The organism is Streptomyces hokutonensis (assembly GCF_042751305.1).
Lineage (GTDB): Bacteria > Actinomycetota > Actinomycetes > Streptomycetales > Streptomycetaceae > Streptomyces > Streptomyces hokutonensis_A.
The window spans coordinates 1-89,564 of record NZ_JBHYWD010000035.1 but is presented as its reverse complement, the minus strand read 5'-3'; the positions used below and the strand labels follow the sequence as shown (position 1 = coordinate 89,564).

Annotated in this window: 77 protein-coding genes and 1 pseudogene; 33 read left to right on the top strand and 45 right to left on the bottom strand. The window is 70.3% G+C overall.

Annotated features, from left to right (window positions below; all coding sequences use genetic code 11):
- Nucleotides 1–771 precede the first annotated feature (771 nt).
- Entirely contained in the window at nucleotides 772–2,598 is a 1,827-nt protein-coding gene (locus tag ACFXC1_RS47885) for an AMP-dependent synthetase/ligase (RefSeq protein ID WP_381255806.1), read from the top strand.
- Nucleotides 2,599–2,610: 12 nt separating this feature from the next.
- On the opposite strand, the gene ACFXC1_RS47880 is transcribed toward ACFXC1_RS47885, so the two are convergent.
- From ACFXC1_RS47880 to ACFXC1_RS47860, 5 genes are read right to left on the bottom strand one after another with little or no spacing between them, the layout of a single operon-like run.
- A complete protein-coding gene (locus ACFXC1_RS47880) occupies nucleotides 2,611–4,644 on the bottom strand; it encodes a PQQ-dependent sugar dehydrogenase (protein WP_381255804.1) in 2,034 nt (677 codons plus the stop codon).
- Nucleotides 4,641–6,011, bottom strand: a complete 1,371-nt coding sequence (locus ACFXC1_RS47875) for a glycoside hydrolase family 27 protein (protein WP_381255801.1) — start codon at nucleotides 6,009–6,011, stop codon at nucleotides 4,641–4,643. The genes ACFXC1_RS47880 and ACFXC1_RS47875 overlap by 4 nt, the downstream gene beginning before the upstream one ends.
- The gene (locus tag ACFXC1_RS47870; protein WP_381255798.1) at nucleotides 6,008–9,223 is read right to left on the bottom strand and encodes a glycosyl hydrolase family 28 protein; all 3,216 of its coding nucleotides are present in this window, start codon (nucleotides 9,221–9,223) and stop codon (nucleotides 6,008–6,010) included. Before ACFXC1_RS47870 ends, ACFXC1_RS47875 begins: the two co-directional genes overlap by 4 nt.
- Before the next feature lie 48 nt (nucleotides 9,224–9,271).
- Nucleotides 9,272–10,060, bottom strand: a complete 789-nt coding sequence (locus ACFXC1_RS47865) for a Tat pathway signal sequence domain protein (protein WP_381255795.1) — start codon at nucleotides 10,058–10,060, stop codon at nucleotides 9,272–9,274.
- 4 nt (nucleotides 10,061–10,064) lie between these two features.
- Entirely contained in the window at nucleotides 10,065–11,240 is a 1,176-nt protein-coding gene (locus ACFXC1_RS47860; protein ID WP_381255792.1) for a glycoside hydrolase family 88/105 protein, read from the bottom strand.
- A gap of 596 nt (nucleotides 11,241–11,836) precedes the next feature.
- On the opposite strand from ACFXC1_RS47860, the gene ACFXC1_RS47855 reads away from it, so the two are divergent.
- Nucleotides 11,837–12,673, top strand: coding sequence for an aldo/keto reductase (locus ACFXC1_RS47855; protein ID WP_381255789.1), 837 nt, complete (start codon nucleotides 11,837–11,839; stop codon nucleotides 12,671–12,673).
- A gap of 190 nt (nucleotides 12,674–12,863) precedes the next feature.
- Nucleotides 12,864–13,559 (top strand): glycoside hydrolase family 75 protein, encoded by a 696-nt coding sequence (locus tag ACFXC1_RS47850; RefSeq protein ID WP_381255786.1) that lies wholly within the window; start codon nucleotides 12,864–12,866, stop codon nucleotides 13,557–13,559.
- 108 nt (nucleotides 13,560–13,667) lie between these two features.
- Here ACFXC1_RS47850 and ACFXC1_RS47845 read toward each other — a convergent pair whose 3' ends face one another.
- Both ACFXC1_RS47845 and ACFXC1_RS47840 read right to left on the bottom strand, forming a co-directional pair.
- Nucleotides 13,668–14,372: an SDR family oxidoreductase gene (locus tag ACFXC1_RS47845; RefSeq protein WP_019073098.1), complete on the bottom strand. Its 705-nt coding sequence runs from the start codon at nucleotides 14,370–14,372 to the stop codon at nucleotides 13,668–13,670.
- Nucleotides 14,373–14,474: 102 nt separating this feature from the next.
- Nucleotides 14,475–15,419: a class I SAM-dependent methyltransferase gene (locus ACFXC1_RS47840; protein ID WP_381255783.1), complete on the bottom strand. Its 945-nt coding sequence runs from the start codon at nucleotides 15,417–15,419 to the stop codon at nucleotides 14,475–14,477.
- A 124-nt stretch (nucleotides 15,420–15,543) separates the two neighbouring features.
- On the opposite strand from ACFXC1_RS47840, the gene ACFXC1_RS47835 reads away from it, so the two are divergent.
- Entirely contained in the window at nucleotides 15,544–16,314 is a 771-nt protein-coding gene (locus ACFXC1_RS47835) for a phytanoyl-CoA dioxygenase family protein (protein WP_381255780.1), read from the top strand.
- A 70-nt stretch (nucleotides 16,315–16,384) separates the two neighbouring features.
- On the opposite strand, the gene ACFXC1_RS47830 is transcribed toward ACFXC1_RS47835, so the two are convergent.
- Both ACFXC1_RS47830 and ACFXC1_RS47825 read right to left on the bottom strand, forming a co-directional pair.
- On the bottom strand, nucleotides 16,385–18,100 hold the full coding sequence (locus ACFXC1_RS47830; RefSeq protein WP_381255777.1) for a glycoside hydrolase family 6 protein: 1,716 nt from the start codon (nucleotides 18,098–18,100) through the stop codon (nucleotides 16,385–16,387).
- Between the two features lie 89 nt (nucleotides 18,101–18,189).
- The gene (locus ACFXC1_RS47825) at nucleotides 18,190–19,671 is read right to left on the bottom strand and encodes a cellulase family glycosylhydrolase (RefSeq protein WP_381255774.1); all 1,482 of its coding nucleotides are present in this window, start codon (nucleotides 19,669–19,671) and stop codon (nucleotides 18,190–18,192) included.
- A 276-nt stretch (nucleotides 19,672–19,947) separates the two neighbouring features.
- On the opposite strand from ACFXC1_RS47825, the gene ACFXC1_RS47820 reads away from it, so the two are divergent.
- Nucleotides 19,948–22,866 (top strand): glycoside hydrolase family 48 protein, encoded by a 2,919-nt coding sequence (locus ACFXC1_RS47820; RefSeq protein ID WP_381255771.1) that lies wholly within the window; start codon nucleotides 19,948–19,950, stop codon nucleotides 22,864–22,866.
- Nucleotides 22,867–22,983: 117 nt separating this feature from the next.
- Here ACFXC1_RS47820 and ACFXC1_RS47815 read toward each other — a convergent pair whose 3' ends face one another.
- A complete protein-coding gene (locus ACFXC1_RS47815) occupies nucleotides 22,984–23,967 on the bottom strand; it encodes a helix-turn-helix transcriptional regulator (protein WP_381255768.1) in 984 nt (327 codons plus the stop codon).
- A gap of 39 nt (nucleotides 23,968–24,006) precedes the next feature.
- Between ACFXC1_RS47815 and ACFXC1_RS47810 the strand changes: the two genes are divergently transcribed.
- Both ACFXC1_RS47810 and ACFXC1_RS47805 read left to right on the top strand, forming a co-directional pair.
- Nucleotides 24,007–24,486, top strand: a complete 480-nt coding sequence (locus ACFXC1_RS47810) for a hypothetical protein (RefSeq protein ID WP_019071363.1) — start codon at nucleotides 24,007–24,009, stop codon at nucleotides 24,484–24,486.
- The gene (locus ACFXC1_RS47805; RefSeq protein WP_381255765.1) at nucleotides 24,483–24,950 is read left to right on the top strand and encodes a hypothetical protein; all 468 of its coding nucleotides are present in this window, start codon (nucleotides 24,483–24,485) and stop codon (nucleotides 24,948–24,950) included. The genes ACFXC1_RS47810 and ACFXC1_RS47805 overlap by 4 nt, the downstream gene beginning before the upstream one ends.
- Here ACFXC1_RS47805 and ACFXC1_RS47800 read toward each other — a convergent pair.
- Together ACFXC1_RS47800 and ACFXC1_RS47795 are read right to left on the bottom strand one after the other, a co-directional pair.
- On the bottom strand, nucleotides 24,928–25,677 hold the full coding sequence (locus tag ACFXC1_RS47800) for a class I SAM-dependent methyltransferase (RefSeq protein WP_381255763.1): 750 nt from the start codon (nucleotides 25,675–25,677) through the stop codon (nucleotides 24,928–24,930). The two genes, ACFXC1_RS47805 and ACFXC1_RS47800, sit on opposite strands and share 23 nt — an antisense overlap.
- Before the next feature lie 29 nt (nucleotides 25,678–25,706).
- On the bottom strand, nucleotides 25,707–26,012 hold the full coding sequence (locus tag ACFXC1_RS47795) for a 4a-hydroxytetrahydrobiopterin dehydratase (RefSeq protein ID WP_381255761.1): 306 nt from the start codon (nucleotides 26,010–26,012) through the stop codon (nucleotides 25,707–25,709).
- Between the two features lie 171 nt (nucleotides 26,013–26,183).
- Between ACFXC1_RS47795 and ACFXC1_RS47790 the strand changes: the two genes are divergently transcribed.
- The 4 genes from ACFXC1_RS47790 to narJ all read left to right on the top strand — a co-directional run bounded on the left by ACFXC1_RS47790 (nucleotide 26,184) and on the right by narJ (nucleotide 29,625).
- A complete protein-coding gene (locus tag ACFXC1_RS47790) occupies nucleotides 26,184–27,023 on the top strand; it encodes a helix-turn-helix domain-containing protein (protein ID WP_381255758.1) in 840 nt (279 codons plus the stop codon).
- A gap of 85 nt (nucleotides 27,024–27,108) precedes the next feature.
- On the top strand, nucleotides 27,109–27,972 hold the full coding sequence (locus ACFXC1_RS47785) for a helix-turn-helix domain-containing protein (RefSeq protein ID WP_381255756.1): 864 nt from the start codon (nucleotides 27,109–27,111) through the stop codon (nucleotides 27,970–27,972).
- Between the two features lie 76 nt (nucleotides 27,973–28,048).
- Nucleotides 28,049–28,864: an SAM-dependent methyltransferase gene (locus tag ACFXC1_RS47780; protein WP_381255753.1), complete on the top strand. Its 816-nt coding sequence runs from the start codon at nucleotides 28,049–28,051 to the stop codon at nucleotides 28,862–28,864.
- Nucleotides 28,865–29,127: 263 nt separating this feature from the next.
- Nucleotides 29,128–29,625 (top strand): nitrate reductase molybdenum cofactor assembly chaperone, encoded by a 498-nt coding sequence (gene narJ, locus ACFXC1_RS47775; RefSeq protein WP_381255751.1) that lies wholly within the window; start codon nucleotides 29,128–29,130, stop codon nucleotides 29,623–29,625.
- Here the strand turns inward: narJ and dnaK are convergent.
- The 6 genes from dnaK to ACFXC1_RS47745 form a co-directional block, all read right to left on the bottom strand.
- Nucleotides 29,622–31,496: a molecular chaperone DnaK gene (gene dnaK / locus ACFXC1_RS47770; RefSeq protein ID WP_381255748.1), complete on the bottom strand. Its 1,875-nt coding sequence runs from the start codon at nucleotides 31,494–31,496 to the stop codon at nucleotides 29,622–29,624. The genes narJ and dnaK overlap by 4 nt on opposite strands.
- Nucleotides 31,497–31,611: 115 nt before the next feature.
- Nucleotides 31,612–32,037: an OsmC family peroxiredoxin gene (locus ACFXC1_RS47765; protein ID WP_318019803.1), complete on the bottom strand. Its 426-nt coding sequence runs from the start codon at nucleotides 32,035–32,037 to the stop codon at nucleotides 31,612–31,614.
- Nucleotides 32,038–32,090: 53 nt separating this feature from the next.
- The gene (locus ACFXC1_RS47760) at nucleotides 32,091–33,896 is read right to left on the bottom strand and encodes a vWA domain-containing protein (RefSeq protein WP_381255745.1); all 1,806 of its coding nucleotides are present in this window, start codon (nucleotides 33,894–33,896) and stop codon (nucleotides 32,091–32,093) included.
- Between the two features lie 67 nt (nucleotides 33,897–33,963).
- The gene (locus ACFXC1_RS47755) at nucleotides 33,964–35,025 is read right to left on the bottom strand and encodes an ATP-binding protein (protein ID WP_381255742.1); all 1,062 of its coding nucleotides are present in this window, start codon (nucleotides 35,023–35,025) and stop codon (nucleotides 33,964–33,966) included.
- Nucleotides 35,026–35,104: 79 nt separating this feature from the next.
- On the bottom strand, nucleotides 35,105–37,180 hold the full coding sequence (locus ACFXC1_RS47750) for a phage holin family protein (protein ID WP_381255740.1): 2,076 nt from the start codon (nucleotides 37,178–37,180) through the stop codon (nucleotides 35,105–35,107).
- A gap of 82 nt (nucleotides 37,181–37,262) precedes the next feature.
- Entirely contained in the window at nucleotides 37,263–37,694 is a 432-nt protein-coding gene (locus ACFXC1_RS47745) for a hypothetical protein (RefSeq protein WP_381255737.1), read from the bottom strand.
- A gap of 85 nt (nucleotides 37,695–37,779) precedes the next feature.
- Between ACFXC1_RS47745 and ACFXC1_RS47740 the strand changes: the two genes are divergently transcribed.
- Both ACFXC1_RS47740 and ACFXC1_RS47735 read left to right on the top strand, forming a co-directional pair.
- Nucleotides 37,780–38,553: an MBL fold metallo-hydrolase gene (locus ACFXC1_RS47740; RefSeq protein WP_381255734.1), complete on the top strand. Its 774-nt coding sequence runs from the start codon at nucleotides 37,780–37,782 to the stop codon at nucleotides 38,551–38,553.
- Nucleotides 38,550–39,185 (top strand): DedA family protein, encoded by a 636-nt coding sequence (locus tag ACFXC1_RS47735; protein WP_381255731.1) that lies wholly within the window; start codon nucleotides 38,550–38,552, stop codon nucleotides 39,183–39,185. The genes ACFXC1_RS47740 and ACFXC1_RS47735 overlap by 4 nt, the downstream gene beginning before the upstream one ends.
- On the opposite strand, the pseudogene ACFXC1_RS47730 reads toward ACFXC1_RS47735, so the two are convergent.
- The 7 genes and pseudogenes from ACFXC1_RS47730 to ACFXC1_RS47700 all read right to left on the bottom strand — a co-directional run.
- Nucleotides 39,182–40,174 (bottom strand): annotated as a pseudogene (locus ACFXC1_RS47730) (MBL fold metallo-hydrolase); the annotation flags it as partial. The gene ACFXC1_RS47735 and the pseudogene ACFXC1_RS47730 sit on opposite strands and share 4 nt — an antisense overlap.
- 156 nt (nucleotides 40,175–40,330) lie before the next feature.
- Complete coding sequence (locus ACFXC1_RS47725; RefSeq protein ID WP_381255728.1) at nucleotides 40,331–41,575, bottom strand: aminotransferase class I/II-fold pyridoxal phosphate-dependent enzyme; 1,245 nt, start codon at nucleotides 41,573–41,575, stop codon at nucleotides 40,331–40,333.
- A 52-nt stretch (nucleotides 41,576–41,627) separates the two neighbouring features.
- Nucleotides 41,628–42,218 carry a hypothetical protein gene (locus tag ACFXC1_RS47720; RefSeq protein ID WP_381255725.1) on the bottom strand — a complete coding sequence of 197 codons (591 nt, stop codon included), beginning with the start codon at nucleotides 42,216–42,218 and terminating at the stop codon, nucleotides 41,628–41,630.
- A gap of 171 nt (nucleotides 42,219–42,389) precedes the next feature.
- Nucleotides 42,390–43,187, bottom strand: a complete 798-nt coding sequence (locus ACFXC1_RS47715) for an RNA polymerase sigma factor SigF (protein WP_381255722.1) — start codon at nucleotides 43,185–43,187, stop codon at nucleotides 42,390–42,392.
- 114 nt (nucleotides 43,188–43,301) lie between these two features.
- Nucleotides 43,302–43,574, bottom strand: coding sequence for a DUF6158 family protein (locus tag ACFXC1_RS47710; protein WP_234469184.1), 273 nt, complete (start codon nucleotides 43,572–43,574; stop codon nucleotides 43,302–43,304).
- Nucleotides 43,575–43,605: 31 nt separating this feature from the next.
- Nucleotides 43,606–45,225 (bottom strand): ABC-F family ATP-binding cassette domain-containing protein, encoded by a 1,620-nt coding sequence (locus ACFXC1_RS47705; protein WP_381255719.1) that lies wholly within the window; start codon nucleotides 45,223–45,225, stop codon nucleotides 43,606–43,608.
- 65 nt (nucleotides 45,226–45,290) lie between these two features.
- Nucleotides 45,291–45,962, bottom strand: coding sequence for a histidine phosphatase family protein (locus ACFXC1_RS47700; RefSeq protein WP_381255717.1), 672 nt, complete (start codon nucleotides 45,960–45,962; stop codon nucleotides 45,291–45,293).
- Between the two features lie 118 nt (nucleotides 45,963–46,080).
- Here ACFXC1_RS47700 and ACFXC1_RS47695 point away from each other — a divergent pair, with 118 nt between their 5' ends.
- The 3 genes from ACFXC1_RS47695 to ACFXC1_RS47685 all read left to right on the top strand — a co-directional run bounded on the left by ACFXC1_RS47695 (nucleotide 46,081) and on the right by ACFXC1_RS47685 (nucleotide 48,915).
- On the top strand, nucleotides 46,081–47,598 hold the full coding sequence (locus tag ACFXC1_RS47695; protein WP_381255715.1) for a bifunctional phosphatase PAP2/diacylglycerol kinase family protein: 1,518 nt from the start codon (nucleotides 46,081–46,083) through the stop codon (nucleotides 47,596–47,598).
- Between the two features lie 78 nt (nucleotides 47,599–47,676).
- Complete coding sequence (locus ACFXC1_RS47690) at nucleotides 47,677–48,498, top strand: methyltransferase domain-containing protein (RefSeq protein ID WP_381255712.1); 822 nt, start codon at nucleotides 47,677–47,679, stop codon at nucleotides 48,496–48,498.
- 69 nt (nucleotides 48,499–48,567) lie between these two features.
- Complete coding sequence (locus ACFXC1_RS47685) at nucleotides 48,568–48,915, top strand: VOC family protein (RefSeq protein ID WP_381255710.1); 348 nt, start codon at nucleotides 48,568–48,570, stop codon at nucleotides 48,913–48,915.
- Between the two features lie 37 nt (nucleotides 48,916–48,952).
- Here ACFXC1_RS47685 and ACFXC1_RS47680 read toward each other — a convergent pair whose 3' ends face one another.
- The gene (locus tag ACFXC1_RS47680) at nucleotides 48,953–50,914 is read right to left on the bottom strand and encodes a DUF5107 domain-containing protein (RefSeq protein ID WP_381255708.1); all 1,962 of its coding nucleotides are present in this window, start codon (nucleotides 50,912–50,914) and stop codon (nucleotides 48,953–48,955) included.
- Between the two features lie 145 nt (nucleotides 50,915–51,059).
- On the opposite strand from ACFXC1_RS47680, the gene ACFXC1_RS47675 reads away from it, so the two are divergent.
- Complete coding sequence (locus ACFXC1_RS47675) at nucleotides 51,060–51,407, top strand: DUF6204 family protein (RefSeq protein WP_381255705.1); 348 nt, start codon at nucleotides 51,060–51,062, stop codon at nucleotides 51,405–51,407.
- On the opposite strand, the gene ACFXC1_RS47670 is transcribed toward ACFXC1_RS47675, so the two are convergent.
- The 11 genes from ACFXC1_RS47670 to ACFXC1_RS47620 all read right to left on the bottom strand — a co-directional run bounded on the left by ACFXC1_RS47670 (nucleotide 51,379) and on the right by ACFXC1_RS47620 (nucleotide 62,842).
- On the bottom strand, nucleotides 51,379–51,930 hold the full coding sequence (locus ACFXC1_RS47670) for a GNAT family N-acetyltransferase (RefSeq protein ID WP_381255702.1): 552 nt from the start codon (nucleotides 51,928–51,930) through the stop codon (nucleotides 51,379–51,381). The two genes, ACFXC1_RS47675 and ACFXC1_RS47670, sit on opposite strands and share 29 nt — an antisense overlap.
- Before the next feature lie 13 nt (nucleotides 51,931–51,943).
- Nucleotides 51,944–52,192 carry a LapA family protein gene (locus tag ACFXC1_RS47665; RefSeq protein WP_381255699.1) on the bottom strand — a complete coding sequence of 83 codons (249 nt, stop codon included), beginning with the start codon at nucleotides 52,190–52,192 and terminating at the stop codon, nucleotides 51,944–51,946.
- Between the two features lie 43 nt (nucleotides 52,193–52,235).
- Nucleotides 52,236–53,993, bottom strand: coding sequence for a CocE/NonD family hydrolase (locus ACFXC1_RS47660; RefSeq protein WP_381255697.1), 1,758 nt, complete (start codon nucleotides 53,991–53,993; stop codon nucleotides 52,236–52,238).
- Between the two features lie 79 nt (nucleotides 53,994–54,072).
- Nucleotides 54,073–55,005, bottom strand: coding sequence for a S66 peptidase family protein (locus ACFXC1_RS47655; RefSeq protein ID WP_381255694.1), 933 nt, complete (start codon nucleotides 55,003–55,005; stop codon nucleotides 54,073–54,075).
- The gene (locus ACFXC1_RS47650; RefSeq protein WP_381255691.1) at nucleotides 55,002–56,954 is read right to left on the bottom strand and encodes a prolyl oligopeptidase family serine peptidase; all 1,953 of its coding nucleotides are present in this window, start codon (nucleotides 56,952–56,954) and stop codon (nucleotides 55,002–55,004) included. Before ACFXC1_RS47650 ends, ACFXC1_RS47655 begins: the two co-directional genes overlap by 4 nt.
- A 15-nt stretch (nucleotides 56,955–56,969) precedes the next feature.
- A complete protein-coding gene (locus tag ACFXC1_RS47645; RefSeq protein WP_381255689.1) occupies nucleotides 56,970–58,280 on the bottom strand; it encodes a M20/M25/M40 family metallo-hydrolase in 1,311 nt (436 codons plus the stop codon).
- On the bottom strand, nucleotides 58,273–59,106 hold the full coding sequence (locus tag ACFXC1_RS47640) for a M55 family metallopeptidase (RefSeq protein ID WP_381255686.1): 834 nt from the start codon (nucleotides 59,104–59,106) through the stop codon (nucleotides 58,273–58,275). The genes ACFXC1_RS47645 and ACFXC1_RS47640 overlap by 8 nt, the downstream gene beginning before the upstream one ends.
- 529 nt (nucleotides 59,107–59,635) lie before the next feature.
- Nucleotides 59,636–60,073, bottom strand: a complete 438-nt coding sequence (locus ACFXC1_RS47635; RefSeq protein WP_381255683.1) for a tetratricopeptide repeat protein — start codon at nucleotides 60,071–60,073, stop codon at nucleotides 59,636–59,638.
- Entirely contained in the window at nucleotides 60,034–60,525 is a 492-nt protein-coding gene (locus tag ACFXC1_RS47630; RefSeq protein WP_381255681.1) for a tetratricopeptide repeat protein, read from the bottom strand. Before ACFXC1_RS47630 ends, ACFXC1_RS47635 begins: the two co-directional genes overlap by 40 nt.
- A 7-nt stretch (nucleotides 60,526–60,532) precedes the next feature.
- Nucleotides 60,533–61,303: an SDR family NAD(P)-dependent oxidoreductase gene (locus tag ACFXC1_RS47625; protein WP_381255678.1), complete on the bottom strand. Its 771-nt coding sequence runs from the start codon at nucleotides 61,301–61,303 to the stop codon at nucleotides 60,533–60,535.
- A 3-nt stretch (nucleotides 61,304–61,306) separates the two neighbouring features.
- Nucleotides 61,307–62,842 carry an acyl-CoA synthetase gene (locus tag ACFXC1_RS47620; RefSeq protein WP_381255676.1) on the bottom strand — a complete coding sequence of 512 codons (1,536 nt, stop codon included), beginning with the start codon at nucleotides 62,840–62,842 and terminating at the stop codon, nucleotides 61,307–61,309.
- 241 nt (nucleotides 62,843–63,083) lie between these two features.
- Between ACFXC1_RS47620 and ACFXC1_RS47615 the strand changes: the two genes are divergently transcribed.
- The 3 genes from ACFXC1_RS47615 to ACFXC1_RS47605 are packed head-to-tail and all read left to right on the top strand — an operon-like array spanning nucleotide 63,084 to nucleotide 66,113.
- Complete coding sequence (locus ACFXC1_RS47615) at nucleotides 63,084–63,839, top strand: enoyl-CoA hydratase/isomerase family protein (RefSeq protein ID WP_381255809.1); 756 nt, start codon at nucleotides 63,084–63,086, stop codon at nucleotides 63,837–63,839.
- A gap of 59 nt (nucleotides 63,840–63,898) precedes the next feature.
- Nucleotides 63,899–64,957 (top strand): alcohol dehydrogenase catalytic domain-containing protein, encoded by a 1,059-nt coding sequence (locus ACFXC1_RS47610; RefSeq protein ID WP_381255674.1) that lies wholly within the window; start codon nucleotides 63,899–63,901, stop codon nucleotides 64,955–64,957.
- A 1-nt stretch (nucleotide 64,958) separates the two neighbouring features.
- Nucleotides 64,959–66,113, top strand: coding sequence for an acyl-CoA dehydrogenase family protein (locus ACFXC1_RS47605; RefSeq protein ID WP_381255672.1), 1,155 nt, complete (start codon nucleotides 64,959–64,961; stop codon nucleotides 66,111–66,113).
- 43 nt (nucleotides 66,114–66,156) lie between these two features.
- Here ACFXC1_RS47605 and ACFXC1_RS47600 read toward each other — a convergent pair whose 3' ends face one another.
- Nucleotides 66,157–66,870: a TetR/AcrR family transcriptional regulator gene (locus tag ACFXC1_RS47600; RefSeq protein WP_381255669.1), complete on the bottom strand. Its 714-nt coding sequence runs from the start codon at nucleotides 66,868–66,870 to the stop codon at nucleotides 66,157–66,159.
- Nucleotides 66,871–67,011: 141 nt separating this feature from the next.
- On the opposite strand from ACFXC1_RS47600, the gene ACFXC1_RS47595 reads away from it, so the two are divergent.
- Entirely contained in the window at nucleotides 67,012–69,000 is a 1,989-nt protein-coding gene (locus ACFXC1_RS47595) for an alpha-ketoacid dehydrogenase subunit alpha/beta (protein WP_381255667.1), read from the top strand.
- Between the two features lie 64 nt (nucleotides 69,001–69,064).
- On the opposite strand, the gene ACFXC1_RS47590 is transcribed toward ACFXC1_RS47595, so the two are convergent.
- The gene (locus tag ACFXC1_RS47590) at nucleotides 69,065–70,114 is read right to left on the bottom strand and encodes a cyclase family protein (RefSeq protein ID WP_381255664.1); all 1,050 of its coding nucleotides are present in this window, start codon (nucleotides 70,112–70,114) and stop codon (nucleotides 69,065–69,067) included.
- 156 nt (nucleotides 70,115–70,270) lie between these two features.
- On the opposite strand from ACFXC1_RS47590, the gene ACFXC1_RS47585 reads away from it, so the two are divergent.
- Both ACFXC1_RS47585 and ACFXC1_RS47580 read left to right on the top strand, forming a co-directional pair.
- Nucleotides 70,271–70,669, top strand: a complete 399-nt coding sequence (locus tag ACFXC1_RS47585) for a nuclear transport factor 2 family protein (protein ID WP_381255661.1) — start codon at nucleotides 70,271–70,273, stop codon at nucleotides 70,667–70,669.
- Nucleotides 70,670–70,715: 46 nt separating this feature from the next.
- Nucleotides 70,716–71,114, top strand: coding sequence for a nuclear transport factor 2 family protein (locus ACFXC1_RS47580; RefSeq protein ID WP_019071317.1), 399 nt, complete (start codon nucleotides 70,716–70,718; stop codon nucleotides 71,112–71,114).
- A 63-nt stretch (nucleotides 71,115–71,177) separates the two neighbouring features.
- Here ACFXC1_RS47580 and ACFXC1_RS47575 read toward each other — a convergent pair whose 3' ends face one another.
- On the bottom strand, nucleotides 71,178–72,806 hold the full coding sequence (locus ACFXC1_RS47575; protein ID WP_381255658.1) for a flavin-containing monooxygenase: 1,629 nt from the start codon (nucleotides 72,804–72,806) through the stop codon (nucleotides 71,178–71,180).
- A gap of 228 nt (nucleotides 72,807–73,034) precedes the next feature.
- Between ACFXC1_RS47575 and ACFXC1_RS47570 the strand changes: the two genes are divergently transcribed.
- The 6 genes from ACFXC1_RS47570 to ACFXC1_RS47545 are packed head-to-tail and all read left to right on the top strand — an operon-like array spanning nucleotide 73,035 to nucleotide 77,932.
- The gene (locus tag ACFXC1_RS47570) at nucleotides 73,035–73,430 is read left to right on the top strand and encodes a carboxymuconolactone decarboxylase family protein (protein ID WP_019071315.1); all 396 of its coding nucleotides are present in this window, start codon (nucleotides 73,035–73,037) and stop codon (nucleotides 73,428–73,430) included.
- Between the two features lie 58 nt (nucleotides 73,431–73,488).
- Nucleotides 73,489–74,229, top strand: a complete 741-nt coding sequence (locus tag ACFXC1_RS47565; RefSeq protein WP_381255655.1) for an SDR family NAD(P)-dependent oxidoreductase — start codon at nucleotides 73,489–73,491, stop codon at nucleotides 74,227–74,229.
- 44 nt (nucleotides 74,230–74,273) lie between these two features.
- Complete coding sequence (locus ACFXC1_RS47560; RefSeq protein WP_381255652.1) at nucleotides 74,274–75,479, top strand: NAD(P)/FAD-dependent oxidoreductase; 1,206 nt, start codon at nucleotides 74,274–74,276, stop codon at nucleotides 75,477–75,479.
- An 18-nt stretch (nucleotides 75,480–75,497) separates the two neighbouring features.
- Nucleotides 75,498–75,692, top strand: coding sequence for a ferredoxin (locus tag ACFXC1_RS47555; protein ID WP_019071312.1), 195 nt, complete (start codon nucleotides 75,498–75,500; stop codon nucleotides 75,690–75,692).
- Nucleotides 75,693–75,736: 44 nt separating this feature from the next.
- Complete coding sequence (locus ACFXC1_RS47550; protein ID WP_381255650.1) at nucleotides 75,737–76,978, top strand: cytochrome P450; 1,242 nt, start codon at nucleotides 75,737–75,739, stop codon at nucleotides 76,976–76,978.
- A gap of 36 nt (nucleotides 76,979–77,014) precedes the next feature.
- The gene (locus ACFXC1_RS47545) at nucleotides 77,015–77,932 is read left to right on the top strand and encodes an SDR family NAD(P)-dependent oxidoreductase (RefSeq protein WP_381255647.1); all 918 of its coding nucleotides are present in this window, start codon (nucleotides 77,015–77,017) and stop codon (nucleotides 77,930–77,932) included.
- Between the two features lie 52 nt (nucleotides 77,933–77,984).
- On the opposite strand, the gene ACFXC1_RS47540 is transcribed toward ACFXC1_RS47545, so the two are convergent.
- The 4 genes from ACFXC1_RS47540 to ACFXC1_RS47525 form a co-directional block, all read right to left on the bottom strand.
- The gene (locus ACFXC1_RS47540) at nucleotides 77,985–78,713 is read right to left on the bottom strand and encodes a class I SAM-dependent methyltransferase (protein WP_381255644.1); all 729 of its coding nucleotides are present in this window, start codon (nucleotides 78,711–78,713) and stop codon (nucleotides 77,985–77,987) included.
- 180 nt (nucleotides 78,714–78,893) lie between these two features.
- A complete protein-coding gene (locus ACFXC1_RS47535) occupies nucleotides 78,894–81,356 on the bottom strand; it encodes an ATP-binding SpoIIE family protein phosphatase (protein ID WP_381255641.1) in 2,463 nt (820 codons plus the stop codon).
- A 150-nt stretch (nucleotides 81,357–81,506) separates the two neighbouring features.
- Nucleotides 81,507–83,897 carry an MFS transporter gene (locus ACFXC1_RS47530; RefSeq protein ID WP_381255638.1) on the bottom strand — a complete coding sequence of 797 codons (2,391 nt, stop codon included), beginning with the start codon at nucleotides 83,895–83,897 and terminating at the stop codon, nucleotides 81,507–81,509.
- Nucleotides 83,898–84,063: 166 nt separating this feature from the next.
- Nucleotides 84,064–84,507, bottom strand: coding sequence for an SRPBCC family protein (locus ACFXC1_RS47525; RefSeq protein ID WP_200711535.1), 444 nt, complete (start codon nucleotides 84,505–84,507; stop codon nucleotides 84,064–84,066).
- Nucleotides 84,508–84,685: 178 nt separating this feature from the next.
- Between ACFXC1_RS47525 and ACFXC1_RS47520 the strand changes: the two genes are divergently transcribed.
- The 4 genes from ACFXC1_RS47520 to ACFXC1_RS47505 all read left to right on the top strand — a co-directional run bounded on the left by ACFXC1_RS47520 (nucleotide 84,686) and on the right by ACFXC1_RS47505 (nucleotide 88,540).
- On the top strand, nucleotides 84,686–85,732 hold the full coding sequence (locus tag ACFXC1_RS47520; protein WP_381255635.1) for an Rv2578c family radical SAM protein: 1,047 nt from the start codon (nucleotides 84,686–84,688) through the stop codon (nucleotides 85,730–85,732).
- 165 nt (nucleotides 85,733–85,897) lie between these two features.
- Nucleotides 85,898–87,478 carry an alpha/beta hydrolase gene (locus tag ACFXC1_RS47515; protein WP_381255633.1) on the top strand — a complete coding sequence of 527 codons (1,581 nt, stop codon included), beginning with the start codon at nucleotides 85,898–85,900 and terminating at the stop codon, nucleotides 87,476–87,478.
- Between the two features lie 78 nt (nucleotides 87,479–87,556).
- On the top strand, nucleotides 87,557–87,955 hold the full coding sequence (locus ACFXC1_RS47510; RefSeq protein WP_381255630.1) for a RidA family protein: 399 nt from the start codon (nucleotides 87,557–87,559) through the stop codon (nucleotides 87,953–87,955).
- A 48-nt stretch (nucleotides 87,956–88,003) separates the two neighbouring features.
- Nucleotides 88,004–88,540: a GNAT family N-acetyltransferase gene (locus ACFXC1_RS47505; protein ID WP_381255627.1), complete on the top strand. Its 537-nt coding sequence runs from the start codon at nucleotides 88,004–88,006 to the stop codon at nucleotides 88,538–88,540.
- 18 nt (nucleotides 88,541–88,558) lie between these two features.
- Here ACFXC1_RS47505 and ACFXC1_RS47500 read toward each other — a convergent pair whose 3' ends face one another.
- Nucleotides 88,559–89,134: an adenylosuccinate lyase gene (locus ACFXC1_RS47500; RefSeq protein WP_381255624.1), complete on the bottom strand. Its 576-nt coding sequence runs from the start codon at nucleotides 89,132–89,134 to the stop codon at nucleotides 88,559–88,561.
- Nucleotides 89,135–89,564 lie beyond the last annotated feature (430 nt).

Below are 89,564 nucleotides of genomic sequence, written 5' to 3'. Positions count from 1 at the left end.
GGACCCTCGGCCTGCCCCAGCCCGAAAAGACCGCACCACACAAACACAGAGTCCCCGTCAGTAAACCGACGAGGACTCATGAACGATCGAGGCTAAGGCGCCCACCACCTTCCTGTGCCGTCCCAGAGACCTGCGGTGAGCGTTTTTGGTCTTCAATTCGATATTCCCTTCAGGGGTCTCGCCCTGAGGACTTCCAGTGATTTTTTCCGGCACCGGAAAAGATCTTTTCGGAAATCCCTGCGGCATCGCTTTGGACGAGCCACATTCGATCGCCGAATACTGTGATTAGCGCCTCCGAGCGCTTGGTGTTGAGCATGATTTATCTTGAACTTACTTTGAGGGAGCGCGAGTCGCGCGCGAGTTGAGCGGAAGGGTCCGGTACGTCAGCTGTTTGACCCGATGTTGGACGGCCCGGCGGTGGCGGACGCGTGGGCGATCTCGTCGTGCGTGGCCGGTCGCGCGGAGCGGGGCGGAGTGACGGAATCGGCCGCGCGGGCGCTGAGCGAGGAGGAGACTGCGTCGTCCGGGTGACGTCGCGCGGGCGGGACGGCGGGGGTGACCGGGTCGTACAGATTCAGTGGAGATTACGGGGCCGAAACCTACGGAACCGTAAGGATTTCTGTCCGACCCTTCCCCTTGTGAGCGCATTTTCCGGCGCTGACCTGTGCGGACGTGAGGACTGCTCTGATTCCGCCCCCCTCCCGCCCTTCCGCCCGGTGGGGTAGCTTTCACCGCGCTGTGGGGAGCGTCGACGAGAGCGGGGAGCGGGGTTTGCGCGAGTTCACCAACCCTCCGTTGGCGTTGGCGCCGCCGGTGGGCGGTCTGGCCGACGTCGTGTTCGAGCGTGCCCAGGAAGACCCCCTCCACGTGTCCCTCGGCCGCAAGGACGAACAGGACCGGTGGCGGGACGTGACCGCCGCCGAGTTCCGCGACGAGGTCCTCGCCCTCGCCAAGGGCCTGCTCGCCCGGGGAGTGCGCTTCGGCGACCGGGTCGCGATCATGTCCCGCACCCGCTACGAGTGGACCCTGTTCGACTACGCGCTGTGGACGATCGGCGCCCAGGTCGTCCCCGTCTACCCCACCTCGTCGGCCGAGCAGTGCTTCTGGATGCTGCACGACGCGCAGGTCTCCGCGGCCATGGTCGAGCACGAGGACCACGCGATGACCATCGCCACCGTCATCGACCGCCTCCCCGCGCTGCACCAGCTCTGGCAGCTCGACACGGGCGCCGTGCAGGAGCTCTACGACGCCGGCGCGCACATCGAGGACGAGGTGGTGCACCGGCACCGCCAGGCCGTCACCCCGGACTCGGCCGCGACGATCATCTACACCTCGGGCACCACGGGCCGCCCCAAGGGCTGTGTCATCTCGCACGGCAACTTCATGTACGAGGCGGACACGGTCATCGACACCTGGGAGTCGGTCTTCCACTCGAAGAAGGGCGACGAGGCGGCGACCCTGCTGTTCCTGCCGCTTGCGCACGTCTTCGGTCGGATGGTGGAGGTCGCGGCGATCCGCGGCGGGGTGCGCTTCGGGCACCAGCCGCAGCTCAACGCGGCCGTTCTGCTGCCCGACCTGGTCGCGTTCAAGCCGACGTTCATCCTCGCCGTGCCGTACATCTTCGAGAAGGTCTTCAACGCGGCCCGCCGCAAGGCCGAGAAGGACGGCAAGTCCGGGCCGTTCGAGAAGGCCGTCGAGGTCGCGGTGAAGTACGCGGACGCGGTCGAGGAGAAGGCCTGGGGCATCGGCCCCGGTCCGTCCGCCGGGCTGCGGATGCAGCACCAGCTGTTCGACAAACTCGTCTACTCCAAGGTGCGGGCCGCCATGGGCGGCCGGATCCGCAACGCCATGTCCGGCGGGTCGGCCATGGACCGGCGGCTCGGGCTCTTCTTCGCCGGGGCGGGCGTGCAGATCTACGAGGGCTACGGCCTCACCGAGTCGACGGCTGCCGCGACCGCAAACCCGCCCGAGCGCACCCGCTACGGCACGGTCGGCCGGGCGATCCCGGGTGTGACCGTGCACATCGCGGACGACGGCGAGATCTGGCTGAACGGCCCCAACGTGTTCCAGGGCTACCTCAACAACCAGAAGGCCACCGACGAGACCCTGCACGACGGCTGGCTCGCCACCGGCGACCTCGGTTCCCTCGACGAGGACGGCTATCTCACCATCACCGGGCGCAAGAAGGAGATCCTGGTGACCTCCGGCGGCAAGAGTGTCGCGCCGGGTCTCCTGGAGGAGCGGGTGCGGGACCATCCGCTGGTCTCGCAGTGCATCGTCGTCGGCAACGACCGCCCCTACATCGCCGCGCTCGTCACCCTCGACCACGAGGCCGTCGAGCACTGGCTCACCATGCGCGGCAAACCGCCGATGACTCCGGCCCAGCTGGTGCGGGACGCCGACCTGGAAACCGAGGTGCGGCGCGCCGTGGTGGCCGCCAACACCCTGGTCTCGCAGGCCGAGTCGATCCGCACCTTCCGGATACTGGCCCAGCCCTTCACCGAGGAACACGGTCTGCTGACCCCGTCCCTGAAGCTGAAGCGCAAGGCCATCGAGAGCACCTACGCCAACGAGGTCGAGGCGCTGTACCGGGCCTGAACTCCCTTTCCCCTAGCCGATGTTGACGCGGAAGAGCTTGTCGGAGCCGGCCGGCTGGTTGCCGTTGTTGTCGCAGTTGGTGGTCGACAGCCACAGCTGGTCGGCGCCGGGGACCTTGGTGACCGTGCGCAGGCGGCCGTAGGTTCCGACGTAGTACGCGGTCGGGGTGCCGACGTTCTCGGTGTCGCCGTTGATCGGGATGCGCCACAGGCGTTCGCCGCGCAGGGACGCCATGTAGACGACGTTGCGGACGATCGCAATCCCGCTGGGGGAGGCCTCGTTGACGTTCCACGTGGCCTTGGGATTGGTCATGCCGGCGACGCTGCACGTCCCTTCGCAGGTGGGCCAGCCGTAGTTCGCGCCCGGCTTGATGAGGTTGAGTTCGTCCTTGGAGCTGTTGCCGAACTCGGCTTCCCACAGGCGGCCGTTGCGGTCGAAGGCGAGGCCCTGCGGGTTGCGGTGGCCGTAGGAGTAGACGTAGTTGCCGAACGGGTTGCCGGGGGCCGCTTTTCCGTCCGTCGTCATGCGCAGGATCTTGCCGTTGAGGGAGGTCTTGTCCTGGGCGAGGTCGGGGGTCTGGGCCTCGCCGGTGGAGACGTAGAGGTAGCCGTCGGGGCCGAAGGCGAGGCGGCCGCCGTTGTGGTAGCGGTTCTTCTTGATGCCCTGGAGGAGGACGGTGTAGTCGGTGAGGGTGGTGCCGTTGTACGTCATGCGGACGACGCGGTTGCCCTCGGACGCGGTGTGCATGAAGTAGACGTAGTGGTTGGTGGCCCACTTCGGGTCGACGGCGACGCCGAGGAGGCCGCCCTCGCCGTTGGTGGTGACCACGTTCGGCACCGTGCCGACCTGGGTCCGGGTGCCGTCCTTGGTCGTCTTCCAGACCCGGAAGTCGTCCCGCTCGGTGACGAGGGCGCTCTGGCCGTCGGGCATCCAGTACGTGCCCCACGGGATGGTCCAGCCGGTGGAGAGCGTCGCGATGGACGAGGGTACACCGCCGTCGCCCGCGCAGGCCTTGGTGGTGAAGGTGACGGTGTTGCTCGGCGCGGAGAGGTTGCCGGCCGCGTCCCGCGCGACGACGTTCAGCGTGTACGGGCTGTCGCAGGCGAGGCCGGTGAGGGTGGTCGAGGTGCCGGTGGTGACCGTCTTGTAGACGGTGTCCCCGCTGCGGATGTCGTATGCAACAACCGATCGGTCGTCGGTGGACGCGCCCCAGGCGAGGCCGACCGTATTCGATGTGATGTCGGCGGTCGACAAAGTACCGGGCGCGGTGGGCGGGGTGGTGTCGGAGCTGGGTTTCGTCGTGCAGTCGACGACCGGGCTGGCGGGCGAGGTGTTGCCGGCCGCGTCCCGGGCGATGACGGTGAGGTCGTAGGTGGTGTTCGGGGCGAGCCCGGTGAGGGCCTTGCTGGTCGAACTCCCGGGCGCCTCACCGATCTTGTTGCCGTGCTCGTAGAGGTCGTACGCCGTGACGCCCACGTTGTCGGTCGAGGCGCCCCAGGCCAGGGTGAGGCCGTCCTCGCCGATGTCCGGGCAACTCGGCTGGCCGGGGCGGGTCGGGGCCTGTGCGTCGGTCGCGGTGCCGACGCTGATCCGGTCGAGGTTGGGGCCGCCGTTCGCGGTGGTCGCGGTCGCCCTGATTTTGTCGGTGCCGGCCGTCAGCGGGACGTTCACCGTCTTCGTCGCCCAGGTGTTCCAGTCGGCGGTGGCCGGGAAGGAGACGGCGGACGCGACGACCGTACCGTTGACGGAGATGTCCAACGGGCGGTCGACCGTGGTGCCGTTGGCGTAGCGCAGGACGACCGGCGCGGTGCCGGTCGCGGTGGCGCTCACCGTGAACTCCACATAGGAACCGGTCACGTTGGTGTAGTCGACGAAGCCGGTGCCCGTGTAGCCGGTGTGGTTGGTGGCCACGGTGCCCTGGACGACGGTGGCGTCCTCGGCCTGGTAGTCGGTGCCCGCCGCGTGCGCGGTCGCTCCGGTGAGACCCGCGAGCGGCACGGCGAGGGCCAGGGAGAGGCCCCACGCCAGGATTCTGTCGCGTTTCATGACTGTCCCCTCAGTCCGCCGTCGACCGGGTTCACCCGGATCAGGCGGGTCTCGCCCGGTCGTAGCGTCGCGCTGTACGAGTCAGCGATCGTGCCCTTGTGGGAGCCGGACCAGAGGTCGGTGACGTCACCGGAGCCGGTGAAGCCGACCTGCGACCAGTTCACGGAGACCGTCGCGCTGCCGGACGTTCCGGTGTTGAACAGCGCGACCACGTAGGCGCCGTCGCTCTCGCGCTTGCTCCAGACCTGTTTGACGCCGCTGTTCACCACGCGTTTCGCGGCGACGCCGTCCTGGTCGACGCCGATGAGGCGGTCGTTGGTCAGCATCGCCTTGTCGACGGTGTCGAGGTGGGTGAGGTCGGTGCCGAGCAGCAGGGGCGAGCCCGCCATCGCCCACAGGGTGAAGTGCGAGCGCCGCTGGTCGGCCGTCAGACCAACCTGGTCGCCGTTGCCGACCTCCAGGGAGTCCAGGTCGTTCCAGCCGCCCGGTCCGGCGTACGGCTGCCAGGACGCGGCGGTGTTGAAGCGCGCGGAGACGTGCGACCAGTCGGTGAGCGGATAGCCGCTGCCGTTGGCGCCGGGTCCGCAGTAGCACTCGACGTCGCCCTGGGTGCGCCAACTGTTCGCCAGCGAACGCCAGGTGGCGGCGTCGGCGATCGGAAGGTTGTTGGAGAGCGCGAAGTTGATGGGACGGCCAGTCGCGCGCAGGGCCTTGTCCCAGGCCTGGACGTCGGGGATGTCGGCGCTGCCCACGCCGTCGATCTTCAGGTAGTCGACTCCCCAGGAGGCGAACTGCTTGGCCCACGAGTTCACGAACTCCTGCGCGCCGGGCTTCCCGTAGTCGATGTAGTACATGTTCTTGCAGTTGTAGTTCTTCTCGGTCCTGGTCGTGTCCGCGATGTCCTTCGCGTGGTAGGTCGTGCCCTCGATCGGGGTGTTCGCGGTGACCGCGTTCTTGGCGATGCCCGGGGTGACGTAGAAGCCGAACTTCAGTCCCTTGGAGTGGATGTAGTCCGCCAACGCCTTGATCCCGGAAGGGAACTTGGCCGGGTCGACGGCCCAGCGGCCGTAGGAGTCGACGGTGAAGCCGTTCGTGTCGCACTTCTGCCAGAAGTCGTCGAGGTTGACGTAGACGAAGCCGTGGTTGTCGAGGCCGCTCGCCACCAGGGCGTCGGCCTGGGCCTTGATCTTCGCCTCGGTGGGGGTGCGGCGGACGTAGCTCCAGCTGCTCCAGCCCATGGCCGGCCGGGTGGACTGGCCGTTGTCGGAGGCCGCGGCCGAGGTCGGGCCGCTCAGGAGGGGAAGCGCGGAGGCGGCCAGCAGTCCGGCGAGCGCCGCCACGAACGGTCTGGGTCCGATGTGTGTCATGACGATCCCCCGGGGGTCGCGTAGGACGTGCCGATCCAGGCCTCGTCGATCCGCAGCCGCTTGTAGCGGGTGGTGTCGGTCGACGCGGCCCAGGTGGAGTCGACTTCGAGGCGGACGTAGCGGGCGTTGGCCGCGGTGAGGTCGATGCCCTGGATTCCGCGCCGACTTGGCAGCTCTCCGGTCTTGACCGCGCTCCCCCAGTTGGTGCCGTCGTTGCTGAGGAACACCTTGTACGCCTTGATCCGTGCCGACTGCTCGGTGTCGGACCGGGCGTAGGCCACGGAGTCCTCGCGCTGGTTGAGCCCGATGTACTGCACCTTCTTCGAACTGCCCAGGTCGAAGGTGAGGTTGACCGGCAGGGTCTTGCCGTTGTCCCAGTAGGTGAGGTAACTCCCGTCCCCCGCGGCCGATCCCGTGTGCCCGCTCGCCGATGCGCTCGCGCTCACGGTGACGCCGGACAGGATGCCCTGGCGGCCGGCGGTCGTGACCTTGAAGACGGTGTCGTAGGGGTCCCAGCCGCCGAGCCCGCTGAGGGTGAGCACTCCGCCGGACTGGGACCACGAAATCGCCGCCCCGGTACGGAGGTTGGTGACGGAGGCGATGCGGTAGCCGTTGTCGCGGACGCGCAGGGTGCTGGTGCTGGGCGGGGTCAGGACGTGGATGTACTGGAGGTCGGGGTCGGTCCGGCTGATCGTGGTGACGCCGTGGGCGCCGTCGTTCCAGAAGCCGGGTTTGAGGCCGCCGTACATGTAGCCGCCGCCCTCGGTGCCGTGCAGGGATTCCCAGATCGGGTCGAGGTAGGAGTTCGCGAAGTTGTTGAAGGCGGCCTGATTGGCCGGGAACTTGCCGTTGACCTGGGCGGTTTCCGCCATCAGCGCCTTCACCGAGGAGCCCGTGTTGGTGACGAGGCGGCCGAGGGTGAGCATCCGGTCGACGGACGGGTCGGAGCCGTCGTACCACCAGGCGCCGGTCGACGGGAGCTTGAAGTCGGCTTCCGTCAGGCGGGGTTGTGCGGTGTATACAGCCTGCGGGTAGTCGTATGCGGGCGACATTCCGGTCTTCTGCTCATTACTGATCATGTCCATGATTGGCGTGTCTTCGTTGTTGTTGCTGAGCGTGTAGTTGGGGCGCTTCTGGTAGATCTGCTGGTAGAGGTCGTGGCTCTCCCAGTACGCGTTGTCGTTGTCGATCCAGAAACCGCCGAGGTCGGGATAGCGGTCCATGACCTCGAAGAAGTTGTCGTAGCTGAACTGCCCGAAGCCGTCGCGGGTGGTCAGGTCGACGCTCTGGCCCTTGTAGGCGGAGTAGGCGGCCGAGTCGAGCCACTCGTGGCCTCCGTCGGCGTGCCACTGGGGGTCGTCGGTCATGTAGAGGACGACCTTCATGCCCTTGGCCTTCGCGGCGGTGATCAGCTCGCCGAGGAAGTCCCGCTTGGTGGAGCAGGATCCGGGGATCTTCGACGGCCAGGGGCGGGCGTATCCGAGGCGGCTGTGGAAGGTCGCCAGTACGAGGTATTGCGTATGCAGTTTCCGGGCCTCGTTCACCCAGTAGTCGGGGGTCCAGCCGCCGCTCGTGACGTCGTTCTCCCAGGCGGTGCAACTGGTGTGGGCGGGCGCGGTGCGCAGGCCCCAGTGCAGGAAGAGGCCGCCGACGGAGCCGCGGAGGAAGTCCTGGCGGGGGTTCTCCAGGTCGAGGGGCCGGGCGGCCGTGGTGCCGCAGTTCTCCGTCGACCCCGTGCTCGACACCCGTGGCGCGCCGCCACCGCTCACGCAGTAGCCGTCGACGTCCTGGAAGCCCATGTCGTACGGCGAGTTGGAGCCGCGCTGCGCGGAGAAGCCCGTGAACCGGATGCCGCTCGCCGCGTTGGCGACGACCGCGGGCCGGCCGTCGTTCGCCGCGAACTTGACCGAGCTGTCGGTGAATTGGACGTTGTCGGCGTTGTGCAGATACCAGCCGTAGGCCGGCCGGGTGCCGATGGCCTTGGGGTTGTAGTCCTTGGGGTCGTTGCTCGGTACGCCGGTGGACATGGTGCCGTTGCCGCCGGGGACGGTGATGTCGACGTTCGTGAAGGTGATCCCGCTGATGCGGTGGCCGGTCTCGCCCCACAGCGTCGGGCTGAAGGAGGGGTTGTTGCCGGTGGCGGTGATGTTGTCGTAGGTGACATTGCTGATCGAACCGACGCCCGGACTGTTGCCGCAGCGCTTTCGGGTGCCGATCTTCTCCATGATCGGTGAGTGGACTCCGGTCATGGTGATGTCGCGGTAGTGGACGTCCGAGATCTTCGCGCCGTCCATGGAGACCATGCCGAGGCCGGACTTGTCGGCGCCCTCGATCCGGATCTTCTGGAACTGGTAGTCCGTGAAGTCGCCGCAGGTCTCGGAGCCGAACATGAGCGCGTTGCAGCACTTGGCCGACAGATACGAATCGCTCACCCGCACATGGCCGTTGGGGAGTTTGGCGCCGAGCGCGTAGTCGCTCTTGAAGACGAGGGCGTCGTCGTTCGCCTTGATGCTGGCGTTGGTGACGGTGACGTTCGTCGTGGAGATGATGTTCCAGCCGTCGCGGTCGCTCGCGGTGTCGATGGTCAGCCGGTCCGAGGTGACGTTCGTGCAGCCGTTGATGAGCGCGGCGAAGTGGCCGCCCCGGCGCAGGGTGAGGCCGTCGCCGATCCGGAGTCCGTCGCAGCGTGTCAGCGACAGGATCTTGTCGGCCTCGCCGGACTTGGGGTTGCCGGTGATCAGGTTGCCGAGCCCGTCGATGACCCCGCCACCGACGAAGCCGATGTTCGTGAGCCGGTCGCCGTAGATCATCGCGTTGTGGAAGTGGCTGTGCCCGTAGTCCTGGTACTGGTCGTTCGGGTTGGCCTCGGGGGCGTCGTAGGTGTCGGCGGACGAGCCCTGGATCGTGGCGCCGGTGTCGACCTGGAGCGTCACGTTGCTCTTCATGTGGATGGTGTTCTTGGACTTGTAGGTGCCGGCGGGGAACCGGACCGTGCCGCCGCCGGCCGAATTGGCCGCCGTGATGGCCTTGTTGACGGCGGGGGTGTCGTTGGCGGAGCCGTCGCCCTTGGCGCCGTAGTCGCGGACGTCGTAGACGGCGGCGGAACGACTCGGTGTCGCGGAAGGTGCCGCTGCGAGGGCCGAGGGGTGGGCGAGGCCGAGGACGACGGCGAACGCGAAGAACACGCTCGCCGCCCAACTCCGTTTGTACATCGGTGGTTTCATACGGGATCTGGTGGGGGGTTCCATGGAGCGTGCTCCTCACACGAGTTGGTAGCCGCGGAGACCGGTGAGCAGGAGGTAGGTGTCCTGCAGGGACCCGGAGGTGTCGCCGAGGGAGCGGTAGATGCCCCACTTGGGGCGGACCCGGTCGGCGAGGAAGGTGTCGACGCCGGTCCTCGACTCGTCGATCACGGTCGTGGAGCCGGACTTGAGGATCCAGCGCACCGAACCGGCCGTGCCGTTGCCGACCTTGATCTGGAAGTCGACGTCGGTCCAGCGGTCGTGCAGCGGATCGAGGTCGGTACGGCCGACCAGGACACCGGCGACGGGAAGGTTCAGCTCGATGGTCTGCACGCCGTTCACGCGCCGCAGGGACTGGACGACGATCGGCGAGGTGCCGTTGCCGGGCTGCTTCATCTGCATGATGTGCGTGAAGGTCGTGGTCGCCTTCAGGGAGCTGGGGATGTACATCGCATACGTGATCCGCCAGGTCTGCCCCTGGGTCCACCTGAGGTAGCTGCTGGTGCCGGTGCGCAGACCGGTGACCTCCTGGCGCTGCCGGTCGGTCGACGTGTCGCGGTCGACCGTATGCATGTTGAAACGCCAGTTGTTCCCGGTGGCGTAGATGTGCGGGTGCCCGGCCGGGTGCGAGTCGGCGCGGTCGTCCTCGACGGTCTCGAAGGCGCCGAGGCCGTCGCCGCTCGCGGTCGGCGCCCACTTCTGCTGCCAGGAGGCGGCGTGTGCGGGGGTGGCGGCGGACAGGCCGACCGCCGCGCCGGCGACTCCGCCGAGGGCGCTTCCGAGAACCGCCCTTCTGGACGCGCTCATGACACTAATCACCTCGCAGTTGTTCGTTCATGATCAGAAAGGCGCCCAGCCCGTGGAAGTCGTTCACGGCCCGGGTACGGGCGACGTAGTACGCGTAGTCGCCGACGTTGGTGCCGACGGAGATGTCCGAGAGTTCGGTGCGGCCGTCGGTGCCGACCGAGAGGCGCGCGAGGACGCCCTCGTAGCCGCGCCGGGCGACGTCGGCGAAGTGCCGGTCGAGATAGCCCTGTTGGGCACCGCGCGAGAGGGCGTAGGTGAACATGCTGGAGCAGGACGTCTCGGTCCAGTCGTCGCTGCGGGCACCCTTGTCCATGACCTGGAACCAGCGGCCGGTCGCCGGGTCCTGGTACTTCTCCAGCCCGGCCGCCAACCGGCGGAAGATGGCGAGGAGTTGGGGCCGCCGCGGATGGTCGGCGGGGAGTGCGTCGAGGACGTTCGTGACGGCCATCGCGTACCAGCCGACCGCACGGCACCAGTGTTCCGGAGCGAGTCCGGTGCCGGGGTCGGCCCAGCTCGCGGTGCGCGACTCGTCGTAGGCGTGCTTCAACAGGCCGTTCGCGACCTGGAGATGACTGCCGTAGACGTAGAGCTGCTTGGACGCCTCGTCGTTCGTGTAGGCGCTGTCGCCGAACTCCTTGCCGTACTCGACGAGGAACGGGTTCACCATGTAGACGCCGTCCGCCCAGAGTTGATGGGCGCGGCTGCTGCTGTCGGCGTGCCAGAAGCCGCCGTCGCTCGTGCGCGGATAGGTGTCGAGGCGGTCGCGGATCTTCTGGGCGGCCTTGCGGTAGCGGTCCTGGCCGGTCTCGTGGTGCAGGATCACCAGGAGGCGGCCGGCCTGCATGCTGTCGAGGCTGTTGAAGGACTGACCGATCGAGCCGTCGCTCTTCACGAAACGGTCGACGTAGCTCTTGATGTAGGCCAGGTAGCGGGCGTCGTGCGTGCGTCTGTACGTGAGGTACTGGCCGTAGAGGTAGAGGCCGACCGGGTAGGACCAGCCGCCGATCGTGCTCGGCGTGTAACGGGCCGTCGTGGAGTCGACCACGGCCACGGACCAGTCGGGCGCGGCGGCCGGACGGCTCGCCGCCACCGTCGTTTCGAGCGGCGGGACCGCTCCGGTCAGGGTGACGGTGGCGAGGGCTGCCGCGGTCAGGGCCGCTCGCAGTCGTCGGCGTCTCATGTTCCTCCCTTTCGAGTGGGGTCGGTTCGGGTGGCGTCGGGGCGGGCGGGCCCGACGGCTTCGGCGCGCTCGGGCGGAGTGCATGAGCGGAGTGCGTGGGGCCGTCGCCTCGGCCGCCATCGCTCTTGACCGACTGATCAGTTTGGTCGGGCGCGGAAACGCCCGGCCGCCCTCACCGGACGATGCGCCGTGCGGCCGTGGCGGACGAGGCCTTCACCACACCTTTTCATCCGATGTTTCCTGCATACGATGTTCCGTGTGGAGGATCCCGGGCAGTGTCCTGCTCATGCGCGCATACCTGCTCTCCTGGAGAGGGAGGGTCCTGAAGCACAGACAGGTGCTGGTGTTCACAGGGTTGTTCACATGGACGCACCACGTTCACGGACACGTCCGGTGGCGTGCTTCAGCGTCGCGGCACGACGGTCTGCGGTCAATGGTCCGGACCGAATAAGGTCGGATGCATTTCTCGCCAATCTTGAGCCGCCGGCACTGGACGACCGCTCGGTCCGGACGGATTTCGCCGTCAGGAATGCACCACGGCCCGTGATCGTTGACGATGGAGAGTACCCACCCGACGACTGAAGGATCGAGAGCTCGTGAGCAGCAAGGTCCCCCCGATCATCCTCAACAACGGTGTCGAGATGCCCCAGCTGGGCTTCGGCGTCTGGCAGGTGCCGGACGACGAGGCGGAGCGGGCGGTGGTCACGGCACTGGAGGCCGGGTACCGCAGCATCGACACGGCTGCGATCTACGGCAACGAAGAGGGCACCGGCAAGGCCATCGCCTCCGCCGGCATCCCCCGCGAGGAACTCTTCGTCACCACCAAGCTCTGGAACACCGACCAGGGGTACGACGCCACCCTGCGCGCCTTCGACGTGTCGCTGGCCAAGCTCGGCCTGGAGTACCTGGATCTGTATCTGATCCACTGGCCGACGCCGGCCCGGGACAAGTACGTCGACAGCTACAAGGCGTTCGAGAAGCTGCACGCCGACGGCCGGGTGCGCGCCATCGGCGTCTCCAACTTCGAACCCGACCACCTGGAGCGGCTGATCGAGCAGACCTCGGTCATCCCGGCGGTCGACCAGATCGAGCTGCACCCGCAGCTCCAGCAGCGGGCCGGGCGCGAGTACCACGCGGAGCAGGGCATCGCGACCGAGGCCTGGTCGCCGCTCGGCTCGGGCCGCGGTCTGCTGGAGGTCCCGGCGATCGTCGCCATCGCGCAGAAGCACGGCCGCACCCCGGCCCAGATCGTGCTGCGCTGGCACATCCAGCTCGGCAACGTGGTGATCCCCAAGTCCGTGACGCCGTCGCGGATCAAGGAGAACATCGAGGTCTTCGACTTCAGCCTGGACACCGAGGACCTCGCGGCGATCAGCGCGCTCAACGAGGACCGGCGCCTGGGTCCCGACCCGTCGACGTTCAACGCGGCCTGACACCAAGGCACTTGGCCTGACCCGCAAGCAGTACGAAGCGCCCCGGAGTCCGGCTCCGGGGCGCTTCTCGTCGCCTGGTCCGGAGCTTCGCGCCACTCGGTTCGTACCAGGGTCTTGACGCGGGCATGCCTATGGGCCACCTTGTTGCGCACCCGGTAAGGAAACTTTCCTAACAGAAGGGTCCCCCACAGTGCGCATCCGAACACTGACCCTCGCCGCGGCCTCAGGCGCCGCCCTGCTCGCCGCCGGAGTGCTCCCCGCGAGCGCCTCCTCCGGCGCCACCCCGAAGTCCGCCCAGGAGGGCACGGTCAGCGCGGCCGACCTGCTCTCCAAGGTGACGTCCTGCTCGCAGATATCGAACGGCAAGTACCGCACCGACGACGAGACCTCGGCCACCATCCCGGTCTGCGGCAAGAACGGCGCCGTGTTCTGGAAGGCCGACATGGACATCGACTGCGACGGTCAGCGCACCACGAACTGCAACGAGAACGCCGACCCCTGGTACCAGAACGACACCGCGTTCCACCAGTCCAACGGCAAGCCCCTGAAGGCGGATTCACTCCCGTACATCGTGGTGCCCAGCTCCAGCAGCATTTGGAAGTACTCCAGCTACGGCATCAAGGGCGGCGGCGTGGTCGCCGTGATCTACAACAACAAGGTCGAGTACGCCGTCGTCGGCGACACCGGCCCCACCAACATCATCGGCGAGGCCTCCTACGCCACCGCCAAGGCCCTCGGCATCGACCCCGACCCGGCGACCGGCGGCGCCGACTCCGGCGTGACGTACATCCTGTTCAAGAACTCGACGGTCTCCCCCATCGAGAGCCACAGCGCGGCGGTCACCTTGGGCAACCAGCTGGCGAAGACGTTCCTGCAGAACAACTAGCCTGCGGGTGAGGCCCGTTGCCACGAGGCCTGTTGTCGCAAGGCCCGTTGTCGCGATCGGCCGGTCGCGGCAACGGGCCTTTCCCTCGGGCGAGTTGGGGCGGCTACGTCAGTTGGGCTGTCCGATCGGCCGTACGACGACGGTGTTGATGTCGACGCCGGCGGGCTGGCGGATCGCCCACAGGATCGTGTCGGCGATGTGGTCGGCGGTGAGCAGCCGGCCGGGGGGCGGGCTGCCGTTGCCGTCCCAGAACGGGGTCTCCACCCGGCCCGGGGCGATCAGCGTCACGCCGATGCCGAACTCCGTGACCTCGCGCCGGGTGTTCTCGGCGAGACCGGTCATCGCCCACTTGGTGGCGCCGTAGATGTTGCCGGGCGTGTGCACGAACCCGGCGACGCTGCCGATCAGCACGATCCGTCCGTGTGTCTGCTTCAGCGCGTCGACGGACGCCCGGATCAGGAGGGCGGGACCGAGGACGTTGGTCAGCACCATCTCGGTCCAGCCGGCCGGGTCGCCCTCCGCGACCGAATCGTGCGTGGCGACACCGGCGTTGGCGACGACCGCGTCGAGCCGCCCGAACTGTTTGAGCGTCGTCTCGACGGCGGCCTGCACCTGGTCGTACTCGGAGGCGCTGCCGGGGATCGTCAACAGGCCCGCGGGATGTCCCAGTTGACCGGCGAAGGCGTGCAGCCGCTGCTCGCTGCGGCCGGTGACGGCCACCCGGCCGCCGGCACTGAGGAGTTGTCTCGCGACGGCCGCGCCGATCCCGCTGCCGCCGCCGGTTATGAGTGCGACGTGAGAGTTGTCGTTCATGGTGCTGTGGTCCCCCCGTGGGTCGGTGAACTCCGCATTTTCGGAAGGGCAGTTCATCACCTCGAGCACTCTTGAAGTCAAGCCGCCGAGTTCACGGGCCGTTCACACCGGCCGCACCGCCGTGTGCACGGTGTGCGCGGCGAGCACGAACACATCGGCGCGCCGGTGCACACCGGCCGGGTCCTGCGGGTCGACCAGCCGGTCGAGGGTGGACCGGTCCTCGGCGCCCAGGGCGTCGCCGTAGACGTCACGGACCCGGGTCAGCCAGGTCGCGACATAGGCGCGGACGCGGTCCGGGGCCGGGGCGGGCAGGTCGAGGAGGAAGCTGCGGCTGCCGGTGTACTTCAGGCCCGCCGAGGTCAGCAGGGCGGACCAGTCCTCGGTCTCGGTGACGGCGCCGGGGAGGTCGGCGCGCATCTGCGCGAACCACTCGGCCTCGATCGCGTCGATCCGCGCCTCCAGGCCCGGGCGGCCGATGCCGAAGTCGCGCGGCAGGAAACGGGAGGGCAGACCGCCCTCCATGATGGCGAGGGTGCCGCCGGGAGCGAGCCGCTGCGCGAACGCGGCGAGACCGGCGCGCTGGTCGCCGAGGTGATGCAGGCTGCGGCTGGCCCACAGCAGGTCGGCCGGGTACTCCAACTCGCCCAGCACATCCGGCAGTTCACCGGTCAGCGTGCCGAAGCGGTCACCGTAGCCCAGCCGCTCGGCGCGGGCCCTGGCCCGTTCCAGGAGCGGTCCGGAACCGTCCACCGCCACGACCCGGGCGCCCGGGAACGTCTCCGCGAACAGACCCGAGACCACACCCGGCCCGCTGCCCGCGTCGACGATCAGCCCCGGGTCGGTCCGCTCCTTCGCCAGCCACGCCATGGCCCGCTCGTACAGCGGCGCGAACAGCTCCGCCTGCGACTCCAGCAACGGGCCCATGACGGCCCAGTCGATGTCGGTGTGGTCGTGGCGGTGGTAACCCTGGGCGGGCTCGTGGCCCTGCTCCTGACCGGCGGGGTCGTTGTGGTGGGGGGCGTGCTTCTCGTCGTGCTCGTGCGCCATGGTGGTCAGCCTCTCGTCCGGGTGCCGCCAGCCTGCGCCGACGCACCGTCCGGGGGCCACTTCCGTTGCCGAAGCGGCAAAAACGGGGTGCGGAGAGGGGCGTCGTTCGCCGACCATGCCCCGTATGGACGACCTGCTGCTGGAACACTTCCTCGAAGACGGGTTCGTGAAGATCGCCGGCGCCTTCCCGCCGCGCGTCGCCGCGGACTGCGCGCGCCTGCTGTGGCGGGAGACGGGCTACGACCCCGACGACCCCGGCACCTGGAAGGACCCCGTGGTCTGGGTACCGGGCATGGGGCAGGGCCCGTTCGCCGCCGCCGCCAACTCCCCCGCCCTGCACGAGGCGTTCGACCTCCTGGTCGGCGAGGGACGCTGGGCGACGCGCTACGGCCTCGGCGCCTTCCCGTTGCGCTTCCCGCACCAGGACGAACCTGACGACGCCGGCTGGCACATCGACGGGAGCTACACCCCCGAGGGCGAGACCTGGTCGTACGTCAATCTGCGGTCGCGGGACCGGGCGCTGCTGATGCTGTTCCTGTTCAGCGAGGTCACCGAGGACAACGCCCCGACCCGCATCCGTGTCGGCTCGCACCTCGACGTACCGCCGCTCCTGGAACCGTACGGCGAGGCGGGGGTGTCCGGTCTGGAGATCGCCCCGCGCCTGGTCGAGGCCACCGCCCACCGCCCGCTCGCGTACGCCACCGGCAGCCCCGGTGACGTCTACCTGTGCCATCCCTTCCTGGTGCACGCGGCCCAGCCGAACCACGGCACCCGGCCGCGTTTCCTGGCGCAGCCACCGCTGGATCCGGTGGTCCCCTACGACCTGGACCGGTCCAACGGCGACTATTCGGCGGTGGAGTTCGCGATCCGCCGGGGGCTGTCCAAGGAGGGCTGACCCCCACGCCCCCGAAGGGGCGCGGGGAACCGCGCGACCAGCCCCCACCGACCGGCGGCTGAGAACCGGCCTACAGAGGCGGATACGCGTTCGCCATCAGCTGCTGGAACTGCGCCGAGAACCAGTGCCCGGACAGCGGGGCGTTCGGCAGCGCGCCCGACATGTTGTTGCCGTTGCGCGCGTTGCCCGTGTACGTCGGGTCGCACATGCGGTCGAAACCCTTGCCCTCGTCGTTGGCGATGGCCGTGCTGGAGCCGTCCGACTCACCCGGCGGCTTCATCCACACATAGGCGTCGATCCCGGTCGCGGGGGCGGCCTGCGGACGCTCGCCGAGACCGGCTCCGGACTGGTTGCACCAGTTCCCGACCTGGATCCGGCGGTCGTAGCGACCACCGTCGACGTACGTGTCCACACTGGTCGTCGCTCCGGGACCGGTGGGCCGGGCGGAACCGCCCCAGCCGTTCCTGGACGTGTCGATCAGCATGCCGATACCGGAGTTGAAGCCCACCGACACCAACTGGCTGCGGAACGCCTGGGCGTACGACAGCTCGTCCACGTAGCGGTTCCAGTCGACCCACTTGGACTGGCGCACGGAGACGCCGTTCACGCTGTCGTTGATGGTGAAGTTGTTCTCCTTCAGGGCGCTGTAGTTGGCCGTGTTGGTGATGAAGCCGGCCACGTCGTTCACGGTCGCGCCCTCGGCGTTGGCGGCCTGGTAGAAGAGGTTCGCGGCGGGGGCGAAGTTGTCGTCCCAGCCGAGCCAGCCGTGGTGGCCGGCGTCGATGTAGTTGTAGACGTTGGGGATCGCGCCGAGCTTGTTCAGCGCGTAGCCGACGCCCTTCACGTAGTTGCCGTTGGCCAGCATCGTGTCGCACTGCGGGGTGGCGGTGGCCTTGCTGCCCGTGTTGGTCACGAGGTTCGGCAGCGAGTCGATCTCGATCGTGGTGACGATCCGCAGCGAGGCGTACTTGCTGTCGGCGAGGATCGCGGCGATCGGGTCGATGAACTCGCTTTCGTAGCGCCCGATTTCGGTCGGGCCGAGTTCACCGTTGGAGGCGAGGGCCGCGCAGTCGCGCCCGGGCAGGTCGTAGACGACGAGCTGGACGACCTCCTGGCCGCTGCCCTTCTGGGCGAGCGCCGCGTCGAGGTGGGCGCGCAGACCCATGCCGCCGTTGACCCCGTTGATGGCGGCGATGCGGTCGAGCCAGACGCCGGTGGGCTGGTTGGAGATCCGGCTGCCGCCGGTCTCGGCGGCGGCCTTCGCCGACCACTCCGGGTTGACGTACACCTTGGCGCCCGCATACGGGTTGTCGACCCGGCCGCTGGGATCGCTGCCGCCACCGCCGCCTCCCCCGCCGCTGCCGTCGTCGACGTTGCAGGTCACGCCGTCGAGGGTGAAGGCGGTCGGGAGGGCGTTGGTGCCGCTGTAGGAGGCGTTGAAGCCGAAGCTGACCGAACTCCCGGTCGGCAGGCTCCCGTTGTAGGTCTCGTTGGCCGCCGTGACGGCGGTCCCGCTCTGGCTGATCTTCGCGTTCCAGCCGCTGGTGACCTTCTGGTTGCCGGCGTACGACCACCTCACGGCCCAACTCGACTTGGCTGCCGAGTTGTTGGTGATCGTGACGGCGGCGGTGAAGCCGGTGTCCCACTGGTTCTGCACCTTGTAGTCGACGCTGCACGGGATCGCGGCGATGCCGACGTCCGCGGAGGGGCCGGCGGCGACCGCCGTCCCCGAGGCCCCGGCGACGAGCACCAAGGCAGCGAGCAACGCTGTTCTGGTACGGCTCATGAGTGCGGGTTTCCTTGTCTGGTAAGGAAGTTGGTTGCGGGTGCTGTTGTGTGCGCTGTTCGATGTGCGCTGTCGGTGTGCGGGAGCGCCTATCCGTTGAGGGCGCGAAGGTGGTCGCGCAGCCCGATGCCGTACGCCGTGGGCGTACCGGCGTAGTCGGAGATCAGCGACGGACCGGCGGAACAGTCCCAGGTGTTCCAGGTCCAGCCGAGATACGAGAGCCCGCGGTCGTCGAACCACTTCATGACCTGGTCGACGAAGGCGTGCGAGCAGGTGTTCTCGCCGATCTCCCCTGCCACCAGCGGCACTTGGGCCGCGACGGGGGCAAGCGTGGAGTTCCAGCAGCTCTCGCTCGCGCAGGTGTTGAAGTTGTACACGTGGTACGCGGCGACGAGATTGCCGGCCGGATCGGTGGGCCTGTAGGCCAGCCACTGGCTGAGGTCGTTCGAGTACGCGAGGCCGCCCGCCATGATGACGTTCTTGGCGCCGGTCGACCGTACGGCGTCGACGAGATCCTGCATACCGGCGACTTCGTACCCGATGCCGGGGCAGGTGCCGCCGTCCCGCCAGCACTGCCACGCCTGGGTGGTCGTGGAGGTCGCGCGGTCCGGATACGGCTCGTTGAACAGGTCGAACGCGACGGCCTGGTCACCCTTGAAGGTGCCGGCGACCGAGGACCAGAACGACGGGGTGTACTGCGCGTCCGGCATCGGCTTCTGGCAGGTGGCGTGCACGTCGGAACAGCCCGCCGAGTTGCCGGTGTACTGGCCGTAGGTCCAGTGCAGTTCGACGATCGGCGTCATGCCGTGCGCCTCGACCTTCGCCACCAAGTCCTTTACCGCGGCGATGTAGTTGGCGCCCGCGTACTCGGGCTTGATGTTCGAAAGGCCCAGCCAGCACTCCTCGTTGAGCGGAATGCGGACCACGTTCGCCTTCCAGTCGGCGATCGCCGCGACGGCCGCGTCGTCCACCGGACCGTCCCAGATGCCGTAGCCCTGCACACACATGAACTCGCCGCCGGACCGGTTGACGCCCAGCAGACGGCGGTTGGTGCCGTTGGCGTCCACGAGCTTGTTCCCGGAGACGTGCAGTGCGGGTGCGGTGCCGCTGGGCGGCGGTGAGGTCGGAGGCGGCGAGGTCGGTGGTGTCGGCTCCGAATCGACGTTGCAGGTCGTGCCGTTGAGCTTGAACGCGGACGGTACGGCGTTGCTCCCCGACCAGTTGGCGAGGAACCCGGCGCTCACGCTCGCGCCGGTGCCGAGCGAGCCGTTCCAGCTCTCGTTGGTCGCGGTGACCGTCGTGCCGGACTGGGACCACTTGGCGTTCCAGCCCTGGGTGACCTTCTGGCCGCCGGAGAAGTCGAAGCTCAGGCTCCAACTGGTCACCGGTGCCATGTTGTTGGTGATCTGCACTGCGCCCTGGAATCCGGTGGCCCACTGGCTGGTGACCGAGTACGTCACCGTGCACGCGGGGGTGGCGCCGGACGCCGTGACCACCGGAACGACCATGGCCCCGACAAGGGCGGTCGCGCCGGCGACGGCTAAAAGGATTGAACGCGGGGGGTGTCGCATGAGCGACTCCTTGCAGGTCGGGCGCCTCCACGGACGCGTCGACTGACGGAATCGCTCCCACTGGTGTCCAGGAAGGTAGCGCCAAGTGACGGCAAAGGACAGGGGAGTCACAGACTTTCGCTGACTTTCCCTCAATCCACGCCTGTCGAATCATTTCGACTCCGTAAGCACCTTGACGCCTCTCACCCCCGTCCCCACGATGGGAGCGCTCCCACTGGTTCAAGGCTTGTTGCTGCTCCACCCCCACCCCTCCGAGCCGCAAGGAGGAACCAGCACATGCACCCCAGAAGGAGACGCCGTGTGACACGGCGACTGTGGACCGCCGTCGCGGCGGCCCTCGCACTTCCCGTCTCGATGCTCGCGACGGGCACAACTCCCGCCCAGGCGGCGACAGTTCAGTGCAGCGTGGACTACAAGACCAATGACTGGGGCTCCGGCTTCACCGCGGATCTGGCCCTCACCAACCGGGGTACGGACGCGATCAACGGCTGGACCCTGACGTACGCCTACTCGGGCAACCAGAAGCTCAGCAACGGCTGGAACGGCACCTGGTCCCAGTCCGGCAGCGCGGTCACGGTGACGAACGCGTCCTACAACGGGACGATCGCCGCGGGCGCGGCCGTCTCGACCGGCGCGCAGTTCAGCTACAGCGGGACGAACACCGCGCCCACCTCGTTCGCGATCAACGGCACCACCTGCGCCGGCGCCCATCAGCCGCCGATCACGGTGCTGACCAGCCCGAGCGCGGGCGCGATCTACACCCAGGGGGCCGCGATCCCGCTCGCGGCGACCGCGGCGGCGGCCGACAACGCGACGATCAGCAAGGTCGAGTTCTACGACGACACCACGCTGCTCGGCACGGACACGACCTCGCCGTACTCGTTCTCGACCTCTGGTTTGACCGTGGGCAGTCATTCACTGGTGGCGAAGGCGTACGACAGCCTGGGCGCGTCCGGAGCGTCCACGCCGGTCGGCATCACCGTCGCCTCGGGACCCGCGATCGTGGCCTCGCCGACCCAACTGGGCGTCCAGCAAGGCAAGTCGGGCACATACGCGGTGTCGCTGTCCTCGCAGCCGTCGGCGAACGTGACGGTCACAACGGCCCGCGCGGGCGGCAACACGGGGCTGTCCGTCACCGGCGGCGGGACGCTCACGTTCACGCCGTCGAACTGGAACACCGCACAGACGGTGACCGTCACGGCCGACGCGTCCGGCACCGGTTCGGCGTCCTTCGACTCGACGGCGACGGGGTTCACCAAAGCGACGGTCACGGTGACGGAGCTGGCGGCGGCAAACGCGTACGACGCCCGCTTCCTCGACCTCTACGGGAAGATCTCCAACCCGGCGAACGGCTACTTCTCCCCTCAGGGCATTCCCTACCACTCGGTGGAGACCCTGATCGTCGAGGCGCCGGACCAGGGGCACGAGACCACGTCGGAGGCGTACAGCTATCTGCTGTGGCTCCAGGCCATGTACGGCAAGGTGACGGGCGACTGGTCGAAGTTCAACGGCGCCTGGGCCCTCATGGAGAAGTACATGATCCCCACCCACGCCGACCAGCCGACCAACTCCTTCTACAACGCGTCCAAACCGGCCACCTACGCACCCGAGCTGGACACCCCGAACGAGTACCCGGCGAAGCTCGACACCTCGGTGTCGGTGGGATCGGATCCGATCGCCGGTGAACTGAAGACTGCATACGGTACGGACGATGTCTACGGTATGCACTGGCTGGAGGACGTCGACAACACCTACGGCTACGGCGACACACCGGGCGGCGGGTGCGAGGCGGGACCGGCGGCGAGCGGGCCGTCGTACATCAACACCTTCCAGCGCGGACCCCAGGAGTCGGTCTGGGAGACGGTGCCGCAGCCCACCTGCGACGCCTTCAAGTACGGCGGCAAGAACGGCTACCTGGACCTCTTCACCGGTGACTCCTCCTACGCCAGGCAGTGGAAGTACACCGACGCTCCCGACGCCGACGCGCGGGCCGTGCAGGCCGCGTACTGGGCCGACACCTGGGCCAAGGAACAGGGCAAGGGCGCCGACGTCTCCGCGACCGTCGGCAAGGCGGCCAAGATGGGCGACTACCTGCGCTACGCCATGTACGACAAGTACTTCAAGAAAATCGGCAACTGCGTCGGACCGTCCACCTGCCCGGCCGGCACCGGCAAGGACGCCTCCGACTATCTGCTGTCCTGGTACTACGCCTGGGGCGGCGCGAACGACACCAGCGCGGGCTGGGCATGGCGCATCGGGTCCAGCCATGTGCACGGGGGCTATCAAAACCCCCTGGCCGCCTATGCGTTGAGCTCGAACGCGGACCTGAAGCCCAAGTCCGCTACAGGCGCTGCGGATTGGGGTACCTCGCTGACCCGGCAGCTGGAGTTCTACCGCTGGCTGCAGTCGAGCGAGGGTGCCATCGCCGGTGGGGCGACAAACAGTTGGCAGGGGCGGTACGCGAGTCCGCCGGCCGGGACGTCGACGTTCTACGGCATGTACTACGACCAGCAGCCCGTCTACCACGACCCGCCGTCCAACCAGTGGTTCGGCTTCCAGGCGTGGTCGATGGAACGGGTCGCCGAGTACTACCAGCAGACGGGAAACGCGAGCGCGAAAGCCGTCCTCGACAAGTGGGTGGCGTGGGCGCTGTCCAAGACCACCATCAACCCGGACGGCACGTATCTGATCCCCTCCACCCTCCAGTGGTCAGGCCAGCCCGACACCTGGAACGCGTCAAGTCCCGGGACCAATACGGGACTTCATGTCACCGTCGCCGACTACACGAACGACGTCGGCGTGGCCGCCGCGTACGCCAAGACGCTGACGTACTACGCCGCGAAGTCCGGTTCCGCCGCGGCGAAGACGACGGCGAAGGCTCTTCTCGACGGTATGTGGAACAACTACCAGGACAGTCTGGGCATCGCCGTTCCGGAGACCCGCACCGACTACAACCGGTTCAACGACAGTGTGTATGTGCCGAGCGGGTGGAGCGGGACGATGCCGAACGGGGACGCGATCAACTCCGCTTCCACGTTCGCCTCGTTGCGGTCCTTCTACAAGAACGATCCGGCGTGGTCGAAGATCCAGAGCTATCTGGCGGGCGGGGCCGCGCCTGTCTTCACGTATCACCGGTTCTGGGCACAGGCGGAAGTCGCGTTGGCCATGGGGTCGTATGCGGAGCTTCTTGAATAGCTGCGCTTGTCGGGTGGTTCTTTGGCTGCGGGTCCGTTGTGGCTGGTCGCGCCCCGCGGCGGAACCGCAAATCGATACTGCCCCGCGCCCCTGAGGGGCGCTGCCGCCGGGCGGCCCCTACCCGCACTGGGGGTCGCCCGGTCCGCCGGTGAGCAGGTTGCCGTATCTTCCGGCCAGTTCGGCGACCGTGCGGGTGATGCGGTCGCGGAGTTCGGGTGGTGAGAGGACCTCGATGTCCGTGCCGAGGCTCAGGAACTCGCCGTGTGCGTGGTCGATGGACTCGATGGGGACCGACATCAGGGTCCAACCGTCGGGCTCCGGCCGTCCGGTGAGGGGGACCGCCCGGGCGAGGGTCGCGCCGGGGGCGAGCCGGACCACCGCCTCGCTCCGGTAGAGGCGGTCGTGGAAGTCGCGTTGGTGGGCGGTCCAGTACGCGGCGAGGTCGAAGTCGTCCGGGCGGGTGAACTCCTCGGCCGAGTCGGGGTCGGAGGTGGTGAGTGCGAGGATCTGGTCGACGCGGAAGGTGCGCGGGCCGGGACCGGCCACGACATACCAGCGGCCCGCTTTCAGGACCAGGCCGTACGGCTCCAGTCGGCGTTCCACGTCGGTCGGCTCGCGCCAGCGGCGGTAGACGGCATACAGAACACGGTTGTTCCATACGGCGTCGGCGACTGTATGCAGGAACGGTGTCTCGTCGGCGTCCGCGTACCAGCCCGGCGCGTCCAGATGGAACCGGCCGCTGATCCGGTCGGCGTGTTCGCGCAGTTCGGCCGGCAGGGCCGCGCGGATCTTCAGCTGGGCGGCGGCCAGGACCGGGCCGAGGCCCAGTTCGGCGGCCGGTCCCGGCACCCCGGCGAGGAACAGGGCCTCGGCCTCGTCCGTGGTGAGGCCGGTCAGGCGGGTGCGGTAGCCGTCGAGAAGGCGGTAGCCGCCGGCGTGGCCCGCGTCGCCGTACAGCGGGACACCTGCCGCGCTCAGTGCCTCCACGTCCCGGTAGATCGTGCGGACCGAGACCTCCAGTGCCTCGGCGAGCTGGGCGGCGGTCATCCTCCCCCGGGTCTGGAGCAGGAGCAGGATCGAGAGGAGTCTGCTGGACTTCACTGCCACAGGATGTCAGTGAAGTGGTCCTAGCGTCCTGTCATGCCTTTCACGGAGAAACTGCTGACCGTGCCACCGCCGATCGAGGTGGCCGGGCGGCGCGTCAAGCGCTACCACGTCACCGCCGACCCGGCCGGGATCGCGCCCGAGGTGGAGGCGGCGGCATACGCGATCCTGCCGAAGCTGCTGCCCGAGCCGGACGGCACTCCGCCGGCCACGTTCGTCGTCCTGCACCGGGGCGGTGACGACGGTGCCTATCTGAACGCGTACAGCTGGGTGTGGGACAACGTCCTGCACTTCCGGGGCGCGTCGGCGGGCCAGCCGGTGCTCGGCTGCCCCGACCTCGACCCCACCCACTTCGTCACACCCGACCTGCCGTGGATCGGCTGCGTCTGGGAGTTGCCGCCGATCCTGCACGAACGGGACGCCTGGGTACGGCACCTCCTCGCGCCCGAAGTACCGGACCTCGACGCCTACTTGGCGGACTCCCTGCCCGCCGGAACCACGGGAGACCGCTCATGAGCAGCCCGCGCGACTTCGACTTCCTGCACGGCGACTGGGAGGTCGTGAACCGTCGTCTCACCGAATTCCTCCAACCCGGCAGCGGCTGGGAGGAGTTCACGGGGTTCAGTCGTTGCCGGTCGCTCTTCGACGGCGCCGCGAACGTCGACGAGATCGACATGCCGTATCTGGGATCGAAGGGGCTGACCCTGCGGCTCTTCGACCGGGAGACCGAACTGTGGTCCCTGAACTGGTCGTCGAGCCGCAGCGGCAAGCTGTTCCCGCCGGTGACGGGCGGGTTCGAGGGCGGCCGGGGCGAGTTCTACGGCGACGACACACACGGCGGAAAAGACGTGCGGGTGCGGTTCGTGTGGTCGGGGGTCTCCGCGAGCGGCGCGCGCTGGGAGCAGGCGTTCTCGGTGGACGACGGGGCGAGTTGGGTGACGAACTGGACGATGGACTTCACCCGGCCGAAGGCTTCCTGAAGGCCAGGATCGTGAACTCGGGGTCAGCGCGCGGCCGTTCCTGGTCGGGCAGCGACTCCAGTCGCTCGACGAACCGTTCGGTGAGCGGTTCGCCGGGCGGCAGCATGGTGAACCAGCCGCGTCGCAGGTCCGCGGTGGTGCTGCGGGGGCTGCGGCCCTGGCCGTGGCCACGGAAGCGGGCCGTGCCTGCCGGGTGCAGGCCCTGCTCGGCGGCGTAGGCGCGAACGTGGTCGGAGTGGTCCTGGGCGGGGCGGCGGGGGCGCGGGGCGAGGACGGCGTCGATGTCGCTGCCGACGTCGTGGGCGGCGGCCTTGTCGACCGTGGTGATGTACACCCCGCCCGGTCGCAGCACCCGCGCGCACTCCGCGATGATCGCCCGGGCGTCTTCGGGACCCGCCACGAGATGCAGCAGCCAGATGGTGGTGACGGCGTCGAACACCCCGTCGGGGAAGGGAAGTTGGCGGCTGTCCGCGAGGAGTACGGCGCCGGGGAGCCGGGTCGCCGCCGTACGGACCATGGCGGGTGCGGCGTCCAGGCCGCTGACCCGCAGGCCGGGGCGGGCTGCGGCGAGCCGGCGGGTGACGATGCCGGTGCCGCAGGCCACGTCGAGCAGGGCGCGGGCAGCCTTCGGGACGAGGCCGAGTACGGCTTCGGCAGCGGCGGCGGCCCGGGGCTCGCCGCCGCGTGTCGCGTCGTAGGCGTCGGCTTCCTTGTCGTAGTCGAGCACGCGCTGTCGCTCCTAACCGTCCCGTGCGGTCAGGCCGCGCCGTGTCCGGGTGCCAAGTCCTCGACTCTGCGGGCGAGTTGGAAGTCGAGGTCGGTGATCGCGCCGCCGACGCTGTGGGTGTTCACGGCCAGGGCGACGGTGTTGTAGCCGAGGGTGAGGTCGGAGTGGTGGTCGAGTTCCTCCTGGACCTGGGCGATGTGGACGACCATGGCGGTGGCCGCGAAGTGGGTGCCGAGCCGGTAGGTGCGGGTGAGGCGGTCGGCGTCGGCGGACCAGCCCGGGAGTTCCGCGAGGCGGTCCTCGATCTCCTTCTGCGACAGCGGTGCGACGGCCATGGCCTGGGTCCTTCCTCGGGGTCGGGTTCCTCTTCGGCCACTTCAGCGTGCCACAGGCGGCGGGCTGCGTGCCTGGTCAGACGAGTTCCCCCGGGTGAGTCCGGTACGCGGCTCCCCCGGACGGGTTCCCGGTCCGTTCACGGGCGGGCCGCTTCGACTACGGTCGTGCGTATGACCATCGTCGCAACCGGCACCGGCACCGGCACCGGCACCGGCACCTCCGCGGGCAAGGGTGTCGGGCCGTTGCTGCGTGCCTGGCGGGAGCGGCGGCGGGTCAGTCAGCTGGAGCTGGCGTTGCGGGCCGATTCCTCGGCGCGGCACATCAGCTTCGTGGAGACGGGGCGGTCGCGGCCGAGCGAGGAGATGGTGCTGCGGCTGGCCGAGCACCTGGAGGTGCCGGTGCGGGAGCGCAACTCCCTGCTGCTGGCGGCCGGTTACGCCCCGCGCTATCCGGAAACCCCTTTGGACGACCCGGCGTTGGGCGCGTTGCGCGAGGGTCTGGAGCGGCTGATCCAGGGCTACGAGCCGTATCCGGCGCTGGTGGTGGACGCGACCTACACGGTGGTCGCGGCGAACCGGGGCATCACCATGCTGCTCGACGGCGTACCGGAGTCCCTGCTCCAACCGCCCCTCAACGCCATGCGGTTGACGCTGCACCCCGAGGGACTGGCGCCCCGCATCCGCAATCTGGGTGAGTGGCGCGGGCATCTCCTCGCGCAGATGGAGCGGCAGATCGCGCTGCACCGGTCCGAGCCGCTGCGGGCACTGTACGAGGAGGTCGCCGCGTATCCGGTGCCGGAGGCGGCCGGCGACGAGGCCGAACCGGCCGGTTCCGTACCGTACTTCGCGCTGCCGATGCGGATCGAGCACGAGGGCCGGGTGCTGTCGTTCGTCTCCTCGATCTCCACGTTCAACACTCCGATGGACGTGACGGTCTCGGAGCTGGCGATCGAGACGTTCCTCCCGGCCGATCCGGCGACGGCCAAGTACCTGCGTGAGCGCGGAGACTGACGGATGATCATCCCTGAACCGCTGAGACAATGGCCGGAACATGGCACACTGCCCCCAGACTTCGGCGCGTATGGGGAGGCGTGGCGTGAGTGAGCGGCGGCCCGCGCCCACCGTGGGCCAAGTAGTGCTGGGCAGAAGGCTCCAGGAGTTGCGCGAGGCGGCCGGCATCAAACGCGAGGAGGCCGCGCAGGTCCTGCGGGTGGCTCCGGCGACCGTACGGCGGATGGAGATGGCCGAGGTCGCGCTGAAAGTGCCGTATGTGCAGGTGCTGTTGAGCACGTACGGGGTCTCCGACGAGGAGGCGGACTCGTTCGTCGCGCTCACCGAGGAGGCGAACCAGCCGGGTTGGTGGCAGCGGTTCCACGACGTGCTGCCGGAGTGGTTCAGCCTCTATGTGAGCCTGGAGGGCGCGGCCGGGCTGATCCGGTCGTACGAACCGCACTTCGTGCCCGGCCTGTTGCAGACCGAGGACTACGCGCGTGCCGTGATGGAGGCCGGGACGATCGGGCAGAACGGTCCGGAGACCATCGAGCGGCATGTGTCCCTGCGGATGGCGCGCCAGGGGCTGTTGGAGCGGGACAATCCGCCGCACCTTTGGGTGATCATGGACGAGACGGTGTTGCGGCGTCCGGTGAGCATGCGCGGCGAGGTGATGCGCGAACAGCTGGACAAACTCCTGGAGTTCGGCGAGCGCGACCGGGTCACGCTCCAGGTCGCGGAGTTCGAGAACGGCCCGCACCCGGGGACGTACGCCCCGTTCTCGCTGTTCCGTTTCGCCGAACCGGAGCTGCCCGACATGGTGTTCACCGAGTATCTGACCGGTGCCCTGTATCTGGACTCCCGTACCGAGGTCTCCGCGCATCTGGAGGTCCTCGACCACATGACGGCGCACGCCGCGTCCGCACAGCGCACCAAGAAGATCCTGCGGGACTACCGCGAGACCTTCTGAGCACGGCCCGCACACAGCACGCTTCCCGGCACAGCACCCGGCACACCGACCCGAACTCCCGAGGAGACGACACCGCATGACCGGATCCGAAGCCGCGCCCACCCGTATCGACACCAGCCGGCCGCATCCGGCGCGGGTGTACGACTGGTGGCTCGGCGGCAAGGACAACTACCCGGTGGACGAGGAGCTCGCGCGCCGGATCCTCGCCTCGGACGGCACGGCGGTGCGCGGGGCGCGGGCCAACCGCCGGTTCATGCACCGGGCGACGCGGACCGCCGCCGAGGCCGGGATACGCCAGTTCCTGGACATCGGCACCGGTATCCCCACCGAGCCGAACCTTCACCAGGTGGCGCAGAGTGTCGCCCCGGACGCGAAGGTCGTGTACGCGGACAACGACCCGATCGTGCTGCGGCACGCGGAGGCGCTGTTGCACGGCGCGCCCGAGGGCAGCACCGAGTACGTGCACGCCGACGTCCGCGACCCGGACACCATCCTGCGGCTGGCCGGCGAGACCCTCGACTTCACGCAGCCGGTCGCGCTGTCGCTGGTCGCGCTCACCCACTACCTGGGTGACGACCCCGACGGCGACGACGTGTACGGCCTCCTCAAGCGGTACGTCGACGTCCTCGCCCCGGGCAGCTACCTGGTGCTGTCGCAGGTCACCCCGGACCTCATCCCCGAGGCCATCGCGAAGGCCGCCGAGCACTTCCGGCGCAGCGGGACCCCGTTCTACCCGCGCTCGCTGGCCGAGTTCTCGCGCTTCTTCGACGGCCTGGAGCTGCTCGGCCCGGGGGTCATCTCGGTCTACGGCTGGCGGCCGGAGCCGGAGGACGTGGCCGCCCAGGCGGAGGGCGTCGTCCCGGTCTACGGCGGGGTGGCCGTCAAGCACTGACCCTTACGCCCGCGGGCTCCTGCCCTGCACGTCCGCGGGTTCTGACCCGTACGGCTGCCGTGAACGGGTGCGCTCCCCTGCCCCGCCCTAGGTTCGACACCACGGGCGAGCAAGGGAGCGCAGGTGACGGACACGCGGATACCGCACACCGGGCCGGCCAGGGGCCGTGAGACAGACGCGGAATATCGCATACAGGATCCTGTAGCCACTTGGGGCGAGGTAGTCGAACCCGCCGCGGCACGTGTCCGGGCGATGGAGGCCTGATGCCCTCGGACGCCGTGCTGTACCAGGCCGCCGCACTCTGCCTGACCTACCCGGACGATGACTTCCGCGCCCGGCTCCCGCTGCTGCGCGAGGCCGCCCCGCAGCTGCGGGAGTTCGTCGACCACGCCGCCCTCACCCCGCCCCGGGAACTCGCCGCGCACTACGTGCAGGTCTTCGACTTCGAGAACCGGTACAGCCTGTACCTGAGTCGGTGGCACGACGGCGACACCCGGCGGCGCGGTATGTCCCTGGTCCGCTTCGAAGAGCTGTACCGCGCGCACGAGTTGGAGTTCACCGGCGAGGAGCCGCCCGACTACCTGCCCGCGGTCCTGGAGTTCACCGCCCGCACCGGCGACCTCCACCTCCTCTCCGAGTACCGAGGCACGCTGGACCGACTCCGCGCCCGGCTGGCCGACTTCGGCACGCCGTACGCCTCCGTCCTGGACGCCGTGTGCGCCACCCTGCCGGCCGGGACCGGCGGGCGGACCGTGAGCTAGGCCGCGCCGCCCTTCGCCTCGCGTTCGTCGTCGACGATCTCCGCGTCGACCACGCCTTCCTCCTCCTGGGGTGACGTGTGTTCCGTGGGGGTCTCCGGCTGCTCCGTCGGGGACTCCTGGGCGGCCTGGGCGTACATGGCCTGGCCCATGCGCTGGCTGACGGTCGCGAGGTTCTCGACGGCGGCACGCAGCTCGGCGGTGTCGGACTCGCCTTCCAGGAGGGTCTTGACCTGGGTGGCCGCCGCCGCGACCTCGGACTGCGTGTCGGCCGGGATGCGTTCCTCGTTCTCGCGGACGAACTTCTCGGTCTGGTAGACGAGTTGTTCGGCCTGGTTGCGGGTCTCGGCGGCCTCGCGGCGCCTGCGGTCCTCGTCGGCGTACTGTTCGGCCTCGCGCATCATGCGGTCGATGTCGTCCTTGGGGAGCGCGGAGCCGCCGGTGACGGTCATCTTCTGCTCGCGGCCGGTCGCCAGGTCCTTGGCCGAGACGTGCATGATTCCGTTGGCGTCGATGTCGAAGGCGACCTCGATCTGCGGGACGCCGCGCGGGGCCGGCGGCAGGCCGGTGAGGTCGAAGACGCCCAACTTCTTGTTGTACGCGGCGATTTCACGTTCGCCCTGGTAGACCTGGATGCCGACCGAGGGCTGGTTGTCGGTGGCGGTGGTGAAGATCTCCGAACGCCGGGTCGGGATGGTCGTGTTGCGTTCGATGAGCTTCGTCATGATGCCGCCCTTGGTCTCGATGCCCAGGGACAGCGGGGTGACGTCGAGGAGCAGGACGTCCTTCACGTCGCCGCGGATGACACCCGCCTGGAGGGCTGCGCCGACGGCAACGACCTCGTCGGGGTTGACGCCCTTGTGCGGATCCTTGCCGGTGAGTTCCTTGACGAGGTCGGTGACGGCGGGCATCCGGGTCGAGCCGCCGACGAGGATGACGTGGTCGACGGCGGAGAGCTTGACGCCGGCGTCCTTGACCGCCTGGTGGAAGGGGGTCTTGCAGCGGTCGAGGAGATCGGCGGTGAGTTCCTGGAACTGGGCGCGGGTCAGCTTCTCGTCGAGGTGCAGCGGTCCGTCGGCGGAGGCGGTGATGTAGGGGAGGTTGATCGTGGTCTCGGCGGCCGAGGAGAGTTCGATCTTCGCCTTCTCGGCGCCCTCGCGCAGCCGCTGGAGCGCCATCTTGTCCTTGCCGAGGTCGATGCCGTACTGACCCTGGAACTTCTTGACCAGGTACTCCATGACCCGCTGGTCCCAGTCGTCGCCGCCGAGATGGGTGTCGCCGTTGGTGGCCTTGACCTCGATGACGCCGTCGCCGATCTCCAGGAGGGAGACGTCGAAGGTGCCGCCGCCGAGGTCGAAGACGAGGACGGTCTGTTCCTCGCCGCGGTCGAGGCCGTAGGCGAGGGCGGCGGCGGTCGGTTCGTTGATGATCCGCAGGACCTTGAGGCCCGCGATCTCGCCGGCCTCCTTGGTGGCCTGGCGCTGGGAGTCGTCGAAGTAGGCGGGGACGGTGATCACCGCGTCGGTGACGTCCTCGCCGAGGTAGGCCTCCGTGTCCCGCTTCAGTTTCTGCAGTACCCGCGCGGACAGCTCCTGGGCGCGGTACCGCGTTCCGTCGATGGTTCCCGTGTCCGGGAACCGCCAGTCGGTGTTGCCCATGTGGCGTTTCACCGAGCGCGCGGTGCGCTCGATGTTGGTCACCGCCTGCCGTTTGGCGACCTCACCGACCAGTACCTCGCCGTTCTTGGCGAAGGCCACCACCGAGGGTGTGGTCCTCGCTCCCTCGGCGTTGGCGACGACCGTCGCCTCTCCGCCCTCCAGTACCGCGACCACCGAGTTCGTGGTCCCCAGATCGATCCCGACCGCTCGTCCCATAGCCGTCCCCTTCCGCCAGGCGCTGCCCGATCTCCAGCACAAAACTTGAGTGGCGGAAAGTCAATGCCGCACCCCTTTTCCGGGTGCGGCATCGAGGTGGGAGAGGGGGCCGGAGTCAGGCGGATTCGACCGTCAGCGTGATCGTCGTACCCGCAAGCGCCTGGCTGACCGGGCAGTTCTTCTTGGCGTCCTCGGCGGCGGCCGCGAAACCGGCCTCGTCCAGGCCGGGGACCTCGCCGCGGACGGTGAGGTGGATGCCGGTGATGCCCTCGCCGGGCTGGAAGGTGACGTCGGCCTTGGTCTCCAGGCGGGTGGGCGGGGTGCCCGCGCCGGTGAGGCCGTGCGACAGCGCCATGGAGAAGCAGCTGGAGTGGGCGGCCGCGATCAGTTCCTCGGGGCTGGTCTTTCCGTTGGCCTGCTCGGCGCGCGACGCCCACGTCACCGGCTGCACACCGATGCCTGACGAGTCGAACGTGACCTCGCCGCTGCCCTTGATGAGTTCGCCTTCCCAGACGGTGTGTGCGGTGCGCGTGGTTGCCACGGTGATTCCTTTCGACGCGGATGTCGTTCGGGGCCATCCGATCACATTCCGGTTCAGCGCACCCGGAAGACCGGCCCACGCGGGGTGAACGGCAGGCGAGCGCCTTGTGGAATCAGATAGGCGTGCTCGCGCCGCACCCGCAGTACGTCGCACCAGCCGTCGGTGATGACGAGGACGGGCGCCCCCGGCGGGAAGTCGTCGGCGCGCTGCAACAGGTCGATTCCGGGCTGCAGTACGGTCCCGCCGCGCCCGTGCACCCGCACCCGGCCCGCGATGTCGGTGACCGGCACATAGCCCGCGTCGTGCGGGGCCGCGTCGCAGAACACGACCCGGGCCGCCGGTACGTCACGGGCCTCGGCGTACGAGGCGATCGCGCCCAGTGCCTTGCCGAGGAGGGTGCGGTCCATGGAGCCGGAGGTGTCGAGGACGACACCGAAGGTGCAGCGGGCGACCTCCTCCGGCGGGAAGTACCGCCCGGCGCGCGGGATGTCGGGGGTGGAGGACTGGCGGCGCGAGGGACGGGCGTACGACCGTACGGGCTCCGGTCTGGGTACGAACTCGTCGAACCAGCGGACGAGTTGGGCGTCCCAGGGCAGCGGCGGGTGGCTGAGCGCGCGGATCTCCTCGATCAACCCGCCAGGCAGGAAGCCGCGTTCGTGCTGCTGGTGCAGGTCCAGGCCGCGGGCGAGGCCGCGCCGGTAGAACTCGTCGAGGTCGACGTAGTCGCGGGGGCTGCCGAGCGGGCCGCCGAGGATGTCGCCGGTGCCCTTGCCGCGCAGGGTGGCCAGGCGGCGGGTGCGGCGCAGGTCGGCGGTGATCCGGTCGTAGACCTCCTCGGCGGAGAGGTCCTTCAACTCCGGGTCGTACAGCAGGCCTTCGGGCATGGTGCCGATGTCCATCTCGCGCAGCCAGCCGTTGATGACGTAGTCGGCGGCGACGTTGAAGAGGAACGGGTCGCGGGTGCCGCAGCGGTCGCCGTGGCGCAGCGCGGCGTGCAGCATCTCGTGGGCGAGGACGAACCGCCATTCCTCGTCGTCGAACTGGCGCAGCGGGTTGATGTAGATCTCGGCGGCCTCGGTGTCGACGGCGGCGACGGAGATGCCGTGGGCGCGGGCGAGTTCGGCGTCGGCGACGAGGGTGATGCCGGCGGCGATGCCGCCGAGCAGCGGGTAGTTGGAGACGAACCAGCTCAGTGCGCGTTCCCAGGGCCGCAGCCGGGTGGGGCCGCCGTACATCGACTCGCGGCGGCCGCCGGCGAGGTCCATGGCGACGGACATGGTCCGGGTGAGGGCGCTCGCGAAGGCGATCTGCCAGTCCACGGGCTTCCCGGGCCAGCCGTGCCACGGTACGAGCACCTGGTCGGGGTCGCTGCCCGCCGTACCGCAGTGTTCATAGGCGGCCGGGATGCCGCCCTGGCGCCAGCGGGCCGCGAGCTGCTCCTCGTCGCCCGCGGGGTAGGCGGCGGGCAAGTCCTCGGGGGTGCGGCCGACGGGAAAGGTGAGCAGGAAGCGGTTGACGACGACGCAGCGGGCGGCGAGGTCGAAGCGGTCGGGCTGTTCGCGCTCGCCGTTGGCGCCGGGGACGTGGCCGAAGCCGAGGTGGATGAGCGCGTGCGCGATCGACCAGGCCCATTCGGCGGGTTCGGCGAGCCGGGTGGGGTGCGCGTGGAGATACCCGTTGGAGTTGACCAGCACGAGCCCGTCGCGGGGCGCGGCCCGGCACTCCTCCTCCCGGCACAGCTCGAAGTCGATCGCGGCGAGCGCGGGGTTGGCCCACACGAGTTTCAGCCCGGCCGTGAACGCCTCGGTCGCCGGGTCGGGCTTCTTCTTCTCGGGGTCCTTCTTGCGGGTACGGCTCACGGCGCCGCCTCCGGCACGGGGGACATGCGCAACTCCCGTGCCCACAGCGCCGGTTCGCGCGTGCCCCTCATCGCCGCGCCTCCACCAGCCGGGGCATGTCCCGGGCCGCCTCCACCAGGAACCAGGCCGGGAGGACCGGGTTGCCGTCGTCGTCCGAGGCGATGACGCTCTGCGCCACCTCGACGGAGATCTCGGCGAGTTGGACGAGGAGGGACTTGGCGCGGTACGCGGTCTGGCGGCCGTTCGCCGACAAGTGCTCCTTGCTGGCGGGGAGTTCCTTGATGAGGCGGCCCCGGAAGGACTCGGCGAGGTAGTACAGGAGGTCGCGGTCCTCGGTACGGTTCGGCCAGCGGGCGTCGCCCTTGAGGACGGCCTCGATGCCGAAGCGGCTGCGCACGATCTTGACGTAGCCGCAGAACGCGACCGCGTGGGCGGGCGTCAGCGTGCCGTGCGCGATGACCTTGAGGGTGTACTCGTCGAGGTCGGGCCCGAAGGAGCCCAGCGCGTCGGAGAGCATGTGCCAGGAGCGGGGCGTGGAGAAGGGCTCCTCGGTCTTCGGCGGCTTGGACCACAGGTGGTCGGGGCGGTCGGTGAGGTGGTCGAGGATCCACGGGTGGATGCCGTTGGACGCGGCCCACACGAGCCAGTCCTTCGGGGAGGCCTCCAGGTGGACGTGGGTGAGCCGGTTGACCAGCGCGGAGGCGATCGGGCGGGCCAGCGCGTTGTCGGTCGCGCGGTTGCCGGCGCCGATCACGATGGAGCCCTTGGGGAGTTCGTAGTTTCCGATACGGCGGTCCAGGATCAGCGAGTAGAACGCCTTCTGCACATCCGGTGTGGCCGCGTTGAGTTCGTCCAGGAACAGGCAGTACGGCTCGTCCCGCGCGATGGCCTCCGGAGGGCAGAACACGGAGCGTCCGTCGCGGATCTGCGGTACGCCGATCAGGTCCTCGGGCGCGAGCTGCGTACCGAGCAGACTGACGCACTCCAGGCCCAGCGACTGGGCGAACTCCCTTACCAGGGACGACTTTCCGATGCCGGGCGCGCCCCAGAGGAAGACGGGGCGGACGGTCGCGAGGCCCAGCAGCAGTTCGGGGATCCGGGCGGGAGTGACGGTGACGGCAGCCTGCAAAGCAGCGGCTCCTGAAGGAGGTTCGGGGTGGGGAGACTCGACCAGTGTGTGCGCACGCCCCGACCACCGCAGCCCATTTTCAGGCGGCCCGTTCCTCCGGCTCCGTCGGCACGGGCACCTGGGGGCCGTTCAACTCCCGCAGCCAGCGCCGCAGTACGCGGTGGATGTGCTCGGCGCCGACCAGGTCCTCGTCGTCGTCGATCGGCGCGGAGAGGGCGTGCGGCGACAGCAGGAACGGCTTGCTCTGGGAGCCGCCGAGACCGCCGTGGGAGCCGATCTGCTCCTCGAAGGCGAGGACTTCGCCCTCGGCGGGGTCGTACCAGGAGTTGACCATGATGTCGGCGGTGTGCGGGAAGGAGTGGGTGCGCCGGACGGCGTCCGCGGCCCCGGGGCCGAAGTCCGCCAACGGGCCCTGCTTGTCGTCGAGTTCGGCCACCGGCAGCTCCGCGCCGTGCGCGCCGAGGACGACTCCGCCGTACTCCTCGCTGCGCACCAGGACGAAGCCGACGCCGGGGTGGTTGGCGAGTGTGGTGAGGAGGGCGGGGTGGCGGGCGTCGATCTCCTCCTTGGTCATGCGGTGCGGCACATCGGGGAAGGAGACCAGGCCGAGGTTGCCGGAGGCCAGCACGATCGGCTCCGAGTGCCGGCCGGAGTGGGCCTGCCGCTCGTCGCCGTCCTTGGCGGGCCTGCGCAGCGCCGCGCGGACGGCGGCACGGGCTTCGGCGCCGCTGTGGGTGCGGCGGGCCCGGCGCGGTACGGGCAGCCCGCAGCCTGCCCGGACCAGGTCGCCGAGGGTGAGGCCGTAGCGGCCCTGGAAGGTCTCGCCGGGGCTCTGGCCGTGGTCGGAGAGGACGACGATGCGGTACGGGCGCGGGGCGTGCTCGGCGACGTTCTCGATCAACGCGAGGGAACGGTCCAAACGTTGGAGGACCTTGGCGGCGTCGCGACTGCGCGGTCCTGAGTGGTGGGCGACCTCGTCGTAGGCCACGAGGTCGGCGTAGACGGCGGTGCGGCCGGCCAGCATGTCGCCCATGACCGCGGCGACGACGACGTCCCGTTCCACGACGGTCGCGAAGGCGCGGACGAGGGGGTAGAGGCCGCCGCGTTTGACGCGGGGGCGCTGCCTGGTGAGGCGGGAGCGGGTGGACTGGCCGATCTCGCGGCCGACCTCGGCGACGAAGGACATCGCGGTGCGGACGGCGTTGGCGGGGTCGGAGAAGTAGGCGAAGTAGCCCGCGCGGGAACGGTTGTCCCGGCCCCGGCGGCGGATCGCGATCGACAGCACGAGGGCCTGTTCGTCGGCGCCGCCGCTGAACAGGTTGCCGCGGCTGGCGCCGTCCACCGTGAGGAGGCCGCCGTCGCCGGTGTGCTCGATGGCGCGGCGCTGGAGCTCGGCGGCGCTGGTCGGGCGGTTGCAGACCATCACCTCGCCGGTGTCCTTCTCGTACCAGCGGAACGCGGGGATGTCGTGGTTGGAGCCGTGCAGGATGCCGAGCTGGCTGGCGCCGGTCTGGCTGGACCAGTCGGTGCGCCACGGGGTGAGGCGGTGGGTGGGGCGGTCGCCGCCGAGGAGTCGCGCGACGGTGGGCATCAGCCCCTTCTCCATCGCGTCGAGCAGGACGTCGTGGCCGACGCCGTCGAGCTGGAGGAAGACGGTGCCGGGCGAGGACGGGCCGGGCGGGAGGGCTCTGCGGCGGCGGTCGGCGAGGCGGTAGAGGCGGCGGCGGTAGGCGTCGTCGTCGCGTACGGCCAGGGCACCGCCGGTCGCGGAGGCGACGGCGGACATCACGGCGGCGACGACCACGGCCGTCTCGGGGGCGACCTGGCCGCGCAGCCCGCCGTCCGGATTGATGCGCAGGGCGATCAGCAGCAGCGAGCCGTTGAGGACGAAGACGAGGAGGCCGAGGACGAGTGCGGGCACCAGCAGCAACAGCCGTACCAGCAGCGGCCAGACCAGGGCCGACAGCACACCGAAGGCACCGGCGCCGAGCGCGGCCGTGACCCCGATCCGGGTGGCGCTGTCACCGTCCGCCGACTGGAGCTGGAAGTCCGGCAGGATCCCGGCGAGCACCAGCATGGTGACCGTGGAGACGGCCCACACCGCGATGCTCCGCCCGACCTGACTGGCGAGCCGCCGCCAACGCCCTCCGCCCACGCCCCGTACACCTCACGTCCCGGGCCCGTCGACCTGGCGGGCCTGTCCCCAGCCTGTCATACGGGACGCGGGGACCCCGCTGCTAGCGGCCGTCGTAGCCGGCCGTGGGCATCGACAGCCGCCGGTGCACCCGGGCCTTGGCCTGGGCGTCGTACGACGGTTCCGCGCGGCCCACCGTCTCGATCCGCACCCCGCGGCGCGCGCACTCGTCGGTGAACTCCTCGACGGAGGACAGCGCGCTCTCCAGGACCCGGCGGCTGGGGGCGACGAACAGGTCGAGGCCTGGGCGGACGCCGTCCCACAGGGCGCTGTGGTCGGGGCGCAGTCCGCGTACAAGGAGTTCGCGGGCGATCACATAGCCGTGGTCGGCGGCCCAGCGGGCGCACATGGCGTGCTGGCTGCGCGAGTCGACCAGGAAGGGGTCCTCGTCCAGCTCCTCCAGCGGTGTCAGGCTGGCGATCGCCGTGACCCGGACCCTCATCGGCATACCGAAGGCACCGCGTACCTGTCCCATGGCGTCCCCCTCACCTCCGGGTTTCGCCGCCGACCCTACTCCTGCCCGTAGGCTTCGGGGGAGTCGCGCGAAGGAGGCAAAGAAGGTGCCGGTGGAGATCACCTGGTGGGGTCACGCCACCTGCACGATCGAGGACTCGGACATACGCGTCCTCACCGACCCCCTGTTCGCCCGCCGGCTCGCGCATCTACGACGCCGCCGGGGCGCGGTGCCGCCGCCCGAGGCCCATCGCGCGGACCTGGCGCTCGTCTCCCATCTGCACGCCGACCACCTCCACCTTCCCTCGCTCGGCGCCCTCGCCCCGGGCACGCGCCTGCTCGTACCCCGGGGCGCACTCCGCGCGGTACCCGGGTTGCGCCGGCTCCGGCAGCTGCGCATCGACGAGGTGTCCCCCGGCGACCGGACGATGGTCGGTGACCTGGTCGTACGGGCCGTGCCCGCGCGGCACGACGGGCGGCGGCTGCCGGTCGGACCGCACCGCTCCCCCGCGCTGGGCTACGTCGTCGAGGGCGAGGCGCGCACCTACTTCGCCGGGGACACCGGGCTCTTCGACGACATGGCCAAGGAGGTCGGGCCGGTCGACGTGGCGCTGCTGCCGGTCGGCGGCTGGGGGCCCTATCTCGGCGAGGAGCACCTGGACGCGGGACGCGCGGCCCAGGCGCTGGCCCGGCTCGCGCCGCGCAGCGCGGTGCCGGTGCACTACGGCACGTACTGGCCGATCGGGATGGACGCGGTGCGCCCGCACGAATTCCACACGCCGGGCGACGAGTTCGTGCGCGTCGCGGCCCAACTCGCGCCCTCGGTGGCCGTGCACCGGCTCGGGCACGGCGAGAGCGTGCGTCCGGAGGTCGCCCGGTGAGCTGGATCGCGGACGCGCTGTCCGCGACGGCGACCACCTCGCCCGAATCGACCCAACAGGCCATCGGCTACCCGTCGTTGTTCCTGCTGGTGCTGTTCGGGGCGCTGGTGCCGGTGATTCCGACGGGGGCGCTGGTGAGTTCGGCGGCCGTGGTCGCGTTCCATCAGACGGCGCCGTTCGCGCTGGCGCTGGTGTTCGTGACGGCGTCGCTCGCCGCGTTCCTCGGGGACATCGCGCTGTACTGGCTGGGGCGGCGCGGGATGGGGTCGAAGAACGGCTCGCGCTGGCTGGAGGCGATCCGCTCGCGGGCTCCGGAGGACCGTCTCGAGCAGGCCCAGGAGAAGCTGGCCGACCACGGGGTGACGGTGCTGGTGCTGTCCCGGATGGTGCCGGCGGGCCGTATCCCGGTGATGCTGGCCTGTCTGCTGGCCGAGTGGCCGATCCGCCGGTTCGCCCGCGGCAACGCGCCCGCGTGTCTGGCGTGGGCGGTGACGTACCAGCTGATCGGCATCCTCGGAGGGTCGCTGTTCCCTGAACCTTGGGAGGGCGTGGTGGCGGCGGTCGCGCTGACCGTGGCGATCAGCGCGGCGCCGACCGTGTGGCGAAGGGTGCGGAAGACAACTCCCGCCTAGGCAAGCACTCTTGAGCCTCCTACCGGTAGGTCCCACAGGTCCTCGCGTGCCAACTCCGCCTTCTCCCAAGCTGCCCTGACCCGCGTCAGCGGCTCCAGGACCGGTTCTGCCGACAGGACGAACGTGCCCCAGTGCATCGGGGCCATCCGCCGCGCGCCCAGGTCCTGAGTGGCCCGGACCGCCTCCTCCGGATCGCAGTGGACGTCGCTCAGCCACCAGCGCGGGTCGTAGGCGCCGATGGGCAGCAGGGCCAGGTCGATTCCCGGATAGCGGCGGCCGATGCGGGAGAACCAGTGGCCGTAGCCCGTGTCGCCCGCGAAGTAGACGCGCCGGCCGTCCGGTGCGGTCATCACCCAGCCGCCCCACAGGGAGCGGCAGGTGTCGGTGAGGCTGCGCTTGGACCAGTGGTGGGCGGGTACGAAGTCGAGCCGTACGCCGTCGAGTTGGGCCGCCTCCCACCAGTCCAGTTCGGTGACGCGGGTGAATCTGCGGCGGCGGAACCAGCTGCCGAGGCCGGCGGGCGCGAACACCGGGGTGTGGCGCGGGAGTCGGCGCAGGGTGGGGGCGTCGAGGTGGTCGTAGTGGTTGTGGCTGATGACGACGGCGTCGATCGGCGGGAGTGATTCCCAGGCGACGCCCACGGGGGTGATGCGGGCCGGGGTGCCGAGGATGCGGCGGGACCAGACCGGGTCGGTGAGGATCGTCAGGCCGCCGATGCGCACCACCCAACTGGCGTGTCCCGCCCAGGAGACGGCGACGGTCAGGGAGTCGACCCGGGGCAACGGCTCGGGGGCGAACGGGAGTCGGGGGATGTCGGCGAGTCCCTCGGGGCGGGGTCGTACGGAGCCCTCGCGGGCGAAGCGGGCGATCGCCTTGAGGCCGGGCAGCGGGGCGGTGAGCCGGTCGTGGAAGGTCCGGGGCCAGACGCGGCGGGCGGCCCGGGGGGGGGCCGGGCGGCCCGCCGGGGGCGCCGGCGGGGGGGGGGGGGGGGGGCGGGGGGGGGGGGGGGCGGGGGCCCCGGGCGGGGGGGGGGGGGGGGGGGGGCGGGGGGGGGGGGGGGGGGGGGGGGGGGCGGGGGGGCGGGGGCGCCGTGCGGCCGGCGTCCGGGGTCGTCGTACTCGTCGTGGTCGACTCGGACTGCTGCGTCATCGAGGAGGCTCCCATCGCTGAGCGTCGTCGCGGAGATCGTCGAAGATCGACCTCAAGGACATCAACGCGCGTTGCACGTGTGGCAGTTCCAACGGCACGGGTGACTTGAGGCATTCCGCGCGTTCCTCGTCGGTTCGGCCCAGCAGTGGTCCGGTGGACAGCCGGACCCGCAGCGCGCCCAGGTCGTCGCCGAAGCGGTGGCCGCCCGGCGCGGGCATGCCGAGCCGGGCGGTGAGGAACTCCTCCAGGTCCTGCGCGTCGCCCACCCCCTGCGGGGTGAGCGCGTGGCGCAACGGCCCGAGATCGACGTACAGATGACGTCCCGCCTGCGGCGGCCGGGAGAACGCGCCCGCCCCGGTGACGGCGGCGTGCGCGGCGGCGGCCACGCGCGCGTGCAGGCCTACGGCGGTGTCGCGGCGGGCGACGACGGGCGCGGGTTCGCCGAGGGCGTGGCCGGCCGCGGCGGCGACGGGTGCGGCGACGCGGGCGCCGAGCGCGGTGAGGACGTCGAGCACGCGCGCGTGGAGCGCGTTTCCGGCGCGGCCGGCGGGGAAGCGGGCGACGGCGGCGGGCCAGCCGGACGGGAGGAGCGCGCCGGCGAGGTCGGTGACGACGGTGACCCGTTCGGGCAGCATCTCGGCGGGGCTGAGCAGCATGGTGCGCCGGGGCGCGTGCAGGGTGTCGCGCCAGGTCTCGTCGCTGACCAGGTGCAGGCCCTCGCCCGCGGCGGCCTCGACGGTCTCGTGCATGACCTCGGGCGGCGGCACGGTGGCGGTGGGGTCGTCAGCGACCGACAGCACCAGCAGCCGCGGGTCACCGCCCTCGTCCCGAACCCTGCGCACGGTCTCCAGCAGGGCGTACGGGTCGGGCACCCCGCCGCACTCGGCCGGAGTGCCCACATGGAACACGGGCCTGCCCAGCAGCCGCGCGTACGGCGCCCACCAGGCGGCACACGGTCTGGGCACCAGGACGTCGCCGCCGAGCGCGGCGGTCAGCGCGACCAGCAGTGCGGGGGCGCCCGGGGCGGCGGCCACACGGGCGGACCCGGCGGGCAGACCCCGGCGTTCGAAGTAGCCGCCCGCTGCCTCCAGCAGGGCGGGGGCGCCGCCGACCGGCTGTTCCTCGGTGCGGCTCGCGGCGGCGAGGACGGCGGCCAGTTCCGGCAGGACGGGCAGGCCGTCGTCGGGAAACACCGGCCCGTAACGGACCGGTCCCTGGCCTACCGCGTCCGCCTGCCGCATGGTGCCTCCGCGCAGTCCCTGAGCCGTGCCGTGCCGTGTCCTCGTCGCGCCCTCAGTGTCCCGGAGTCCGCCTGCGCAGCCGGTACACGGCACCGCCGAACGCGCCCGCGATCAGCACACCACCGGCGACCAGCGCCGGCACGGAGTCGGTGAAGGTACCGCCCTCCCCGGCCCGCACCCCGCGCTCGATCACGGCGGCACCGGCGCAGGAATCGCCTCGGGGTTCCTGACACGGCCGCTGCCCGCCCCCACCCCCGTGTTCGACGCTGAAGGTCGCACTCCACGGCCTGCCCTGACCGCCGGGCGGCGCCGGGCAGGTCCCGTCGACGGTCCACGCGGCGTCCCGCCCGACCTGCTCGTCCTCGGAGATGCGCGCGGTACCGCGATACGCGGCTCCGGACACCCGGTCGTCGTTGCCGGGCACACGTTGCAGCTGGGCGGTCCCGCCGTCGAAGGCCTGGGAGGTGGCGTCCAAGGTCTCGGGTGCGGTCCCCCCGACCACCTCGCAGGAGACGGACACGGTCACGCTCCCGCCCGCCTGGGCGGTACTCGGGCTGACCTCGGCGGCGGAATCGACGGCCAGAGCTGGACCGGCGACGCCGACCAGGGCGACGACGGACAGCGCAAGGGCGGTGCGACGCATGGGCGGGTCTCCTTAGACCGAGGACGACGGCAACACCATCGAAGCCCGGTCAGGAGAGAGCCGCGCGCGGCGAGACCCGAGCGAGTGAAACTCAGGCCGGCTGAGGCGCCCCTTCAGGGGCGCGGGGAACTGCGCGACCAGCCACAGCGGACCGCACCCGAAACTCAACCCCTACGCGGCGTCCTCGAGAACCTGCTCCCGAATCCGCCGGCAACACCGACTGATCAACCGGGACACATGCATCTGCGAAATCCCGAATTCCTCCGCGATCCGACTCTGCGTCATGTCCCCGAAGAACCGCAGATACAGAATCTCCCGCTCCCGCTCAGGCAGCGCAGCCAACCGTGGCTTCACGGCCTCCCGGTCCACCACGACGTCCAACGCCGGATCAGCAGACCCGAGTACGTCTCCCAACGCCCACCCGTCCCCGCCGCCGCCCGGCAACTCCGCGTCCAACGACAACGCGCTGAAACTCTCCAGCGCCTCGAGCCCGGCCCGCACATCCTCCTCGGAGAGGCACGCGTGCGCGGCGAGCTCCGCCACGGTCGGCCGCCGCCCCGGCAGGGTCTGGGCCAGCTCCTGTCCGGCGACCCGCACCCGGTTGCGCAGCTCCTGCACCCGGCGCGGCACGTGCAGCGTCCACATGTGGTCGCGGAAGTGCCGTTTGATCTCGCCGGTGATGGTCGGCACGGCATAACTCTCGAACGCGTTGCCGCGCCCGGGGTCGTAGCGGTCGACGGCCTTGACCAGGCCGAGGGCCGCGACCTGCCGTAGGTCCTCGGTGCTCTCGCCCCGGTTGCGAAACCGTCCGGCGAGGCGGTCTGCCATGGGCAGCCAGGCCTCCACGATGCGTTCGCGGACGGTGTCGTGCTGTATGCCGGGCGGCAGCGTGACCAGGGTGCGGAACGCCGCCGCGGTGTCGGGGGTGTCAGGGTGGGAACGTCGCCTGGTGTTGATGCGAGTGGGCATGGTGCGTCACAACTCCCTTGAGCATGCTCCGGGTTGGACGGTCACCGGTGGGAACGCGTTTGCGCTCCAGCGCTGAAGGTTCGCCTGCCCCCGACCTCGGGGGACAAACCCGCGTCAGTCCCGCTCGCGTGCCCCCTGCCGGGTGCGGCCGGGGGCCACGAGGCGGCGCGGATGGCGGCGCAGGTACTCGCCCTCCAGCCGGGCCATGCGGTCGTTGTGGGCGCGCAGCGCGTCGTTCGAGCCGTACAGCAGGGTGTCGTGGCGCGTGCGGTGGATGGTCTCCAGCTCCTTCATGAGCTGGGAGTCGTCCAGGCGCGCAGGGTCGACTCCGGTCATGGTGTGCCCCGCTCGTCGAGTCTCACGGTCCTGGGACCACTCTACGAACATTCGGGCTCCGCGGCCTCCGCACTGCACGGACCTACCGGGCGCGCTCCACCCGCCGCTCGTCCCACACGGGCTCGGTGCTCTCGCGCACCTTGCCGTCGCTGCCGAAGACCAGGTACCGGTCGAAGGAGCGGGCGAACCAGCGGTCGTGGGTGACGGAGAGCACCGTCCCGTCGAACGCCTCCAGGCCCTCCTGGAGGGCTTCCGCGGACTCCAGGTCGAGGTTGTCGGTGGGCTCGTCGAGGAGCAGGGCGGTGACGCCCTGGAGTTCCAGGAGGAGGATCTGGAAGCGGGCCTGCTGGCCGCCGGAGAGCCGGTCGAAGCTCTGCTCGGCCTGGCCGGTGAGCTCGTAGCGGCGCAGCCGGGACATGGCGGGGCCCTGGGCCTGCGCGTGTTCCTTCCACAGGATGTCGAGGAGGGTGCGGCCCTGGAGTTCGGGGTGCGCGTGGGTCTGCGCGAAGTGCCCGGCCACGACGCGCGCGCCGAGCTTCCACTCCCCCGTGTGCTTCACGTCGTCGCCGGCGAGGAGGCGCAGGAAGTGCGACTTGCCCGAGCCGTTCGAGCCGAGGACGGCGACGCGTTCGCCGTAGAAGACCTCCAGGTCGAAGGGTTTCATCAGGCCCGTCAGTTCAAGTCCCTTGCAGGTGACGGCTCTTACGCCGGTGCGGCCGCCCTTGATGCGCATGGTGATGTCCTGCTCGCGGGGCGGCTCGGGCGGCGGGCCCGCCTCCTCGAACTTGCGCAGGCGGGTCTGGGCGGCGGCGTAGCGGGACGCCAACTCGTGGGAGATGGAGGCGGCCTGACGGAGGTTCAGGACGAGCTTCTTCAGCTGGGCGTGCTTCTCGTCCCAGCGGCGGCGCAACTCCTCGAAGCGGGCGAAGCGTTCGCGCCGGGCCTCGTGGTAGGTGGCGAAGCCGCCGCCGTGCACCCAGGCGTCGGCGCCGGTCGGCGAGGGTTCCACGGAGACGATCTTCTCGGCGGCGCGGGCGAGGAGTTCACGGTCGTGGGAGACGAACAGGACCGTCTTGCGGGTCTCCTTGAGCCGCTCCTCCAGCCAGCGCTTGCCGGGTACGTCGAGGTAGTTGTCGGGTTCGTCGAGCAGCAGCACCTCGTCGGAGCCGCGCAGCAGCGCCTCCAGCACCAGCCGCTTCTGCTCACCGCCGGACAGCGTGCTCACCTGCCGGAACTGCGCCTTGTCGTAGGGCACTCCGAGCGCGGCCATGGTGCACATGTCCCACAGGGTCTCGAACTCGTAGCCGTGCACCTCGGCCCAGTCCGACAGGGCCTGGGCGTAGGCGAGTTGGGCCGCCTCGTCGTCGACGGTCATAATGCCGTGCTCGGCCTTGTCGACCTCCGCCGCGACCGCGCGGATGCGGGGCGGGGCGACCGACACGAGCAGGTCCCGTACGGTGCTCTCGTCGCGTACGGAGCCCACGAACTGGCGCATCACACCGAGGCCGCCACTCACGGTGACCGTGCCGCCGTGCGGCTTCAGCTCGCCGGAGATCAGGCGCAGCAGGGTCGTCTTGCCGGCGCCGTTGGGCCCGACCAGGGCGACCACGGCGCCTTCGCCGACCCGGAAGGACACATCGCCCAGGAGCGGCCTCCCGTCGGGGAGGTAGTACTCGAGGTGTGCGGCTTCCAGATGTCCCATGACCACGCATTCTGTGGGGCGGCCTCGCGGCCGGGCAAACCCTTATTGTGCCCGCCGGGGCTTCGCTACGGCTTCTGGTCCTCGTCGAGCGGCTGTCCGGCCGGGCCGCCTTCCGTGTCGGGTCCGGCGGCCTCGACCACCGCGCCCGCCCAGGACAGCGCCTTCCAGCCGTCGGCCGGTGAGCCGTCCAGGACGACGATGCCGGTGTTGTCGAGGGGGCGGGCGGCGGCGAAGTTCACGTCGACGTTGTCGGCGCGGGCGGCCGTCCACATCCGGATCGCGGCGCCGTGGCTGACCATGGCGACGGTGCGGGCGCCGCTGTCGGCCGCCTCGGCGACGACGCCGTCGTAGCGGGCGAGCGCCTCCACGCCGTTCTCGCCGCCCGGCATCCGCAGCTCCGTGTCACCGGCCGCCCACGCGAACACGATCCGCATGTACTCGTGGCCGGGTTCCCGGTCGCCGGGCAGCATCTCCAGGTCGCCGGCGGTCAGCTCGCGGATGCCGTCCCGGACGCGGACGTCGAGGCCGCGGGCGGCGGCCAGCGGGGCCGCGGTGTGCTGGGTGCGGATCAGGGTGGAGGCGTAGAGGGCCTCGATGTCCTCGTCGGCCACGGCCTCGGGGAGGGCCGCGGCCTGGCGGCGGCCCAGGTCGGTCAGCTCCGCGCCGGGGACGGCCGTGTCGAGGAGGAATTCCACGTTGGCCGTGGTCTGGCCGTGGCGGATGAGGAGCAGGCGCATGCGGGGGTTCCTCCGATGAAACGGTCCGCCGACTGTTGGAACGGTCCACCGACGGCGGCATCGGCTCGCCGACGGTCCGCCGGACAACAGACGGCCGTTTCAGGGTACCCGGCACCGCATGAGCCCCGACGTCGACCTCACGGTCCCCCTTCCCGGCCGCCACGCCCTGCGCGAGTGGCTGCTCTCCCTGGACTCCCGTCTCTTCGAGGCGGCGGCCGAACGGAACTGGCCCGCCGGAGAGCCCGTGCTGCCACGCCTGAGCCGGAGTGCCAACCACGGCGTGCTGTGGTTCGCGACGGCCGCCGCGGTGGCCGCGAGCCGTACTCCGCGCGCCCGCCGGGCCGCCGCCCGGGGCATCGCCTCGCTGAGCGTCGCCTCCTTCGCCATCAACACCATCGGCAAGCGGGGCGTGCGCCGCACCCGGCCCGTCCTCGACCCGGTCCCGCTGGGGCGGCAGCTGAAGCGGCAGCCGATCACCACGTCGTTCCCGTCGGGTCACGCGGCGTCGGCGGCGGCCTTCGCGACCGGGGTGGCCCTGGAGTCACCGGCCTGGGGCGCGGTGGTGGCTCCGATCGCGGTGTCGGTCGCTCTGTCCCGTGTCTACACCGGTGTCCACTTCCCGAGCGATGTGCTGGCCGGGGCCGCGCTGGGGGCGTGCGCGGCGTTCGCGGTGCGCGGGATGGTGCCGACCCGCGGGCAGATCGTGCCGCCGGCCCGGGCCCGTGCCGAGGTGCCGGCACTGGAGGACGGTGCGGGTCTGGTCATGGTGGTCAACTCGGCGTCGGGCACCTCGGACAGGGCCGACGCACTGACCGACGTACTGCCCGGCGCGGAGGTCGTGGCCTGCCAACCAGCCGACATCCATGCCGAGTTGGAGAAGGCGGCGGCCCGCGCCGAGGTCCTCGGGGTGTGCGGCGGTGACGGCACGGTGAACGCGGCGGCCGAGGTCGCCCTGCGCCACGGCCTGCCCCTCGCGGTCCTCCCCGGCGGCACCCTCAACCACTTCGCCTACGACCTCGGAGTGGAGGGCCCCCGGGATCTGGGCCGGGCGGTCAGGCAGGGCGACGCCGTCCGCGTGGACGTCGGCCGTTTCACCTCCGGTGCCACCCGGGGCATCTTCCTCAACACCCTGAGTCTGGGCGTCTATCCGGAGCTGGTGCGCGAACGGGAGCGCTGGGCGCCCCGCATCGGCGGCTGGCCGGCGGGCGTGCTGGCGGCGCTGCGGGTACTGCGCGCGGACCGGCATCCGCTGGAGGCCGAACTCGGCGGCCGTACCCGCCCGTTGTGGCTGCTGTTCGCCGGCAACGGCACCTACCACCGGATGGGCATCGCCTCGGGCCGCCGGGTGGACCTGGCGGACGGACGGCTCGACATCCGGATCGTGCACGGCGGCCGCAGGCCGGCACTGCGCCTCCTCGCGGCAGCCCTCGCGGGCCCGTTCACCCGTTCCCCGGCCCACGCGGCGGCCCAGGTCCACCGCCTCCGCCTGACCGGTCTCGCGCCCGGCACGCTTCTCGCCTACGACGGTGAAGTCACGGAGGTGGACGGCGAGTTGACCTTGGAGGAGCTGCCGGAGGGGCTGACGGTGTACCGGCCGCTGACAGAGTCACTGATCACCCGTCAGTCCACATCGTAAAACGCAGGTCTCATCATTCGACATGCGCGCGTACCGTTCTGCCTACGCCGAAGAAGACGCGAAGGGGTAGGTAGAGCCATGCCGAAGCCACAGGAGACCGCCGTCTACACGCACGGGCACCACGAGTCCGTCCTGCGCTCGCACACCCAGCGAACCGCCGCCAACTCCGCCGCCTACCTGCTCTGTTCGCTGAAGCCCCACATGAAGATCCTGGACATCGGCTGCGGTCCCGGCACCATCACCGCCGACCTGGCGGCCCTGGTCCCGGACGGCTCCGTCACGGGTGTCGACCGCGAGCCGGGCATCCTGGACCAGGCCCGGGCCACCGCCGAAGGACGCGGCCTGACGAACGTCGACTTCGCGGTCGCCGACGTCCACGCACTGGACTACCCGGACGACACGTTCTGCGTGGTCCACGCCCATCAGGTGCTCCAGCACGTGGGCGATCCGGTGCAGGCGCTGCGGGAGATGGTGCGGGTGACCAAGCCGGGCGGGTTCATCGCCGCCCGTGACGGGGACTACGCGGTGATGACCTGGTATCCGGAGGTGCCGGGGCTGGACGACTGGCTGGAGCTGTACCGGCGGGTGGCCCGCGCCAACGGCGGCGAGCCGGACGCCGGACGCCGTCTCAAATCGTGGGCGCAGCGGGCGGGGCTGACGGACATCACGGCCACCTCCAGCACCTGGACGTTCCACACTCCGGACGAGCGGGCCTGGTGGAGCGGTCTGTGGGCGGACCGCACGGTCGCGTCCTCGTACGCGGCGGTCGCGACCGAGGGCGGCCACGCGACCACCGGACAGCTGCGCGCCATCGCCGACGCCTGGCGGGAGTGGGGGAAGCAGGACGACGGCTGGTTCGCCGTGCTGCACGGCGAGATCCTCTGCCGCAAGCCCGTCTGACAGGGCGGCCGGGCCGGGATCGTCCGAAAGGATCACCACGGCCCGGCCGTCCCAACTAGGCTCGTCCGTATGGACATTCTGGGAGCCACGCTGCGTATCTGCGTCGACGACCTGGAGACCGCCGTCCCCTTCTACGAACGCCTCACGGGCGCGCCGGCGCTCCGTTTCGAGCGCGGCGGGGTGTCGGTGGCCGCGGTCGGCTTCTTCCTGCTGATGAGCGGGCCCGAGGCGGAGTTGGAGGTGTTGCGCAAGGTCTCGGCGACCATCGCCGTCAAGGACGTCGACGAGGCGCACACCCTCCTCACCGAACTAGGTGCCCGGGTCGTCGCGGGCCCGCTGGCGACACCGGTGGGCCGCAATCTGATCGCGGTGCATCCGGACGGGACGGTCTACGAGTACGTGGACCGCCGGGGCTGACGTCCGACCGCCGGTCCACGTCTCGTCGCACCTCGCCTCAGGGCGTTTCCGGCCGCATCCGGAAGTCGTGGCGCGGGGGCAGTGGTTCGTCGGTGAGGCGGGCCCAGAGCCGGCCGATCGACTCGGCGCCCTCGCGCAGGTCGGCGACCTCGAAGCCGTCGGCGAAGACCGCCCAGGCGTCGTCGCGGCGGCCTTCCGCCAGCAGCAACTCGGCCTGGAGCAGCAGGAATCGGCCGCGCTCGCGGGTGGCGGGGTGCAGCATCTCCCATACCGCGCGGGCGTCGGCCACGCGCCGCACCCGCAGCAGCGCCTCGACGGCCTCGCGGCCGAGCGCGGCCGTGGCGGCGGTCCAGCCCTGGCCGGCGTCGCGCCGCTCGTGGCACAGGTCGGCGAATGCCTCGTTGTACCGGTCCGCGGCCCGCTCGTGGTTGCCCGCCTCCTGGTCCGCCACGGCCAGACAGCGCAGCAACGGCCAGAGGGACGGCGCGAGTTCGAGGGCCCGCTCCCAACTCCGCACCGCCTGCGCCCGATCGTCCGCGTGCCACTGCGCGACACCGAGGTGGTACTCGGTCAGCGGGGTGGCGGGCGCCGTCTCCAGCATGTCCCGCCAGTGCGGGGCGACGAGGGTCTCGCCGGGCGGCCGGACCCGGCGCGGCTCGGGCAGTACACCGCTGCGCAGCAGCGCCGCCCAGGGCGCCTGGGCCTCGCCGAGCGTGGACTCGTCGAAGGGGGTGCCGGGCAACTTCCAGTCGGTGCGCAGGACTTCGAGGGCACCCCAGCCCGATCCGGTGGCGAGGATCTCGCCGGGTTCGGTGTCGGCGTACGGCTTCCAGGCGGCGTAGGCGGCGTCCAGGTCAGCGCGGGGCAGGGCGGTTTCGAGGCGGGCCTCCGCACCGTCCACCACGGCGGTCCACTCTCCCTCCGCCTCGGCGTCGAGCGGACCGTAGGCCTCCAGCCAGGACACCTCGCTCTCCGGGTCGAGCCGTATGTGCTCCAACTGGGTGCGGGCCAGGCCTGCTTGGATCTCGCAGTAGCCGCCCGTACCCGGTTCGGTGAGCCACTCCTGCCAGCGGCGGCCACCGCTGCCGGTGCCCCACACGAAGAGTTTTCGGCCCCGGAGCACGTCGGTGGACGTCTGCACCAGCCCGTGCCCGTCCGCGTCGAGCGCGGCGATCCAACGCCGCCGCTCGTCCGGGATCTCGTAGAAGTAGTCGGCGGCGTAAGGGCTGTTGAGGGGATAGGACCGGTCCACTCCGTCGTACGACGGCACGGGCACCCGGCGCAGTCGCCGCTCGTAGCCGAAGTGCCAGGCCTCCGACGCGGGTGCGAGGACCCGGCGTTCCTCCGGCACGGCGATGTTGGACCACCAGTAGGTGGGCGCGGGCCTCTCGTGCGGGTTGCGGATGCGGACACCGACGTGGAGGAAGTCGGAGCCGTCCGGGAGCCACAGGTCGACCTGGAACGGGAGGTCGCGCAGCCGTTCCCACTCCCACAGGCGGAGCATCTCGCCGCCGTCGGGGGCGGGGACGCGGGCGGCGTGCAGGGGTGCGCAGGAGAGGGTGGTGTGGCCGGTGGCGCCGATGTTCCACTCGATGCCGCCGGAGAACCAGGCGCCGTTGAGGGCGAAGTTGGCGGGCTGCAACACCGGGTTGCGGTACAGGAGTTCACGGTCTGCGGGCTTGTGGACGAGGGAGGCGATTCGGCCGCCGAGGGCGGGTAGCACGGTGGCGCACAGCCGGTCGTTCTCGATCACCAGGGCGTCGATGCGGCGGGGTGCGCGGTCTCTGTCGTAGCCGTCGCGGACGCGGGTGGGGAGGAGGCTGCGGAGGGGTTCGTAGCCGATCTGGCGGGCCATGTCCCGGGGCAGGTCCTCGCGGTCGCGGTCGTCTATGCGGTGTGCCTCGTCGAGCGGACGCAGTGGGGGCAGCGGGTTGTCCGGACCCAACTCCGCGGTGGGCAGGGTCAGTACCTCACGTCGGATCGTCGTCACGATCACCATGGAACCCGGCAACCCGTGCGGTGGCCAGGGGCGCCGCCGGTCAGGATTCCGCAAAGGCGGGGCGCCGGAAAATTCCACGTGCGGTTCGTCCGGGTCGACGTAGAGTCGGGCGATCGACGGCACGGACCGAGGAGTGGAACGGCGGATGGGCGAGCAGCACACGTACCGGGTGATCGTCCGGGGCACCTGGGACGGGCTGACGGACGAGGCGCGGCAGCGGCTGCTGGGCGAGGCGTCGGAGCACGGGATGCTGAGCATGCGGTTCAGCGAGGAGGGCTCGCTCAGTTACGAACCGTCGCCGCTCAAGCACTTCTCGTGGCGGTATGTGGTGGTGTCGGACGCGGCGGACGGCGAGGAGATGGCGGCGGCACTCGCGGAGGACCGCGCCGAGACCGCGCTGAAGGACCTCGGCTACGGCTTCCGCGATCTGAAGTCGACGGTGACCGACCTGGACACGATGAAGGTCAACCGGAAGTCCGCATCTCGGCGGTGATCGCCCAGCGCTCGTGGTCGCGCCAGGCACCGTCGATGTAGATCATCTTCGGCGAGAAGCCTTCGAGCCGGAATCCGCAGCTGCGGGCGAGACCGATCGACCCGGCGTTGCCGGGCTGCACATTGATTTCGAGCCGGTGCAGCCGCATCGGCCCGAAGGCGTGCCCCACCACGAGGTTCATCCCCTCACGCATCAGCCCGCGTCCGGCCGCGTGCGCGAAGGCGCCGTATCCCAGCGCACCGCACTGGAAACCGCCCCGCACGATGTTGTTGATGTTGATGAACCCGGCGATGCCCCCGCCGTCCAGCTCGCACACGAGAAACCCGGCCTTGGCCGGATCCTGGATCAGCCGTCCCGCGTAGGCGGTGTACGCGTCCCCGCTCGCCGGCGGGAACAGCCACGGCTGGTGCAGATCCTTGCTCTCCCGGGCCCGCGCGGTGAACTCGGCACCGTCCTCGTAGGTGAAGTGACGTATCCCCACGCGGGGGCCCTGGGCGAGATAACGGGAAGCAGAATGCGGCATCCCGTCACCCTAGTCAGGGGCGGCGGCGCCGTCGCATGAAATAGGCACCACAGAGGGCGCCGATGATCGCCGTGGCCAGCAGTGCCATCCACAGCGGCATGGTGACCTCGGGGATCAGCAGGCGGATCCTGGTGGCGCGGGTGTTCTCGAAGATGAAGACGAGGGCCAGGACGGCGAGCAGCAGAACGGTGATCCGGGCGGGCGTCAGCAGGCGTTCGCGCTGGCCGGTCCGCCCACCGCTCTCGGTGGTCTTCGGGCTCATGTCTCCAGGGTGAGCCCGAATCGGCCATCACGCACGGTGAGACTCAGTCCGCTGCGACCGGCAGCTCCAGCACCCCCGTGTCCCGCGGCGAGCTGACCACCGTGACCGGTTTGATCCCCCGGTTCCCGGTGTACGCGTCGTCGCTGGCCGCGATCACGAAGCGCAGGCGGTGCCCCTTGGCGAACCGGTGCACGATCCCCGGCAGGGTGACCGTGAAGCTCTTCGTGACGTCCGGGATCCGGACCGGGGCGACCAGCCGGTGGACCAGGGTCGCGGTGCCGTCGGGGGCGAGATCGTAGAGCTTGGCGAAGAGGACGAGCTTGTCGGCGGCGTCGCCGGAGTCCTGCACCCGTCGCGCGGCCGGCGAGACGGCCTTGAGGGTCACCTTCGGGGCACCCACGACGTCCGTCGGACGGTTCAGGGATGGACCGGTCCAACCGAGGTAGGTACCACGGGTGTCGTACGGCGCCGGGTCCGGCAGGCCGGTCATGCCGCTCAGCGAGTTCTCCGAATGGCTCGTGGGGACAGGCCTGTTGGTGTACTCGCGGCTGCCGCGCGCCACCTTCGCACGGTCGTCCACCAGCTTTCCGTCGCCGGAGAGATACAACCTCTCGTCCAACGCCGGGAGTTGGTCGGCCGTGGCATAGGTGCGGGCCGGGTCCGTGATCCAGTCGCGGTAGTAGGCGAAGGCCGGTCCGGTGTCCGCGTTCGTCCGCCCGCGCAGATAGCGGTCGAACCAGGCCGCGATCCGCCGCCCGACATAGCTCGACTCCAAGTCGCCCCGGCCGAGGTCGAGTTCACCGGCGACTGCCCCTCCACTGTGCCCCCACGACTGCCAGATCATCTTCGCCGTGGTCCCCTGCGTCTTCAGCGTCCTGTACGTCGCCGTCGCCTCGTTGAGGTTGAACAGGCTGTCGGCCTGCCCCTGGACGAGGAGCGTGGGCGCCTCGACCCGGTTGAGATACGACACCGGCGAGACGCTGTGGGCGTACTCGAGCACGTCCGCCGTCGTCGTCTCCGGACAGCTCCCGGAGTTCAGCGTGCGGATCAGATCGCAGGCCTTGCTGACGAAGTGCACGCAGGTGAGGGAGTTGATCCGGGTCGGGTCGAGGCCCGGCACGGTCAGGGGCTGGGACTCGCCCATGAGGTAGAAGCCGTTGGTCCACTGCCACTTGAAGACTCCGGGCACGCTCCCGCCGTTGTTGGGGTCGAGGGAGTACGCGAGGTCGTGCCAGGTGACCATGGGGACGAGCGCGTCCACCCGGTGGTCCACGGCGGCCGTCGCCAACTGCACGGCGCCGCCGTACGATCCGCCGATCATCCCGACCCTGGGATCCCCCTTCGCGTCGAGGGTCACGAAGTCCGCCCTGGTCCCGTCGTCCGCGGCGCGGGTGCCCGCGAGGAAGTCGACCAGTCCTGACGCGGCCGCCGCGTCGATGCCCGGGTCGTCGAGCGAGATGAGGCACCCGGACTTCCCGAAGCCCAGCCCCGAGTAGACGAGTCCGACGTAGCCGCGCCCGGCGAAGGTCCTGCCGATGGCGTCCGTGGACCCGTCGGACTTGCTGCCGCCGAAGCCGTTGGTCGCCAGTACGGCGGGGGCGGGGTGGGCGCGGTCCACGCCCGTGGGCCGGTACAGATCGGCGTCGACCGCGCAGTCCCGGCCGCCCGCACGGACGGTGAACTTCAGTGCGGTGACGGTGTATTGGTCCGTCGCGGAGGCACGGCCGGCTAGGGCGAACGGGGCGGTGAGGGTGAGCGCGAGAGCCAGTGCGGCGCTGATTCCGGGCACACGACGGGACAAAGGGGACCTCCACGCTGAGGACAACCCGACGGAGAACAAGGGGAGTTGGCTGGCAGTGGTACGGCAGTCGGGCGGGCGGCTACCGCAGCGCGGGCTCGTCCAGCGTCAACGTGCCCGCGTCGGCGTCCAGTTCGGCCGCCACCCCGAGCGGTATCGTGAGCGCCCCTTCGCAGTGCCCGAACCCGAACTCCTCGACCACGGGCACACCTAGCCCGCCCAGCCGGTCGACGAACACCGGGCGCAGTTTCTCGTAGGGGCCGCAGCCGGACCAGGAGCCGAGCGCGATGCCCGCGACACCGTCCAGCCAGCCGTTGCGCAGGAGTTGGGTGAGCATCCGGTCGATGCGGTAGGCCTGTTCACCGACGTCCTCGATGACCAGCAGCCCGCCACGGGCGCCGGCCGGTGTGCGCGGGGTGCCGAGGTCGGTGGCGAGCAGGGCCAGGCAGCCGCCGAGGGTGACGCCCCGGGCCCGCCCGGGTACCAGCGCGGCACCGCCTCCCGGGACGGCCCGGATGGTCCGCACGGACTCCGGGTCGAACAGGGTCGCCCTCAAGTGCTCCTGGGTGCGGGTGTTCTTGACGAAGTCGGCGCCGGCCGCGGCGGGCCCGTACAGGGTGGCCAGGCCGAGCCGGGTGGCGAACGCCTGGTGCAGCGCGGTGGGGTCGCTGAAGCCGACGAACACCTTCGGTCCGGCGGCGCGCATCGCCTCCCAGTCGAGGAGGTCGACGATGCGCTGTACGCCGTAGCCGCCGCGGGCGCACAGGACGGCGGCCACGGACGGATCGCACCAGGCGTTCTGCAGATCGGCCGCGCGGTTCGCGTCCGTACCGGCCAGATAGCCCAACTCGCCGTGCCGGTCCCGGACATGGGGGGCCACCACGGGGTCGAGGTCCCAGCCACGCAGGATGTCCAGGCCCGCCTCGAGCCGTTCCTCGGACACCGGCCCGCTGGGCGCGACCACGGCCACGCGGGCCCCGGGGGCGAGTCGGAACGGCCTGACGAGTGCGGTCACTTGCGGAGCTCCAGGGTGGGGATGCCGGGCGGGTCGATGCCGAAGACCTGGGCGTACAGGGAGAGTTCGGACTCCAGGGCGCGGATCATGGTGTCGGCGCGGCGGAATCCGTGGCCCTCGCCCTCGAACGCGAGGTAGGCGTGCGGCACTTGGCGTCCGACCATCCGCTCCAGGAGGCGCTCGCACTGGACGGGCGGGCAGATCACGTCGGCCAGGCCCTGCATCAGGAGGAAGGGCGCGGTGATGCGGTCGGCGTGCTCGACGGGTGAGCGTTCGGTGTACCGGGCGGGCACCTCGGCGAGGGGTCCGACGAGGGTCTCCAGGTACCGGGACTCGAAGTCGTGGGTCTCCCCCGAGGCCCAGTTGGCCAGGTCGAGGACCGGATAGATGATGGTGCCGCAGGCGTAGACGTCGGTCGTCACCAGGGACACCGCGCTGGTCCAGCCGCCCGCGCTGCCGCCCCGGACGGCGAGCCGGGCGCGGTCGGCGGTGCCCTCGTCGGCGAGGGCGAGGGCTACGGCGGCGCAGTCCTCGACGTCGACGACGCCCCACTGTTCGCGCAGCCGGTTGCGGTACTCCCGGCCGTGCCCGGTGGAGCCGCCGTAGTTGACCTCGGCGACGCCGATGCCCCGGGAGGTGAAGTAGGCGATCTCCAGGTCGAGGACGAGCGGCGCCCGGCTGGTGGGTCCGCCGTGCGCCCAGATGACGTACGGCGGCAGTTCGTCGCCCGGCGCGGCCCAACTCGGGCTGTGCGGTGGGTAGATGTGGGCGTGGATCTCGCGTCCGGCCGGGCCGGTGAAGGTGCGGATCTGGGGTTCGGGGTAGTGGGCGGGGTCCACCGGGTCGTCGTGGGCGGCGCCGATCACCCGCGCTCTGCCGGTGCTGGTGTCGAGTTCGACGACCTCGTGGGCGCTGCGCGGGCTGGCGCCGACGCCGACGATCCGGTCGCCGTGCACCGCGAGGGTGGACGTGAACTCGGTCCAGGGTCCGGCCGCGTCGACGACCTCGCCGGTCTCCGGGTCGAGGACGCCGAGGAGGGCGGCGCCCCGGCCGTGCACGACGGCGATCAGGCCGCTCTCCAGCGGTGCGAACCAGCGCTGGCCGAGCTTCCACAGCGGCCCGCCGAACTCCTCCTCGCGCGGGCACACCGGCTCGTGGTCGCGGTAGAGGTTCCACCAGCCCGTACGGTCGCTGGCGTACAGCAGCGAGCCGTCGAAGCCCCAGTCGACCTGCGCGATCGACTCCTCGGGCCCGCCGGCGACAGGGTGCGCCGCGTGCAGGATGCCCGCCTCGCTCACCTCCGCCACGATCAGTTCCGTGCCGTCCCACGGCATGCGCGGGTGGTCCCAGGCGAGCCAGGCCACCTGCCGTCCGTCCGGCGAGACCCGGGGTCCGGTCACGAACCGGTGCCGGTCGGACGTGAGGTCACGTACGGCGTCCTCGTCCCCCGCGGCCGAGCCGTCCAGCGGCACGGCCGCGAGCACGCGGCGCACGTCTGCGGGCCCGGGGCCGGTGAACTCCTCGCACACGCACCAGACTTCACCGAGGTCGGGCATCAACTGGGGCTCCGCCCAGCGGAGTCCACCACCCACGGGAGAGACCGGGGTGAGCGGCACCGGCTCGCTCCCCGGCTCGTACCGGTAGAGCCGCTGATCGGCGAAGTTCACGAACACGACGAGGGGTTGGCCGTTTTGGACCGTTCCAGCCCAGGGTCGTCCGCCGTACTCGATGACCCTGCTGCGGACGTTCCACGGCGCGGGCAGCACCGACTCCTGGGAGCCGTCCGCGCGCCGGCGCACCAGGGTGCGGCGGCCGGACTCGGTGGGCCGTGGTTCGGTCCACCAGACCTCGTCGCCGACGAACCCTACCCACTCGGGATGTCCGTCGTGGGCGGCGGCGAGCGCCGCGTCGATGGGCGAGGGCCACGAGCCGTACGCCAACGTCCGCATGTTCTTCCCCACTTGCTAGGCCGACCTCAGGAAACGGTCCAGGACACGGACGCCGAAGTGGAGTGCCTCGACGGGGACCCGTTCGTCGACTCCGTGGAACAGCGCCTGGTAGTCGAAGCCCTCGGGGAGCTTCAGTGGTGCGAAGCCGTAGCCGGTGATGCCGAGGCGGGAGAACTGCTTGGCGTCGGTGCCGCCGGACATGCAGTACGGCACCACATGTCCCTCGGGCGCGAACTCCTCGACGGCGGCCCGCATTCGGGCGTACGTCAGCGAGTCGACGGGGGCCTGGAGGGCGACCTCACGGTGGTGGAACTCCCAGTCGACGTCGGGTCCGGTGAGGCGGTCCAGGGTGGTGCGGAACTCGTCCTCGCCGCCCGGCAGACAACGCCCGTCGACGTAGGCCACGGCCTCGCCCGGGATCACGTTGACCTTGTAACCGGCGTTCAGCATGGTCGGGTTGGCGCTGTTGCGGACGACGGGCTCGACGAGTTTCGACGCCGGGCCGAGCTTGGCGAGGAGCAGGTCGATGTCGTCGAGGTCGGGTTCGAGGCCGTACAGGGCGGCGAGTTCGGTGAGGGCCGCGCGGACGGTCGGGGTGAGCCGTAGCGGCCATTCGTGTTCGCCGATGCGGGTGATCGCGGCGGCGAGACGGGTCACCGCGTTCTCGTGGTTGACCTTGGAGCCGTGGCCGGCCCGGCCGTGCGCGGTCAACTTGAGCCAGGCGGTGCCGCGTTCGCCCGCGGCGATGGGGTAGATCTCCTTGCCGCCGCCGTCGTGGAAGGTGAACGCCCCTGATTCGCTGATGCCTTCGGTGCAGCCCTCGAAGAGCCCCGGGTGGTGGTCGGCGAGGAATCCGGAGCCGTCCTCGGCGCTGGCCTCCTCGTCGGCGGTGAAGGCGATGACGAGATCGCGGCGCGGCCGTACGCCCGCTCTGGCCCAGGCGCGGACGACGGCGAGGACCATCGCGTCCATGTTCTTCATGTCGACCGCGCCGCGCCCCCAGACGACGCCGTCGCGGATCTCGCCGGAGAACGGGTGCACGGTCCAGTCCTCGGCCTGTGCCGGTACGACGTCCAGGTGGCCGTGGACGAGCAGGGCGTCCGCCGACGGGTCGGTGCCCTCGATGCGGGCGACGACGTTGGTGCGGCCTTTGGAGCGTTCCAAGAGGGTGGGTTCGAGCCCCGCGCCCGCCAGTCGTTCGGCGGCGTACTCGGCGGCGGGGCGCTCCCGGCAGTCGCCGCCGCCCCGGTTGGTCGTGTCGATGCGGATGAGGTCCGAGGTGAAGGTGACGACCTCGTCCAGGGCCCGTGCGTCGATGTCAGCCATACTGCTCCTCCACCGCGGCCGAGACGATCGTGGTGACCGCCTTGAAGGTTCGGATCCCCTCGTACATGGTGTCGCCGGTGTAGGCCACCTTCCGCTCCCCGACCCTCTCGACACCGGGCACGACGGTGGCGGCCATCGCGAGATGCTCGGCGTCGAACTCGAGGGCGACGGTGAACGGCCCTCCCCGCACCGGTTCCTGACGGACCGCCAGCTTCGCCGCCTCCTTCGCCGCCGCGCGGATGTCGGCGGCCGTCCTCGCCGGCGTACGGCACACGGCCGCGTACCGCGACACGTGGTCCTTGACGGCGACCTTCAGCGCCCCGGGCGCGTACCCGAGGGCGTCCTCGCAGGCCACGTCGTCACCCGTGACCAGGATCACCGGTACCCCGTACTCGGCGACGACATGCGCGTTGAGCAGTCCCTCGCTCGCGCGGACGTCGTTCAGCCACACCCCGGTGATCGAGTTCGCGAGGTAGGTGTGGGCGAGGACGCCCTCCATCCCGGCGCCCGCGTGGTAGCCGACGAACGCGATGCCGTCGACGTCGCCGTGCTGCACGCCCTCCACCATGGACAGCGACTTGTGCCGTCCGGTGAGCAGCTGGGTCCGCTCGTCCAGCCGCTCCAGCAGCAGATTGCGCATGGTCCAGTGCGCCTCGTTGACGAGCACCTCGTCGGCGCCGCCGTCGTAGAAGCCGAGGACGGCGGCGTTCACGTCCGAGGTGAACAGCGAACGGCACCGCTCCCACTGGGGTGTCCCCGGCAACACGTCGGCGGGCCAGGTGACGCCGGTGGCACCCTCCATGTCGGCGCTGATCAGGATCTTCATGCTGCGTCACGTTACGCGCCGCCGATGCGGCCCACCAGGAAGCGCCGCACCCCCTGGTGTCCCCACGCAAGGGTTATCCCCGACCTCGCCTCTGGGGCGCGGCGCCCTGGACCGTTCCCAGAGTCCGCGTGCAGGTGACGGTCGAAGCCGCTCCATCCGCGAGCGGCTCGCCGTCTTCGGGGAACGCGAGGGAGACGACCATGGGAGCGAACATTGCCGAACCGGCGCGGGTGTTCACCCGACGTCCCAAGAGCAACATCGCCGACGTGACGTTCGAAACCTCCGGCGAGATCGAGATCGTTCTGGAGGGGGAGTGCGGATCGACACTCCTGGGGCTCGGCAGCAAGTACCGGGTGGAGATCCTCGTCCGTGACATCACCGCGAACGACAACATCCCCTTCAAGGTGGCGGGACCCACGAGCGGCTCCTTCATGGACGCCACCTGGCCGCAGGAGGACCAGTCATTCGTGTACCACGTGGAGTCGGCCGCGCTGCAGGGGCGCGGTGGGCACCTGTGCCAGGTGTACGCCTACCTCCTCGTCGGTGTGCGCAACTTCGACGCCGACTTCAAGACCAGCGAACTGTTCCTGATCGAGCCGCAGGCACGAGGGCATCGCTGTGAGGCGCTCATCGCGTACGCCAGGTCGTTGGCGTCGGCGAGTTGCCTCGCGTACTCGACGGCACACCGCACGTGCCGGCGTGCGGCGGCGAACTCGCGACGGCCCGCGAGCGGATATGCGGCGACCGCGTGGGTCAGGGCCAGCATCGACGTGTGGTCGGTGTCCTCGGCCAGGGACAACGCCTGGGTGCTGTGGGCGATGGCCTCGTCCCAGCGTCCGGCGCGGTACTCGGCGTCGGCGAGATAGCCCAGGGTGGGCGCGACCACCGACGGCAGACCGCTCCTTCGGTGTGCGGCGGCGGACTCGCTCAGGTTGCGGCAGGCGGCGTCGTACTCCCCGTTCCACATGTGCAGCGCGCCGCGGGCGAACAGCCCGTCCAGTTCCTTGGCACCCCGGTAGGGGCCGTGTTCGGGCAGGTCCGCACGGCTTGGAGCCCTTCGTCGAACTGCCCGGTCAGGGCCAGCCCTGGAGTGAGTTCGTCACGCAGGAGCCAGGCCCGGTCGCCGGGTCCGGTGTCGAGTCCCCGGCGGCCCCAGCTGACCGCGCCGTGTCCGTCGCTCTGGATGAGACACAGCCAGGCCATCTGTTCGGCGATGCACTGCACGGTCTCCGGCTCGGTGTCGGCGCTCCGGCTGCGCCAGGCGGCGGTGAACTCGCGGCGGGCCTCGTCCTGGCGGCCGGACTCCAGGGCGAGACGCCCGAGTACGTGCTGCTGCTGCGCGGTCTGCTGCAACCCGCGTACGGTGTCGGTGAGTTCGACGGCCTGCCCGACGTCTCCCGCGAGCAGCAAGTACTCCACCGCTCAACTACCGCGCGGTCCAGCCGCCGTCCACCGTGAGCGTCGTCCCGGTGACGAACCGCGACGCGTCCGAGGCGAGGAAGACGGCGGCACCGCCGAGCTCCTCCACCTCACCCACGCGCCCCAACGGCGTGCTGTCGACGATGCGTTCGCCCCAGCGGCTGGCCAGCAGACCGGAGCTGAGGTCGGTGTGGAAGTAGCCCGGCGCGAGGGCGTTGACCCGCACCCCGCGGTCGGCCCACTCGACGGCGAGGGCCTTGGTCAGTGCCTCGACCCCGCCCTTGCTGGCCGCGTAGGCGGCGATCCGCTCGAACCCGGTACGGGCGTGCACCGACGATACGTTGACGATCGAACCCGAGCGCTGCTCCAGCATCACCTTGCCCGCCTCGCGGCAGCAGTAGAAGGTGCCCTGGAGATTGACGTCGAGAACCTGCTGCCAGTCCTCGTCGGTGACGCGCTCGCTGCGGGTGAAGTGGGGGCTCGTTCCCGCGCAGTTGACGACCGCGTCGAGGCGTCCGGTGCCGTCGGTGATGCGCCCGACGATGGTCCGTACGACGGTCGAGTCGGCGACCGAGCCGGGCAGGACCAGCACCTTGCCGCCGTGGGCGGCGAGTTCGGCCTCCAGGCTCTCAAGGTCCGCTGCGGTGCGGGCAGTTGCGGCCACGGTGGCACCCGCCTGGGACAGCGCGACGGCGATCGCCCGCCCCAGCCCCTTCCCCGCACCCGTCACCCACACCGTCCGCCCGTCGAGCCGGAGTTGGGCATTCACGTCGGTCATGGCTCAGCCCTCCGCGGGGATGTCGCGCAGGGTCCGCTTGAGGACCTTGCCGGACGGGGTACGAGGCAGCTCGGCGACGATGTCGAAGCGCGCCGGCACCTTGAACTTCGCGAGCCGGGCCCTGCAGAACTCCCGCAGCTCCTCCGCGCCGGCGCCCTCGCCCGGCCTGAACACCACGAAGGCGCGCGGCACTTCACCCCACCGGGGATGGTTGAGCCCGACCACTGCGGCCTCCAGCACCGCCGGGTGCTCGTACAGCACACGCTCCACCTCGGGCGTGGCGATGTTCTCGCCGCCCGAGACGATCATGTCCTTCTTCCGGTCGTCGATGTAGAGGAAGCCGTCCTCGTCGACGTGCCCGATGTCACCGGTGTGGAACCAGCCGTCCCGGAGCGCCGCCGCCGTGGCCTTCTCGTCCCGCCAGTAGCCGGCGAAGACCTTCGGCCCGCGCAGCGTGATCTCGCCCAGCTCACCGGCCGGAACCTCGGCGCCCGTGTCGTCGACGATCCGCACGCGCGTCTGCGGCACCGGCCGCCCGACCGAGCCCAGCTTGGACAGCGAGTGCTCGCGGTCGAGGAAGGTGTCGCCGGAGACGGTCTCGGTCAGGCCGTAGGCATCGGCGAACCAGGCGTTCGGGAAAGCGGTCATGATCCGCCGCAGCACGGGCTCGGGGGTCTTCTCGCCGCCGCCGAGGACGAAGCGCACCGAACTGGTGTCGTACTCCTCGCGGTCGGGCACTTCGAGCACCGCGTTGACCATGGCGGGCGCCAGCCACACATTGGTGACCCGGTGCTTCTCGATCGCGTCCAGGACGCCCTGCGGATCGAACTTCCGCTGAAGTACGACACTTCCGCCCGCGTGCAGCACCCCGAGGGCCGGCATGTCCAGACCGCCCACGTGGTAGAGCGGCCCGCACACCAGCGTGGTGTCCGCCGCCGTAAGACCGAAGTGGACGATGTGGGCGAGGTTCTTGGCCTCGAGGTTGCCGTAAGTGATCCGAACACCCTTGGGCCTTGACGTCGTCCCCGAGGTGTACATGAGCCGCTGGAGATCGTCGAGTTCGACGTCCACGGGCTCCACCCGCTCCCCCTTGTGCCGGGCCAGCAACTCCTCGTAACCGGTCCACGGCTCCTCGGGCAGCTCGCCCCCGCCGATCAGCACCCGGTGCTCCAGATCGGTCAGACACCCGGCGCTGCGCTCCACCGCCCGGACGAACTCCGGCTCGGTGACGATCACCTTGGCCTGGGCGTGCCCGAGGATGTACTGCCACTCCTCTTCGGAGAGGCGGTAGTTGAGCGGCAGGAAGACCGCGCCGAGCCGGTTGACGGCGTACACCAGCTCCAGGAACTCCGGCTGGTTGTAGAGCAGCAGACCTACGACATCGCCGCGCCCGACGCCGAGCTCGGCCAGGCCCGCCGCCAACTGGTTCACGCGCTCGTGCAGTTGACGGACGGTCAGAGAACGCTCGTCCTGGACGACGGCGACGGCCCCGGGCCGCTGCACCAGGTGGTAATCGAGGATGCTCGCGAAATTGTGCACGGCTCACTCTCGCTCTGTGGTGTTCGGCGCTGAACACGGCTCGACCACGGCTCATGGGGCAAACCGGATCCCGACCGGTCGGTTGCCCACTCACATAATTTAGTGTACCCCTTGGTCTATAAAACCTATGAGCCGCACTTTACGACGGCGCGTGCGCATCGACAACCATCCGAGCGCACGTGCCGCCGCTTCCGCCGGCTCCGCCGCTTCCGCCGACGAGGAGGGTTCCCACGTGCCACGCATCCGGCTGGACACCGAAGGACCGGTGGTCACGCTCCGCCTCGACAACCCGCCGATGAACGCCTTCGACTCCCTCCAGCGGGAGGAGCTGTCCGCCCGCGTACGCGAGCTGGCCGACTCCCCCGCGGTACGGGCCGTGGTCCTCTACGGCGGCGAACGGCTCTTCGCCGCGGGCGCCGACATCAAGGCCCTGGCCGCGATGGGCCCGGAGGAGATACGAGGCTGGAACCGAGCCCTCCAACGCACCTTCGACGAGGTCGCCCGCCTCCCGATGCCGGTGATCGCTGCGGTCACCGGCTACGCCCTGGGCGGCGGCATGGAACTGGCCCTGGCCGCCGACTACCGGGTGGCCGCCGAGGACGCGGTCTTCGCCCAGCCGGAGGTCCAGCTCGGCATCATGCCGGGTTCGGGTGGCACGCAACGCCTGTCCCGTCTGATCGGCCCGTCCCGCGCGAAGAACCTCCTGATGACCGGCCGCAGGGTGAAGGCGGAGGAGGCGCTACGGCTGGGGTTGGTGGACGAGGTCGTCCCGGCGGGCTCCACTTTGGTCGCCGCCCAGACCTACGCCCGCCAACTGTCCGAGGGCCCACCGGCAGCCCTGGAGGCGATCAAGGAGGCGGTGGACCACGGCACGGACGCAGGTATGCCGACAGGCCTGGCCCTCGAACGCGCCCTGTTCACAGGGGTGTTCGGCACGGAGGACGCGACAACGGGACTCCGAGCCTTTTTGAGTCGCGACAGGAGAAGCGCCCCGTAGGGGGCGCGGGGAACTGCGCGACCAGCCACAACGAACCCGCAGACGAAAGGGGCGGAAACATGGAGGCACTCGTCTGGCACGGTGCACAAGACCTACGTCTCGAAGAGGTACCCGAACCACCGGCCCCAGCTCCCCACGAGGCAGTCGTAGAAGTGTCGTGGTGCGGAGTCTGCGGCACAGACCTCCACGAATACCTGGAAGGCCCCCACATGATCCGCGAGGGCCCCCACCCCCTCACCGGCAGCAAGCCACCCCTCGCCCTGGGACACGAACTCAGCGGCACGGTGGTCGCGTTGGGAGCGGACGCCCCCGGCATCAACATCGGCGACCGAGTAACCGCGGACCCCGTCTGGCGCTGCGGCACCTGCTTCTGGTGCACGCGCGGCGAGTACCACATCTGCCCCAAGAGCGGCTCGGTGGGCCTCGCCTCCCCCGGCGGCTTCGCGGACCGCGTCACCGTCCCCCTGGCCGGCCTGACCCGCCTCCCGGACAACGTCAGCGACGAACTCGCCGCCGTAGCAGAGCCGTTGGCGGTGGGCCTGCACGCGGTGACCCGCGCCGGGGTCAAACCGGGCGACAACGTCCTCGTGGTCGGCGGCGGGCCGATCGGCGTGGCAGTCGTCCTGGCCGCCCAAATCGCGGGCGCCGCAGGCCTGTTCGTGAGCGAACCCCTGGCAGGGCGGCGCGAGATGCTGCTCGGCATCGGCGTCACCGAGGCCTTCGACCCGCGCGAGACGGACGTACGGCGCGAGGTGTTCGTGCGGACGAACCGCATCGGCCCGGACGTCGTGATCGACGCGACCGGAGTCCCAGCCCTCGCGGGCCGGGCCGTGTCGATCGTCAGGCGCGGCGGACGGGTCGTGCTGGCTGGGGTCGGGCACGGCAGCGTGGAGTTCGACATGGGCCAACTCGTGTTCTACGAGCGGTCGGTGGTCGGCACGCTCGGCTACAACTTCGACATCCCGCGCGTGATCGATCTGATGAGCACCGGACGGCTGGACGCCTCCGCCCTGATCACCGGCCGTTTTCCGCTCTCGGGAGGAGCCGGTGTCTTCGAGGACCTGGCCGCCGACCGGGCCAAGCACCTGAAGGTGCTGCTGACCCCGAAGGGACTGTGACATGGACTTCGACCTGCCCGAGGAGACCCTCGCTCTCCAGGACATGGTCCGCGAGTTCGCGGCCAACGAGATCACGCCCCACGCGGCCGAGTGGTCCGAGAACGAGGCCTTCCCCACCAAGATCTTCACCAAGCTCGGCGAACTCGGCCTGATGGGCATGCTCGTGCCGGAGGAGTACGGCGGGGCGGGCTCGGACACGGTCACCTATGTCGCGGTGATGGAGGAACTCGGCGCGGCCGACCAGTCGGTGGCCTCCTCGTGGAACGCCCACTCGACGATCGGCACGCTGCCGTTGCTCGCGTACGGCACCGAGGAGCAGAAGCACCGCTGGCTGACCCCGCTGGCGAAGGGCGAGGCGATCGGCGCGTTCGGGCTGACCGAGCCGGACGCAGGCTCGGACGCGGCCGGTATCGCGACCACCGCCCGCCGGGCGGACGGGGGTTGGGTGATCAACGGCACGAAGATGTTCATCACCAACGCGGGCACCGACATCAGCCAGGGCGTGACCCTGCTGGCCACGACCGGCAAGGGCGCGGACGGCCGGAAGGGCTACGCGACCTTCTACGTGCCGACGGGCACGCCCGGCTACACGGTCGGCGCGAAGCTGAAGAAGCTGGGCTGGCACGCCATGGACACGAGGGAGTTGGTGTTCACCGACTGCTGGGTCTCCGACGACCATCTGATCGGCGAGGAGGGCAACGGCCTGCGGCAGTTCCTGTCCGTGCTCGACGGCGGCCGGATCAGCGTGGCCGCGCTCGGGCTGTCGTTGGCCAAGGCGGCACTGGCCCTCGCGGTCAAACACGCCAAGGAACGGCACCAGTTCGGGCGTCCGCTCTCCGACTTCCAGGCCGTGGCGCACAAGATCGCCGACATGGGTACGGAGTACCAGGCGGCCCGCTGGATGGTGTACCGCGCCGCGTGGCTCGCCGACCAGGGCCGGCCGCACAGCACGGAGGCAGCGATGGCCAAGCTGTACGCCTCCGAGGTCGCCAACCGGGCCGCCTCGCAGGCAGTTCAGATCCACGGCGGCTACGGGTACGTACGCGAGTCGGAGATCTCCCGTTTCTACGCCGACGCCAAGATCCTGGAGATCGGCGAGGGCACCAACGAGATCCAGCGCAATGTCATCGCCAGGGCCCTGGTCAAGGGCGCGTGACGGGGCGGGTCCCGCGGCGCGTGGTGGCGCACCGCGGGTCCGGTCAGCTCGCGACGGAGACCGACTCCGACTCCCACAACGCCTCGGGATCGAGGGGCAGTTCGGGCCGGGCCCGCTTGAACTCGGCGGCCAGGGCCTCCACGTCCGGGAGTTCGCCGACGTTCGCGGCGAAACCCCGGAACAGGGTCGAGCAGTACTCGCCGGACAGGAACGCGGCGTCCCAGCTGCCGTCCGGCCGCACCCACTGGTAGGTGTGGTTGTGCAGGTTGAGGAACTGGAGGGTGGCCAGGTGCGGTTCGACCGCGCGGAAGGTCCCCTCCTCGACGGCCTCGGTGAGCAGGCCGGTGATCAGGTGCTCGAAGTCGGCGCGCTGCCGCAGCACGATCTCCAGTTCGTCGCCGCTGAGGCTGCGGTAGTCGTGCTCGTAGACCCAGATGTGGTCGAGCCGGCGGAAGATGATCGTCAGCAGCGACTCGGACAGCAGGCGCAGCCGCAGCAGCGGTACCTCGTCGAGGGCCGCGATCTCCTTGGCGCGGGCCAGCAGCGGGCCGAGCACCCGCGACTGGATCTCGATCAGCAGGTTCTCCTTGGAGCCGATGTAGTAGTACAGCGCGCCCTTGGCGAGCCCGACCGCGCGGCCCAGGTCGTTGATGGAGGTCGCCGCGTAGCCCTGTTGCGCGAACAGGGACGCCGCGGTGTCGATGATCTTCTGGCGTCTGACTTCGAAGCCCGGCCCATGACCCGGCGGTCGTGGCATGTGTTCTCTCCCCTGGCTGTGACGACGCGCGTGCTGTCCCGGCTCCGCACGGGCGCCGCGCTGCGGCACGCCCGGGGGAAGCGGATCCGGGGACGTCGCTCTAGTTTGCTAGACCAAACGGTACATTAAAGCGAGGACCGTATGACTCAGGCATCGCACCACATCGGAACCGGCACCGGCACCGCGGGGACCGACCAGCTTCTGGAGATGTACCGGCGGATGCGCCGCATCCGGCGCTTCGAGGAGCGGGCGTCCGACCTGTACAAGGCGACGGAGATCCCGGGCTTCCTGCATCTGTCGATCGGCCAGGAGGCGAGCGCCGTCGGCGCCTGCTGGCCGCTCGGCGCGCGCGACGGCATCACCTCCACCCACCGCGGCCACGGCCACGTCCTGGCCAAGGGCCTGGACTCGGCGTCGATGATGGCCGAGCTGATGGGCAAGGACGCGGGCACCTGCCACGGCCGCGGCGGCTCGATGCACATCGCGGACCCCGGCCTCGGGATCTACGGCGCGAACGGCATCGTCGGCGCGGGCCTCCCGATCGCCGCCGGGGTCGCCACCGCCGCGAAACTCCGGGCGGCCGGTGATGTGGTGGTGGCGTTCTTCGGCGACGGGGCGGTGGCCCAGGGCATGTTCCACGAGGCCGTGAACCTGGCCGCCGTATGGGATCTGCCGGTCGTCTTCCTCTGCGAGAACAACCACTACTCCGAGTTCTCCCCCGCCTCCGAGCAGCACCGTGCCCCGCTCTCCGCCCGCGCGGCCGGATACGGCATCGAGTACCAACACGTCGACGGCAACGACGTGTTGGCGGTGGCACAGACCATGACCGGGGTGGTCGCACGGCTGCGCGCGGGCGGCGGCCCGGTCCTCGTCGAGGCCGAGACCTACCGCTGGCACGGCCACTACGAAGGCGACCCCGAGCGCTACCGCCCCGCCGAGGAGGTCGCCGCCGCCAAGGAGCGCGACCCCCTGCTGATCGCCCGCCGACAGCTCGACACGGCGGCGGCCGACGCCGTGGACGAGGAGATCGACAAGGAGATAGAGGCGGCCATCGAGTGGGCGAGGAGCCTGCCGGAACCCGCCCCGGAGACCCTGCACGACTACGTCTCCGCGCCCCGGCTCGCCGTCGCCGAGCCCGCGCCCCTCCCGGCCGACGCCGAGATCTTCCGGTCCATGGACGCCGTACGGCTGGCTCTGGAGCACGAACTGACCGCCGATCCGAGCGTGTTCGTCGCCGGCATCGACGTCGGCGCGGGCGGCAACGTCTTCGGGCTGACCCGCGGACTCGCGCAGGCCTTCCCCGGCCGGGTGCGGGACACGCCGATCAGCGAGAGCGCCATCGTCGGTACGGCGGTGGGGGCGGCGATGGCCGGGATGAAGCCGGTGGTCGAGATCATGTACATGGACTTCATCGGCGTCTGCCTCGACATGCTTCTCAACCAGGCCGCCAAACTCCGCTTCATGACCGGCGGCCGGGCCTCCATGCCCCTGGTCGTCCGCACCCAGTTCGGCGCCGGCCGTTCCTCGGGCAGCCAGCACTCGCAGAGCCTGGAGGCGCTGCTCGCCCACATCCCCGGCCTGACGGTCGTGATGCCGTCCAACCCGGCTGACACATATGGCCTGTTGCGCGCCGCGATCCAGGACCCCAACCCGGTGGTCTTCGTCGAGAACCGCCTCCAGTACGGCCTCAAGGGCCCCAAGCCCCCGGCCGACCACCTGATCCCGCTCGGCAAGGCGAAGGTGATCCGCGAGGGCACCGACATCACGCTGGTGTCCTGGTCACGGATGGTCCAAGACGCCCTGGCGGCGGCGGAGTTGCTCGGGGGCGAGGGCATCAGCGTCGAGGTGATCGACCTGCGTACGATCGCCCCGCTGGACCGCGAGACCGTCCTCGCCTCCCTCGCCAAGACCAACCGTCTGGTCATCGCACACGAGGCGGTACGGGACTTCGGCGTCGGCGCGGAACTCTCCGCCATGGCCGTCGACGAGGGCTTCTGGCACCTGGACGCCCCGGTCACGCGCGTGGCCCCGCCGTCCGTCCCGGCACCGTACGCACCGTCGTTGGAGCGGGTCTGGCTGCCCTCGCGGGACACGATCGCGGACACGGTGCGGCGGATCGCGGCGGTCTGAACAGGACGTACGACGGGAAGGGCCCCCGGAACTCCGGGGGCCCTTCCCGTCGTGGCGACAGCCGTCACACAGTGGCGACCGGTGTCAGCGGACTGCCCTGTGTCCCCGGCAGGTTGAGCGGGGGCGCGGTGAGCAGGAAGCGGCTGCGGTCGTGCTCGCGGAGCCAGGCCGCCAGCTTCTCCAGGTACCACAACTCGCCCAGCGGAACGCCCAGTTTGAAGAGGCAGAGGTTGTGGATCGGGAGCAGCGAGTGCGGGGTGTTGTCCTCGGGGCCGACGCCCACGCCCTCGACGGCGTAGTTGTCCGAGACCAGCGCCGAGATCTGCGACTCGGCGATCCACTCCAGCAGCGCCGGGTCGAACGCGTCCAGGTAGGAGGCCGTGGTGTGGATCCCCACGGGGTCCGGGTTCTTGCCCCAGCCGAGGACCGCGGTGTCGAAGCCGGTGTGCAGGAGGAGCATGTCGCCGGGTTCGACGACGATGCTGTCCGCCGCCATGATCTCCTGAAGGGTCTTCAGGTTGACCGGCTGCCAGGTGTTGCCCAGGTGGTGGGCGAGGTCGACCAGGACGCCCCGGCCCTGGACCCCGTGCTCCGCCATGTGTTCCAGGCCCAGGTGGCGGGCGAAGCCGAGGGTGCCGCTGCCGTCGCCCTTGGCGTCCTCCTGCGGTCCGACGATGTCGGTGTCGGCGCGATAGCCGTTGTAGTAGACCGCCTCCTCGACGCCGTCACCGTCGGCGTCGAACTCCTGGCCCTGGTGGGCGAGCGCGTCCCACTGCGTCGAGTACTGGAGCCAGAGGGTCACCACGTCGTCGGACCAGACGTCCCTGAGGTGCGGCGAGAAGTGCTCCCGCGCCTTGATGTTGTAGAAGACGTCCTGCTTGTGTTCCAGGTCCTCGGTGGGCCGCAGGATCGGAGGGTAGCGCCGCTGGTTCAGCTCGCTCCCGCCCGGATAGTCGAGCGGCAGGCTCAGGCTGAAGCTGATCCCGTGCTCGACCTCACGGACCCCCTGGAGGACCTTCTCGGGGGTGAGCAGGTTGATCCGGCCCAGTTCGTCGTCCTCGCCCCAATCGCCCCACGTAGAGCCCGGCGGACGCTGCTTCCAACGCTTCGTCATGATCACGCCTCCTTCGGCGACAGTCCCCGTTGACCAGCCGCCCGCATGTTATTTGTGATTGTACCGATCGGTCAACGAATCCTGCGCAACCCCCTCCCTTTATCTTCGACCCATCAATAGACTGAGTGGTCGAAACACCCGACCTTGGAGCGAAGAATGAGCGAATCCACACAGGCGTGGGTCGTGGCGGGCGTACGGGCCGTGCTCGGCGCGCACACCCAGGCCCAGGACGCCGGCCGCACCGACGACCTCGTCGCGCTGTACACGCCCGACGCCGTCCTGGAGATCCCCGGCATGGACCCGGTCGAGGGGCGCGACGCGATCCACGCGGCCTTCAAGGGCTGGGAGCCGGTCCAGCCGCAGCTCCACCTGGTGACCAACACCGTCGTGACGTCCACGGGCGAGGACGAGGCCCGCGCGCTGAGCGACGTGGTCTTCCTCCAGCGCGGCGAGGCGGGCTGGGCGATCGGCGTGGTCGGGCACTACGACGACACCCTGCGCCGCCAGGACGGCACCTGGCTGCTGCACCGCAGGAAGACGACGTACCAGGCGTAACGGCCGTGCTCGGCAAGCCCGTTGACCTTTTCGACCTTGGAGTGAGATGACCACATCGATCGACGCGTCCGTCACGGCGGCCGTCCAGACCGCCATCGCGGCCTACGCCCAGGCCCTGGACGCCGGACGGGCCGACGAGATCGCCGCCCTGTACACCCCCGACGGCGTCGCCGAGATCGTCGGCATGGCCAAGTTCGAGGGCCGGGAGGCGATACGGCAGGGCTTCGGCGGCTTCGCGCCCCAGGCTCCGCAGTTGCACCTGATCGCCAACACCGTCGTCACCTCCGCCACCGAGGACGAGGCGACGGCCACCAGCAACCTGGCGTTCTTCGCGCGCGGTGAGGCAGGCTGGACGGTGCAGATGGTCGGGCGCTACGACGACGTCCTGCGCCGGCACGACGGCGCGTGGCTGTTCCAGCACCGGGTCACGACGTTCGCGGAGTAGACCGCGGCGGAGACCCGGACGCCCGCGCCGCCCACGTCCAGGGCGGCACGGGCGTCCGGGCGTTCAGGCGTCCGGGTTCTCGGCCTTGGAGAGGACGAAGGTCGGGAAGCCGTTCTGCTTCACGGTGTTGATCGCCTCCTGGAGCGCCCAGCGGCCCGTGGGGTTGAGCAGCTGCTTGACCGGCTTGCCGGGGATGTTGCCGCCATAGAAGTAGCTGCTCTCCAGGAAGGAGGACATCTTGCTGTTGTTCATGGCGTCCGTCCACTCCTCCTCGGCGGCCTCGGTCACCTCGATGACGTCGTAGCCGCTGTCCCGGGTGTGGACGATGGCTTCCGTGATGATCTCGACCTGGTCGCCGGCATAGCGCGGGTTGTTGCCGGTCGCGCCGTGCGGGCCGCCGGGGAAGAAGAAGTTGGGGAAGCCGGCCGTCGCGACACCGAGGTAGGTGCGCGGGCCGTCCGCCCAGTACTCCTTCAGCAGGAGTCCCTGACGGCCCTGCACACCGAGCCTGTTGAGGGCGCCCGTGCCGAAGTCGTAGCCGGTGGCCCAGATGATGATGTCGAACTCCTCGACACCGTCGGCGGTTTCGATGCCGTCCTCGGTGATGCGGGTGATCGGCGTCGTGTTGATGTCGACGAGGGAGACGTTCGGCTTGTTGTACGTCTCGTAGTAGCCGGTGCCGAAGGGGGGCCGACGGCCGCCGTAGCCATGCCCCTTGGGGATCAACTTGTCGGCGGTCTCGGGGTCCTTGACGATGCTGCGGATCTTGTCGGCCATGAACGCGCACCACTCCGCGTTGACGGTCTCGTTCGACAGCATGTCCATGTAGTGCTCGGTCAGCTTGGTGAAGCCTGGACCGTTCCACCGCTCCTCGTAGAACGCCTGGCGGTCCTCGGGGCTGTCGTCGAGGCCGGACCGCATGACGATCTGGTGCAGGAAGCCGCTCGGCGAGGTGTTCAGCGTGTCGCGGATGGACTCGAAGTCGGCCTTGAGCTCGGCCTGTTCCTCGGGGGTGATCGGCCCGTTGTTGAGCGGCGTGAGCCAGTCGGCGTCCTTCTGATACACCGTCAACTGCGCCACGTCGTCGGCGATCGCGGAGATGATCTGCACCCCGCTGGAGCCGGTGCCGATCTGGGCGACCCGCTTGCCGGTGAAGTCGACGGGCGTCTTCGGCCAGCGCGAGGTGTGGTGCTGCTCGCCGCGGAAGTCCTCGCGGCCGGGGATGTTCGGGATGAAGGGCACCGAGAGGTTGCCGGTGGCGGCGACGACGTAGCGGGCCCTGACCTCGGTGCCGTCGCTGCTCCGGACGGTCCAGGTGCCGGAGGGCTCGTCGAAGACGGCGGAGGTGACCTTGACGCCGGTGCGGATGTCGCGCCGCAGGTCGAAGCGGTCCACGACGTGGTTGAAGTAGCGCTCGATCTCGGGCTGGCCCGCGAACCGCTCCGACCACTCCCACTCCTCCCACAGCTCCTTGGAGAAGAGGTAGCCGTAGGTGTAGCTCTCGGAGTCGAAGCGCGCCTCGGGGTAGCGGTTCCAGTACCAGACGCCGCCCACACCGGTGCCCGCTTCCAGGAGCCGCACCGAGAAGCCCGCCTCGCGGGCGGTGTACAGCTGGTAGATGCCGGTGACGCCGGCCCCGATGACGAGGACGTCGACCCGGTCCTGGACCGCCGGCTTCGAAGATTCGCTCATTTGCGCTCCATGGTGACTGGGGCTGCGGCTCCCACATGAGCCTGGTTTGATAGTTCGACCAGTCGGTCGAATATTCAGACCGAGAGTAGATGAGGGGCTTGGCCCGATCAATGGCGATGACGGAGAGAGCTTGGACCAGCCATATCCGCGACAGGCATTGATTGTACCGACCGTTTGATCTAACTTTCGTTTGGGACGAATGCAATCCGCATGCACCGGGAGTCGCGCATGAGCGCCGAAGACGTCAAGGAAACCACCGACCTGCGCGTCGCGGGGCTGAAAGCCCTTCGTGCCGCACTGCCCGGGGTGGTGCCCGCGGAGGGCGAACTCGACATGCGGGACGGCAAGTTCGGCGAGGATCTCGTCGAGATCGGCCTGTCCACCGTGTGGGGCGCGCTGTGGGGCCGCGAGGGGCTCGCCCCGCGCGACCGCAGCCTCGTCACCCTCGGCATCCTGATCGCGCTCGGCGCCGAGACCGAGCTGAAGACCCATGTCCGGGTCGCCCTGACCAACGGGGTGACCAGGGACGAGCTGGCCGAGGTCATCTACCACTCCGCCGGGTACACCGGCTTCCCCAAGGCCGTGGCGGCCCGCACCGCGGCCCGCGAGGCCCTGGGCGAATAGCCGGACGAACCACCGGTGCCCGTTCTCCGGCACCGCGCACGAGCGCAAGGGAGCGCACATGTCACTGCAGGGAAAGGTCGCCGTCGTCACCGGCGGCGGCCGCGGCATCGGCCAGGCGATCGCGAAGGTGCTCGCGGCCAGGGGAGCCGCGGTCGCGGTGTGGGACCTCAACACCGAGGGCGCCGAGAAGACCGCGGCGGCCATCCAGGAGGCGGGCGGTACGGCGATCGCCGTCTCCGGCGACGCGGCCGAGGCGGGCGCGGTGGCGGCCGCCGCGGCCCGCACCCGCGAGGACCTCGGTCCGGTCACGATCCTCGTCAACAATGCGGGCATCACCGCCTACGAGCCGTTCACCAGCATCTCCGAGGCGTCCTGGGACCGCATGATCGCGATCAACCTCAAGGGCCCCTTCCTGGTCACCCAGGAGATCGTGCCCGACATGCTCGCGGCGGGCTGGGGCCGGATCGTCAACATCTCCTCGTCCTCAGCGCAGACCGGCGCACCCGCCATGGCCCACTACGCGTCCTCCAAGGGCGGTGTCATCGGCCTCACCCGCGCCCTGGCGATCGAGTACATCGAGAAGGGCATCACGGTCAACCACGTGCCGCCCGGCTTCATCGACACCCCGCTGGTCCGCCAGGGCCCCGTCGACGTGGAGGCGGCCGCCGCCACCATGCCGATGAAGCGCGCCGGCCAGCCGGAGGACGTCGCCTACGCGGTGGCCTACCTCGCCTCCGAGGAAGCGTCCTACGTCACCGGCCAGACCCTCAGCACCAACGGCGGACGCTACCTCGTGTGAGCACCCGCACAGAACATCGCGACGACGCTGCAACGGAGCAGACAATGAGCATCGAGGACGACACCGGGGCCATGGCCCACGTGCTGGTGGTGGGCGCCTCCGCGTCCGGGCTGACCACGGTGGAGGCCCTGCGCCGCAAGGGGTACACCGGCCGGATCACGGTGCTCGGAGCCGAGCCGCACGCCCCGTACGACCGTCCGCCGCTCTCCAAGCAGATCCTCTCCGGCGCCTGGGAACCCGGCCGGGCCGCGCTGCGCACCGAGGAGCTGCTGAGCGGCCTGGACACCGAGTTCGGGTACGGCGATCCGGCGGTCGGTCTCGACACCGCGACCCGGACCGTACGCACCGGGTCCGGGCGCGAGCTGAGCGCCGACGCGATCGTGATCGCCACCGGCGTACGGCCCCGAGTGCTGCCCGGACAGGGCGAGTTGACCGGTGTGCATGTGCTGCGCACCCTCGACGACGCGCTCGCCCTGCGCACCGATCTGCTCTCCGGGTCACGCCTGGTGGTCGTCGGCGAAGGGGTCCTCGGCTCCGAAATCGCCGCCACCGCACGGACGTTGGGCCTGGACGTCACCCTGGCGGGACCGCTCACCGGACCGCTGGCCCTTCAGGTCGGCCCGCTGGTGTCGGGACTGCTGGCGGAACTGCACACCGAACGGGGCGTGCGGCTCCGGCTCGGGAACGGTGTCACGGGGTTCACCAGTGCCCAAGGCCGCGTCTCCGGCGTCGAGTTGAGCACCGGCGAGGTGCTGCCCGCCGATGTGGTCGTGGTCGCGATCGGGGCGAGTCCGGCGACGGAGTGGCTGGCCGGCAGCGGGCTCGAACTCGACAACGGCGTGGTGTGCGACTCGCGTTGCCGGGCCGCGCCCGGGATCTACGCCGTCGGTGACGTGGCCCGCTGGCACCACGAGCAGCTCGGCAGGCTGATCCGGCTGGAGAACCGGACGAACGCCACCGAGCAGGCCATGGCGGTCGCCGGCGCGATCCTGGGCGAGGACCGGCCCTACGAACCGGTGCCGTACTTCTGGACCGACCAGTTCGACGCCAAGCTCCAGGTGCACGGCTTCCTGCCGGCCGATGCCGAAGTGGACGTCGTGGACGGCGAGTTGGCGGCCCGCCGGTTCGTCGCCCGCTACCGCAGCGGCGGCCGGGTGACCGGGATCCTCGGCTGGAACATGCCCAAGCAGGCCAGGCAGCGCCGTCAGGAGATCGTCGACGCCGTCCCCTCCCCCGCTCCCGCCCTCTGAACGATCAGGAGAGTTGCCATGAAGGTTGTCGTCGACGAGGACAAGTGCGTCGCCGCCGGGCAGTGCGTCGCCGCCGCGATGGACGTGTTCGACCAGCGCGACGAGGACGGCATCGTCGTCCTGCTGGACGAGAACCCCCCGGCCGAACTGGCCGACGACGTACGGAACGCGGCGGCGGTGTGCCCCGCGCTGGCGATCCGTATCGAGGAATAGCCCAGCCGCACTCCCCACCCCCACCCTCATCTGGAGGAACCACCATGTCCGAGGCCGAGACGGAACTCGCCGCCCCTGACGCGGAGCTCTTCGACTACCCCGGCGCTCGGGACCGCAGCTGCCCGTTCGCCCCGCCGGCCGGGCTGCGCGCCCTGAACGAGACGGCGCCCGTGTCCCGGGGCCGGATCTGGGACGGCAGCACCCCCTGGCTGGTGACCGGGCATGCCGCGCAGCGCGTGATCCTTTCCGACCCGCGGGTCAGCTCGAACGACAAGCAGGCCGGGTTCCCGCACCCGAACCAGGCCATGGCGGAGAACTCCCCCCACCACCCGCTGACCATCTTCAACGCCGACGGCGCCGACCACACGCGGATCCGCCGCATGATGACGGCTCCGTTCACGCGCAACCGGATGGAGAAACTGCGGCCGGAGATCCAGCGGTTCACCGACGAGCTGATCGACAAGATGCTCGCGGGCCCGAAACCGGTCGACCTGGTGGAGGCGCTCGCGCTGCCGCTGCCCTCGCTGATGATCTGCGCGCTGCTCGGAGTGCCGTACGAGGACCACGAGTTCTTCCAGGAGCACGCCTCGCTGGCGACCCGCAGCGACAAGACCGCCGAGCAGGACCGGGCGGCCATGGAAGCGCTGGGCGGTTATCTGGCCGGGCTGCTGCAGAAGCGGATGGAGGAGCCGAGCGACGACGTCATCTCGGACTTCGCCGGGCGGATCAAGGCGGGCGAAGTCACCCTGCCCGAGGCCGTCATGCTCTGCATGATCCTGCTGATCGCCGGTCACGAGACCAGCGCCAGCATGATCACCCTGGGCACCGCCCTGCTCCTGCAGAACCCGGAGCAACTCGCCCTGCTGCGAGGGACGGACGACCCGAAGGTCGTCGCGAACGCGGTCGAGGAGATCCTGCGCTATCTGACGATCCCGGCGCTCGGCCAGCGGCGGATCGCCGCCGAGGACATCGAGATCGAGGGCATCACCATCAAGGCCGGCGAAGGCATCATCGCCGCGCTGCCCGCCGGCAACTGGGACCCGGCCGCCTTCCCCGAGCCGGAGAAGTTCGACATCACCCGCGAGGCCCGCCACCACCACGCCTTCGCCTGGGGCATCCACCAGTGCCTCGGCCAGCAGCTCGCCCGCATCGAACTGCAGGTCGTCTACGGCACGTTGTACCGCCGCGTCCCGACCCTGCGCCTCGCGGTCGGCTTCGACGAGCTCAGGTTCCGCAGGGACGACGCGCTCGCCTACGGCATTCACGAGCTGCCGGTCACCTGGTAGCGAAACGCTTTCACCCGCACACAACTGGAGTCACCCATGAGCGAGTTCGGCTTCGAAGGACGCGTCGCCGTCGTCACCGGCGCGGGCCGTGGCCTCGGCCGCGCCTACGCCCGTCTGCTGGCGGAGCGCGGCGCGAAGGTCGTCGTCAACGACCTGGGCGGGTCGATGGAGGGCGAGGGCTCCGACGCCGGCCCCGCGCAGAAGGTCGTCGACGGGATCGTCGCGGCGGGCGGTGAGGCGGTGGCCGACACCCACGACGTGTCCACGACCGCGGGCGGCGAGGCCATCATCGGCACCGCGATCGAGAACTTCGGCCGGATCGACGTCCTCGTCAACAACGCCGGGATCATCCGCTACGCGGGCCTGCCGGAGATCGAACTCGACAACCTGGAACGGCACTTGGCCGTCCACCTCCTCGGTTCCTTCAACACGATGCGGGCCGCCTGGCCGCACTTCGTGGAGCAGGGCTACGGCCGGGTCGTCCTCACCACCTCCAGCGGCATGTTCGGCATGGACAACAACCTGTCCTACGCCGCCGCGAAGGCCGGCACGGTCGGCATGGCGCGCAGCGCGAAGCTGGCGGGCGAGCCGCACAACATCAAGGTCAACCTGATCGCGCCGGCCGCGATGACCCGGATGGGCGGCGGCCCCGAGGAGGAGCCCGCCGAGGCCGCGGAGGGCATGCCGTACATGCCCTCGTCGGCGGTGGCGCCGATGGTGGCCTACCTCGCGCACGAGAGCGTCCCGGTGAGCGGGGAGATCTACACGGCCGGTGCGGGCCGGTTCGCACGGGTCTTCCTGGCCTCGACGGAGGGGTACGCGCACGAAGGGGGCGCGGCCTCCGTCGAGGACGTCGCGAAGAACTGGGACGCGATCAACGACGAGAAGGGGTACTACGTACCCGCGGACCTGATGGCGTGGTCCGGGTCGTTCCTCAAGCACCAGTTCGGTTAGGACGGGCAGGGGGAGGCGGTGAGCTGCCCCGCCTCCCCCTGTCGCCTCAGGATCAGGCTGTCGAGCGGCCCGCGATGTGCCATTTCGACGGCAGCTCGATGCGGGCGCCGTCGGGCCTGAACTCGGTGGTGATCAGGGGGAGTTCACCGCTCGCGAGGATGGTGAGGCCGGCCGCGCGGAGGAGTTCGGGCACCTCGCCGTCGGCCACCTCGCCGGGGGCGATGCCGTGGCGGAGGATCGGGGCGAGCTTCGCGGGCGGCCCCTCCGGGTCCTGGGCCAGGCCGCCGATGATCGGGCGGGCGGCCTCGGCGAGTTCGACGAGGAAGACATGGCCGCGCTCCCCGAGGAGCGTGGCGATCCCCTCCACCAGCGCCTGCCGGTCCTCGGGGTCGACCTGGTGCAGCACGCCCCTCATATAGACGTTGGCGTCGCCGAGTTCGGCGTGCAGCGTCTCGACCTCTGTCTTGTCGGTCGCGTCCAGCAGCCGGTAGGTCGCCTGCCCCGCCGGGTCGGCGCGCCGGGCGTGGTCGATGGCGGCCACGGACAGATCGGCGCCCACGACGTGGTTGAACCGGTCGGCGAGGAAACGGGTCTGCGTGCCGTTGCCGCAGCCGAGGTCGATCATCTGGAGGCCCGGGTCCCGCAACTTCGGCTCGAACAGGGCCAGATGGAGTCCTACTGTCTGTGTCGGCGACGCGTCCCAGAAGACCGCCCCCTGTTCCTCGGGCGCCTCGCGCCAGAAACCTTCCCACGCGTCCCGGTACCGACTGGTCACGCTCATGCCCAACTCCCCAGGATGCAAGGCCGTTCCGCCGTAAGTGACGGGCCAGTACGGTTTATCGCGCCCGGGTCCCGCTCACAAGCACACGGCGCATTCCTTCACCGCTCATTCGACACGTGTACGCCGATGTGCGCCCCGCGCGCCCCCTCGGCCACCTGCGCTTCAGCGGCGCGGCGGGGCTCAGCGGCGGGGCAGGGTGAGTTCGAACCACACGGTCTTGCCGGCGGTGGTACGGCTGGCGCCCCACTCGCGGGCCAGTGTGCCGACCACGTGCAGTCCGCGCCCGAACTCGTCGCCGGGGCCCGCGCTGAGCAGGGTCGGCAGGGTGGGGTCGTCGTCGTCCACCTCGCACAGCAGGGTGTCGCCGCGCACCAGGCGCAGTTCGATCCGGCGGCCGTGGGAGTGCCGTACGGCGTTGGTGACCAGCTCGTCGGCCAACAGGGCGGCGGTGTCGGCGAGTTTGGCGAGGCCCCACTCGTGGAGCTGTTCGCGGACCACCGCGCGGGCCCGGGCGGCCTCGGACGGGTCGAGGGCGAGCCGCCATTCGGCGACGTCGTCCGGCTCGATGCCGTTCAGGCGGGCCATCAGGAGGGCGACGTCGTCCTTGCGTCCGCCACGGGTGTTGAGGGAGCGGATGATCGTGTCGCAGGCGTCGTCCATGGACGCGGCCGGATGCGCGGCCGACTCGCTCAGGGTCGCGAGTCCTACGCCGATGTCCTCGCCGCGCACCTCGACCAGACCGTCCGTGCACATCACCAGCCGGTCGCCGGGGTCCACGCGCACGCGGACCGCCTCGAAGGGCACCCCGCCGACGCCGATGGGCGCGCCCGTGGGCAGGTCGAGGAGCTCGCTGCGGCCGTCCCGGGCCCGCACGATCACCGGCGGGATGTGGCCCGCGTTGCCGATGTGGAGTTCGCCCGCGATCGGGTCGTAGACGACGTACAGGCAGGTCGCGAGGTAGTTGTCGCCGAGGCGCTGCGCCAAGTCGTCGAGGTTGCGCAGGAGTTGGGCGGGTGGCAGGTCCATGGCGGCCATGGTCTGCACGGCGGTGCGCAACTGGCCCATCATGGCGGCCGAGTTGAGGCCGTGGCCCATGACGTCGCCGACGACGAGCGCGGTGCGGGCGCCGGGCAGTTTCACCGAGTCGAACCAGTCGCCGCCGACGCGTCCCAGCAGCGTGCCGGGCAGATAGCGGGTGGCGATGTCGCAGCCCGCCATGCGTGCCGGGATGTGCGGCAGCATGCTGTCCTGGAGGGTCTCGGCGACGGACTCCTGGTAGGTGTACATGCGCGCGTTGTCGAGTACGAGGCCTGCGCGGGCGGCGAGTTCGGCGCCGGTGACGCGGTCCATGTCGTTGAACTCGACGCGCTCCGGGTGGCGCAGCAGGATCATGAAGCCGAGGACCACATTGCGTGCCTTGAGCGGGACGACCAGCATCGAGCGGCCGGTGATCAGCGGCCGGATGTCGCGCTTCTCGAACTGCGAGGCGATCATGTGCCCCATCTGCTCGCTGATGCGCGGCACGAGGACGGGGTCGCCGGTGGTCATGCACTGGAAGAACGGGGTGTGCGCCGGGAACGGCATGGCCTCGCCGACCGGTACGACGTCGTCCCAGCGGCCGGGTTCGTCGGTGTGCTCCAGGGCGACTCGGTGCCACATGGTGGTGGTGTCCGGCACGCCGTCCGGGAACCCCTCGCCCGCGACGACCTGTTCACGGAGGTAGGTGCCAGCGACATCGGTGAACTTGGGTACCACGGCCTTGCTGACCTCGACGATGGTCTGCGCGAGGTCGAGTGAGGTGCCGATACGGCCGCTGACCTCGTTGAGGAACTCCAACCGCTCGCGTACGGCGGCGTATTCGAGGTCCTCGCCCTCGTCCGCGACCTCCTGCGGCACCGGGAGTCCTTCGGCAACCGCCGCGGCGGCCCGCTCGCGGCGCGCCTTGCGCTCGGCGCGGCGGGCGACGCCCCAGTCGGGGGTCACGGGCACCCGCTCGTTCTGGCTGAACTCCAGGACGGGGTAGCCCAGTTCGAGGACCTGGGCGACGATGCGGGCGCTCTCGTCGACGCTCATGCTGGGCAGGATCTCGGGGAGCCTGCGGGCGAGTTCGTCGGCGCCGGGGAAGTCGGTGTGGTGGGCGAAGGCGGGTGCTATGCGCTCGAAGGCGCCGTCCGCCTCGGGGATGTCCTGGCGCATGCCGTCCGCGTCGGCGGCGAGCACGAGCAGCCGCTCCCGGCCGGGGCCGACCAGCGGGTAGGCCCACCACAGGACGTCCACTCGGTCCCGCTCGGGCACGGTGAGCCGGGCGCGTCCGGCGGCCGGGTAGGACAGCTGTCCGTCGAGGGATGACTCCAGGTCGGGGCCGAGTCCGTCGTAGGACGCGAACGCGCCGTAGGGACTGGTCTCTTCCTCGTCGGGCAGGGCGCCGGAGACGGGGAGCAGGTCGACCGCCGTCTGGCCGATCGCCTCTTCCTTGGTGGTGCCGAAGAGCCGCCGGGCGCCTCGGCTCCAGTGCGAGACGAGTCCGTCGCGGTCGATGAGAATCACAGCCAGCGGGATACGGCCCGCCTCGGCGTGTTCGCTCACCACGTCGTCCCCGGCTCCGCGGCCGGGAGGCGCCTCCCGCTCGGTGCCACGGTCCATGGCCCAGGCCCTCTCTCCCCACGGCTCCGCAAGATCTGTGCCGCCACCCACCACGCTACGGGGACGGCCGGTGGCGATGTGCGGCATTCCTGGAATTGGTTCCACCCAATCCGCACCGGCGTGCGCCTGCGCGCCCTGTGAGGCAGGGGATCAGTCCTCGTGGCCGAGTTGCAGATCGCGCTCGGTGCGTCCCCCGCCCGCCACTTGGAGCACGGTGGCCACGGGCGGATACCCGGCGGCGATCACCGTGTACTCGCCGGAGGACAGATCGACGAACCGGAAGGTGCCGTCGGGGCCGGTGGTGAGGGTGTCGACGACGTTGCCCGCCGCGTCGAGGAGCGTCACGCGCGCGTCCTCGACGGGCTTCCCGCCGCTCGCCCGGACGGTGCCGCGCAGGAGTGCGCCGCCGGCGAGTTCGACGTCCTGCCGGGTCTCGCGGGAGGCCTGCACGCTGACGGGGAGCGCGGCCGGCCGGAACGCGGGCGCGCTGGCCGCGAGGGTGTACTCGCCGGCCACCAACTCGCTGATCACATAGCCGCCTTCGCGCCCGCTGCGGGTACTGGCCACCACCTCGCCGTGCACATTGGTGAGCGTCACGGCGGCCTCCCGCACCGGGGTTCCGTCCGCGGTCAGCACACTCCCGGCGAGGCGTCCGGCGCCGCCGAGGACGACGTCGAGTTCGACGGGCCGCTCCCCCACGGTCACGGACACCGCCTGCGGCTGGTGCCCGCCGGCCGCCGCGATCAGGACGTACGACCCGGAGCCGGGCGTCGACAGCGCGTACCGGCCGTCCGCGCCGCTGGCGCCGCGCCCGATCTGCTGCCCGGAGACGTCGATGAGGGTGAGCGCGGCCCGGGGCACGACGGTCCCGTCGGGGTGCTGCACCTTGCCGCAGACGGGGATTCCGGCGGCGTATCCCGAACGTGCCTGTGGGATCGGGGAGTTGAAGGGTGCTGCCTCGGACGTCTCGGCGGGGGCGTTGTGGGACACCAGTGGTTTCTCCTTGAGGAAGAAGGCGATGAGCAGGCCGAGGGCGAGCACCGGCACCAGGTAGAGGAAGATCCGGGGCATCGCGTCGGCGTAGGCCCGGATGTAGCTGTCGCGCAGCGCCGGGGGCAGCGCGTGGACGAGCTGCGGGGTGATGGACTCGGGGTCGGGGAGACCCGCACCCGCGCGCGTGGGGAGGCGTTCGCGCAGCGCGTCGGTGAGCCGGTCGGCGAACAGGGTGCCGAAGATCGCGGCGCCGACGCTGCCGCCGATCTGCCGGAAGTAGTTGTTGGCGCTGGTGGCGGTGCCCAGGTCGGCGGGCCGTACGGAGTTCTGCACGGCGAGGACGAGGACGGGCATCACCAGGCCGATGCCGGCGCCGAGGACGGCCATCCAGACGCTGTACTGCAGCCGGGAGGTGTCGACTTCGAGCCGGGACAGCAGCCACATGCCGAGGGTGGCGAGGGCGCTGCCGAGGATCGGGTAGATCTTGTACCGGCCGGTGTGGCTGATGAGTTGGCCCGAGATGATCGACGCGCCGACGATGCCGCCCATCATGGGCAGCATCAGCAGTCCGGACTCGGTGGCGCTCGCCCCGTCGACCATCTGGAGGAAGGTCGGCAGATAGCTGGCGGCGCCGAACAGCGCGACCCCGATCACCAGGCCCACCAGGGCGGTGACGTTGAAGACGGCGTCCCTGAACAGCCGTAGCGGGATGAGGGGTTCGGGCGCGAAGCGCTCGGCGACGAGGAAGAGGATCGCGGCGGCCACGGCTCCCGCGCCGAGCCCGAGGATGACGCGCGAGCCCCAGGCGTACTCGGTCCCGCCCCAACTGGTCAGCAGCACAAGACACGTCGAGGCGGCAGCCAGCAACAAGGCGCCGAGGATGTCGAGTCGGGGCCTGGCGGTGGGCTTCGGCAGTTTCAGTACGACGGTCACGACGGCCAGGGTCACCACGCCGAAGGGCACGTTGACGTAGAAGCACCACCTCCATGAGAGGTGGTCGGTGAAGTAGCCGCCGAGCAACGGGCCCGCCACCGAGGCGAGTCCGAAGGTGGCGCCGATGAGGCCCATGAAGCGGCCGCGCTGCCGGGGCGGCACGATGTCCGCGATGATCGCCTGCACGCCGATCATGAGTCCGCCCGCGCCGATGCCCTGGACCGCGCGGAACGCGATGAGTTGGTCCATGGACTGGGCGCGGCCCGCGAGCGCGGAGCCGATCACGAAGACGGCGATCGCGAACTGGAACACGCTCTTGCGGCCGAGGAGGTCGCCTAGTTTGCCGTAGACCGGGAGGCCGACCGTGGAGGTGAGGAGGTAGGCGGTGATCGCCCAGGACATCTTCTCCAGGCCGTGCAGTTCGCCGACGATCTTCGGGAGCGCGGTGGCGACGATCATCTGGTCGAGCGCGGCGAGGAGCAGCGCGAGCATCAGGCCGAGGAAGACCAACCGCACGCGGCTCGGGCTGAGTTCGGCCTTCTCGACGGGTGCGGGGGCCGGGGTCCCCGGGGGCGCCGGGGGCCGTTCGTCCTGCACCAGAGTCGTCCCGCCCACGTACCGCTCCCCTCGTCGCGCCTGCCGCACAATTCCCGCTTTGGGCGACAACTGTGAGCAAGCGTGACGAGTTACGGCGTACGCCCGGCTCGAACGGAGATCCACCCGAACCGGTGAGGGAAGCCGTCAGGACGTCAACGCGCCCTGGGGGCTTGGCCCTTGAGGCCTACTTCTCCACCTCGGTGGCGAGCTTGTCGAGCACCAGGTCGTAGATGCGGCCGAGGCCCTTGGGGGCGAAGGTGCGCTCGAAGAAGCCGCCGATGCCGGTGGCGCCGTTCCAGGTGCTGGTCACGACGACGCGGGACTTGCCCTCGCCGGCCGGGGTGACCCGCCAGGTGGTGACCATGGTGGAGTTGCGGTCCTTCTCGACCAGTTCACCGTCGGTCGGCTCGCTGACCTCCAGGAGGCAGTCGCGGACGCGCTTGCTGGTGGCCTGGAGCTTCCAGTGGACGAGGGTGCCCTCGCCGTCGCCGCCCTCGCGCACCTCGTACTCGCTGAACTGCTCGGGCAGCAGGTTCGCGCGCGTGCCGGTGTAGTCGGCGAGGGCGTCGAACACCTTCTCCGCGTCGGCTGCGACGACCCGCTCGGTGGTGGCCTCGACCTGCGCCATTTCGTTCCTCCAGGACTTGCGTTCTCGGGGTCGGGGCAAGCCAACCACCCTCGCACTCGGTCACCCAAATCGGGGTGCCCCAGGGCGTCGGAAGCGATCAGGAGTGATGCGGAAGTTCACTTGCACAGCAATTCGAACAAGTGTTTCACTCTGGGGGCAGGACTACCGAGGAGGCGTCATGCGCTGGGAAAACCTCACAGTGGAGTCCGACGGCCACAGCCGGACGGCCGACGTCGCGCTGTTCGGCGCGGACGCGGTGACCACCCGAACCTTCGACACGCCCGAGTTCCGCGGGATCACCTTCCACGAGGTGCGGGCCCGCTCGATCATCAACCGGGTGCCCGGGGCGTCCCGTATGCCCTTCGAGTGGACGGTCAACCCGTACCGGGGCTGCTCGCACGCGTGCGTGTACTGCTTCGCCCGCAAGACCCACAGCTATCTGGACCTCGACACCGGCCTCGGCTTCGACTCGCAGATCGTGGTCAAGGTGAACGCGCCGGACCTGCTGCGCCGCCAGCTGGGCTCACGGCGCTGGCTCGGCGAGCACATCGCGATGGGCACGAACGTCGACTGCTACCAGCGCGCGGAGGGCCGCTACCGGCTGATGCCGGGCATCCTGAGCGCCCTGCGCGACCACGCGAACCCCTTCTCGATCCTGACGAAGGGCACCCTGATCCTGCGCGACCTGGACCTCCTGGTGCAGGCCTCCGAGGTCACCGACGTCGGCATCTCCGTCTCGGTCGGCTTCACCGACCCCGCGCTGTGGCGCACGGTGGAACCCGGCACACCCTCCCCGGAGCGGCGCCTGGACGCCGTACGGACACTCACCGAGCACGGCATCGACGTCGGCGTCCTGATGGCCCCGGTGATCCCCTTCCTGAGCGACCACCCGGCCCAACTGCGCGCCACCGTAAGGGCGATAGCCGCCTCCGGGGCCACCTCGGTGACTCCCCTGGTGCTGCATCTGCGGCCCGGCGCCCGCGAGTGGTTCATGGCCTGGCTCGGCCGGCACCACCCGCATCTGGTGCGCCGCTACGAACGGCTGTACGCGGAGGGCGCGTACGCCCCGAAGTGGTACCAGCGCCGGATCACCCGTCAGGTCCACGACCTGGCACAGGAGTACGGCATCGGCCCCGCCCGCGCGGGAATGCCGCGCCGGATTCCCGAGCCGGCGGAGCCGGCCGACGAGCCGGTGAGCGGGCCGACGCAGCTCTCGCTGATCTGAAGGCGCTTCTCCATGAGCTGATCCGAGGGCGTTCGAGCGCATCCGGCGGCCCAATTGGGTCAAGTATCGGCTGAACAGGTTCTTCGGCCCCGGCTTTTCGGGACTATGCGGCGAGGACCGGCCGCGAGAACCGCGGTCGGCTGCCTCTCCGTCCTGGGAGGACTCATGAGAAAACGCGCAGCCGTACTGTGCGGTGCAGCCGTCGTCGTGGCCGGGACGGTCACCGCTCTCCCCGCAGACGCGAGCACCGCGCACCCCGCGGCCACCGTCCAGGCCGCGAAGCCCACCTGGAAAACCTGCGCCACCACCAACTATCCGACGCTCCAGTGCGCGAGCGTCAAGGTGCCGCTCGACCACGCGAACCCGCACGGCACGCGGATCACGCTCGCCCTGTCCCGGGTCCCGCACACCGCGAAGACGTACCAGGGCCCGCTGCTGGTCAACCCCGGAGGCCCCGGCGGCAGCGGCCTGACCCTCGCGGGCTTCGTGGCCTCCTCGCTGCCCAAGGCGGTGGCGTCCCAGTACGACGTCATCGGCTTCGACCCGCGCGGCGTCGGCAAGAGCACCCCCGCCCTCGACTGCAAGCCCGGTTACTTCAACCCGGTGCGCCCCGACTCCGTGCCGAGCACCCCGGCGCTGGAAAAGGCCAACCTCACGCGCGTGAAGTCCTTCGCCGCCGCCTGCGGCAAGAAGTACGCGAGCGTGCTGCCGTACATCAACACGGTCAGCGCCGTGCAGGACATGGACTCGATCCGCGCGGCACTCGGCGCCAAGAAGATCAACTACTTCGGTTACTCGTACGGCACCTACCTGGGCGCCGTGTACGCCAAGCTCTACCCGGAGCGCGTGCGCCGCCTGGTCCTGGACTCCATCGTCGACCCCACGGGCGTCTGGTACGACGACAACCTCGGGCAGGACTACGCCTTCAACGACCGCCAGCAGGCGCTCATGGCGTGGATCGCGAAGTACGACTCGACGTACAAGCTCGGCACCGACCCGGCCAGGATCGAGGCCAAGTGGTACGCGATGCGGAAGGCGCTGGCCAAGAAGCCGGCGGGCGGGAAGGTGGGCGCCTCCGAGCTGGAGGACACCTTCATGCCCGGCGGGTACTACAACGGCTACTGGCCCTATCTCGCCGAGGCGTTCGCGGCGTACGTGAACGACAAGAACGCAGATCCGCTGGTCGAGGCGTACGACAACTTCGCCGCGATCGACGCCTCCGGGGACAACGGGTACAGCGTGTACACGTCGGTGCAGTGCCGTGACGCGTCCTGGCCGCGCGACTGGAACCAGTGGCGCAAGGACAACTGGGCGGTCTACGAGAAGGCGCCGTTCATGGCCTGGAACAACGCCTGGTACAACGCGCCGTGCGCGTACTGGCCGACGAAGTCCGAGCAGCCGGTCAACATCGCCAACGGCAAGCTGCCGCCGGTGTTGCTCTTCCAGGCGACGAACGACGCGGCGACCCCGTACGAGGGCGGCGCGACGGTCCACCAGCTGCTGGCCGACTCCAGTTTCGTGGTCGAGCAGGGCGGCGGGAACCACGGCATCACGCTGAGCGGGAACGCCTGCCTGGACAAGTACCTGGCGACCTATCTGAGCAACGGCAAGGTGCCGCGCAGCGGCGGCGAGGTCGACGCGGTGTGCCAGAAGACGCCCGACCCGAAACCGCTGACCACGGCGAAGTCGGCGACGAGCACGGCACACGGTTCGACGCTGCACGGGTTGCTGGGCTTCCGCGGCTGAGCCCGGTCCGAGAGTCGGTCGACCGATCCCGCAGGGGCGGGAATCCTCGTTGTCAGACCCATGGTCCACCATGGACGCATGAGTGAGCTGACGAGGATTCCCGCCCCCGACGGCGTCGCCCCCGCCGCGGCCTACACACACGTCGTCATGGGCACCGGCCGCTTCGTCGCCATCTCCGGCCAGCTCGCACTGGACGAGGACGGAAAGCTCGTCGGCGAGGGCGACGCGTCTGCTCAGGCCCGCCAGATCTTCGAGAACCTCCGCCGCTGCCTCGCCGCCGCGGGCGCCGGCTTCGACGACGTGGTCAAACTGACCTACTTCATCACGGACATGGCCCACATGCCGGCCGTCCGCGCGGCCCGCGCCGCCCACATACCCGACGACCGGCTCCCCGCCGCATCGGCCGTGCAGGTCGCCGCGCTGGTGCGACCGGAGTTCCTGATGGAGATCGAGGCGTTCGCCGTGATCGGCGAATAAGGCGAATAATCAGGGGCCGACCGGCAGCCGAGTCCCTAGGGTGCCGCCATGGACGACGCCGCCGAGCCCCTCCGGATCCGCCCCATGGTCCTCGCCGACTGCGACCGGGTCTCCGAGATCCGCGTCCTCGGCTGGCAGTTCGCGTACCGGGGCCTCATGCCGCAGGCCTTCCTCGACGCCCTCAGCGCGAAGGACGACGCCGAGCGCCGCCGGGCGCGCCTCGCGCAGGGGGACGGCAGTGTCGTGAACCTGGTTGCCGAGCGGGGCGAGGAGATCGTCGGCTGGGCTGCGCTCGGCCCCTACCGGGACGGCGAAGTCCGCACCGGGGAAGCCGAGTTGTACGCGATCTACCTCGACCCGCGGCACCTGAACACCGGCGTCGGCCGGCCCCTGATGCAGGAGGCGCTACGGCGGTGCGCGGCCCTCGGTCACGACCGCGTGTATCTCTGGGTGGTCCGGGGCAACGCCCGCGCCCGTCGCTTCTACGAGCGGGCGGGCTTCCGTGCGGACGGGGCGGAGGAGCCGTACGAGGTGGACGGGGTGCTGGTGCCGGAGATCCGGTACGTCAGGGAGCTGACGCGCTGAGGCGGTGACGGGTGGGGCTCACCGCTGGCGTGGAATCCGCCCCAGCGCGTGCACCGCAGCCTCCGCCAGTGCCGGGTGGGCGAGGGCGTCGTTCAGGACCTGTCTGGCGCGGGGGTCGCCCAGTTCGCCGAGGCCCTGTACGCAGGCGAGGGCCACCCGGCGGTACGGGTCGTGGGGGCGGAGGCGGCGCTCCAGGGTGGTGATGAGGGCGGGGACGGACTCAGGAGCGTGGAGGTCGGCCAGGAGCCGGACGGGGTGGAGTGCGTAGGCGACGCGGAGTTCGTTGGTGGCGAGGGCGGCCGCCGCGCGGGCGGTGCGGGGGTCGTCGAGGCGGGCCAGGGCGTATGCGGCGGAGGCGCAGCGCGGTGGGTCGCGGTGGTTGAGGAACAGGACGAGGGACTCGAAGGCCCGCCGGTCGCCCGCGAGGCCCAGCCGGAACGCGGCGAACTCCCGGGCCCAGAGCGGTTGTCCGACGGCCGTGAGCACCTCCGCCAGTTCGTCGAGGTCGTCGGTCGACACAAGCCGCTCGTACGGCGCCGCTCCTCCCGACTCCTGCCGTAAGCGCTCCGTGAGTGATCGCAACTCTTCGTCCATGAAACCGAGCCTATGGGGGTCGCGGGACAGACGGGACCTACATCACAAACTCCGGGGACTGGCGCGCTCGTTACCCACCGGTTAAGCTCAGACGAGCGAGTTACCCACTCGCGTATCTCCTTGCCGTGGCCTGGTGACGCAGCCGCGGTTGGGGGCACCTCCCACGCCCTTAAGGCACTGGGGGAGCAGTCGGTTCGGTACCTCGTGTGCCGCAGTACGACACGGCTTGGGACAGGGCCGGTCGGAACTCTCAACTCGCCGGGCGTGTGCGCTCGTTGCCCGGCCCCACCCGCACTCCTTCTCGCGCGCCGTGCGCCCCCCCCCCGGCCGGGCCCGCCCCCCGGGCGGCTCCCGGGGGACACCCGGGGGGTGGGACGCCCCCCCGCGCGCGCAGACCCACCCCCCGTGGGTATTTTTGAGACACACAGAG

Coding starts and splice junctions, on each gene's coding strand:
- ACFXC1_RS47880 (WP_381255804.1), bottom strand. CDS start 4,644: ATGAAACGCGACAGAATCCTGGCGTGGGGCCTCTCCCTGGCCCTCGCC.
- ACFXC1_RS47875 (WP_381255801.1), bottom strand. CDS start 6,011: ATGACACACATCGGACCCAGACCGTTCGTGGCGGCGCTCGCCGGACTG.
- ACFXC1_RS47870 (WP_381255798.1), bottom strand. CDS start 9,223: ATGTACAAACGGAGTTGGGCGGCGAGCGTGTTCTTCGCGTTCGCCGTC.
- ACFXC1_RS47865 (WP_381255795.1), bottom strand. CDS start 10,060: ATGAGCGCGTCCAGAAGGGCGGTTCTCGGAAGCGCCCTCGGCGGAGTC.
- ACFXC1_RS47860 (WP_381255792.1), bottom strand. CDS start 11,240: ATGAGACGCCGACGACTGCGAGCGGCCCTGACCGCGGCAGCCCTCGCC.
- ACFXC1_RS47845 (WP_019073098.1), bottom strand. CDS start 14,372: ATGAACGACAACTCTCACGTCGCACTCATAACCGGCGGCGGCAGCGGG.
- ACFXC1_RS47840 (WP_381255783.1), bottom strand. CDS start 15,419: ATGGCGCACGAGCACGACGAGAAGCACGCCCCCCACCACAACGACCCC.
- ACFXC1_RS47835 (WP_381255780.1), top strand. CDS start 15,544: ATGGACGACCTGCTGCTGGAACACTTCCTCGAAGACGGGTTCGTGAAG.
- ACFXC1_RS47830 (WP_381255777.1), bottom strand. CDS start 18,100: ATGAGCCGTACCAGAACAGCGTTGCTCGCTGCCTTGGTGCTCGTCGCC.
- ACFXC1_RS47825 (WP_381255774.1), bottom strand. CDS start 19,671: ATGCGACACCCCCCGCGTTCAATCCTTTTAGCCGTCGCCGGCGCGACC.
- ACFXC1_RS47820 (WP_381255771.1), top strand. CDS start 19,948: ATGCACCCCAGAAGGAGACGCCGTGTGACACGGCGACTGTGGACCGCC.
- ACFXC1_RS47810 (WP_019071363.1), top strand. CDS start 24,007: ATGCCTTTCACGGAGAAACTGCTGACCGTGCCACCGCCGATCGAGGTG.
- ACFXC1_RS47805 (WP_381255765.1), top strand. CDS start 24,483: ATGAGCAGCCCGCGCGACTTCGACTTCCTGCACGGCGACTGGGAGGTC.
- ACFXC1_RS47795 (WP_381255761.1), bottom strand. CDS start 26,012: ATGGCCGTCGCACCGCTGTCGCAGAAGGAGATCGAGGACCGCCTCGCG.
- ACFXC1_RS47790 (WP_381255758.1), top strand. CDS start 26,184: ATGACCATCGTCGCAACCGGCACCGGCACCGGCACCGGCACCGGCACC.
- ACFXC1_RS47780 (WP_381255753.1), top strand. CDS start 28,049: ATGACCGGATCCGAAGCCGCGCCCACCCGTATCGACACCAGCCGGCCG.
- narJ (WP_381255751.1), top strand. CDS start 29,128: ATGCCCTCGGACGCCGTGCTGTACCAGGCCGCCGCACTCTGCCTGACC.
- dnaK (WP_381255748.1), bottom strand. CDS start 31,496: ATGGGACGAGCGGTCGGGATCGATCTGGGGACCACGAACTCGGTGGTC.
- ACFXC1_RS47745 (WP_381255737.1), bottom strand. CDS start 37,694: ATGGGACAGGTACGCGGTGCCTTCGGTATGCCGATGAGGGTCCGGGTC.
- ACFXC1_RS47725 (WP_381255728.1), bottom strand. CDS start 41,575: ATGCGGCAGGCGGACGCGGTAGGCCAGGGACCGGTCCGTTACGGGCCG.
- ACFXC1_RS47720 (WP_381255725.1), bottom strand. CDS start 42,218: ATGCGTCGCACCGCCCTTGCGCTGTCCGTCGTCGCCCTGGTCGGCGTC.
- ACFXC1_RS47715 (WP_381255722.1), bottom strand. CDS start 43,187: ATGCCCACTCGCATCAACACCAGGCGACGTTCCCACCCTGACACCCCC.
- ACFXC1_RS47710 (WP_234469184.1), bottom strand. CDS start 43,574: ATGTTCGTAGAGTGGTCCCAGGACCGTGAGACTCGACGAGCGGGGCAC.
- ACFXC1_RS47705 (WP_381255719.1), bottom strand. CDS start 45,225: ATGGGACATCTGGAAGCCGCACACCTCGAGTACTACCTCCCCGACGGG.
- ACFXC1_RS47700 (WP_381255717.1), bottom strand. CDS start 45,962: ATGCGCCTGCTCCTCATCCGCCACGGCCAGACCACGGCCAACGTGGAA.
- ACFXC1_RS47695 (WP_381255715.1), top strand. CDS start 46,081: ATGAGCCCCGACGTCGACCTCACGGTCCCCCTTCCCGGCCGCCACGCC.
- ACFXC1_RS47690 (WP_381255712.1), top strand. CDS start 47,677: ATGCCGAAGCCACAGGAGACCGCCGTCTACACGCACGGGCACCACGAG.
- ACFXC1_RS47685 (WP_381255710.1), top strand. CDS start 48,568: ATGGACATTCTGGGAGCCACGCTGCGTATCTGCGTCGACGACCTGGAG.
- ACFXC1_RS47680 (WP_381255708.1), bottom strand. CDS start 50,914: ATGGTGATCGTGACGACGATCCGACGTGAGGTACTGACCCTGCCCACC.
- ACFXC1_RS47675 (WP_381255705.1), top strand. CDS start 51,060: ATGGGCGAGCAGCACACGTACCGGGTGATCGTCCGGGGCACCTGGGAC.
- ACFXC1_RS47670 (WP_381255702.1), bottom strand. CDS start 51,930: ATGCCGCATTCTGCTTCCCGTTATCTCGCCCAGGGCCCCCGCGTGGGG.
- ACFXC1_RS47665 (WP_381255699.1), bottom strand. CDS start 52,192: ATGAGCCCGAAGACCACCGAGAGCGGTGGGCGGACCGGCCAGCGCGAA.
- ACFXC1_RS47650 (WP_381255691.1), bottom strand. CDS start 56,954: ATGCGGACGTTGGCGTACGGCTCGTGGCCCTCGCCCATCGACGCGGCG.
- ACFXC1_RS47645 (WP_381255689.1), bottom strand. CDS start 58,280: ATGGCTGACATCGACGCACGGGCCCTGGACGAGGTCGTCACCTTCACC.
- ACFXC1_RS47640 (WP_381255686.1), bottom strand. CDS start 59,106: ATGAAGATCCTGATCAGCGCCGACATGGAGGGTGCCACCGGCGTCACC.
- ACFXC1_RS47635 (WP_381255683.1), bottom strand. CDS start 60,073: ATGTGGAACGGGGAGTACGACGCCGCCTGCCGCAACCTGAGCGAGTCC.
- ACFXC1_RS47625 (WP_381255678.1), bottom strand. CDS start 61,303: ATGACCGACGTGAATGCCCAACTCCGGCTCGACGGGCGGACGGTGTGG.
- ACFXC1_RS47610 (WP_381255674.1), top strand. CDS start 63,899: ATGGAGGCACTCGTCTGGCACGGTGCACAAGACCTACGTCTCGAAGAG.
- ACFXC1_RS47605 (WP_381255672.1), top strand. CDS start 64,959: ATGGACTTCGACCTGCCCGAGGAGACCCTCGCTCTCCAGGACATGGTC.
- ACFXC1_RS47600 (WP_381255669.1), bottom strand. CDS start 66,870: ATGCCACGACCGCCGGGTCATGGGCCGGGCTTCGAAGTCAGACGCCAG.
- ACFXC1_RS47595 (WP_381255667.1), top strand. CDS start 67,012: ATGACTCAGGCATCGCACCACATCGGAACCGGCACCGGCACCGCGGGG.
- ACFXC1_RS47590 (WP_381255664.1), bottom strand. CDS start 70,114: ATGACGAAGCGTTGGAAGCAGCGTCCGCCGGGCTCTACGTGGGGCGAT.
- ACFXC1_RS47585 (WP_381255661.1), top strand. CDS start 70,271: ATGAGCGAATCCACACAGGCGTGGGTCGTGGCGGGCGTACGGGCCGTG.
- ACFXC1_RS47580 (WP_019071317.1), top strand. CDS start 70,716: ATGACCACATCGATCGACGCGTCCGTCACGGCGGCCGTCCAGACCGCC.
- ACFXC1_RS47575 (WP_381255658.1), bottom strand. CDS start 72,806: ATGAGCGAATCTTCGAAGCCGGCGGTCCAGGACCGGGTCGACGTCCTC.
- ACFXC1_RS47570 (WP_019071315.1), top strand. CDS start 73,035: ATGAGCGCCGAAGACGTCAAGGAAACCACCGACCTGCGCGTCGCGGGG.
- ACFXC1_RS47565 (WP_381255655.1), top strand. CDS start 73,489: ATGTCACTGCAGGGAAAGGTCGCCGTCGTCACCGGCGGCGGCCGCGGC.
- ACFXC1_RS47560 (WP_381255652.1), top strand. CDS start 74,274: ATGAGCATCGAGGACGACACCGGGGCCATGGCCCACGTGCTGGTGGTG.
- ACFXC1_RS47555 (WP_019071312.1), top strand. CDS start 75,498: ATGAAGGTTGTCGTCGACGAGGACAAGTGCGTCGCCGCCGGGCAGTGC.
- ACFXC1_RS47550 (WP_381255650.1), top strand. CDS start 75,737: ATGTCCGAGGCCGAGACGGAACTCGCCGCCCCTGACGCGGAGCTCTTC.
- ACFXC1_RS47545 (WP_381255647.1), top strand. CDS start 77,015: ATGAGCGAGTTCGGCTTCGAAGGACGCGTCGCCGTCGTCACCGGCGCG.
- ACFXC1_RS47540 (WP_381255644.1), bottom strand. CDS start 78,713: ATGAGCGTGACCAGTCGGTACCGGGACGCGTGGGAAGGTTTCTGGCGC.
- ACFXC1_RS47535 (WP_381255641.1), bottom strand. CDS start 81,356: ATGGACCGTGGCACCGAGCGGGAGGCGCCTCCCGGCCGCGGAGCCGGG.
- ACFXC1_RS47525 (WP_200711535.1), bottom strand. CDS start 84,507: ATGGCGCAGGTCGAGGCCACCACCGAGCGGGTCGTCGCAGCCGACGCG.
- ACFXC1_RS47520 (WP_381255635.1), top strand. CDS start 84,686: ATGCGCTGGGAAAACCTCACAGTGGAGTCCGACGGCCACAGCCGGACG.
- ACFXC1_RS47515 (WP_381255633.1), top strand. CDS start 85,898: ATGAGAAAACGCGCAGCCGTACTGTGCGGTGCAGCCGTCGTCGTGGCC.
- ACFXC1_RS47510 (WP_381255630.1), top strand. CDS start 87,557: ATGAGTGAGCTGACGAGGATTCCCGCCCCCGACGGCGTCGCCCCCGCC.
- ACFXC1_RS47505 (WP_381255627.1), top strand. CDS start 88,004: ATGGACGACGCCGCCGAGCCCCTCCGGATCCGCCCCATGGTCCTCGCC.
- ACFXC1_RS47500 (WP_381255624.1), bottom strand. CDS start 89,134: ATGGACGAAGAGTTGCGATCACTCACGGAGCGCTTACGGCAGGAGTCG.